This window comes from Halomicrobium sp. HArcht3-1 (genome assembly GCF_058933345.1).
On record NZ_JBZYDM010000012.1, the window covers coordinates 1 to 86,019 of the forward strand.

Annotated in this window: 80 protein-coding genes and 1 tRNA gene; 46 read left to right on the forward strand and 35 right to left on the reverse strand. The window is 60.8% G+C overall.

What is annotated here, in order from left to right; genetic code table 11:
• Nucleotides 1–191: transposase (locus AC5FRW_RS16905; protein ID WP_493569642.1), on the forward strand; the 191-nt coding region annotated here is incomplete at its 5' end.
• 110 nt (nucleotides 192–301) lie between these two features.
• Here the strand turns inward: AC5FRW_RS16905 and AC5FRW_RS16910 are convergent.
• Nucleotides 302–1,186 (reverse strand): DUF6997 domain-containing protein, encoded by an 885-nt coding sequence (locus tag AC5FRW_RS16910; protein ID WP_493569643.1) that lies wholly within the window; start codon nucleotides 1,184–1,186, stop codon nucleotides 302–304.
• 100 nt (nucleotides 1,187–1,286) lie between these two features.
• Complete coding sequence (locus AC5FRW_RS16915; RefSeq protein ID WP_493569644.1) at nucleotides 1,287–1,541, reverse strand: hypothetical protein; 255 nt, start codon at nucleotides 1,539–1,541, stop codon at nucleotides 1,287–1,289.
• A gap of 363 nt (nucleotides 1,542–1,904) precedes the next feature.
• Between AC5FRW_RS16915 and AC5FRW_RS16920 the strand changes: the two genes are divergently transcribed.
• Nucleotides 1,905–2,174 (forward strand): AbrB/MazE/SpoVT family DNA-binding domain-containing protein, encoded by a 270-nt coding sequence (locus AC5FRW_RS16920; protein ID WP_493569645.1) that lies wholly within the window; start codon nucleotides 1,905–1,907, stop codon nucleotides 2,172–2,174.
• Complete coding sequence (locus tag AC5FRW_RS16925) at nucleotides 2,174–2,602, forward strand: type II toxin-antitoxin system VapC family toxin (protein WP_493569646.1); 429 nt, start codon at nucleotides 2,174–2,176, stop codon at nucleotides 2,600–2,602. Before AC5FRW_RS16920 ends, AC5FRW_RS16925 begins: the two co-directional genes overlap by 1 nt.
• Before the next feature lie 470 nt (nucleotides 2,603–3,072).
• On the opposite strand, the gene AC5FRW_RS16930 is transcribed toward AC5FRW_RS16925, so the two are convergent.
• Entirely contained in the window at nucleotides 3,073–3,234 is a 162-nt protein-coding gene (locus tag AC5FRW_RS16930; protein WP_493569647.1) for an AbrB/MazE/SpoVT family DNA-binding domain-containing protein, read from the reverse strand.
• 188 nt (nucleotides 3,235–3,422) lie between these two features.
• Between AC5FRW_RS16930 and AC5FRW_RS16935 the strand changes: the two genes are divergently transcribed.
• From AC5FRW_RS16935 to AC5FRW_RS17025, 19 genes are all read left to right on the forward strand, one after another.
• Nucleotides 3,423–3,602 (forward strand): hypothetical protein, encoded by a 180-nt coding sequence (locus tag AC5FRW_RS16935; RefSeq protein WP_493569648.1) that lies wholly within the window; start codon nucleotides 3,423–3,425, stop codon nucleotides 3,600–3,602.
• Entirely contained in the window at nucleotides 3,599–4,162 is a 564-nt protein-coding gene (locus AC5FRW_RS16940) for a hypothetical protein (protein WP_493569649.1), read from the forward strand. The genes AC5FRW_RS16935 and AC5FRW_RS16940 overlap by 4 nt, the downstream gene beginning before the upstream one ends.
• On the forward strand, nucleotides 4,159–4,710 hold the full coding sequence (locus AC5FRW_RS16945) for a hypothetical protein (protein ID WP_493569650.1): 552 nt from the start codon (nucleotides 4,159–4,161) through the stop codon (nucleotides 4,708–4,710). Before AC5FRW_RS16940 ends, AC5FRW_RS16945 begins: the two co-directional genes overlap by 4 nt.
• Nucleotides 4,711–4,716: 6 nt before the next feature.
• Nucleotides 4,717–5,214: a hypothetical protein gene (locus AC5FRW_RS16950; protein WP_493569651.1), complete on the forward strand. Its 498-nt coding sequence runs from the start codon at nucleotides 4,717–4,719 to the stop codon at nucleotides 5,212–5,214.
• A gap of 42 nt (nucleotides 5,215–5,256) precedes the next feature.
• Nucleotides 5,257–5,763 carry a hypothetical protein gene (locus AC5FRW_RS16955; protein ID WP_493569652.1) on the forward strand — a complete coding sequence of 169 codons (507 nt, stop codon included), beginning with the start codon at nucleotides 5,257–5,259 and terminating at the stop codon, nucleotides 5,761–5,763.
• Nucleotides 5,763–6,290 (forward strand): hypothetical protein, encoded by a 528-nt coding sequence (locus AC5FRW_RS16960; protein ID WP_493569653.1) that lies wholly within the window; start codon nucleotides 5,763–5,765, stop codon nucleotides 6,288–6,290. The genes AC5FRW_RS16955 and AC5FRW_RS16960 overlap by 1 nt, the downstream gene beginning before the upstream one ends.
• Nucleotides 6,290–6,568: a hypothetical protein gene (locus AC5FRW_RS16965; protein ID WP_493569654.1), complete on the forward strand. Its 279-nt coding sequence runs from the start codon at nucleotides 6,290–6,292 to the stop codon at nucleotides 6,566–6,568. The genes AC5FRW_RS16960 and AC5FRW_RS16965 overlap by 1 nt, the downstream gene beginning before the upstream one ends.
• A gap of 75 nt (nucleotides 6,569–6,643) precedes the next feature.
• Nucleotides 6,644–7,027 carry a hypothetical protein gene (locus AC5FRW_RS16970; RefSeq protein WP_493569655.1) on the forward strand — a complete coding sequence of 128 codons (384 nt, stop codon included), beginning with the start codon at nucleotides 6,644–6,646 and terminating at the stop codon, nucleotides 7,025–7,027.
• Nucleotides 7,017–7,151 carry a hypothetical protein gene (locus tag AC5FRW_RS16975; RefSeq protein WP_493569656.1) on the forward strand — a complete coding sequence of 45 codons (135 nt, stop codon included), beginning with the start codon at nucleotides 7,017–7,019 and terminating at the stop codon, nucleotides 7,149–7,151. The genes AC5FRW_RS16970 and AC5FRW_RS16975 overlap by 11 nt, the downstream gene beginning before the upstream one ends.
• Before the next feature lie 5 nt (nucleotides 7,152–7,156).
• The gene (locus tag AC5FRW_RS16980) at nucleotides 7,157–8,998 is read left to right on the forward strand and encodes a hypothetical protein (RefSeq protein WP_493569657.1); all 1,842 of its coding nucleotides are present in this window, start codon (nucleotides 7,157–7,159) and stop codon (nucleotides 8,996–8,998) included.
• On the forward strand, nucleotides 8,991–9,803 hold the full coding sequence (locus AC5FRW_RS16985) for a hypothetical protein (RefSeq protein WP_493569658.1): 813 nt from the start codon (nucleotides 8,991–8,993) through the stop codon (nucleotides 9,801–9,803). The genes AC5FRW_RS16980 and AC5FRW_RS16985 overlap by 8 nt, the downstream gene beginning before the upstream one ends.
• Complete coding sequence (locus AC5FRW_RS16990) at nucleotides 9,800–10,153, forward strand: hypothetical protein (RefSeq protein ID WP_493569659.1); 354 nt, start codon at nucleotides 9,800–9,802, stop codon at nucleotides 10,151–10,153. Before AC5FRW_RS16985 ends, AC5FRW_RS16990 begins: the two co-directional genes overlap by 4 nt.
• On the forward strand, nucleotides 10,140–12,098 hold the full coding sequence (locus AC5FRW_RS16995; RefSeq protein WP_493569660.1) for an ATP-binding protein: 1,959 nt from the start codon (nucleotides 10,140–10,142) through the stop codon (nucleotides 12,096–12,098). The genes AC5FRW_RS16990 and AC5FRW_RS16995 overlap by 14 nt, the downstream gene beginning before the upstream one ends.
• A gap of 3 nt (nucleotides 12,099–12,101) precedes the next feature.
• Nucleotides 12,102–13,649, forward strand: a complete 1,548-nt coding sequence (locus tag AC5FRW_RS17000; protein WP_493569661.1) for a hypothetical protein — start codon at nucleotides 12,102–12,104, stop codon at nucleotides 13,647–13,649.
• The gene (locus tag AC5FRW_RS17005; RefSeq protein ID WP_493569662.1) at nucleotides 13,642–13,854 is read left to right on the forward strand and encodes a hypothetical protein; all 213 of its coding nucleotides are present in this window, start codon (nucleotides 13,642–13,644) and stop codon (nucleotides 13,852–13,854) included. The genes AC5FRW_RS17000 and AC5FRW_RS17005 overlap by 8 nt, the downstream gene beginning before the upstream one ends.
• Complete coding sequence (locus tag AC5FRW_RS17010) at nucleotides 13,851–19,097, forward strand: hypothetical protein (RefSeq protein WP_493569663.1); 5,247 nt, start codon at nucleotides 13,851–13,853, stop codon at nucleotides 19,095–19,097. Before AC5FRW_RS17005 ends, AC5FRW_RS17010 begins: the two co-directional genes overlap by 4 nt.
• On the forward strand, nucleotides 19,097–19,408 hold the full coding sequence (locus AC5FRW_RS17015) for a hypothetical protein (protein WP_493569664.1): 312 nt from the start codon (nucleotides 19,097–19,099) through the stop codon (nucleotides 19,406–19,408). Before AC5FRW_RS17010 ends, AC5FRW_RS17015 begins: the two co-directional genes overlap by 1 nt.
• Complete coding sequence (locus AC5FRW_RS17020) at nucleotides 19,405–19,734, forward strand: hypothetical protein (RefSeq protein WP_493569665.1); 330 nt, start codon at nucleotides 19,405–19,407, stop codon at nucleotides 19,732–19,734. The genes AC5FRW_RS17015 and AC5FRW_RS17020 overlap by 4 nt, the downstream gene beginning before the upstream one ends.
• Nucleotides 19,735–20,236: 502 nt before the next feature.
• Nucleotides 20,237–24,634: a hypothetical protein gene (locus AC5FRW_RS17025; protein ID WP_493569666.1), complete on the forward strand. Its 4,398-nt coding sequence runs from the start codon at nucleotides 20,237–20,239 to the stop codon at nucleotides 24,632–24,634.
• Nucleotides 24,635–24,719: 85 nt separating this feature from the next.
• On the opposite strand, the gene AC5FRW_RS17030 is transcribed toward AC5FRW_RS17025, so the two are convergent.
• Both AC5FRW_RS17030 and AC5FRW_RS17035 read right to left on the reverse strand, forming a co-directional pair.
• On the reverse strand, nucleotides 24,720–26,438 hold the full coding sequence (locus tag AC5FRW_RS17030) for a transposase (protein ID WP_493569667.1): 1,719 nt from the start codon (nucleotides 26,436–26,438) through the stop codon (nucleotides 24,720–24,722).
• A gap of 101 nt (nucleotides 26,439–26,539) precedes the next feature.
• A complete protein-coding gene (locus AC5FRW_RS17035; RefSeq protein WP_129786818.1) occupies nucleotides 26,540–26,761 on the reverse strand; it encodes a hypothetical protein in 222 nt (73 codons plus the stop codon).
• Nucleotides 26,762–26,940: 179 nt separating this feature from the next.
• On the opposite strand from AC5FRW_RS17035, the gene AC5FRW_RS17040 reads away from it, so the two are divergent.
• The 7 genes from AC5FRW_RS17040 to AC5FRW_RS17070 all read left to right on the forward strand — a co-directional run bounded on the left by AC5FRW_RS17040 (nucleotide 26,941) and on the right by AC5FRW_RS17070 (nucleotide 30,527).
• Complete coding sequence (locus tag AC5FRW_RS17040; RefSeq protein ID WP_207212772.1) at nucleotides 26,941–27,153, forward strand: hypothetical protein; 213 nt, start codon at nucleotides 26,941–26,943, stop codon at nucleotides 27,151–27,153.
• A complete protein-coding gene (locus AC5FRW_RS17045; protein WP_129786816.1) occupies nucleotides 27,153–27,521 on the forward strand; it encodes a hypothetical protein in 369 nt (122 codons plus the stop codon). Before AC5FRW_RS17040 ends, AC5FRW_RS17045 begins: the two co-directional genes overlap by 1 nt.
• Entirely contained in the window at nucleotides 27,514–27,645 is a 132-nt protein-coding gene (locus AC5FRW_RS17050; protein WP_277985844.1) for a hypothetical protein, read from the forward strand. Before AC5FRW_RS17045 ends, AC5FRW_RS17050 begins: the two co-directional genes overlap by 8 nt.
• A gap of 13 nt (nucleotides 27,646–27,658) precedes the next feature.
• Nucleotides 27,659–28,522 (forward strand): hypothetical protein, encoded by an 864-nt coding sequence (locus tag AC5FRW_RS17055; protein WP_129786814.1) that lies wholly within the window; start codon nucleotides 27,659–27,661, stop codon nucleotides 28,520–28,522.
• Nucleotides 28,519–29,259, forward strand: a complete 741-nt coding sequence (locus tag AC5FRW_RS17060) for a DUF8168 family protein (protein ID WP_129786812.1) — start codon at nucleotides 28,519–28,521, stop codon at nucleotides 29,257–29,259. Before AC5FRW_RS17055 ends, AC5FRW_RS17060 begins: the two co-directional genes overlap by 4 nt.
• Entirely contained in the window at nucleotides 29,256–30,188 is a 933-nt protein-coding gene (locus tag AC5FRW_RS17065; protein ID WP_129786810.1) for a hypothetical protein, read from the forward strand. Before AC5FRW_RS17060 ends, AC5FRW_RS17065 begins: the two co-directional genes overlap by 4 nt.
• A gap of 144 nt (nucleotides 30,189–30,332) precedes the next feature.
• Nucleotides 30,333–30,527 (forward strand): hypothetical protein, encoded by a 195-nt coding sequence (locus tag AC5FRW_RS17070; RefSeq protein WP_493569668.1) that lies wholly within the window; start codon nucleotides 30,333–30,335, stop codon nucleotides 30,525–30,527.
• A gap of 499 nt (nucleotides 30,528–31,026) precedes the next feature.
• Here AC5FRW_RS17070 and AC5FRW_RS17075 read toward each other — a convergent pair whose 3' ends face one another.
• From AC5FRW_RS17075 to AC5FRW_RS17110, 8 genes are all read right to left on the reverse strand, one after another.
• Nucleotides 31,027–32,928, reverse strand: a complete 1,902-nt coding sequence (locus AC5FRW_RS17075; RefSeq protein ID WP_493569669.1) for a DUF7845 domain-containing protein — start codon at nucleotides 32,926–32,928, stop codon at nucleotides 31,027–31,029.
• A complete protein-coding gene (locus AC5FRW_RS17080; RefSeq protein WP_493569670.1) occupies nucleotides 32,925–33,200 on the reverse strand; it encodes a hypothetical protein in 276 nt (91 codons plus the stop codon). The genes AC5FRW_RS17075 and AC5FRW_RS17080 overlap by 4 nt, the downstream gene beginning before the upstream one ends.
• Complete coding sequence (locus AC5FRW_RS17085; protein WP_493569671.1) at nucleotides 33,197–33,706, reverse strand: hypothetical protein; 510 nt, start codon at nucleotides 33,704–33,706, stop codon at nucleotides 33,197–33,199. The genes AC5FRW_RS17080 and AC5FRW_RS17085 overlap by 4 nt, the downstream gene beginning before the upstream one ends.
• 2 nt (nucleotides 33,707–33,708) lie before the next feature.
• The gene (locus tag AC5FRW_RS17090) at nucleotides 33,709–34,215 is read right to left on the reverse strand and encodes a PD-(D/E)XK family putative nuclease (protein ID WP_493569672.1); all 507 of its coding nucleotides are present in this window, start codon (nucleotides 34,213–34,215) and stop codon (nucleotides 33,709–33,711) included.
• Nucleotides 34,212–34,358 carry a hypothetical protein gene (locus AC5FRW_RS17095; protein ID WP_493569673.1) on the reverse strand — a complete coding sequence of 49 codons (147 nt, stop codon included), beginning with the start codon at nucleotides 34,356–34,358 and terminating at the stop codon, nucleotides 34,212–34,214. The genes AC5FRW_RS17090 and AC5FRW_RS17095 overlap by 4 nt, the downstream gene beginning before the upstream one ends.
• 43 nt (nucleotides 34,359–34,401) lie before the next feature.
• The gene (locus AC5FRW_RS17100) at nucleotides 34,402–34,587 is read right to left on the reverse strand and encodes a hypothetical protein (protein WP_493569674.1); all 186 of its coding nucleotides are present in this window, start codon (nucleotides 34,585–34,587) and stop codon (nucleotides 34,402–34,404) included.
• A gap of 472 nt (nucleotides 34,588–35,059) precedes the next feature.
• Nucleotides 35,060–35,374, reverse strand: a complete 315-nt coding sequence (locus tag AC5FRW_RS17105; protein ID WP_493569675.1) for a hypothetical protein — start codon at nucleotides 35,372–35,374, stop codon at nucleotides 35,060–35,062.
• 171 nt (nucleotides 35,375–35,545) lie between these two features.
• A tRNA-Pro gene (locus AC5FRW_RS17110) sits at nucleotides 35,546–35,618 on the reverse strand.
• Nucleotides 35,619–35,764: 146 nt separating this feature from the next.
• Here AC5FRW_RS17110 and AC5FRW_RS17115 point away from each other — a divergent pair.
• From AC5FRW_RS17115 to AC5FRW_RS17125, 3 genes are read left to right on the forward strand one after another with little or no spacing between them, the layout of a single operon-like run.
• Complete coding sequence (locus tag AC5FRW_RS17115) at nucleotides 35,765–36,934, forward strand: NAD-dependent epimerase/dehydratase family protein (RefSeq protein WP_493569676.1); 1,170 nt, start codon at nucleotides 35,765–35,767, stop codon at nucleotides 36,932–36,934.
• A gap of 2 nt (nucleotides 36,935–36,936) precedes the next feature.
• Nucleotides 36,937–37,866, forward strand: coding sequence for an NAD-dependent epimerase/dehydratase family protein (locus AC5FRW_RS17120; protein ID WP_493569677.1), 930 nt, complete (start codon nucleotides 36,937–36,939; stop codon nucleotides 37,864–37,866).
• Nucleotides 37,859–38,845 carry an NAD-dependent epimerase/dehydratase family protein gene (locus tag AC5FRW_RS17125; protein WP_493569678.1) on the forward strand — a complete coding sequence of 329 codons (987 nt, stop codon included), beginning with the start codon at nucleotides 37,859–37,861 and terminating at the stop codon, nucleotides 38,843–38,845. Before AC5FRW_RS17120 ends, AC5FRW_RS17125 begins: the two co-directional genes overlap by 8 nt.
• Before the next feature lie 262 nt (nucleotides 38,846–39,107).
• On the opposite strand, the gene AC5FRW_RS17130 is transcribed toward AC5FRW_RS17125, so the two are convergent.
• The 3 genes from AC5FRW_RS17130 to AC5FRW_RS17140 all read right to left on the reverse strand — a co-directional run bounded on the left by AC5FRW_RS17130 (nucleotide 39,108) and on the right by AC5FRW_RS17140 (nucleotide 43,387).
• Entirely contained in the window at nucleotides 39,108–40,322 is a 1,215-nt protein-coding gene (locus AC5FRW_RS17130) for a hypothetical protein (RefSeq protein ID WP_493569679.1), read from the reverse strand.
• A gap of 2 nt (nucleotides 40,323–40,324) precedes the next feature.
• Nucleotides 40,325–42,220, reverse strand: a complete 1,896-nt coding sequence (gene asnB, locus AC5FRW_RS17135) for an asparagine synthase (glutamine-hydrolyzing) (protein ID WP_493569680.1) — start codon at nucleotides 42,218–42,220, stop codon at nucleotides 40,325–40,327.
• 75 nt (nucleotides 42,221–42,295) lie between these two features.
• The gene (locus AC5FRW_RS17140; RefSeq protein WP_493569681.1) at nucleotides 42,296–43,387 is read right to left on the reverse strand and encodes a glycosyltransferase; all 1,092 of its coding nucleotides are present in this window, start codon (nucleotides 43,385–43,387) and stop codon (nucleotides 42,296–42,298) included.
• A 61-nt stretch (nucleotides 43,388–43,448) separates the two neighbouring features.
• On the opposite strand from AC5FRW_RS17140, the gene AC5FRW_RS17145 reads away from it, so the two are divergent.
• Nucleotides 43,449–45,077, forward strand: coding sequence for an alkaline phosphatase family protein (locus AC5FRW_RS17145; protein ID WP_493569682.1), 1,629 nt, complete (start codon nucleotides 43,449–43,451; stop codon nucleotides 45,075–45,077).
• Here AC5FRW_RS17145 and AC5FRW_RS17150 read toward each other — a convergent pair.
• Entirely contained in the window at nucleotides 45,068–46,039 is a 972-nt protein-coding gene (locus AC5FRW_RS17150) for a GDP-mannose 4,6-dehydratase (protein ID WP_493569683.1), read from the reverse strand. The genes AC5FRW_RS17145 and AC5FRW_RS17150 overlap by 10 nt on opposite strands.
• Nucleotides 46,040–46,120: 81 nt before the next feature.
• On the opposite strand from AC5FRW_RS17150, the gene AC5FRW_RS17155 reads away from it, so the two are divergent.
• The 4 genes from AC5FRW_RS17155 to AC5FRW_RS17170 are packed head-to-tail and all read left to right on the forward strand — an operon-like array spanning nucleotide 46,121 to nucleotide 50,118.
• Nucleotides 46,121–47,122: an NAD-dependent epimerase/dehydratase family protein gene (locus tag AC5FRW_RS17155; RefSeq protein WP_493569684.1), complete on the forward strand. Its 1,002-nt coding sequence runs from the start codon at nucleotides 46,121–46,123 to the stop codon at nucleotides 47,120–47,122.
• A 21-nt stretch (nucleotides 47,123–47,143) separates the two neighbouring features.
• Nucleotides 47,144–48,265, forward strand: a complete 1,122-nt coding sequence (locus AC5FRW_RS17160) for a DegT/DnrJ/EryC1/StrS family aminotransferase (protein ID WP_493569685.1) — start codon at nucleotides 47,144–47,146, stop codon at nucleotides 48,263–48,265.
• A 39-nt stretch (nucleotides 48,266–48,304) separates the two neighbouring features.
• A complete protein-coding gene (locus AC5FRW_RS17165; RefSeq protein ID WP_493569686.1) occupies nucleotides 48,305–49,279 on the forward strand; it encodes an alkaline phosphatase family protein in 975 nt (324 codons plus the stop codon).
• Between the two features lie 47 nt (nucleotides 49,280–49,326).
• A complete protein-coding gene (locus AC5FRW_RS17170; RefSeq protein ID WP_493569687.1) occupies nucleotides 49,327–50,118 on the forward strand; it encodes a zinc-ribbon domain-containing protein in 792 nt (263 codons plus the stop codon).
• Here AC5FRW_RS17170 and AC5FRW_RS17175 read toward each other — a convergent pair.
• Nucleotides 50,091–51,335 (reverse strand): glycosyltransferase family 4 protein, encoded by a 1,245-nt coding sequence (locus tag AC5FRW_RS17175; protein ID WP_493569688.1) that lies wholly within the window; start codon nucleotides 51,333–51,335, stop codon nucleotides 50,091–50,093. The genes AC5FRW_RS17170 and AC5FRW_RS17175 overlap by 28 nt on opposite strands.
• 65 nt (nucleotides 51,336–51,400) lie before the next feature.
• Here AC5FRW_RS17175 and AC5FRW_RS17180 point away from each other — a divergent pair, with 65 nt between their 5' ends.
• A complete protein-coding gene (locus AC5FRW_RS17180; protein WP_493569689.1) occupies nucleotides 51,401–52,522 on the forward strand; it encodes a glycosyltransferase family 4 protein in 1,122 nt (373 codons plus the stop codon).
• On the opposite strand, the gene AC5FRW_RS17185 is transcribed toward AC5FRW_RS17180, so the two are convergent.
• Nucleotides 52,519–53,622: a glycosyltransferase gene (locus AC5FRW_RS17185; RefSeq protein ID WP_493569690.1), complete on the reverse strand. Its 1,104-nt coding sequence runs from the start codon at nucleotides 53,620–53,622 to the stop codon at nucleotides 52,519–52,521. The two genes, AC5FRW_RS17180 and AC5FRW_RS17185, sit on opposite strands and share 4 nt — an antisense overlap.
• 40 nt (nucleotides 53,623–53,662) lie before the next feature.
• A complete protein-coding gene (locus tag AC5FRW_RS17190; protein WP_493569691.1) occupies nucleotides 53,663–54,724 on the reverse strand; it encodes a glucosamine inositolphosphorylceramide transferase family protein in 1,062 nt (353 codons plus the stop codon).
• Between the two features lie 87 nt (nucleotides 54,725–54,811).
• Here AC5FRW_RS17190 and AC5FRW_RS17195 point away from each other — a divergent pair, with 87 nt between their 5' ends.
• Both AC5FRW_RS17195 and AC5FRW_RS17200 read left to right on the forward strand, forming a co-directional pair.
• Nucleotides 54,812–56,515 (forward strand): asparagine synthase-related protein, encoded by a 1,704-nt coding sequence (locus AC5FRW_RS17195; protein ID WP_493569692.1) that lies wholly within the window; start codon nucleotides 54,812–54,814, stop codon nucleotides 56,513–56,515.
• Nucleotides 56,512–57,753 carry a glycosyltransferase family 4 protein gene (locus AC5FRW_RS17200; protein WP_493569693.1) on the forward strand — a complete coding sequence of 414 codons (1,242 nt, stop codon included), beginning with the start codon at nucleotides 56,512–56,514 and terminating at the stop codon, nucleotides 57,751–57,753. The genes AC5FRW_RS17195 and AC5FRW_RS17200 overlap by 4 nt, the downstream gene beginning before the upstream one ends.
• 27 nt (nucleotides 57,754–57,780) lie before the next feature.
• Here the strand turns inward: AC5FRW_RS17200 and AC5FRW_RS17205 are convergent, their stop codons facing one another.
• From AC5FRW_RS17205 to AC5FRW_RS17240, 8 genes are all read right to left on the reverse strand, one after another.
• Nucleotides 57,781–58,581, reverse strand: a complete 801-nt coding sequence (locus AC5FRW_RS17205; RefSeq protein ID WP_493569694.1) for an FkbM family methyltransferase — start codon at nucleotides 58,579–58,581, stop codon at nucleotides 57,781–57,783.
• 48 nt (nucleotides 58,582–58,629) lie between these two features.
• Nucleotides 58,630–60,222 carry a hypothetical protein gene (locus AC5FRW_RS17210; protein ID WP_493569695.1) on the reverse strand — a complete coding sequence of 531 codons (1,593 nt, stop codon included), beginning with the start codon at nucleotides 60,220–60,222 and terminating at the stop codon, nucleotides 58,630–58,632.
• Nucleotides 60,223–60,300: 78 nt separating this feature from the next.
• Nucleotides 60,301–61,773, reverse strand: a complete 1,473-nt coding sequence (locus AC5FRW_RS17215; protein ID WP_493569696.1) for a sulfatase family protein — start codon at nucleotides 61,771–61,773, stop codon at nucleotides 60,301–60,303.
• A 52-nt stretch (nucleotides 61,774–61,825) separates the two neighbouring features.
• On the reverse strand, nucleotides 61,826–63,619 hold the full coding sequence (locus tag AC5FRW_RS17220) for an ABC transporter ATP-binding protein (protein ID WP_493569697.1): 1,794 nt from the start codon (nucleotides 63,617–63,619) through the stop codon (nucleotides 61,826–61,828).
• Between the two features lie 121 nt (nucleotides 63,620–63,740).
• Nucleotides 63,741–64,517: an SDR family oxidoreductase gene (locus AC5FRW_RS17225; RefSeq protein ID WP_493569698.1), complete on the reverse strand. Its 777-nt coding sequence runs from the start codon at nucleotides 64,515–64,517 to the stop codon at nucleotides 63,741–63,743.
• Nucleotides 64,510–65,244, reverse strand: coding sequence for an acylneuraminate cytidylyltransferase family protein (locus AC5FRW_RS17230; protein ID WP_493569699.1), 735 nt, complete (start codon nucleotides 65,242–65,244; stop codon nucleotides 64,510–64,512). Before AC5FRW_RS17230 ends, AC5FRW_RS17225 begins: the two co-directional genes overlap by 8 nt.
• Nucleotides 65,237–66,193, reverse strand: coding sequence for a Gfo/Idh/MocA family protein (locus AC5FRW_RS17235; RefSeq protein ID WP_493569700.1), 957 nt, complete (start codon nucleotides 66,191–66,193; stop codon nucleotides 65,237–65,239). The genes AC5FRW_RS17230 and AC5FRW_RS17235 overlap by 8 nt, the downstream gene beginning before the upstream one ends.
• A gap of 52 nt (nucleotides 66,194–66,245) precedes the next feature.
• Nucleotides 66,246–68,135 (reverse strand): N-acetylneuraminate synthase family protein, encoded by a 1,890-nt coding sequence (locus AC5FRW_RS17240; protein WP_493569701.1) that lies wholly within the window; start codon nucleotides 68,133–68,135, stop codon nucleotides 66,246–66,248.
• A 120-nt stretch (nucleotides 68,136–68,255) separates the two neighbouring features.
• Here AC5FRW_RS17240 and AC5FRW_RS17245 point away from each other — a divergent pair, with 120 nt between their 5' ends.
• A complete protein-coding gene (locus AC5FRW_RS17245) occupies nucleotides 68,256–69,614 on the forward strand; it encodes a sulfatase (RefSeq protein WP_493569702.1) in 1,359 nt (452 codons plus the stop codon).
• 18 nt (nucleotides 69,615–69,632) lie between these two features.
• Nucleotides 69,633–70,469: a class I SAM-dependent methyltransferase gene (locus AC5FRW_RS17250; protein WP_493569703.1), complete on the forward strand. Its 837-nt coding sequence runs from the start codon at nucleotides 69,633–69,635 to the stop codon at nucleotides 70,467–70,469.
• Between the two features lie 5 nt (nucleotides 70,470–70,474).
• Here the strand turns inward: AC5FRW_RS17250 and AC5FRW_RS17255 are convergent, their stop codons facing one another.
• Together AC5FRW_RS17255 and aglM are read right to left on the reverse strand one after the other, a co-directional pair.
• Nucleotides 70,475–71,596: a glycosyltransferase family 4 protein gene (locus AC5FRW_RS17255; protein WP_493569704.1), complete on the reverse strand. Its 1,122-nt coding sequence runs from the start codon at nucleotides 71,594–71,596 to the stop codon at nucleotides 70,475–70,477.
• A 296-nt stretch (nucleotides 71,597–71,892) separates the two neighbouring features.
• The gene (aglM, locus tag AC5FRW_RS17260; RefSeq protein ID WP_493569705.1) at nucleotides 71,893–73,197 is read right to left on the reverse strand and encodes a UDP-glucose 6-dehydrogenase AglM; all 1,305 of its coding nucleotides are present in this window, start codon (nucleotides 73,195–73,197) and stop codon (nucleotides 71,893–71,895) included.
• A 133-nt stretch (nucleotides 73,198–73,330) separates the two neighbouring features.
• Here aglM and aglF point away from each other — a divergent pair, with 133 nt between their 5' ends.
• Both aglF and AC5FRW_RS17270 read left to right on the forward strand, forming a co-directional pair.
• Nucleotides 73,331–74,092: a UTP--glucose-1-phosphate uridylyltransferase AglF gene (gene aglF / locus AC5FRW_RS17265; RefSeq protein WP_493569706.1), complete on the forward strand. Its 762-nt coding sequence runs from the start codon at nucleotides 73,331–73,333 to the stop codon at nucleotides 74,090–74,092.
• A gap of 723 nt (nucleotides 74,093–74,815) precedes the next feature.
• Nucleotides 74,816–75,652, forward strand: coding sequence for an RNA ligase family protein (locus AC5FRW_RS17270; protein WP_493569707.1), 837 nt, complete (start codon nucleotides 74,816–74,818; stop codon nucleotides 75,650–75,652).
• Between the two features lie 88 nt (nucleotides 75,653–75,740).
• Here the strand turns inward: AC5FRW_RS17270 and AC5FRW_RS17275 are convergent, their stop codons facing one another.
• Complete coding sequence (locus AC5FRW_RS17275; protein WP_493569708.1) at nucleotides 75,741–76,283, reverse strand: hypothetical protein; 543 nt, start codon at nucleotides 76,281–76,283, stop codon at nucleotides 75,741–75,743.
• Nucleotides 76,284–76,812: 529 nt separating this feature from the next.
• On the opposite strand from AC5FRW_RS17275, the gene AC5FRW_RS17280 reads away from it, so the two are divergent.
• Complete coding sequence (locus AC5FRW_RS17280; RefSeq protein ID WP_493569714.1) at nucleotides 76,813–78,177, forward strand: PD-(D/E)XK nuclease family protein; 1,365 nt, start codon at nucleotides 76,813–76,815, stop codon at nucleotides 78,175–78,177.
• A gap of 164 nt (nucleotides 78,178–78,341) precedes the next feature.
• Here AC5FRW_RS17280 and AC5FRW_RS17285 read toward each other — a convergent pair whose 3' ends face one another.
• The 3 genes from AC5FRW_RS17285 to AC5FRW_RS17295 form a co-directional block, all read right to left on the reverse strand.
• Nucleotides 78,342–79,265: a hypothetical protein gene (locus AC5FRW_RS17285; protein WP_493569709.1), complete on the reverse strand. Its 924-nt coding sequence runs from the start codon at nucleotides 79,263–79,265 to the stop codon at nucleotides 78,342–78,344.
• Complete coding sequence (locus AC5FRW_RS17290) at nucleotides 79,193–81,943, reverse strand: type IV secretory system conjugative DNA transfer family protein (protein ID WP_493569710.1); 2,751 nt, start codon at nucleotides 81,941–81,943, stop codon at nucleotides 79,193–79,195. The genes AC5FRW_RS17285 and AC5FRW_RS17290 overlap by 73 nt, the downstream gene beginning before the upstream one ends.
• A 446-nt stretch (nucleotides 81,944–82,389) precedes the next feature.
• Nucleotides 82,390–83,760, reverse strand: coding sequence for an ATP-binding protein (locus AC5FRW_RS17295; RefSeq protein ID WP_493569711.1), 1,371 nt, complete (start codon nucleotides 83,758–83,760; stop codon nucleotides 82,390–82,392).
• 946 nt (nucleotides 83,761–84,706) lie between these two features.
• Here AC5FRW_RS17295 and AC5FRW_RS17300 point away from each other — a divergent pair.
• Nucleotides 84,707–85,270, forward strand: coding sequence for an OsmC family protein (locus AC5FRW_RS17300; RefSeq protein ID WP_493569712.1), 564 nt, complete (start codon nucleotides 84,707–84,709; stop codon nucleotides 85,268–85,270).
• Nucleotides 85,271–85,499: 229 nt separating this feature from the next.
• Here AC5FRW_RS17300 and AC5FRW_RS17305 read toward each other — a convergent pair whose 3' ends face one another.
• Complete coding sequence (locus AC5FRW_RS17305; RefSeq protein WP_493569713.1) at nucleotides 85,500–85,823, reverse strand: tRNA-binding protein; 324 nt, start codon at nucleotides 85,821–85,823, stop codon at nucleotides 85,500–85,502.
• Nucleotides 85,824–86,019 lie beyond the last annotated feature (196 nt).

Genomic DNA, 86,019 nt, shown 5'->3' on the forward strand with positions numbered 1-86,019 from the left:
ACTACGATTACGCCCACAACGCACGGTTGGACAGCGATCTCTACGGGCAACGCTGGATGGCCGAGAGTGCTTTCTCGGCCATCAAGCGCCGATTCGGGTCCGCTGTCAGGCCGAGCGCTTGGTACCGCGAATTCAGAGAGCTTGTGCTCACCGTCGCCGTCTACAACCTCGAACAAGCTATCAAGGAGTGATCGCTACGCCGTCTGTGGATTCAACAAGGCACACAAATCGTAACAGAATCCGTGATTTTCACTCGGCACACGGGGTGATCGAGCCGTTGGGAACTGTTTACGACAGAGCACTACTCGATCGTAAGCAGATAACCACTCGTCGAACGAACCTCGATCGAGCTGAGACAGGGATTCTCTCGTTCAACCGTTGGCGGTGTACACTCGTAGATGTCGTATTCAAGACCAGTATCTGTCGTGTCTGCACGAAGATAGACAGGAATGACCTCGTCGACTGACTCGGAGACCTGTCCCTCGACACTCAACACGGGATAACCGAGCTTGTGCTTGGCAAGTGACTGTGACGAACCAGTCTTTGCTTCGATAACGAGCAGCACACGCTTACCATCACGGCGGGTCATCACGAGCGCATCAATCTCGACCTGGCCGTTGTTGTGATGGAGTGTGGTCGGCTGTGCAGGATGTGGCTCGAAATAGAAGTCGAATGTCGAGGCGATCGTCGTCGGTGCTGCGCCGATCTGGGAGACGTCGAGATCGAGAGCTCGACTGAGTAACCCGGTGGAGAGCGCGAAGTTGACGAGCGAGGTTTCCGAGAACGTCGGCAGTAGCCGATAGGCAGAGAGGATATCCTGCGCTTCACGCCCGAGCAGATCCACGTCCGCTCCATCGGGCGAGAAGTCGAGTTCGCTGCGATCGGTGGACGAGAAGTCAGCTTCGGTGATGAAGAAGTCGTCCAATCGGTCTGCGACACGAACGAGGGCAAATTGCGTTGCTCGACTGTCCGGTGCACGCCCGAGTCGGAGCACCATCGTATCGTGCTGATCCAGGTCGTCCGCTAACTGATTGCGAGTGTCGATCGAGATTTCAGCAGCGGTCCGATAATCCTTCGGGCTTTCATCGATGTCTCGCAAGTACTCTCGAAACGACTGAGGTCCGAAAACCCCGGCCTGGTCGTCTGCAATAGTTTGTAACGCCGTCTGCCAATGACTCTCGACCACTGTGTGATGGCATAGAAAGAACGGGATAAATAGTTTGATGGCAATCTTCGAGATCGATATGAACACTATGGAAATCTAGATTCCGGGGGTTGTGGAGCAATTATTTACACGAGGTATGCGATCCGACCGACCACTCTCGCTCGTACTCGATAGCCAGCTCGTCGGTGGTGAGGATATCAGCAATCTCGGCTGGTGTCAGACTTCCTTCTTCGATCGCACGCTGCATCAACTCTGTATAGGTCCCGGTAGGATGGGCGGGGTTCTCCCCCGCACATCGACAGTAGTGGGCAACAGCCCGATCGATGGCCTTGCTCTTGGTGTTCTCCCCGGTTGCTTCGAGGAGAGCTTCGAGCATCCGTTCTCTGTGATCAGTCATTCGGAGCCGCATGGAATTGCACACGTCCCCCGGAAAGCTAGTTTTTTCGGCTCACTGGAACCCACATATCGACCCAAAATCGCCACCTCCGTTCAACTGACAGACATTAAACGCCACCAGTGCCGAGGTGACGAGGTCATCTTGCACACGGGGAGTTCTGCTGACGTGTGCAAAACGAGGATTCGACTGAGATCGAGCTGCGACCGCCGGGAGCCGTATCTGAACGCGCCAAGCGAAGAAGTCATCGACGATGCGTTTGCCGATGTTGGCCTGTGAGACAAATCAGCCTGTCCAATCACATGTGGCGCAACATGTATTGTGAACAAGACTGTAGTCACAAACATGGCTACCAACGATGCTCCCGAAGAGACCAAGGTCAGCGACCGGGGCATGGTGACGATCCCTGCTTCGCTCCGTCGGCGCCTCGACATCGAGCCGGGCGATAAGCTCCGTTGGGATACCGACGATGAGGGAAATCTCTCTGTCGAGGTCGTCAAGCAACGCTACGGTGCGTTTGACGACTTCGAGCCAGTCTCGATGGGCGGTGGCGGCTCAGAAACACACGATGTCTCCGGTCACGACGACGATCCTGCATTTTCGGAGAACAACTGATGGCGGTTGCGCTCGTCGACACGGGCGTTCTCATCGGGATGGCAGATGTCGATGATCAGCACCACACCGCTGCGATGGAGATCGTCCGTGGGATGGATCACGGTGACCTTCCAACAGGACGGGTGACGAACTACATCGTCCTCGAAACACTCAACTGGATTCACAATCGGAAGCGTCAGCAAACGGCTGTCGAGACGTACGAGCGGCTGAATCGGTCTGCGGGGTTCGAGATCCACCATTCAGCGCAGAAGGATTTCAACCGAGCGATCGACCTCTTCCAGACCTATGACGGACTCTCCTGTGGCGACGCGACGATCGTCGCGTACATGCAACGAGAAGGAATCGAGTATCTCTATTCGTTCGATGATGACTTCGACGCAGTCGAAGGAGTTAGGAGATTAGAAACTCCTGAGAGTCCGTTTCGCTGACCACAGTAGAACGGCTCTGCGAACACAGATCTTCGGACAAGCACCTCGTCAGCGGTCTCGGTTCTACAATGAGGTAGATCGATAGTACCGTACTGACCTGCTGACTCGAATTCTATCCGAGCTTGAAGATATCGGCGTCATTGGTTTTGAGGGCGGCGACTCGGGGAAGCCAAAGAAGCCGACGCTGGCGTACGATGGCATCGAGATCGATATTCCGTTCACTGGATCGGACGACAACGCCAGTGCAGCAGCGCCTTGACTCGATGGGTCGCGCCGAAGGTCCTAAATTCCAGTAGCACAGTCCAGCAGACGGAAGGGACCGCCCCACAACGTCTCTTTCGTGGCCCGATCGGGTTTCATGCTCGCGGTGTGTCACATCCCACAGTGACGACCGTCGGGCAGGACCGACGAGGCGGTGGCTGTGTGATGCGTCTACCCTCCTGATAGGTTTTCGGGAGAAGCGATGAGGATCAGTCGAGACGCGCAGTCAGTGTCCCATCGTCGAGGTCGTGTTCGATCAGTACTTCGTCGCCCTGCTCGATGTCGAACGCGTCGGCGAGACCCTTCGGAATGCTGATCCCGACGCTCCCGCCGAGATCAGTCACCGTCCGCGAGCATGGTTTCCGTTCCATAGACGATTGATCCTGTGACGTGGTGAACAAAAAGTATTGTCACCGCAAATAGCTGCTTAATAGCTATTAGATGAAAGATTAGTGGACATTAGACAGCTATCGCATAGCTATCTTTTCTGGTACTTTACACTTGGCCATAGACAGCGGGGACATCCGCGGCCTGCCGCCGCGGAGGTGTACCCCGACCCATGCAACACGACGACTCCGGCGGCGACGAACCACCGGACGGCGCGGGTAACGCCGCGCTTCGATATTGGCGTATCGACTGGAGCAACATCGACGAGCGACGGCGCGCGCGATCTCGGCAAGAGGCCGGCGGTGCGAGCCGCGATCTCGCCGGCGAGATGCTGGCCGGAGGCGGCGCGTGACTCGTCTCTCCGTCGACGGCGTCCGTCTATCAGATCTGTCGATCCTGGGCTGGAGTGCCCTGTTGTCGGCGGCCTGCCTGACGCTCCTGACAGTCCAGCTTGGGATGGAGCACGTGGTGACAGGCGACCGGCCGGCGTTCGTCGTGACCGCCGTCGGTGCCGCCGGCTTGGCGCTGTTCGCGTACAACGAAGCCGCTCCCGAGCATGAAGCGGCTTGCGAGCACTGTGGAGCGACGGCCCGAACACAGGCCAACCGCGACGGTGTCGACGAAGTCGTCGAAGTTCACTCGTCTGGATCACCGCGCCGGGCGACGGTCGGGCCGTTCTCGATGGTCGTCCAGACCAACAGTGAAACGCGATTCTACTGCAGTGGCGAGTGTGCTGACGCTGATCGAGAGCGGCGCAGACAGATCGAGCGGCCCGACGGTCGCGAGTTGCTGGCGACGCGCGACACGTCGGTCAGTCGACCGGCGACGGGCATCACAGCGACCGACGGCGGGCACGCACAGACTGACGACCAGGGCACACCCCAGCCCGCAAGCGGGGATTCTGACCAATGATCGGACTCAAATCCAACGACTCGAACAGTCGACCGAACAACTTCGCGGTACTGCTGGCGGCGATCGTCGGGATCAGCCTGCTGGCAGTCGGCGGGGCCGTCGCGGCCGGCGACCAGCTGGCGGACAAGACGGTCTCGATCGACAACTCGACCGAGGAAGTGTACCTCGAAGTGACGAACACGAGTAGCCAGAGCCTCAACTACACCGTCTACGGGGTCTCTGACGGCATCACCACCGAGGTCAACGCGGGCCAGATCTCGGCAGCGGCGAACGACACGACACAGCAGACGTTTGCGGCCGATACGACGCAGTACGACTCCTATCGATTCGTCGTCACCGAGGACGCATCCGACACCGACAACGAGACCGCTGCGTCGATCGATGTCGGTCAGATCGTCAGCCAGTCGGCCGACGGTGGCGGTGTGATCTTCGCCGGCAGTGGTGGCGGGCTTCTCACACCGCTGAACATCTTCATCGCCGTGCTGGCCGTCGCCGCGGCGTTCCTGCTGGGACTGTTCGACCCGGTGAAAGCGAAGCTTTCGGGGTGACCTTCGATGGCTTCATCGGATGACTCGTCGGCTACGCTCAGCCTGGGAGAAGGTGGCGGCAAAGAAACTCTCGTTGGTATCACGAACTTCCTGCAGGCGGGCGGAAGCGCCGGAAGAGTCCTGAGTGCGTCGTTCATCGGGTTGGTCGTCTCGCCGTTCGTGGCCTTCGCGGATGTCGTCGACGCGATCGGGACGTTCTTTTCGAAACCCTTCGAGTCCGCTGGCACGGCTGTCGGTTCGCTGTTGTCGGGGATGTTCCAAGCGCCCGGCGACCTCCTGACAGCGGGTGCGGACATCACCGAGACATCGCTTCGGGATGCCATCGGTGGTAGTCTCGCCGGCACGCTCGCGTTCCCGATCACGATCGGGATCGTGATGCTGGCGTTGTATATGATCGTTCTGTACCTCCGAGAGGACGAGACGGGTGACACGCTTCCGGGCCTGCCGGTCGACATCCCGACGGACATCTTCGGCGTCGAGGAGGAAGATACGATCGACGAATGACCGTCGTACAGCCCCTTCAGCGGACGGTCGAGGTGAGACTCGATGAGTGACGACGAGGGGCTGACGGGGTTCCTGAACGCCCAGACAGAGGACGGCGAGGCCCAGACGTTCACGGTCAAAGGGACGACCTACACGCTGGTCCAGACGGCGAATCCGGTCAACTGGACCCGTGTCGGCGCAGCGATTTTCCTCTCGGGTGTCGCCACGGTCTCGGTCGCCCTGCAGAACATGGCGACGACGTGGGGCAACGCTGTCGCCGATATCGTCTCCGGCACGACCTCGTGGATCGGGAGCGTCGAGTTCGTGCCGTATATCGTCACCAACACCGACGACCCGACCGACCTACCCGGCGAGTGGACCGGCTCGGGTGTGATCGGTGAGCTGTTCGTCCCGCTGTTGCAGTGGTTTCGAAAAGACCTGTGGACCAGCAGCGTCGACCAGTTCGGCGTCTTCGGCTATCTGGTCGCTGTCGCGTTCGTGTTGCTGGTGGTCTACGTCGTCGTGCGCGGGCTGCAGATGGCTGGTCAACGGCTGGCAGGTGGTTCGTGATGACCAACGACGACACGTCGGGTCGCCTGATCGGACCGGGTTGGTTCGGCGGCTCTGGTGACGGTGAGTCCTCCGATTCGGAAATACTCCCGTTCGACGATAGCACGATTAGCGTGCTGCAGACGTTCGGATCGTCGCCGGTGGGATTCATTTTCGGGGTCATTCTGACGCCGTTGCTCAACGGTGTCGAGACCGGTGTCCTCCGGTCGCTGGACCTCGTGAATCTCGTCTTTTATGGCGACTCTCGGGCGACGACGGACGGGCTGGTCGGCATCGCTGACATCCCGGCAGTGTCGGCCAACGTCCTTATTAGCGCCGGCGACACCATCGGTGAGCCGATCCTGACGATGGCTGTCAGGCCGCTCGTGGATGGTCTGCTGGGCTTCGCCGACTGGGCGGGGCCGCTGGGGCTGCTGGGCGCGGCGATTGCCTTCGTGGTGCTCGTGAACGTGTTCTCGGAATCGATCCGGCTGCTGATCGAGATCGTCGTCGACGCGATTCCCGGCGGAGGTGCCTTCTTGAACTGATGATCGAGCAACTGAAACAGCCAGTCAACGGAGCGGCGGCGACGGCGGCGGCAGTGCTCGGGGCGCTCAATCTCGACGCACTGTTCGTGATCGCCACGTGGGGCTGGACGAACCTCGGACAGGTGTTCTACATGGCGACGCTGTTCGTGAGTTCGTCGTCTGTCCTGCCAGTCACCCAGCAGACCGCTGCGAAGGTGGTCGCGGTGCTGGCGCTGTTGCTCCTGTTGAAGCTGGGACTGAAAGCGCGCGAACAGATCGACGACAAAACCGACGGTTAGACTCATGATTCGACGATTCAACACTGAACGGACGTATCGACAGCAAACGACGGCAGTCGCAGGGGGGTCTTCGCGATGACTGGAACGGTCGAGATCTCGACGCTGTTCGGTTGGGGCTTCCTCGCTGCTATCGGCTATATCCTGGGCGAGTACACGAGCGTATTCGCCCGACTGTTCTACGGCGCTCGGGTGGCCGGCGGCGGCGCGAAGTGGTTCAAAGGCCGACCGGCCCGGCAGGCGACGCTCGGACTGGGCGGGTTCTTTGGCGGGATCTACGCCGGGGGCTTCGTCTGGGCCGCTGCCGCGTCGGCGATCGGCGCGGGCACGTTCGCCGGTGGCGGGGCTATCCTCGGACTCGCACCCAAGGAGATCATCGTGGTGTTCCTGTCGGCGCTGGTCGTCGGACTCGCGCTGTACACCGGCGCAGCGGCAGAGGAGGCGGTCGACGATGCAGATTAACATCTCCGGCGGCGGCGCGGTGCTGCTGACCGCGCTCGGTGTGCTGGCGCTTGCGCTGGTGTTCGCGCCGGACGCGACAACGGAGTACGTCAACGGCATCGCGTCGGCGCTGTCGGGGGTCTGATCGCCGTGGTCGGACACCCACGCAACGGAGGTGATCGCGTCGCGACCGTCGCGGTAAGCGTCGTCGTCCTGGGTCTGCTGGTGTCGTCACTGGTCGGATTGGCGACGCCCGCATCGGCGACCGCGACGAGCGCCAGCCAGGAACACGACGAGCGCACTCTCCCGCTGGCGCAGTCGAGCAACGAGACGGGATCGAGTTCGTCAACGGCGTCGAACTGGACCGCGCCGGGACCGTTCTCGATCGAGTGGCTGCGGACTGGCGGGGATCAGATTGCAGCCGGCGGGTCACAGGGGCCACCGTCCTCGACGAGGATGATCGGCACCGGCGGACTGGTGCTCAAGAAGCTGCCGGTGAATCCGATCCAGACGAGCTACACGACGATCGAGCACAACGAACGCATCGAGACGGACTATCTGCTGGCGTACACGTCGGCGTTCGCCGACGCAGTCGGCGAGTACGAGATGGTCGTCGTGTACTACCAGCCCAAGACAGCGCGGGTCAACGGGACGCAGGTGGCCTATGCAGCCAATCAGTCGGTCCAGCGAATGAGTTTCACCGTCGAGAGCGGCTATTCGGCGTCGCAGTTGAAGCTGCAGTCACATTACGACGAGACGTGGCACGCGACGGCGTGGCTGGAAAAGGACGGTCAGCGCGTCGACGGGGCGAAGTGGCGCTTCAAGCACCAGACGAACCCACTCACCGCGAGTCCGGCGTACCCGACGAACTCGAAGGGTGACCTCTGGCGGTGGGGCGCGCTGAATCTGATCTTCCCGGCGATCGCTGGCATTCTCTTTTCGGGGATGTCGGCAAAGCACGTCCTCTCGCGGACGATCGTCGGTTCGCTCAAGGGCATCGGCTACTGGGCGGTCGTCGTGGCGGTCGTGATCGGCGTCGCGGCCGTGCTTGCCACGTGGCAGACCTCGAAGGTGCTCGCGAACGCGCCGGTCGCGGTCGGACTGTTGATGGGGCTGCTGGCGCTGCCGGTGATGCTCTCGATTCGGGACTCGGATCTGTCGAGGGCCGGATTCTTCCGCCGGTCGCTCCGGCACGATGCGATCAGCCCGAGCGGTAACGAGACCGTCGGGACCCGCCGCGTCGCAAACAAGATCAAGAAGGTCTACCGACACGGCGAGGACCTGTACGCGCCAGTGGCCGGCCTTCGGCCGATGCTGGCGCGCTACTGGGCCGACCCGGCGAGTATCCCGACCGAGGACTGGCAGAGCTACGACACCGGCGAGGGTGATCTCGACCAGTTGTTCGAGGTCGACCCCGAAGCCGACGAGGTGCTGGTCCACCGACCGGCGCGGCTTGCGTTCAGTCCCGATCTGACCGTCGATGTCGACGAGGACGATCTCGCCGATCCGCCGGAACAGGAGGGCATTGGAGCACTCCCCGGAGCGATCAGCGCGACGCTGTCGAACTTCGCGAAGCGACGAAACTGGCGGTTCATCGGGATTGCGGTGGTCGGTGGGGCACTCGCCTACGTGGCGACGATGGCGGTCATCGATGCCCATCTCATCGCGCTCGCGATGGCGACGCTGCCGGCGATCGTCGAGGGCTACGAAGCCCGCGACGGCGAGCTACGTGTCGAGTGGGGACCATCGCACTGGAACGACGTGCAGGCTCAGGTCCAGACCGAGCGCGAAGAGTACGAGGAACGCCGGACGTTCGATCAGGTCCTGCAGGCGGTCACTGATCTCGAATGGGGCGAACACGAGAAGGGTCAGCAGGTCGTCGAGCGGGTCCGCTCGGAGATCGCGAAGTCTCTCGACGAGGAACACGGCGGGAATCAGTCGACGACGGTCTCGACGGACTCGACGCCACAGTCGGGGGTCGGCGATGACTAACGTCGTCATGGGTGCGGTCGCCGACGACGGCCATCACGCGCTCAAGTGGCTGGCGGGAGACGAGACCGGGACCGATCAGTCGTTCGCTGCCGGCCTGGACTCGCTCCGTGCCCAACAGCGCCATCTCCAGCAGAGCCTTCTGGACGGGTTCGAGAGGCGTCAGGAGGTGCTTGAGTGGTGCCATGCTGTCGATGTCGTGTCGGCCGGCGAGACGCCCGAGACGTGGCACAGCGATCTCATTCGCGACCGCTGGCGGATGGCCTGTCTTATGGCAGATCCGAAGCGTCGAGAAGAGATCTGCGAGCACGCCCCCGAACCCGAGTCGACGATCCAGTCGGTCCGCCGGAAACTCATTCGGATGACGTTGCTCCCCGCGTTCCAGCGGGCGCTTGAGACGCTTCGAGAACGTGTCTCGGAGTTTACCGACACGGACGGTGTCCGGGGCGCGACACGGATCAGACACGTCGCAGGCCGGCCACGGTTGCACCAGCGCGCTGTCGAACAGCATCGGCTGCTCCGGGAGACCCTTCGCGATCCACCGCGCGTCGAGGCTGAGGTGATGATCTGGGCGGAAGACATCATCCACGCGACCGAGGGGCACCTGACAAACGCGTTCGTCGAGACCGTCCTCGACCGTCACGGCGAGTGGTGGCACAGCCTGACGACTGGGCCGTCGGTCCGGTTGGAGTGGCTGCTGGCCGACGAAGTGTTTCCGGCGATGAACGCGAACCTGTCGGAACTGGCGACCAACGGGAACGAACTCGCCAGCACGGTCAGCGACGGCCGGGAGGTCCCGAACGGATGACGGACCTCGATGTTGAGACGGTGCGCGCAGCGCGGGCCAGAGAGCAAGACCAGACCTCGCTCGTCGAGCTTGGCGATCCGACCGTGTTCGACCGGCTCGACGACGCGATCGAGGACGACGAGGTCGACGGCGACAAGGCGGTGCGACTGGCGACCGAACTGGCCGACCATCGTGCGGGCAAGCTGCTGAAACTCGCATCGCTCAACGCGGCGGGGATGACGGTCAACTGGGACGGCGTCACCGACGACGAACGCGCTCTCGTCGAGGATCTGGTCGCCCGGATCGAGACGTGGCGCGAGACGATCGTCCCCGACTACCCGAACGCGGGGGGTGACGATGGCGACGAGTAACGCCGATGTCGCCGGCCGCTTCGCCCGCTATCTCCGGTGGGAGGTGGCCGATGATCTCGCGCTCCTGGCCCAGCAGTATCCCGACACCACCGAGTTGGTGCTTGACTGGACGGATCTCGCACGCTGGGACCCGGATCTGGCCGAAGATATCCTCGACGCGCCCGAGACGATGCGCGATTACATCGAGGAAGCGGTTCGAACGGTTCCCTTGCCCGTCGACATGAGTCTCGGGCAGACGACGGTCCGGTTCGAGAACCTGCCCGATTCGCATACGACGGCAGCGGGCGAGTTCTCGCCCAGTGATCGACGCGGGCAACTGCTGGCGTTCGAGGGCCAGGTCGCGAAGCGAACGCAGGTCAAGCCCCGACTGGTCGAGGCGGCGTTCGAGTGTCAGCGCTGTGGCACCCTCACGCGGATTTCGATGCGGCCGGGGAGCTACCGGGAACCGCACCAGTGCCAGGGCTGTGAAAAGCAGGGACCGTTTCGGATCAACCCGGACCAGAGCGTCTATCAGGACTATCAGAAGCTCCTGCTTGAGAACCCGACCAGCGCGGCCACGGGCGGCGATACGGCGGACATCGTCGTCCACCTGAACGAATCGCTGGCCGGACATGGTGCCATCGAGAACTGCCAAGAGGTCGTCATCGCCGGGCAACTGCAGTTCCGCGGCGACGGTGCGATTCCCAGCCCCGAAGTCGTCGCCAGCAGCATCGAATCGGCGGGCTACTCCTACCAGAACGCCGATTTCACGGCCGATCAGCGAGCGCTGTTCGAGCGGCTTCGCGAACGGCCCGAGTCGTTCGACATCGACGCCCGCGATCCGTCGCCGGCTGACGTGTTGATCGCGGCGGCAGCGCCGAAGTTCGTCGCCGGCTCGCACCCACGCGACCGACAGGTCGTCCGGGGCCTTGTGCTGCAGTTGGTCTCCGGGTCGACGTTCGAGGCCCGCGACGGCTCGCACTATCGTGGCGATATCCACGTCCTCTTGCCGGGCGATCCGGGGACGGGCAAGTCGGTGCTCGCGAAGTGGGCGGCGGCCGTCGCGCCCCGGTCGGCGATGGCGTCGGGCGAGCGTGCGAGCGGGCCGGGGCTGACCGCTGCCGCGGTGAAAGACGACTTCTCGGACGGCGGGTTTTCGATCGAGCCGGGTGTCCTGGTCCGTGCGCACGAAGGGCTGGCCGTCGTCGACGAACTCGACAAGGCCGGCGAGGACGCCATCGAGAAAATGCACTCGGCGCTGGCGGATCAGATCCTTCCGCTATCGCTGGCCGGTCAATCGATGACGCTGCCGGCTGAATGTGGCCTTCTCGGGGTGGCGAACCCGGACGGCGGCCACTTCAGCGGCGGGGAGTCGCTCGTCGACGCGCTCTCGCTGGAGAGTCCGCTACTCTCCCGGTTCGATCTCGTCATGCAGATGCGGTCGAAGCAGGACCGCGAGCACGTCCGAAAGTTGGCCGAATCGATGCTACGGACGTGGTCGGCATCGCTGAAAGACGCGACCGACCAGTCCCTCGACGAGGACGAAGCCGACACGATCGATCCGGTGCTGACGATGGATCAGTACCGGGCGGTCATCACGCGCGCCCGGCAGTTGCACCCGACGCCGGCCAGCGACGCCGTCATTGAGGAACTGGCCGACTGGTTCGAAGAGCAAAAGATGGCGCTGCCGGAGCGCTATCGCGACGCACTGGCCGATGCTGACGGACACTATCGCGGTCCACCCGTGCCGGTGACGGCGCGAAAGCTCGGTGCTGCCCGCCGGCTGGCACAGGCCAGTGCTCGGGCGAACCTCCGAGACGAGATCACGCTCGACGACGTGGCCGTCGCGAAAGAGATGGTGAGCCGGACGCTCGCCGATCTCGACATCCCGATCGTCGACAATGCGGGGCTTGGCGGCGGCGACGTTGCACACCGTGAGACGACCGAACTCACAGGACTATCCTAATATATGTCATACAAAGAGAGACCCAACGGAGACGGGTTCACGATCGAAACGCGACAGGGACAGCCGATCGTCGCCGGGATGGATGCCCCGGGGACGTACCCAGACGACGCCGAAGAGATCCGGCGGCGGTTCGACATCCCGGCGTTCGACGCCGAAGCGTTCGAACCCCGAGATGGGGCGGCGCTGTCGGGCGTCTACCCGGACATGCTGATCCACGTCGAGGACGGCTCGGACGGGCCGTCGACGGTCACCAGCCCGGGCGCGAGCCTGACACTCGTCGAGGCTCCGAAGGGGTCGGGCAAATCGACGGCGGCCGATCAGTTTGCCACGTACCAGATGGAACACAACGACGAGCGGATCGTCCGTAACGGTCGGCAAAATACCTCAGAATGGCGTCGGATGCGCGACTGGACGACGCTCTGGCTGCCCGAAGGCGTCGAGGTCGACGGTCGCTGGATGGAAGCCACCGACCGCGACGACCCGACGCCCGAGGATCTGGTGCGGGCCGTGCGCTACTACGAGGACGTGTTCGACCTCGTCGAGCGGCTGCAGCGCCATCCGAAAGGGACGTACAACGTCGTGTATCCCGATCCGCTGTTTCGCGGGTGCCACGAAGCAGTCTCGCAAGCGGACACGACGGTCCAGCAGCCCGAATTCACTCCGAAAACTGACGAGAACCCGACGCCGGCCTCACACTGGTGGTTCGGGTTCATCGCTGCTCGCACGTTCGAGGGCGTGCGCGTCGACGCCGACGGCGACCGCAACTGGATGACGGCCTATATCGACGAGTTCGGGATGCTGGCCCCCGAGAGCGCCAGCGGCGGCGAGAGCGGACACTACACGTACGAACTCGTCCAGATCATGTCCGATATCGCCAAAGAGGGCCGCAAGGCCGGGCTGTCGATCGTCGGCTTCGCTCACCACGAGGACGACGTCCATCACCACTGGCTGAAGGAGTTCGATTACTGGATCGAACTGTCGAATCAGGAGCGTGGGAACCGAACGGGGAAGAGCGAAGCGCCGAAGCCGTTCCGCGACCTCGAACAGGATCAGGACCTGCTGTCATCGCGACCGCGCGGGTACGGTCTGTGCTACAACGAGAGTCGGTTCTCCGAGTTCAAGTTCTCCGATCTGGGCTATCCGCACGGCACGCCGGAGTTCCAGCTTCGGCTCGGTATCCCGTCGTCGATCTCGGTCCAGAGCGGCGAGACTGGGATGCGCGTCGACGAGCTGGCGATCGCGACCAACAGCGACGGGCAGCCGTCGTTCGTCGAGGAATACCGGGCAGCGGGCGGCGCGGTACACGAGCTTCGCGTGCTCGCGCCCGGGTGCGGTGTGGTCGACCTGACTGGCGACGAACCAACGATCGTCGAGGCGCTGTCCAGTCCCTACGACGAAGGATCGTTCCCAGCACAGCCGATCCGACGGACCGAATCAGCGTTCGAACTCGTGTTCGATCTCGACGACGGCGACCGCCTCGTCGCGGCTCGAATCCCACGGTCGACCGCCGCAACTGCCAGCCGACAGCAAGGAGTCGAAGCCGATGACTGACTGTGCGACCGTCGACCCCGCCCCAAAGCCTTCTCGACGCCGTGGCGTCGCCGCGCCGGCGATCGCCGGCGGCGGCCGGTCCGGGCGGCGCTGGCGGCGTGAGATCGATCTCACTCAGAATCCTGACCGCCGGTACACGCGCGTCTCTGGAACAGGAACGGAAGGGGGGACCCCCCTGACGACCGATCGAGGTGATTTCAGATGAACATCGACGACATCCCACTGACCCGCGAACAGTTGACGATCGTCGGCATGGCGGTGGCGCTGGTCACCGTCGCAGCGTCGGCCCCGGTACTACTGGCCCCATCGCCAAGCCCGACGACCGAGTCCGCAACTAACGGCACTGTCTACACCGAGAACGCGCCCGAGACAGACCAGACCGACGACACCGGCGACGACGGACCGATTCAGGACATGAGCAACGAAGGGCGACAGCCCGAGACGGACCTCTCGAAAGTCCCCGACTCACACGTCCGGTCGAACGGGACGGCCCCGCCAGTGTCCGCGTCGACGGGCGCGCAGACGCTCCGGGTGTCGACGATGTCTATCGATGGGAAGCCGGCGCTGAATCTCACCGACAGCCGCCAGCACGACGGGCGCTGGGTGTCGGTGACGACGGCGTGGCTCAAATCGGAGTACGGCACCATCCCCGAGGTCGTCGGTGTGCGCCACGAGAGCGGTGGGACCTACACCGAGTCTGTCCACGTCCGCGAGGACAAAGCGGTGTTCTGGGTGCGCGGGTTCTCGACGAACGTCGTCACGTTCGGCGGCGTGCTGGAGATCGTCGGCGCACCGGCGTCGAGTGGGACCACACACCTGTACGAAGTCGGTGACCTCGACGACGCGTCGGACCCGACGATCGACCTGACCGGGCAGGTCAACAGCGAACGCGACACGAAACAGGTGCTCGGTGTCTCGAACGGCGAGACGATCCCGCTATCGGTCGCTGCGGACCATCTGCAGCCACAGAACCCGGAGGTGACCTTTACCGGTGTCGAACAGCAGTCGACCGACAACGGCCTGTTCTCGACGGTTCTGTCCGATGGCGGATCGACAGACTACTCGATCGACGGGAACGCCGACGCGACCGACGTGTCGGTGACGTTCACCGGCTACGAGACGACGACAAACCAGACGCTTTCAGCGTCGAACCGTGCCGACGGGGAGACGTTCGACTTCTCTGTCGGCGGCACGCGCGACGCGAACGCGACGAGCGTGACGTTCACTGGTGAGACGACTTCGTCGGGCGATTCGGCGTCGGCGTCGAATCTCGGGAACGGCGAGACGTTCGGCTACTCGGTCGGTGGGAACCGGGACGCGACCGACGTGACCGTCCGGTTCGAAGGCAACGAAGCGACGACTTCGGAGTCAGCATCGGGCACTGGCTCGGGATCTGTCCCGGTCGGTGGCAACCTCGACCCGACCGGCGAGACCGTGTCCGTGACCGGGCAGGAGTCGACGACCTCGGGATCTGGCTCGGGCACTGGATCGGGTTCGGTGTCGGTCGGTGGCAACCTCGATCCGTCCGAGGAATCGGTCTCTGTGACCGGGCGCGAAACCACGTCGTCGGGATCGGCGTCGGCGTCGAATCGTGCGAACGGCCAGACGTTCGGCTACGATGTCGGCGGGAACCGGGACGCGACCGGTGTCTCCGTGACGTTCAACGGGGATTCGACATCGTCGTCTCAGTCGGACTCGGCGACCGGTGTCGGCCCGGATAGCTCGCAGTCAATCAATGTCGGGGGCAATCTGGACCCGACGAGTGAGATGCTCACGGTAGATCCTGCTGTCCCAGGTCCGTATCATCAAGAGCGACTCGACCGAGACGCGGCTCTGCAAGGGGATGGTTACAAGACTGTGACTCGGATTGGGTCACGTTTCACAGATAGCGATCGTATGAACGCGCAGGTCAAAATCAACCCAGAGACATCGGGAGTCTTGACATCGGTCAATCCGAACATCACATCGCTCAGTGACGATATCAACCGCGGGACGCGAGTCGACATCTATCTCGCTGTTGACGACGGCGACACGGCGATCACAGAGGGGACCAGAATCAAAAATGATTGGGAACCAGATTGGACCACCGGCGAAAAGACAATTGATGTCGAACACACCTCTGTCGAAGCAGGCAAAACCTATGTGTTAAGCTTTCACGTCGATCAGACATGCGGTTGCACGACCAGCATCAGCGGCGATAATTCCTACCACACAATCGGGCTTGAAACGTTCCAAAACGCGTTTGACGAGCCAAACCGCCGAGAGACACAAATCGGCTATGACGTAACACCCCAGGCGACGATATCTGTGTCAGACGGAGCCGGTGAATCAGTCAATCTCGGGACGCTCACGGACGGCGAATCGACTTCTGTCGGGATCAACCTTACCACGTCGTCGTCTAAACTCGACTGGTCGTCGAGTGGGGCGGCGACCTCCCTAGACTGGTCGCTTGACTACGCCGAACGGTGGGCGACGGTTGACCCATCGATTGACGTGGATGGCGACGGCATCACAGATGCCTCGTACAACGGTGTGCTCTGGAATGGCGAAACAGTCACCAAATCGGTAAGCGATCTCTCGCCGGGGAGCCACACGGCAACTGTCACGACCGGCTACCAGACCGACGTAACGATCGACTGGACGGAACACACGGCTACCGAAGACCCGTCGATCGACGTGGACGGTGACGGGACGCCGGAGGCGTCGTGGTCCGGCGTCTACGCACCGGGACAGACGACCTCGACGAAGTCCGTCGACGGATTCACGACTGGCAGCAACAGCGTCAGCACGTCGACAGCGGCCGGCCCGCAACCCGATTGGTCGTTCGACTGGACCGAGCGGACGGGCACCGAAGATCCGGGAATCGACGTGGATGGCGATGGCACGGCTGAAGCCTCTTGGAGCGGTGTCTACGCGAGCGGTCAGACGACAGCAACGAAGTCCGTCGATGGACTCACGACCGGCAGCAACAGCGTGGTTACGTCTACGGGCCGCGGCCCGCACCCCGAGTGGTCGATCGACTGGACCGAACGGACCGGCACCGAGGACCCGTCGATCGACACCGATGGCGACGGTGACACCGACGTGGCGTACTCCGGTGTCCTCGCCAGCGGGGAGATGTATTCCGCGTCGCTCTCGAATCTCGCGCCGGAGTCCCACACTGCGATGGTGTCGACGGCTGCCTCGCAGGTCGACGTGACGGTCGACTGGACCCAGCGCCGGGCGACAGAGAATCCCGGCGTCGATATCAACGGCGACGGGGCGATCGACGTCAGTTACTCGGGGAGGCTTCTCGATGGCGAATCTGTCACGAAGCAACTCCCGACCATCGCGACCGGGTCGCACACGGCGACCGTCTCGACGACGGCCTACCGGACTGACGTGACGGTCAACTGGACCGAGCGCACGACCACGAAAGACCCGGCTGTCGATCTGGACGGTGACGGTCAGTCCGACGCCAGTTACAGCGGCGTCCTGCCGCCGGGCGACACCGCCACGAAGTCGGTCGGAAACCTCTCGTCGGGATCGCACACGGCGACGGTCTCGACGATCCACAAGGTCGGCGTCGACGCCGGCTCGACGGTTCGCACGGTCACCGAGGACCCGACGCTGGACATCGACGCCGACGGCCAGCCCGATGCCGAATACCTCGGGAAACTCAGCGACGGCGAGTCCCAGACGGTCCAGATCTCCGACTTTGACGGGAACGTGACGGGTGCAACTGTCAGCACCGACAACGGCGTCGTCGACGTGCGCATCGGCTACACCGAGCGTGTGATCTCGGACCGGCCGGGTGTGATCGTCAATAACCACACGGTCAGGCTGAACCGCACGCTGAGTCAGGACGATACGGCCACGCTGACGGCTAATGCGTCGTGGCTCCGGTCCGGCCAGAACAGCGTCACCGTACTGGCCGGCGACAGTGACCTGTCGACCGACGCCCCCGAGCCGACGGTCGCCATCACCTACCGCCACGAACTGACCACGCGGCGAACAGTGCTGTTCGAGAACGAAGCCTTCAGCGAACGGTACAACATCAGTCGCACGTACCTCTCAAGCCGCGAGAGCGCGACGCTGACGATCCCCCACGCCGAGAACATCATCTCGTACCGGGCGCTCGAAGCACGGATCAACGAGTCTGGCGGCTGGACGACGATCCCACAGTCGGCGCTGACGATCGACGGCACCAGCGCCGTGATCGACGTGGCGTCGTTGACCGGTGGGACGGTCCCGGCCGATACGACGGTCGAGATCCGCTCGACCGGGTCGAAAATCGACGTGCACAACGGGTCGGTGACGGTCGTCGAGGCGACGCCGGTCGGGTTCGATCTGGACTCTCGGGTCCGTCTCGACACGTGGTCCGATGACTCGTATATCAGCGTCGCGAACACGAGTCAGGGCCATCTGTTGCACTACGGCGCAAACGAGAGTTACAGCGCTGAATCGGACTATGCAGCACTGTCGACGGGTCACGGCCAGCGGGTTCACTTCCCGGAAGCGGTCAGCGGGAGCGAGGTCGGTCTCAAGACCGTCCCGCTGGCGCTGTCGCCGGAGAACGGGACGATCCGGGCATCGGTGCCCGAAAGCCAGACCAACGCCACCGCACCGGTGTTCTACGTCTCCAGCGGGGAACGCGTCGGCGATGCGTTCACCGTCGAATACACTGGCGCGAGCGAGGGCGAGTGGTACGGCGTCTACGAGGTCGACACGACCCGCCGGTTCGACCGAGCACAGGGGCGACAGACGATGTCGGTCCCGACCGACAGCATCGACTCGCTGATTCGGGTCCGCACCGCGCCAGCGCCGTCCGCGAACCCCGAAGGTGCCAGCACCGTGTTCGAAGCAGCCTCACAGGGCAATCTGGTCCCGCTGGCGATCCTGTTCGGTGCAATCGCCGGACTGGTCATCGTCGGCCGGCGACCCGAGCGGTCTCGCAATGCCGTCGAGTCGACGGCGGCCAGTGTCGGCTCGCTCGTCGAGGCGATCCCACGCGGTGAACTGGTGTCCGGTCTCGTCGAGACGGTCATCGCGACGGTCGGCGAGTGGATCGTCACGGTCGGCGAGAACGAATTCCTGACCGGCGCGATCGGGCTGGCAACGGTGGCGGCGGCGATCCAGTCGGGCCTGCTACAGATCGGCCCGGAAGCCGGCGCGATCGGGACGGTCGGCGCGATCGCAGTCGGGTCGCTGCTGGTGCTGACCCGCACTGGCGAGTTCACGACCGCCCGCTGGCTCGGGATCGTCATCGTCTCCGGCGTGGTCTCGCTGCAGGCGCTCGGAGAGGGCGACCTCCTGACGACGCTCATCGAGTCCGACGCGTTCGTGCTGGTGCTGATTCTGGTCGGCTACGTCGCCATCCAGTTAGTGCGCGAGTACCGAGCGAACAATTCGCCCGATGACGACCAGCCAGAGATCAACATCATTGCCGGTCGAGGGGGCGACGACTGATGCCGTTCGAGTGGTTCAGTGTCCTCTCGGGCCAGTTCGGGCAGACGGCGGCGCTGGTCGTCGCGGTCCTCTATGGTGGCTACAAGTTCCGTCGGATCAAGTCGATCCTCGGTGGTGCCGTCGCCGCGGTCGGGACAGTCGCGACATTCGGTGCGCTCGTCGTGGGGGCGATCGTGCTCGGAACGGCGACGGGCTGGGTGTCGATCGATCTCGGGCAGGCGATGCGTGATCTGTCGGCGGCCGGCGGGGCGGCTTGGGACGTTATCGGCCGACAGTTGTTCGAGTGGCTGGCTCAGGAGGTGATGGAGTGACTCTCACGGGCGTCGACGATCACCGTCGACGGTACCTCAACCTGACCGACGCCCAGCGGATCGTCCTCTTGGAGGTCGCGAAGTACGAGGCCGGCCCGATGCCCCCCTTTGGAGGGGCTTTACTGGACGCGGTCCGCGAGTGGACCGATCTGTCGGAGGGGAAATTCTGGGACTACGGAGTTGGTCCCCTCGTCGAGGCTGGTCTCGTTGAGAAGCACAAAGACGGCCACGCGAGACGCTACTCGCTCACTGACGACGGTCGCACAGTCCTCGCTGCCGGCCGGGACCATCTGGACGACGTGCTCGGGGATCTAGACGACGCATGAGTTTTGTCATGACTATCATCCAAGACAGTGTCGGGTTGCTGGCAAATGATCCACGGAACGCTATAGTTGCGGTGCTGTGCACCAGTATCATCGCCAGCAAGAGATCACGAGCACGTCTGGTTCAGATCTTTCTGTGGGTGCGCAATCTCGATGCGCACAATGTCATTGCGTTTGGCGCATTGATCGCTCTGGTCGGGCTTCTGGCGGGCTGGTTTAGCCCCCGCGTCCTTCGATCGGGTGGTCTGCCAATAACAGTTGTTGTGAATACGATTTCTTTATTCACGGGAAGTTGTGAGACCACTCTCCCAAATTTCATGGTATGAGATTCCCAAATTATAGTTCTCGAAATATCCCTCAATTTTGATAGATCTGGGAGGAATAACTATCTGGGGGGACAGGTGAAGTCGGTATTAGAGACACTGGCTTTTATGACCATATGAACTAAGAGTATAGTCAATAACAGGAATTCAAGATGGTCGGAAGCTCAAAAGGATTGGCGGGTTTGGAGCGCGGCTATCTCTATCAAGATATTGTTGGAGGAATGTGTCTCCTCTCTGTATTATTTGATGAAGCAGAAGCAGTCGAAGTCGAGAGTCCAAGCCCCATAGATCGAAATGATAAGTTCGATGACGTGGTATTACACAGAAATGATGAGACGATTTGTTTTCAAGTCAAGAATGGGCCTGATTATACCTTTTCCGGGACAGATTTAGATGATAGCAGTTCTGGCCGTCTTAATCTTGAAGAATTAGTTGAGTGCGCTAAAAGTAAAAATGAGATCAATGAGGGATCTCGATTCATTGTGTTCACATCCTATAATCCTCCTCGCCAATCGGATATACAGTTAGCCGATACGTCAAGCGATTTGGAATTGTTTGGGGGATTAGAGTTTGAAACTAAAAAATTAGATGGGGACTTGGGATCGGCAGATGATGATATTGATATTGAATTCATTTTTGATGCACCAGGAATCGACGAAATACACCGAAGTGACCCGTTCCACGGTTTAGAGCAAACTGAGATATTCTTACAAATATTAGAAAACGTTTCTCCAATCCACGCGACAAAAGAGAATCCTCGCGTAAATACTCCATCAGATCTGATTTTGAGAGCTATAACGTTGAGTACAAGAGCAAGAGAAGATCCGGGACACAGGCTAACACGAAAGTCAATCTCAGAAGAGATCAATATTGCTCCGTCTCTCAGAAGGTATCCTCAATCGTTATCCGTTGACGAAGGTTGCATCCTACCGTTTTGGTTTCAACAATTAGAAGAGTCTTTAGTCGATATTGATGGCCGGACGGCCATTCAGGGAGTCGCAGGCAGCGGGAAATCGACTGGACTGGAATTACTACATAACTCGATTGATGGGTTAGAGAGCACTGAGATAGTCAGATACAATCTTTACGATCCTGATGATAAGCCATCACAGGCTGAAGACCGAATTGATCCAAGTTGGTTCCGAGACCAATTAGTTGGGGAGTTTCACCGGAAGCTCCCCGAGGTATTCAGCGAAAATAACGCGCCTATTTGGACGGGAATAGACGATCTTCAATCGCACTTAGACAAGGTAGCGGAATGGTGTTCTGCTACCGATCATAACGTGGTGATTATTATAGATGGGATCGACCATGCCCTACCAGAACCTGCTGGTAGCAACACCGAATCTGACATAGAAGGTACGGTCATAGAAGAGGTCGGACAACTGGAATTTCCGGAGCCACTTATCCCAATTTTTGTTGGGAGACCACTATCGGATGAGGTGTATTCCGTTCTGAGGATAGATCAAACCCGGACAATTTCCACGTGGGGAGGTGAAGAAATTGAAAGATACTACGGTCAAAATGGAATTTCGGTCGATGAGTCTCTAATATCTTCTGTCGAAGATGTTTCTGGAGGCCTCCCTGTGATACTGTCTCATCTTCTCAGTGAAGCTGAAATTTCCGAGGGGGATCTAGATGAAGGACTTCGGAATGCTATCGAAGAAGCACCAAATGTAAGCGGTGATTTAGAAGAATACTATGAGGAGATATGGTCTCCAATAAATCCTCATCTGCGCGATGTCCTCTCATTACAAGCGGCGAGGTCAACTGCGATACATGCTGACGTCGTTGTTGATGTTCTTAGCCTACCTTGGATGAAGAGTAAAAGCAAACTAGATGAAAATGTGCTTTCACACACCCTTGAGGAAGCCAAAAAAGACCATTATCGGATCTTCCACGAGAGTTTTAGAGAATTTATTTTAGAGAAATTGGATTCGGGTCAAGAAGAAGAAATTCACAAATCCCTATACGACTACTACTTAGATGAGCAAATAGAATCCGCATCTAATACGGACGCATTGCGATTCCATGCCGAACGGGGTCCTGGGCTTGAAGCACTCCGTGAGTTAGCAACCGTTGAGCATGTATCTCATTGGTGGCGGGAGGGTGTTCACATCAATAAAATAACCTCAAGTTTGAATTTGGCGCTTGAGGGCGCACAGAGCGTGATCGACTATGAGACTGCCCTTGATTGTACAATCCTTGGGGCAACAACTCACGGCATGCTGGATATTTATGTTGACAATCGGTTAGAATACTATCGAGCAATTGGCGATAAGAGGAGAGCGTTCAAGTTCACTAATCAGTTGAGAGATGAGGCCCCCGGCACTGAGGCTTCGCTGGAAGCAATGCAAGAAATTACTAAAGAGTGGCCTGAGGAGCTGGACAAATCTTGGCTTCAAGATTGGTATGAGAACTGGGAAGCGGCTGATAAGCCGCGTGACTGGAATCCTGAAGCATATTTCGAAGTAGCTGTGAAAAACCTAGACCCTGACCAGTTCTGGGAACACGCACGAGTGTTTGTTACCGAAAAAAGTAATGAACACTTCACGTACCAGATTTTTCGGGCAATAAGCTACAATACCGATGTATTAAAAGATAGACCGGACCCCCCTGGATGGTTATTTGATGATCTTCCAAAAACACTCGAGGCTTGTGAATTGATTTGGCATCGGATTCCAGAAGAATGGCAAACAGAACTTGTGGATCATGTACCGTCCATTGAGGGGTTATCATGTTCTGCTTTACGTACACTCCTGCTGTGTGGATACGATGAAGAGGAAATCCTCGCTGAGATTCAAGACCGGGAATTTGCTAAACCAAAGGACCACCGTGAGGATTATCCACAGCACAGTGAGGCGTTCTATGTTGGTGCAGTGTTAGCTGATACTAACCATGAACCGGACGAAATCTTAGAGCTTGTCGAAGAAATGTCGAAGCAACGATCACGACTCCACCAATTTACAGCCATCGGTGGAGCAGCAGTCACTCGTTCCTCTTCAGAGGAAGAATCATTCTGGGTTAATCATGTGCTTGATGAAGTACGGCAAATATTGGAGAATGAGGAACTCAAACGTCCTGAAGACGGCCACTCGAATTATATGTTATACCGGTCAGTTTTGCAAGATTTGATTAAAGATTTCTCGAATGTATCACAATCGGGTTCTGAAGATAAAATAGATGGTGTTTTAGAAATCGCAGATGCAAATAATTATGAAAATCATCTCGTAGATACGCTTGCTAGGGGATTTCTGAATCATCATGACCACCTCCAATCAGCAGATGAATTACCTGCTATCTGGGAAGAACAATATCAAGATCTAATTCAGGCAGTACCCGATGAGCCAATTAGCCGTGAACTCCTTGATTTAGCTCATAGAGCGGCCCACCAAGATCAGAAACAACTTGCGGAAAAGTACTTCGATAAAGCTATTGAGAGGTCGTATCGGTATGGTTATCACAAAGATGCGTTCCTCTCTGATGTTTGGGATGGACTTGAGGAAGTTGTTGACGGAGATTGGAAAGCCCATCTTGGGAAAGCAATTCAATTGATTAACTGGGCCGACCTCCTACACACTATTACTGATGGCGATAGTATAAGTCACTTAGAGTTTAAGTTCTTATCAATATTACTTGAGAATGACGTGATTGAGTACGGGACTGTACCTCAAACCGTTCACAATCTCGGCACGTCTCGACGATTGAGAAAGTGGAGACTCAGAAATCCTGATGGAATTGACTATTCAGAGCTTCAAGAACTATTACATTTGTATGAGAAATGGCGACGATCTCGCTCTCACCCGTCAAAAAATACTGAATATTTGGGAAGAGCAGCGATAATCGCCGATCAGCATGGGTGGGGAGATCTAGTGAAACACGCATTGGAACTTATGCACTATGGAGAATATGTGGAAGAAGGTCTGTCAAAAGAACAAGCAGCAACGATAGAGTCACTTTCAGAGAAATATAGTACTGCGATTCCTGATAAAATTACAAAGCAAGACAATTCGGATGACCATTCAACAGATCCAGATCCAAAACCGGAACCAATCAGTCAGGATCTCCATCAACTTCTATTGGGTCACTCTTTTGAAGAGCCTGTCTCCGTAACTGAGTTTGAAGATTACAAAACAGATGAGCTGCTGGAAGCAAGACAATTTATAATCACACATCGTGATTACCGCCCTTCCGTAGCAGCACCCTTCGCAAAGTCGCTCACCCAACGTGGTGAACATGATTCAGCAGTATCATTGTTAAAAAAGACTATCGCCGATAGACGATTATTGATTTCTTGGTATGGACCAGGTAGATTCGAAGAATTAGCAGAGGTACTCATCGAATTAGAAGGAGATAGAGCTCTTGAGATTGTCTTCGACTCGTGGATGGAGAGTGATCTAGATTCACGAACAAACCAAGCAATATTGCCCCAATTAGTTTGGATTATCAAGAGAACACAAGGGGATGCGGCAGCAATTGAGTATATTAATTATACAATGGAACAGCTACGATTATTACTCAGTCCATATGATGATAGTATCCAACGCTGGGGAGCGTTACAAAATCAACTCGGATATTGAATCAGGAGTGGTGAATTAATTAACACTCTGAGAGTCTATCTCAGACGATTGGGTTGATATATACAACATTCAGACTGTCATTGGGTTATGATATACCTTGGAAAAACCGTATGGTCTCTGAGATCTCGGGTGGATCATCAAGGTCTAACGTCACCTCATCGTCCTCAAACGCGCGGGTGAATCTGTTCGCCTTTACGAAGTTCTCCGAACTCAAGTCATGATCCTGTTCCTTGGCACCCAGCACGTTCGCTACCGTCCACATATTGTACATCAGGACGGCGAACTTGAAGTAGAACATCCGGGTCGCTAGCCGGGGCGATCCCGACTGCGCCAGAAAGTCGTGCTTGAGCATCCGGTAACTCGTCTCGACACCCCACCGGTTGCGGAAGTCGGTGGCCAGCTCCAACAGGTCGACGTCGTCGTCATCAAGTGGGATATTCGTGTAGAAGATGATCCAGTTGTCGGTCGGATCATCGGGTTCACCCTGCCGAAGTCGGGACCGCTTCTGGGACTTCACAGTGAACAACCAGTGCTTCTCGTCGTCGATCCCACCGAGACCGTGGGGAACCGCTTCAGCCTCACTCTCCTTGGCAACTGCGAGCCGCTGGAGCCCCTCGATCTTCCGGCCCGTGTCCGGGGCCTGGATGATGAACTCCGTCCCGGTCGACTCGAGCGCACGCACCGAGTCAGTAGTGTAGAACCCACTGTCCAGGTAGGCCCGGTTGAACGACGTCACCTGCGCGGCGTACCGGAGCAGCCGGCGCACGAGCGTCCCCTTGTCGGTGTCTGCCCGCGTCGGGACGGCCCGCATCGTCATCGGCGTGTTCGTGCCGACGAGAGCGAGCGTGGTGAACTGCCACGAGTAGTAGAAGTTCCGCTGGGGCTTCGTCTTCTGGATGTCCCGGCTGGCGTCACCCTGTCCGTACCACCCCCAGTCCGTACTGTCGATGGCGACCTCGTTGGTGTCATCAAAGTACTCGTGCTCGAAGGCGATGTCGAACAGGGCACCGTTGGCCTGCCGGAACATTCGCGTGACGGTGGCCGGATCGAACTTCAGAAGCTGGTGCCGGACGTTACTCGGGTCGACCGAGTTGCCCTCGCCGACCCACGACTTCAGTTCCATGTTCTCGCACGCCTGGTTCATGTGGATGTCGTGGATTGCCGCGCTGACGAAGATTCGCAGGAGGAAGTCCCGCTTGAACTTGATGCTGTCGTCGCGGTCGAAACTGAGGTGTCGGAAGACCTCGGCCCGGATTTCACGGCTGAGCTTCTTGATGTACGGCGGTTTCCGTTCCTCAGTGTCCGGCGATGGCAGCTCGTCGAACTGGTCGGCGTACCGGGAATCCTCGATGGCGGCGAGGACCTGCGCGACGACGCGGTCGAAGTACCGCATCTGCCGTTCGGTCAGCCGGTCGCCGAGTCGGTTCAGCGTGGGCTGGCTCACCGTCTCCGTGACGTTCAGCCGGTCCCGGAACTCGGGGTCATCCAGGTTCTTCGCCACGTCCGTCTCCGCCTCATCGGTCAGTCGGAGGTAGAGGTACACGCGGAAGAACTCCAGAGCGTCGAGTTTGCGCGAGAGGTCGTCGTGTTCCTCGACACCGATGAAGAGATCCCGCAGCGGGAGGCGGCCAATTGCGCGGGCGAGATCGCCGTCGGCCCAGTGGATGGCGGCGTAGAGCGCCTGCGGGAGATTCACTCCCTCGTAGGGCGGGTCGTCGCCGGGGACCAGCGGGGCAGCGCCCCAGTCGCCTTCCTCGAGGTAGTACGACTCGGGGAACTGGCCTGCTTCGGAAACTCGGACCACGTCGTCGTTCTCGTCGAGGTCGCCGGGGAACCAGTCGGTATCGACGAACGCACCGCGGGCGAAGTGGTAGAGTTCCGTTTGGTTCTCGTCGGATTCGTCGCTCATTCGTCGCAGACAGCCTCTCGGAGTTCGCGATACAGTTCTGGGTGGTGTTCTTCCAAAATTTCAGCGTCTTGTTCGAGTTCTTCTATACGACTCCGCACGCGATGAATCGCTTGATACCGCTTCTCGTCGGTAGCCTCAGCTGCTCCGGTTATTCGCTCACGGTCTGTTGTCGTCATAATGGCGCGGTATTTTCCCACGCTAAGCAGTTCGGAACTCATCCACTTCTACATTAGCATCATAGCTACTTAACTTTGCTATAATGCTAATGGTTTGCTTTGATGCTAACTACTAAGTGATAGGAGACATATATCTCTGATAGGAAGCGCGGGACACCGGTCAGAAGTTGGCCGGGGCGTGTTAGAGCACGCCCGACCGTGCTTCGCCAACCAGACGAAGCATGCCAATAAAGACATCCGCCGGACTTCAGGATTCCGGCACGGCAGACGAATCGGACACTGAGAACTTCGAAGCCGACCGCGAACTCTCGGAGCTAATCGACCAACACGAGAACACCGACTGGACCGCAGTACCGGGCATCAGCGCCGCTGAGGCCGGCGCGTGGACCGCCCGCCTGATCGAGGCACGGGAAACCATGCAGGAGGATCTGTAATGCAGCGCCGTCAGTTCCTCGCCGCTGCGGCCGCTCTCGCCGCACTCCCGCAAACGGCCAGTGCCGACTCAACCGCGTCGGGGGAGATCGTCGAAGACCGGAGCGTCACCGACGACGGGACGTACTCGGTCACGGACTGCGGTTCCGTTCCCGGCGGCCTCAATAACGTCCACGTCACGGCGGACATGAACGACGGCCCGATTGAGGTCGAAGGCGTCCACGAAGAGGGCGGCTGGAGCGGCGTCGGGCTCCGGTGGACGTCCGGCCCCATCGAGGTCGGCACCAGCCTCGATCCCGACGACGCCCGCGACCTCGCCGCTCGGCTGGTGGTCGCCGCCGATGCAGCGGAGGGGAAGTTCGATGACTGATGACACCCGCGTGACGGCTCGCATCGTCCGCACGGAGGATGGCGAGACGTTCCACGAGTACGAAGTCGGCGGCGTTTCGTACCCCTCGGCAGAGGCTCTCGAAGCGGCGCTCGAAGCACGCTAATCCCCACGAAACCATGATTGAAGACATCGACCGCGACGTGTTCGTACGGATTCAGACCGACCTGCTGGTGGTCGGAGACAGCATCATGACCGACCGGCATCACGCCTCAAACGGCAACTACGAGGACGACGACCCGCAGAACCAGATCGGCGGCATCATCCCCGCGTTCCCCCTCTCCGGGTGGCTTCGCCACGGGATGGAAGAGACCGTACAGGAGTACGGCGGGACGGCCTGCCATCCCGGCGAGGCCAACGCGAACTTCATGAAAGACGGCGTCTACGACCGCGATCTCGACGCCGGCTACCACGAGAAAGGCGCGTGTACCGACGACCCGAAGAAGGACGACGGGTGCGTAGTCTTCGACCTCTTTGGCGGCTTCGGTGGCGTTCCCGGCAAGGTGATGCGTCGCCCGATCAAGTTCAACCCCGTTCGCTCCAGCGTGGACTACACGCGCGGACAGGCCGAAGGCCACTACCGGCGGCTGAATCGGAACGTCGTCTCTCGGAACCGTGAGGACAACCGCGAACCACTGCGGAACGCAGAGATCGACGCCGTCGCCAACCTCGATGGCTGCTGGCACCTCTCCTTCCGGGAGATGAAGCCGGAGTTCATCGGGCTGCTTACCGAGGGCATCGACTTCCTCGATGCCCACAAGACCGACTTCATGCACCAGCTGGGCGGTGCCCGCAACTTCGGTGCGGGGATTGTGGACTGCGAGCTCATCAACCCGCTCTACGAGGAGCGCGAACTGAAGCGCGTCTTCGACCGCGGAAAAGGCAACACGAACGCGATGGACGAGAAGGACGACCAGTGGGCCGAAGAGTGCCGCCCGGCGTTCGTCGGCGCGCTCGAGGAGCGCATCGAGGAGGGACCATGAGCGACGACGCGATGGTCGCCGCGTACCGCCACGACGCCCACAAGATGAACGGCCAGCCCCACGACTACGCCCCGGAGACGTTCGCGGGCGTTTCCGTGAACCAGACGGTCTCCCACGGCGCGGACGGCGATGCGTCGGCGCTCAGCCGGCCCAGCGGCCAGCCTGAGCAGACCGTCGAGAACCACGAGACGCTCTACCGGCTATCGCTCATCGAGGGCGAGAGTCGGTACGACCCGCAGGAGTTCACGCGCAACGGCGTCGAGAGCGCCGTGAGAGAACTCCTGACCGAAGACGACCCAGAGACGATGCATCGGGCGTGGCTGGACAGCAACGTCGTCTCGGCGTTCACGGAGAGCGTCTACTACCCCTACACCTCGCTGAAGTACCACACGCTCCTCGTGGCGGCGCTGCTGGACAACTACCGCGACGGCCACGAGTTCGCCGACCTCCGGCTGGTCGTCGACGACGCCGACGAGATCGTCCCTCACCGGACGGTCTACGCGGGCGAGGAGTTTGCCCTGCGGATCGACGTCGACGATCGAGGGCAGCCGTCGGCCCGCCTCGGGAGTCGCCCGTGGCGGTCGTGGGCGTCGGCGTGGAACCGCCTGGAGGCACACCCGCTGGATGCCGATCACGACAAGTACGACATGGTGCTGGACGCGAACCTTCGCCGGATCGGTGCGTGGTCTACCGCCCTCCAGTACATCGGGGACTTCCGGGAGGTGTTCGACCAGTGACGCGCATCCAGCAGGTTCACTGGGAGCTGGAGATGGACTACATCGGCCACCCGTACTACGTCTCGGGGAACGCCATCCTGCACGCACTCGGCCAGCACGTCCCGCACGACGTCCACCAGCACCTCCACGCCAGCCACGGGGTGTTCGTCCCCGGCCAGTTCGGGACGTTCCCCGAAGAGCACTCCCAGAGCGGCATCCGACCGTACCTCGGGAGCGGGCTCCCGGACGTCGAGAGCTACGATGACCTGTTCCTGATGCGGAACCCGGACCATCGCTGGCTTCTCGATAGCCGTCCGCGAGACGCGCTGAACACCCACGACATCCGCCCGCAGAGCGGTCATCCGGCGCTGTCCCACGAGACGATCATGGGGAAGCCGGAGGACGCTCGCAAGCAGCAGCAGACGACGAAGTGGTACATCAACGCCTACCTGCACGCCGATGACCCCGATGCGCTCCCGCTGGGCGAGGACGTGCTTGACGGCCTCCAGTTCGGGGGCAAACGGAACTACGGCTACGGCATCACGCGGCTGAAGGACACGCAGGTTGTCGACCTCGACGACCTGGACTACTCCCGGCTCGAGGACGGCGAGGCCTTCCTCGTGGAGGTGACGACGCCGTTCGTGCTGGAGTCGGAGTACCCCAAGGCCGCCGACCAGGACGTCCCGTGGTGGTGGAAGGAGGACCGCCGCGATCTCCGTGAGCGAGAGGAGAAGATCCTCGAGCAACGGGAGGTCTACAAGCTCCAGACCGTCGACCACGGGCAAGTCGTGAAGTACGGGGGCGACCGGCCCATCGAGACCGCGAAGAGCGGTATCCTCCGGGTTGGCAGTCACTCGAAGTACGGCTTCGGAGAGCTTCGAGTGAAGCCCGTCGAACCCCGGTCAGACCAGTGTAAGAACTCAGAGAAGAACGGCGAAACAACGGAGTGAGAAATCCGAACGATGACAGGCGAATCGGCGACTAAACATCACGCGGTTCCGTGAATAAAGAAATCGTATTCACAACAACTGATAATCGGAATCGTTCTGGGTCTCGCGACCGGGATAGCAGCAGACCGTAACGATCGATCGTTCATGGAAGAGTTCGCCGCACTCAGCGGATTAAAGCAGGTGATCGTCATGTCTGTCCCGGCTGGGATCACTGTCTTAGCGATCCGCGAACTTGATCTGATTACGGTCATACCGGTAGCTTACGCCTACACTGGTGTCGCTGGAGGAATTATACTCAGCAAGGCAGACAGAGTCGTTATCAATCAGCAGTCGGATTGACCGTCACCTGAATAGAGACGGAACAACTCTTCACGGTCGTCAACATCTGCAAAAAGAATCCAGGGGGCTGTAAAGAGGATTCCGAGTAACAGCGCTTTCAACGCAGCTATTTGAACCGCGTCCATGGTTGATAATAGTATTCAAGATATTTAGTAGCTTTCGACACTCCGCTGCTGATACTGGCGGATCGTGTTGCGAAACAGCAGGATGGGCAGCACGGGTGAAGCGAAGGTAGATCGGTTGCGCGAGAATCCATCCTGAGAACGTCGTTTCGAGTGTTTCATGTGGAACGTGCGGGGCGGTAGCGGTGTTTTTTCGCTGATGTGCCCTTATGCACACACTAAGGGGGACTTGCCCACCTGCCGGGAACGACCGGCGACGAACGCTGGCGCTGGTCGATCAGACCGCCGACATGAACAGGACAGAACCGGGCCGGTGCGCGGACCCACTTATAAAGGAACGGAACGGTCGACAGCGTTGCCACTCACCTGTCGGCGGATCAGCCGATGTCTTCGAGCGGCGCACCCCAGAACGCGATCTTGTTCCCGCGGACCACTGCGGCGTCGCCTTCGATGACGCCCTTCTCGGAGTGGGTGAACGTCACCACTGCGTCGATGAACTGATCGGCGATCTTCGGACCGGTCTCCCGGGCGGCGACGTAGCCCGATCGAAGGGCCTGCTGGATCTCGTAGCGGCTGTAAGTTCCAGCGTTCAGTGTAATCTCCAGACCATCGCGATCGCCGGAGACGGACGCACCGTATCGGCGTGCCCACTGAGCGAATGCTGAGTCTGATGCCAGGAGTTCGTCACCGTCACGGACGGCCTCGATGCCGTCCTCGACCCACTCAGCAGCGTCAGCAAGCATCCCGAACAGGTCCTCGAACTTCTCTCGCATGAACTCGTCAGCGAAGTCGATCACGCCGTTGGCGGTTTGAAGCACGTCGTCAAAGGTGTCCACAGCTCGATAGACCGTTGAGGAGGATCTATCGGTCTCCTCCGCGATTCGCTCATAGTGCATCGGGCCACCGTCGGCCAGCGCCCGGACGACTGAGCGCTCGCCGGCAGACGCGTCGTCTGCAGCGAAGTGGTGCAGCGCCAGCCCCTCCTCGACCTCGCGCAGCTCGTGGAGCGGGTCCGGGTAGACGTTGATATCGCGATCAGTCTCCTGTACATCCCAGTAGGCATCACTGACGTAGACGTTGGCATCGGCGATGGTCGGTAGCCCGGCCCAATCCAGCATCGTGACGAGATACTCGTCGAGTTCCTGGTGAAGATCATCTGCGTCGAATTCATCGTCGGCATCCCACGGAATCGAATACTCTTCGCTGTACTCGGTAGAGAACTGGACCTCGATCTTCGGGTCCGTCGTCGGATCGCCCGGCCGGCGATGCTTCGTCGGATTCTTTCGACGGTAGCTTTTCAGTAGCTTCCCGACCTGCTGATCGGGCAGGAGCTTGCCGAGACCGGTTGGATTCATCGCAACGGCGTGGCGATGTCCGAACACCTCCTCGTTGTCCCACTTGTACTCGCCGGAGCCACCGCGCTGGCTGGCGAAGGTGGCAAGGCGCTCCAACAGGCCGGTCCGGGCGACGACCTGCTGTTCGACGAGATCACGGACGGCACGGACGTAGAGGGCATAGTTATAGACGCGAGACCACTCGTGCAGGTGTTCGCGAGCGAAGTAGTAGGGCTGGATGCCCATCGCATCGATAAGACCCTTCACGACATCGATGAGCTGGTCACGAGGCACGTTCGCGCTGTCGACCTGGACGCGAACCCCTTCGGGAAGATCATCGGGCATACTCTGAATCGAATCGCCACTCTCGACGTGGGTCGCGTTCGGTAGCGACGGCCGGATCTGAACGTTGACACGCTTGCGGCCGACGGCGTCGGTCGCGACGACACCGACGTTGTACTCGTAGTAGGCCTCGCCGCTGTCGCCGTCTCGGGTGGCAATCTTTCCCTGCCAGTATTTCACCTTCTCCTCGTCGTGATTCAGACGCCATTCCGCACCGGCAGCCTCGAACGTCCCGATATCGTCGCCCTGTGAGACCATCGCCCCGTTCTCTTCCTCGTACGTGTCCTGCAGACAGCGATCGAACTCGGAGACGAACGCGAAGTACGGACTCATCCCGTGGTCGCGATCGGCGAACAGGAGGTGTGCCCCGATCTCGTGAATTCCCGGATCGATCGTCGACCCACACTCGATATCAGCCCGACGCGCGGCCTCCCAACGAGCACGTTCGGCACACTCGTGAGTCGACTCGCCACCAGCACCTTCGTAGGCCTCCTGACACCAGCGACACGCTGCATTGTCGACTTTGGCGGACTCTACCGAGACCGAGAATCGCTGGACGGTCTCGTAGCCGCCGGTCAATATGGCGTCGTCCGAGTCCGTCACGTCCCGTCACCCCCACGAACAGCGGCCAGCGCTCCACGGAGTCGAGGCTTCGCGCCGTCGGCGGCATCGATGACGGTGACGATCGAAGCGTTCCGGCGGACCAGCACGGTCTCGCTGGCGGCGTGATACCGGACTTCGTCGCCGTCGAGACCGTGCGGAACAGTGATCACCACTCCCTCGGACCAGGCGATTTGAGGACCGGCGGCCGACGAGTGATCGGCACGCTCTGCCCACCGGTCGTGCGCGTGATCGGTCACGTGGATGGGCGTCACGAGTCGTCACCTCCGTCGGTCGCGACGGCGCTCGTCTCGCCGCTCTCGGCGGCGCTGTCCGATTCGTCGAACAGATGCGGGTATCGCCCCCGAAGCGATCCGAACGCGCGATCTGACTGGAACGTGGCCCGATCCTCGGGATCGTCCACGTCCTCGCGGTCGGGGAACGTCGTCTCGACCGGTGGAAGGTCCCGCGGCCCGTCACGCTCGTCGACGCGCTCGTCGCGATCGCCGTGCAGTTCCAGCCACTCCTCACGCTGGTCGAGCCACTGGAGGATCTTCGCTCGTGGCTCTCGACCGTGTTCGCTGGCGATGATCTTCTCGGCTGCCTTCCAGGCCCAGACCCGTTCGAGCCGGTCGATGCCTTTGATGATCGAGCGAACGACCTGCCGTCGTTGCTTGTGGTTCAGCAGGTCCCAGTCGAGCCATCGGGCAGCCTCGTCTGCGAGGTCGTCGTCGAATCGCCGGCGCTGCCGCTGGGAACCGCCCTGATTCCGGGAGGGCATCCCTATCGCTCCTCCACCGTTGCAGCGCGTGGCTGCTCGATCTCTGCGGGATCGAAGAGACTGCCCCAGCTGATCTGGGCGTACTCCGATCGCGAACTCGCGGCGTCGATCCAGCTGTGAACCAGCGCGTCGACGGCCGTCGCCGGGATGATCTTGAGCGCGACCGCCGGCCGATCGACGGTGTCGCGACAGACCACGAAGAGGTACGCGCCGGCGCTGTCGAGCAGCGTCTCGTGCTGGCTCCGCCGGATCTTGAACCGCCCACGCCGGCCGTCGGCGTAGGTGCGGATCGTGCTCTTGATCTCGACGATCGAGCCGCGTTCGAGGAGACAAATCCCGACGAACGGGATCGTCTCCGACGGCGTGATCAGCGTCGTCGCGACGGCGTCGTAGTGCTCGGCGACTTCGTCGGGAACGAGCTGGAGGGCCGGGACGTGGTCAGTCGTGATCGTAATCTCGACACCGATCCCAGCGCGTTTGTTCGGCGCGAGCGAGGCGTCGAGGCTCATAGCCCCAGATCACTCCAGGAGTGGCCCGCGAGATGGGTCGCGTACTGCTCGAAGTCCTCGCCGCGTCGATCCCCACAGAGCGGGCAGACGATGATCGTGAGTTGTTCGCCCTGGCGCTTCTCGGCGGAGGTCTCGGCGATCACTGCGACCCCTCCCGGTCAGTAGCCGCGTCGACTGACCGATGATCTAAGTTTTGAACCGGAGATGAGCAACTCCAAGGAGAGCGTACAGTATTCCGAGCCCGGCGAACACAAGACCCTCGTCTAATATCCCCAGTACTGCCTGCAAGAGCCCGATTAAGATCATCGCAACCCCGATGAGTTGCATCTTTCTTACCTTCTTCATAGCATCTGTTTCGATCTCTATGAACATGATATGTACCGCCCGTGGACTGACCACCGTCGGCGACGACTGGCGTCACGTCGTAGCGATCCTGTAGGACCGCACGGTAGAACACGCGATCACTGTGATCGTCGACGGGATCGGCATCCTCTGGGTCGATCGCGAGGACGCTGGCGAAGTCACGCTCGGGAGTCGCTTTCCCGTCGTCGTCGAGGACGGCGTCCCAGTCGCGAACGTAGGCGCTGCAGCCGTCACAAGCGACATAGCAGACACGAACGGTCGGTTTGTCGCGATGCGGGCCGTCGACGATTTCGCCAGCGGTGTCGACACCCCACTGCAGCGAGACGCCGAGCTTGATCTGGACGGCGTAGTAGCGCTCCTGACCGTCGTCGGGAACCTCATGACGGGCATTGTCGGCCCATGTCGACGGGATACGGTGCGTCCGTTCAGGTTTGAACCGCCACTCTCGACCGACGGCAGTCGGCGAGTCGGCACGGGACATCTACGCGTCACCCCCTGCGACGCGGCGAGCGTCCTCGATCGTCGTCACGTCCTCCCGGCTGAGGATGTGCGTGACGCTACTGTACTCGGAACGCTCTGTCGTCTCGATGTTCTCTGTCGCGCCGCCCTGCTCGACAGAGCGGTGCAGCGTTTTCGACCACCGGCCGAACAGCAGATGCGTGACGTGGTCGGGGATCTCACCATCGGGGAAGCACAGCCCGCACAGGTCGAAGGTGCGTCGACGAGACGAGTCGACCCCGCAGCGCCGCCAGTGGCCTGACTTGTAGCAGGCCGACTCCTTCTTCGGCGGTGTCATGGGCGACACACCCCCTCGTCCAGCGCGGGGCATCGCTGGTTTGGTTCGTGAATGAAACCACCACAAAAGTTACAAATGAGCCGATTTTCGTGGTCGGGGCGGCTCATTGTGACCACCTCCCAGACCGGCCGCTAAGTGTCGGAGAACCCTGGAAAAAGGGTATATAGGTAGTGGGCCGGCGCGAATTCGAATCGCGGTTACGGCCACCCGAAGGCCGAAGGATACCAAGCTACCCCACCGGCCCGTGACGTAGCATCCCTAAAGTGGGAGAGGGCCGATTTAATGGTTGCGAATCGGGAGAGGGGTGGCTGTTCTCGCTCCTGTCGACTCAGCGGCCGGACTGAACACAAAATATTTACCGCAGTCGGGTTACTCACTATCTGAGTAACTATGACGATCTTCATCACTGGCGGCGATGGCTACCTCGGATGGCCGACCGCGCTCCGCATCGCGAACAGGACCGACGACCGTGTTATTCTCGTCGACAATTTCGGCCGACGTGAGTGGGTCGAGGAGGTCGGCGCGACGAGCGCAACGCCGGTCGCGAGCATCGACGAGCGGCTCGAAGCGGCCCGCGAGGTCCACGGCCTGACGAACCTCTCTTTCGTCGAGGGTGACCTCGTCGAGAAGTCCTTCGTCGACGAACTGCTCTCGGTGCACGAACCCGAGGTCGTCGTCCACACCGCCGCGCAGCCCTCGGCGCCCTACTCCCAGATCAACGGCGAACGGGCCAACTACACCCAGCACAACAACCTCCAGGCGACCCGGAACCTCCTGTGGGGTCTCGAAGCACACGACCTGACCGACACCCACTTCATCGAGACGACGACGACGGGCGTCTACGGTGCGCCGGAGTTCCCGATCCCCGAGGGTGGGGCGACGATGGAGAACGACGGCGAGCGCGACGACGTGCCGTTCCCGGCGATGGCTGGGAGCTGGTACCATCTCACAAAGAGCCACGACGCGGCCAACATGCGACTGGCCCACAAGCAGTTCGACATCCCGATCTCCGACGTTCGGACCGCGATCGTCTACGGCACCGAGACGGCCGAAACGCGCGACGACGACCGCCTCAAGACGCGGTTCGACTTCGATTACTACTTCGGGACCGTCGGTCACCGCTTCGCTGCCCAGGCCGTCGCCGGCTACCCGGTCACGGTCTACGGCAAAGGCGAGCAGCGCAAGCCGTTCATCAGCCTCGAAGATTCCGTCGAGGGCCTGGCACAGCTAGCCCTCGCCGATCCCGACGACCGACCGGACGATCTTACGGTCTACAATCAGGTGACCCGGGCCATCAGCATCGTCGAGATCGCAGAGACCATCGCCGAGGTCGGCAGCGAGTTCGATCTGGACGTTGCCGTCGAGCACTTCGAGAACCCGCGCGACGAGGACGAGACCCACAAGATGGAGATCGAGAACGACAACTACGACGACCTGATCGGCGGGCAAGACCAGACCTTCGAGGCGGGCGTGCGTGACATCTTCGAGACGCTGACCCGCTACGACGAGACGATCGTCGCCCACGAGGATCGATTCCTGCCGGGCGTACTGGAGGAGTGACGATGGACGTGCTGGTCACGGGTGCGTGTGGGTACATCGGGAGCGCACTGCTCCCGCTGTTGGGCGACGACGACCGCGTCGACCGTCTCGTCGTCCTCGACAATCTCACCGACGGTTCGCCACGCGCGCTCATGGGCTCGCTCGACGACGGACTCGACTTCCGACGGGGCGACGTGCGAGAGTACGGCGACGTCGAGAGCGCGATGCGCGACGTCGACCGCGTCGTCCACCTCGCTGCGATCACCGGTGCCGCCAGCACGCACGACCGGCGCGATGAGACGTTCGCCGTCAACTACGATGGGACCGAGAACGTCCTCACCGCGGCGGGCAAACTCGGCGTCGAACACGTCGTCTTCGCCTCCTCGTGTAACGTCTACGGACGGGCGACCAGCACCGACATCGACGAGACCGTCGACCCGGACCCGATCAACCCCTACGCCGAGTCGAAATTGGACTCGGAGACGCTGCTCGCGGAGTACTGCGACGAGTTCGACATGTCCGGCACGGCCCTGCGGATGGCGACGAACTTCGGCGACTCGCCCGGCGTACGCTTCAATCTCGTCGTCAACTACTTCGTGTTCCGCGCACTGACCGGGCGACCGCTGACCGTGTACGGCGATGGCTCGAACTGGCGGCCCTTCATCCACGTCGAGGACGCCGCGCGAGCCTACGCCGACGCCGTACTCCGTCCCGACGACTGGTCCGATCTGGTGTACAACGTCGGCACCAACGAACAGAACTACCAGATCGCGGACATCGCCGACATCGTCGCCGACGAAGTCGCGCCAGTCGACGTCACGTACCTCGAAGACGAACATCCCGGCCCGTCGTATCACGTCAACTTCGACCGCCTCGCGTCGACGGGCTTCGAAACACAGTGGACGCTCCGCGAGGGCGTCCGTGATCTTGCAGACCGATTCAAACATGACTGAAGCAATCGACACGCCCCACGTCGCCGTCACCGGTGCCGCGGGCTACATCGGCAGCCGCGTCGTTCACGACCTCCCGGAAGCACATCCCGACTGGGAGATCACCGCACTCGACAACTTCTATCTCGGCGACGTTCGTGCGGTTGGGGATGTCACGGTCGAACACGTCGATATCCGAAACCGGGATCGGCTGGAGGCGGCGCTGTCGGGGGCCGACGTGGTGTTGCATCTCGCTGCGATCTCCGGTGTCGACGACTGCGAGCAACAGCCGGATCTCGCCTACGAGGTCAACGTCGAAGGGACGAACAACGTCGCGTGGTTCTGCCGCAAGACCGGCGCGGCGCTCGCCTTCCCCTTCTCGATGGCCGTCATCGGCGATCCCCAGGAGTTCCCGATCACTGTCGATCATCCACGCGACCCACTGAACTGGTACGGCCGGACGAAACTGCTGAGCGAACGCGCGATCGAGGACTTCGCCGACGGCGCGTTCCCGGCACACCAGTTCATGATCTCGAATCTGTACGGGGAACACGAGATCGGCGGCGAGACGGTGTCGAAAGGGACCGTGATCAACTTCTTCGTGAACAAAGCGCTGGCCGGCGAGACGCTGACGGTGTACGAGCCGGGGACGCAATCGCGGAACTTCGTTCACGTCAAAGACGTGGCACAGGCGTACGTGAAGAGTGCCGAGCGGTTGCTCGAGCAGTTGCGCGACGGGGAGACCGGTGTGGAAAAATACGAGATTGCCAGCGATGAAGATCCGAGCGTGCAGAACGTCGCCGAGATGGTCCGCGATGTGACGATCGAGACCGGTGGATGGACGGTTGACGTGGAAATCGTCGACAACCCACGTGGTGACGACGAGACGCTGGTCGAGTCGTTCGCCGTGGATACGAGCACGGCCGCAGAGACGCTGGGATGGTCCACTCGGCGCGATGTCGTGTCCGCTGTCCGCGAGCGATTCGCCGAAGCGGTCGAGTGACGAGTTCGACACCAACCTTTAGAAGCGGCGATCGCTTTTTGAAGTACTACGTAGAGCAATAACGATGTCAGACCGCGATTCTCGATCGATGGCAACAGCATTTCTGCAAGCGATACGCGCCTCGCGGAGCTACGCGATCGGCACTACAGCACGGGAATGGGTCACAGAGAGCACCGTCGCAGCCTTCGTCTCAGACAGTAGGGGGCTACAGATCATCCTCCTATCGATCGTCGTGTTCAGCGCTGTTCGGATCGCGACGAGTTCACTCCACATCGGGGTGCGGTTTGCCAGTTTCGTCGCCCTGTTTGCGGTCGTTTCGAGACTCGTGTGGCCACTTGCCGATCCGACTGAGTGACTCCCACCATTTGTCGAGGACGGGTGCAGCGAAGACGACGAGCAGCAGTGTGAACGGAATGCGGTGGCGGATCGTCGTCCCGTAGTTCGAGTCGATCAATCCGTAGCCAAGCACCCCGCCCGCATAGAAGATCACTAGTGCCGTGGCGGTCGCACGGTCTATCGGGCGCGCCCGAAGCGATTGGTACGCTGCGACAGTAAGGACGACGAGAATCGGTAGCGAGCACAGCGCCAGTAGGTCAAAACCGGTGCGCACGTGAAATGGGAACGGCGCGTACTGGAAGTACACTGCACGCCCCGGGGCGGAAGCGAGCACGTCGAACCACGAGTCGTACGTGGCCCCGGGAAGGTACACCGCGCCGCCGACCTGACGAGCGAGCATCCGCCGTTCCAGCGCTTCGATCGTGTTCCGGGCCCGGAACACGAGGACGCCGACGAACCCGACTCCGCCGGCCAGGAGTGAGATCGAACCGAGCGGTACCTGTCGACGTGACACCCAGTCCAGCGTACGGACACCGAGACCGGCGACGGCGGCGAGCAGACAGAGCAAGAACAGCTCGGTTCGGAGCCAGCCAGTCAGTCCCAGCAGCGGGACCGCGAGGACGAACGGTCGCAGATCCGCTCGCTCGATGCCGTCGACGAGTAGCGCCAGTGTCGAGATTGCCAACAGTACCGCCAGGGCGTCCCGCATCGGGACAGTGAGGAACAGGAATGGGAGCGGCAAGAACAGGCTCGTCACGACGACGCCGGCGTCTCGCTTCAATTCGGGGTACACTCGCTGAGCAAGTGCTGCCAGCGGGATCGCAGTCACCACCGCAAGCAAGCCGTTGACCAGCGCGACGTTCGTCTTGTCGACGCCAAACATCGCGTAGACGACTGCCTGGAACGCACCGAACGAGACGACCGTCGCGGGGTCGGCTGGCGTCCCGCCCGCGAGATAGGTCAGAGCGGTCTTGTGGAACCAATCGGCGTCCCACCCGTAGGGAAGCCGCGGCAGGACGATCGTTGCGACGAAGACGTGCCCGGCCAGCGCGACGCCGCCTGCACGAGTGAAAACCGGATCGTCGTACCGACGAACGACGAACGCGAACACCGTGACGACGACGAAGGCTGTGGCGAGCATAGTCAGTAGCTGTCAGAGACGACACCGCTGTTACGAAGTCTGTCGTACCACGTCGCGAACACGTAGACGCTCCAGAGGAACTTCCCGTGTTCCCCGCCGTGGCAGTGGTCGTCGTACACGTCGAGTACTGCGCTCGTATCGAGGAACGCCGCGGGGACGGTACGGACGAGGTCGCGGAACTCGTCTGCGAGATCCGCAACGAGCCAGCGGCCGATCGGCATGTCGAACCCCTGCTTCTCGCGCTGGCGGATCTCCGGCGGCAGTACATCGCTGAATGCTCGCTTGAGCACACGCTTTCGTTCTCTCCCGGTCAGCTTGTATCGCCGTGGCAGACCGAACGCATCCTCGAACACCTTCGTATCGAGGAACGGGACCCGCACTTCGAGGCTGTGGAACATACTCGCCCGGTCGACTTTGTGGAGTATCTGGCTGGGAAGCCCGTACCGCGTATCGACTGCCTGCATACGTGTCAGTGGGTCTCGGCGGTCCTCTGGGAGCCACGCTGTCGCGTCGCTGTGTGCCGCCGTCAGGTCTTCTCGGCCGGCCGCGACTGCATCGACAGTCACTGCGCCGGCCGCCCTGTCATCCGGGAGACGGACCCACTCGAAGTGACGGTCGGGAACAGTTTCGATTCCGCCACGGGTAAACACCTGTAGTTGTCGAACGAACTCGCCGGACGACGACGCTCGCGATGCTGGCAAGCGCGCCACTGACGGCTCGATAAGACGTTCTCGAACTGCATGGGGCACTGCTCGGTAGTACTTCGAGAGGTACTCTCCACGGTATTTGTCGTAGCCGGCGAACAGTTCGTCGGCACCATCGCCCGACAGCGCCACCGTGACGGCGTCGCTGGTCTCGCGAGCGACGACCGAGGTCGGGATCAGCGACGGGTCGGCGAAGGGTTCGCCGAGACGAGACAGTACGTTCGGGACCGTCTCGCGGAGATCGTCCGGCGTTACCGTGTACACCGTGTGGTCGGTCCCGTGGTAATCGGCGACCGCTTCAGCGGCCCAGCATTCGTCGAACATCGCGTCCTCGAAGCCGACGGTGAAGGTCTCGACGGGTTCGTCGAGCAGCGACGCCATCACGCCGACGACGATACTTGAATCGAGCCCGCCGCTCAGGAACGCCCCCAGCGGCACGTCGCTCACCAGCCGTCGCTCGACGGCGTCCTCGACACGCGCTCGGAGTGTGTCGGCCGCTACGTCGAGATCCGGCGCTGTCGCAGATACGTCCGGCTGGTAGTATCGGGTGCGGGTGGTTTCCGCGGCCGTGATCGACACTCGTTCGCCCGGTCGGACCTTCCAGGCGTTTCGGAAGGCTGTCCGCGGGGCTGGCACGAACCCATTGGCGAAGTACGACGCAATCGCTCGCTCGTCGAGGCCGCCGTGGTCGTAGCCCGCCGAAAGCAGTGTCGAGAGCTCCGAGGCGAACGCGACTTCCGCGTCGGTTTCGAGGACGACGAGCGGCTTGATCCCCATTGGATCTCGTGCCAGCAGCAGTCGCTCGCGGTCAGCGTCCCAGAGGGCGAACGCGAACATGCCGTCGATCGATCCGACCAATTCCGGGCCGTCCTCCTCGTAGAGATGGACCAGCACTTCGGTGTCGCTCTCGGTGGTGAACTCGTGGCCTCGACGCCGCAACCGGTCACGCAGTTCGCGGTAGTTGTAAATCTCGCCGTTAAAGATCACGACGATGGAGCCGTCTTCGTTCGTTATCGGCTGGGCACCGCCCTCTGGATCGATGATCGATAGCCGTCTGTGTGCAAGGCCGACCGGCCCGTCCAAGTAGGTACTCGCGTCGTCCGGGCCGCGGTGGGAGTGACAGTCGTTCATCGCCGCCAACGCCTCGGGATTGGGTGCCCGGTCACGTGCGAAGAGGCCGGCTATCCCACACATCGCGTCACCGAGGCCTCGACGGAGTATCGGTTTGCCGCACAGTCGGTGGCAGTACACCCAGCATCTGTTCCGTAGTTACTTGGGCTGTCGATTAAGCGTGTCGCCGAGTAGCTCACGATAGAGCGCCAGATACTCTCGTGCGGTCACCGCCACATCGAAGTGCTCCTCCGCGTGGGCGACGGCCGCCGCTCCGAGGGTGTCTGCGGTGTCACCGTCTACGATCCAACACATCGCGTCTGCCAGGGCACGTTCGTCGCCCGGCGGGACGACCGGGGAGTCCACGACGACGCCCTCGACACCGGCGATGTCGGTCACGATGGGTGCCACTCCTGCCGCCATCGCTTCGAGGAGGGTCACGGGCAGTCCCTCCTGGATCGACGAGAGGACGAAGATGTCGGCCCATGCGTAGTACGCTTCGACCGACGCTACGTGGCCTGTCAGTGTGACGTGGTCGGCGAGCCCACGCTGGGCGACGAGCGATTCGAGCTGGTCGAACAGCGGGCCGTCGCCGACGAGACAGAGGTGGCTGTCTGGATACGTCTCGACGACACGGCTCATCGCAGCGATCAGCACGTCATGTGCCTTCGGCGGAACACAGCGCCCAACCGAGAGGAATCTGGGGCCGTCCGTCGCCGGCCCTACGTCGTCAGAATCGTGGTGATTGACGGCCTCTCGGAACGCAGTCACGTCGATCCCGTTGTAGATCGTCCGCCAGTCTGGCTCGTCGGTCGCCCCAAAGGCGTCCCTGACACCGGGCGAGACGGCGACCGTCACGTCGTCGAGCGGCCGCGTCACTCGCTCCAGCCCGCCGGTCACCCGTCGGTAGGTCTCGGGCACAGAATGTTGCGTGCTGAGGACGGCGTCGACGCCGACGACACGACCGACGACCCGCCCCAGTGTCTGTGCGTAGGGGAGGTGTGCGTGCAGCAGGTCCACATCGTCAAGCACCGCTGCCAGTCGGAACGGGAGCCGCGGATCGAGCTTCGAGGAATCGAGGCCCACGACGGTCGCACCGGCTGCCCGAAGGCGATCAGCCAGGGCGTCCTCGGGTTCGACGTGGCAGACGGTCATGTCGATGTCCGCTCCGCTCATCCCTTCGACGAGTCGGGCGACCTGCATCTCTGCGCCTGCTCGCGTCAGCGAATTGATGAGGAGACAGACGTGCATCTGCCACCTCTCCGTCGGCGTGGACAAAGAGTATTTCCCGACGTTCGTCCAACACTGTCCAATGAGCGACAGTGGCCGCGTCGCAGTCGTCGGCTTCGACGCGCTCGATTTCCGCTACCTCGATGCGTTCGCCGATCGGCTGCCCAATTTCCGTGCTGTTCGGGACCGCGGGGTCGAGGCACCGCTCGCGTCAACGTTTCCGCCGTGGACCGGCAGCGCCTGGCCGTCGCTATACACCGGGTGCCCGCCGGACGACCACGGCGTCTTCGATTTCTTCAGCCATCAGGACTGCTATCCAGACGCGGCACCGCTGGTCGCCCGGGACGACGTCCGGGCTCCCGCTCTCTGGAACTACTGTACGGAACTCGGTGACCGATCAGTCGTGGTGAACGTCCCGATCACTCACCCTGCCGAGACACTCGATGGCGTCCTCGTGCCGGGGTACCTCGCTCCGGAGTCGGCCGATGGCTACCCAGCGGGCGTGCGATCGGAGCTCGACGACGCACTCGGTCGCGAGTACCGAATCTACGCCGACCGCGAACTCGACGTGGGCGAGCAGCGAACGCTGGAAAGTTACGTCGACCTCGTCGAGATGCGTCGCGACGCCGCGGCGTACTTGCTGGCAGAGCGGGAGTGGGACTTCGCGTTCGTCCAGGTACAAAAGACAGACACGGTGGTCCACGACTTCGACGATGATGAGGCGTTCCGTCGGGTCTACGAGGCGGCCGACGAGGTACTGGGTGCTGTTCGAGCGCAGTTGACGCCCGAGGACACGCTGTTGGTCTGTTCTGATCACGGCATCGGCCCGACCGACGGCTACACGATCTACGTCAACGAGCTTCTGAGCGAGGCGGGGCTGCTCTCGACTACCAGCGGCAACACTGTCCCGGCACTGGGCGACCGGAAAGCGGACCTCGTCGCTCCCGACGATTCGAGTGGCGTGACTGCGTCGCTCCCCCACCGGACAGTCACTCGTCTTGCCAGTGTCGGCGAACGTGTCGGACTGACGCCGTCTCGCGTCCACGGGGCAGCCGCGACGCTCGGCCTCGGCGAGACACTGGCGTCGTTGCTCCCCGAGGCGACGAAAGCAGCGATGAGTGATGGGGTCGACTGGGCACAGTCACAGGCGTACTGCCGGAGTGCGCCAGAGCTCGGGGTTCGATTGAACGTTCGGGGCCGGGAGCCTGCGGGCGTCGTCGACCCAGACGATTACGAGCGCGTTCGTGACCACGTGATCGAAGTCCTCAACGGTGCCAGCACGCCGGATGGCGAACCGGCCTTCGAAGCAATCGAACCACGCGAAGCGTACTACGGTGGGCCGTACACGGAACTGGCCTGCGACGTGTTGGTCGTCCCTTCGGACATGAACAACACGCTGTCGACACGCCTGTACGGCGACACCTACGCTGCGGTAGATCACCACGACCACAAGACCACCGGCGTGTTCTTGGCGACGGGAGCTCAGATTTCGGAGACAGTGGCGGATCTCTCGGTGCTCGACGTGGCACCGATCGTGATGCACACACTGGGCCACGCCGTCCCCCAGCGAATGGCTGGGACAGTGCCATCACAACTGGTCGACGGGCCGGTCGAACGCACCGACTACGGGACAGTGCCGTACGCGGCTGGCGACGGCGCGGCTGCCGGTACGGCCGTGACGGAACGACTCGAAGATCTCGGTTATCGTTGATCTTGGACCCGGTCTGGATCAGCGCCGACGTGGTCAGCGAGCGAGCGGGCAGTGCGGGCGAGGCCGTCATCGAGCGTGACCGTCGGCTCCCAGTCGAGAGAGCGGCGCGCTTTCGTGAGGTCCGGACAGCGTCGCTTCGGGTCGTCTTCCGGTAACGACTCGTAGACCACCTCGGCGTCCGTCTCGACGACCCGTCTGATCCGGGTCGCCAGTTCGTTGATCGTCACTTCGTTGTCCTTACCGACGTTGACCACGTCTCCCTTCAGGCTCTCGGCGTCCATCACGCTGCGCAGTCCGGCGACGGTGTCCGTGACGTAACAGAAGCTTCGCGTCTGCGTCCCATCGCCGTAGATCGTGATGTCCTCGTCACGCAGCACCTGCGAGAGGAACGTCGGGACGACACGCCCGTCCGACGGACGCATCCGCGGCCCGTAGGTGTTGAAGATCCGCGCCGTCCGAACGTCGAGATCGTACTTTTTGAGGTACGCGACCGTCAGCGTCTCACCGAACCGTTTCGACTCGTCGTAACAGCCCCGCGGCCCCCTGATGTTGACGTTGCCGGTGTACGTTTCGGGCTGCGGGGTGACCTCTGGGTCGCCGTACACCTCACTGGTGCTCGCGTACAGCATCCGGGCGTCACACTCGCGGGCGTGATCGAGGAGGTAGCGCGTCCCTTCGGTGTTTGTCAGTGCGATCTGGACGGGAAACTCGGTGAAGTCGTCGGGCGACGCACGCGACGCCAGGTGGTAGATGCGGTCTACTTCGGGCAGTTCCGGGTTCGTCCGGATGTCTGCCACGACGACGCTGAAGCGCTCCTCACCGCGGAGATGCTCGACGTTCGACTCCCGGCCGCTCCCGAAGTTGTCGACACAGACGACTTCCTTCCCGGCGTCGAGCAACGCGTCACAGAGGTGGCTCCCGAGGAAGCCACCACCGCCTGCGACGATTGCCGATTCAGTCATGCGCTCTCTCCACTCGCCGATCTCGGTAGGAACGGATTACTCGGCATAATGGCTAAGTACATATACTTGTTAGTGACCACAATGGCTCTGAAGTACTTGATTACTGGTGGTGAAGGTTTTATAGGCTATCATCTCTCTCGAAAACTCGCCGATGCTGGGAACGCCGTTCTGACCTACGACGCACAGAACCACTATCTACCCTCGGCAGAGACGTACTGGCACACCTACTCACAGTATCGATCGGATGAACTGGACGAACTCGACGGCGTCGAGCGGGTCCGCGGTGACGTGACGAATCGAGGCCGATTGCGAGAGACGATCGAGTCGTTCGATCCGGACGTAATCGTTCACCTGGCCGCTCTGCCGCTGGCGACGGTCGCCGACGACGACCCAGAGATCGCCCAGCGTGACATCTTCGATACGATATACACGCTGTTAGACACTGTCAGAGCGGCAACGGTCGAACTCGATCGACTCGTCTACATCTCTTCGAGTATGGTCTACGGACACTTCGAAAAAGACGACGACGGCGAAGTCATCCCCGCCAGTGAGGAGTCACGATGTGAACCGACGAACGTCTACGGGAGCCTAAAACTTGCGGGAGAACAGGTCGTCAAGGCCTTCGAAGAACAGTTCGACATCTCTTATACTACGATCCGTCCATCGGCCGTCTACGGACCGACCGACTGCAACAGGCGAGTGAGCGAAATCTTCGTCACGGAAGCACTGAAAGGCAATCGACTCCGACTTGACAACGGCGGCACGCAGGAACTCGATTTCACGTACGTCGGAGATCTCGTCGACGGTATCGCGCTGGCCGCGACCGCCGACGTGGCCGTAAACGAAACGTACAACCTAACACGTGGCGAGGGACGGACGATCCGAGAACTGGCGAGTGTGATCAAGCAGTACGTTCCCGGCGTCGAAACCTATGAGTACGATAATCCCACCGGGCGGCCTCGACGCGGGCAACTCGACATCTCGAAGGCCAGGGAACAGCTGGGCTACGAACCGACGTACTCGCTCGAACGGGGAATGAAAACCTACGTCGAGTTCGTCCGATCACAGGGAGTGGGTGAGTGAGATGCAGGGTGGGTGGAGACGATGACCGATCGCGACGACCTCTGGCTGTTCAAATCGCACATCGACGGTGACGATATCGACGCCGTCACCGAGGTGCTCGAACGAGGGACGTGGGTGGCGAAAGGCGACGAGATCGACGCGTTCGAACGACACATCGCCGATCGAACCGGTACCGAGTACGCGACTGCACTGAACTCGGGGACCTCTGCGCTGTACGCAGTCTTCGAGTGTCTCGGCGTCCGTGGGCGGGAGGTGATCGTCCCCTCCTTTACTTTCCCGGCAACGGCCAACGCCGTCGTCGCTGCAGGTGGCGATCCGGTGTTCGCCGACATCGAACCGGATTCGCTGGGGCTCGATCCAGACGACGTGGCCCGAAAGATCACCGACCGGACCGCTGCGATCGTCCCGATCCACTTCGCCGGCGATGTCTGTGCGGAGATCGACGCGCTCAGTGCACTCGCCGACGACCACGACATCGCGCTGATCGAGGATGCGGCCCACTCACTTGGTGCGACTCTCGACGGTCGGCCGGTCGGTTCCTTCGGTGATGCGGCGACGTTCAGCTTCGCATTCAACAAACTGTTAACGACCGGTGAAGGCGGCATGGTCGTGACGGATTCTTCGGAGCTGAAGGCTGACCTCGATCTGTTCCGTTCACAAGGCAAATCGAGCGACGGAGCGTTCGTCACGTGGGGTCACAACCTGATGCCGTCGTCGTTTACTGCGGCGCTCGGCTGTTCACAGGCGGAGAAACTCGATTGGATGATCGAGCGTCGCCGGGAGATGGCTGCCTATCTCAACGACCAGCTGGCCGGCGTCGACCGGGTCCAGTGTCCGGTGTTTCCACCCGAGCGCGACAGCGTGTATCAACTCTACAACGTCCGGCTCGACGACCCTGAGACACGGGACGGTCTCGCGGATTTCCTCGCAGACCGCGGGATTCCGACACGTGTGACCTACGACCCGGTCCATCTCACTCCCTACTACACCGAGGAGTGGGGTTGGCAACCGGGTGACTTCCCGGTGACCGAGCGAGTCTCGGATCGCATCCTCACGCTCCCGTTTCACCTGGACCTCGACGAGTCGAACCTGGACCGAATCTCGACTGCCATCCGCGAATACTTCGGTTACGACAGGCCATGAGCGCCGACGCCTACACCAGTAGTCGAGGATGACATAGAGATGTTCGAACCGTACACACCAAGAAATTTTGTCAGGGCGCTGAGTAATCCGGCGCTGGTCAAGCGCCACTGTAGGCATCGGTTGTACGATCTCAACAACTGGTACTTCCTCAGGCGACACGGGACCGGCATCGATTACATGGCAGAGGACTGGGACACGCTGCTCGTCCTCGATGCCTGTCGATACGACGCGTTCCTCGATCGCAACTGGCTCGATGGGCACACCGAGTCCCGGATCGCACCCTCGTCAACGAGTCCGCAGTTCATCGACGCGACCTTTAGCGGTGGTCCCTATCACGATACGGTGTACGTCTCTGCCAATCCGTTCGTCGAACGGATCGAGGAAGGGTTACTTCACGCCAGACATCACCTCGTCGACGAGTGGGACGAGGAACTGAAGACTGTGCCACCGGAGGCCGTCGCCGATGCGGCCAGACGCGCCCACGAGCGCTATCCGAACAAGCGTCTGGTCGTCCACTTCATGCAACCGCACAAACCGTATCTCGGGCCGATGGGCGACCGGTTTCGAGACCTCGATATCGTCTCGAACGTCGGCTTCGAACCCTCGATCACCGACGGGACTGACGACAGCGACGGCGATGGAAATCTCTGGGACGCCGCACGGCGACCCGATTCGCCGGTATCACGAGACGACATCCGGCAGGCGTACGACGAGTCGTTGGACATCGTGCTCGAACACGTCGAAGCACTCCTTCCAGATCTCGACGGTAAGACCGTCGTCTCGGCGGACCACGGCGAGTTACTCGGCGACCGGGTAACGCCGCTGACGAAACGCGAGTACAGTCACTTCAACTGGATCTACTGCACCGAACTCCGGAAGGTGCCGTGGTTCGTCGTCGAGGGCGATGGACGGCGTGAGATCGTCAGCGACCCTCCGGTCGGCGAGACTGACGTGGCCGACGACGTGGTCAACGACCGACTGGCAGCACTGGGGTACAGAGAGCGAATCGAATAACGAGCAGCACGTTTTTTGTACGGGGTGGTGGTGGATCAACCAGTAGCATGGAGTCTTCCCAGATCACCTGCGCGAACTGCGGTGCCACCATCGAGGCCGAATGGGAGTTCTGTCCCGAGTGTGGAATCGAGGCGAAGGCGGCGGCGACGTTCTCGTATCCGATCGACGACAAGGAGAGTGACTGGTACGACGACTACTCGGCGAACTTCACGGACCCGTGGATCACGAAGTGGCTCTCGGTCTGGTACCGGGCACGCGAACCGATCCGGCGATCCGATGTCGAGTCCGTCGTCGAGTTCGGCCCCGGTCGCGGGATCACCGGCGCGCTGATCGAACACTTCGAACTCGACTACACGAGCGTCGATGTCGACGCAGTCCACTACCGCCCGGACGTACAGGCGAACATTCTGGCGTACGATCCGGATCGAACCTTCGATATGGTGTGTGGGTTCCAGATGCTCCAGCACGTCCCGCTCGACGAACTCGCCCCTCGGCTGGAGCGGTTCGCCGAGCTCGCCGAGCGGTACGTGTACGTTTCTGTCCCGTACAGCGGCCGCTGGATCGGCGGCCTGACGAACGCGAACGCGCCCGGGATGCACTTCAACAGACCGTTCTGCCGGACGTGGACACGGATCGATCGACCCGATCGGGATGTCGAAGCGCTCAAAGAGCGACCGGATTCACACTCGCCACACTACTGGGAGGTCGGCGACGAGGGACTCGACAGGGCCGACTTTCGCGACCGGCTCCGAGACGCCGGCCTCTCGGTCCGTGAGGAGTTTCACAATCCGGTCCACCCGTATCACCTCTTTTATCTCGCGACAGTCCCCGATCGGTAGTCCGCGACGAGTTCGGTGTACAGCGACTCGTACTGGTCCGTGATCCGGTCCCACGTATAGGCGTTCTCGACTGTCTCGACGCCGTTCTCGACCAGACGCTGGCGGAGTGCCGGCGAATCACGGACCCGAGTCATCTGGGTCGCGAGGCTCCCCGGGTCGCCGCGCGCGGCCTGCAACGCGTCGTGATCGTGTTCGGTGACGTTCCTGCTACCGGCGGCATCGGTCGTGATCAGCGGCGTCTCTGCCGCCATCGCCTCGATGTTGACGAACCCGAACGTCTCCATGAGCGAGGGGAACACCGTCGCGTCGGTCGCCTTGTAGAGTCTGATCACGTCGGCGGGTGGGAGACGGTAGACGGCACCGTCCGCCGTCGGTTCGACTTCGCCGGGGAAGTACACGCGGTCGGCGATCCCGAGCTCGCGCGCCTGTTGGGCCAGCGGGTCGGTGTCCTGGCCGACGAAGACGACACAGCACTCCTCGTCGCGCTCGTCGAGCAGGGCGGTGGCTTCGACGAGCGTCGGGAACCCCTTCTTCGGGTGGTTCCGACCGACCGTGAGGAACGCGAACGTGTCCTGTGGGATCCCGAAACGGTCCCGGACCGACGCTTCGTCGGCCTTCACCCCTCGGAACCGTTCGATATCGACCGCACAGCCGATCACCTCGACGGTCGACTCGTCCATGCCGGCGGCGACGCAGTCCGGGACGACCGACTCGGTCAGCGCGATCATCCGGTCGCACTTGGTCGCGTACTCCCTGATGAACCGATCGTATGCCGGGTCGAGACGGACGCCGTAGTCGATCGCTTCGAACGTCTGGATGTCCTCGCCGCCGGTGCGGACGACGACCGGGACATCGTGTTTCTCGCCGAAGTTCGCGAGCAACGCGCCGGTCGGGTACGCCCCGAACGTCTGCCAGAGATCGATGTCGTACAGCTTCGTGACGGCTCGAAAGTACGCGTTTTGTGCGGCCAGAAAGCCGGGCCACTCGTGGATCGCACTGTACTGTTTCGGAGGAAGTGGCCGGATCGGGTAGGGAAACTTCTCACGGTCCGAGCGGAGGCGGCGCCAGTGGTCGAACGAGGGGAACACGAGAACGCGATGCCCACGTTTGCGGAGCTGGACGGCGAGGTTGTGGAGCGTGATCTGCGTGCCGCCGATGTCGGGAAAGAAAGACGAGGTGGCGATTGCGATAGTCAGCGACTCGTCTGTGGGACTCATCCGGATAGCTTGTACCGATTGTAACAGCGTCGTCAGGTATATCTCTCACGGTTCGCTACATCGCGGTGAGCACTGACCAGATGACCGTCCCACGCGTCTGCTTCGTCGCACTGCCACTGTACGGCTATGTCAGGCCGGATCAGGCGGAGACGCCGGGCGGTGCGGAACGGCAGCTACACCTTCTCACGCGGCGACTCTCTGACGATTTCGACGTCCACGCCGTCGTCGGCGACTATGGCCAGCCACTCCGCGAGTCGATCGACGGTGTCGATTACCACCGGGCATACACACCTGACCCAGACGCCGGAGTTGCCGACCAACCTAAACGATTTGTCGCTCTCGCTCGGGCGATGATGCGAGCCGATTCCGACGTGTACGTTTACCGCGGCCATCCGCGGAAGGCCGCCGTCGTCGCGACCGTCGCGAGGCTGCTGGGCCGTGACTGGGTGTACAATGTGGCTAACGATACGAACGTCACCGAGCAGCGGGATGGATTGGGTGCGCCACGCAGGTGGCTGTTCGATCGCGGTATCGAGCGTGCTAGTGCCGTGATCGCCCAAACGCCCAAGCAGCGGTCACTGGTGGCCGAGCAGTACGGCGTCTCGGTGACGGTCGTCCCCAACGGCTATCCTCCGGTCCCAGAGACGGAACGGCTGGACTACGACGAACGAACGTTCGTACTCTGGGTCGGACGGACCGACGCCGATCAGAAGCGGCCGCACATCTATCTCGACCTGGCCGAGCGTCTTCCCGACCACGAGTTCGTCATGCTGGCGCTCGAAGGCGAGGACCCGGACTACCACGACCGCATCACTGACCGTGCAGCGAGTCTCGACAACGTTCGTTTCCCCGGTGCGGTTCACCCTGACGCAGTCCACGACTACTACAAGAGGGCAATGCTGCTCGTCAACACCTCTGCCTACGAGGGCTTTCCGAATACGTTCCTCGAAGCGGGACGGTACGGGACGCCGGTCGTCAGCCTCGACATCGATCCCGGCCGGTTCTACGAGGAGACCGATGGGTTCGCGTCTGGATCGTTCGCGACATTGGTCTCACTCGTCGACCGCTACGCGACCGACGCCCCGGTCCGTCGAGACGCCGGCCGGCGTGCGCTCGCGACGTTCGACGAGCGGTACAGGATCGACGCCGTCACCGACCAGTACGCCACCGTCCTCAGGTCGGTCTAACTGGTCATCCGGCCGGTCACCATCTCGACGAACCTGTCGACGAAGCTTCTGCGTGCCGATTCCCCGACGAGATACCGGCGGTAGCGTTCCTGTGCGGTGCGGGCGATCGCACGTCGTCGTTCGTTGTCAGCGAGTGTCGCTTCGATGGTTTCGGCCAGTTCCGTGAGGTCCCAGTCGACGGCGACCATCGTCTCGCCGGCCTCGTACACCGGCGGCCAGGTCTCGACGTGGTCCATCCGTGGTTTGACGAGTGTCGCACCTGCGAGGAACCCCTCGAAATCCCGATAGCACGGTTCCCCCCAGCCAAACGGCGAGACGACGAGACGAGCGTCTCGAAGCTCCTGCCAGTAGGCTCGCCGTCCGACGAACTCGGTGTCTGCATACTCGTCTACGATCTCGGCTGCACGCTTGCGCTGGAACGTGACCGTCGCACGGTCGTACTCCGTCGCAAATCGACCCGACACGTCGGTCGACCGCTCGGCGTCGGGTGCGGTCCAGTGACCCGACCGGCAAAAGTACCGCTCCCAGGGGAGCCGTGAAACCGCCTCCGGCGGGAGGACCTTCGAGAGCCGATACGTCACCGGCATCCACGGCGAGTAGTCGACGAGACCGAAATTCCACGAGACCCGCAGTTTCGACAGTGCGTTCTCGTCGATGGGGTCCATCCTGGACTCGTCGTCGTCGGTAATGCCGTACGTCTCGTGGTAGTAGTCGGTAAAGAGCCGGTGTCCGTACAGCGGCCGAGTGTACTCACTGCGGTCGGCCAGGAGTTGGCTCTTGTAGTAGCCGTCGACGAATGGTAGGACGGCTGTTTGTAGGTGGCCAGTGCTGTCGGAGTTGTCGACCCATAGTAGCCGCTGTACATCGTCGTCGAATCGCGAAAGCGCGTCAGGAACTATCTGTTTGCCGTCCCACGCGTCGAGGTAGTATTTGCTGTCGACGATGAGCACGTCAGTCGGTGTCGCCGCTACGTCGTCGTCACAGAGCCTGAGATCGAACCCCCGTCGCTCGATGTCCGAGCGATAGCGCAGTATCGGAAACAGGAACGCTCGGCCGTTCAACGTCGTGATTCCGTCCGTCAGGACGGTCACCTCCGTCATCGCTGCGAGCTACAGTTGGCACCCAGTTAACTCATTGGGCTCACGTGCCAACACAAATCCCGATGCTCCAGTGGCGACCGGTGACCGCTTGCCAGCCGAATCCGACGTTGCCGTCGACCGCACACCGCCACCGGCCGTCGACGTGGTGGGCATCGAGGTGGTGCATACAGCCACTGTTCCAGCCCAGTCCTCCCGCCGGTTCGAGAACGGGTGACCACTCTGTCTCCGCGTCTCGATAGCGACGTTCGGACACCGTCGCTCGGTAGGCTCGTAGCTGTTGTCCGTATCGTTCAGTCGAGTCCTGCAAGAACAGATAGACAGTCTCGCGCTCGTCGTCGACGATGGGACGCCCACCCGGTCGATAGGCCGCTCGGTCGCTCACGATTGGGTTCTTCGGATGGGGATGCCACGTCCCGCCCACAAGCCGATCCGCGTAGTAACATCTCATCGCCTCGTCAGTCTCGTCGGCGACGAACAGCCACCATCGGCTGTCGTGTCTGAAGACGACAGGATCGTGGGCCGCGTACGCCGGTGTGAGCAGGTCCGCGACGGGCTTCCACTCTGTCGGGAACGCCGTCGCTCGATAGAGCGTGACACGGCTCCCTCCCGGCGGGTCCTGATCTGGCAGCATGTAGTACGACCCTTCGCACTCGAAGATGTAGGGGAAGGCAAGGTGAAAACCCATGTCGAGGACAACTCGGTCGTAGGCCCACTGTCGACCGTCGGTGCTCGTCGCGTGACCGATCACTGCCGGTGGATCGCGATCGCTGTTTGCGACCTCGAAAAAAAGGTGCCACTCGTTGTCGACCCGAATGATGAACGGGTCGGCGACGAATTCTACCGCGCCGTAATCGGTCACGTCGTGGGCCGTCAACACGGGGTTCTCTGCGGCCGGATCGGGAACGACGGCCGTCGGGATCCCCTCCGGCGCTGTCTCGGCTTCGGGACCGCCACCACTGCGGTCGGTACCAACACGACGAGTCCGCTCGGTGAGGTGAGCCAACTTCGCGGGGAGCCCGCGATGAAGTACTTCGCCGGCCGTCCAGGCGAGTCGGTCAACGTAGGGCAACGACCGTAGGAACGGGCGGATTTTCCGAGCCACAGTCGTCACTCGCACCACCGCCATATGTCGTTTTCTCTCGATATGACGGACGAATTTAAATACCTCCCTCTCCCTACCACCGGTACGATGGGTGAGATCCCGGGTGGCTACTGGCGACTCCTTTCGCACGATCCCGGCCCACGCCGTGTCGATGCCGACGGAACGACGGCGTACGTGTTCGGCACACCGATCGTGACCGAGGGCACGCTCTCGGCGCTCCTGTCGGCGTCTCCTCCACAGATCGCCACCAGCCTCGATGGGGAGTTTCTCCTCGTACTCGACCGCGGCAGCGAGGTGGTCGTCGTCACTGACCGCTACGGGTCGATCCCATGTTTTTATGCGGTACTGGACGACGAGGTGGTGCTCGCTCGTGACTACGTGTTGCTGTGGGATGCCCTCCGAACGCGGGGCGAACTCGTCGTCGACACCACCGCGTTCTACGAGTTCTTCCGCTTGCAACGGCTGATTGGCGACCGGACCTTCGAGGAGCGAAGCGTCGCTGTCCCACCGGCGAGCGCTCTCCGATTCTCGTCCGACTGCTCCACGCCGGAACGTCGGCGGTACTGGCATCCCGATCCCCAGAAACGCGACCTGTCGCCGAGAGAGTGGGGCCATCGGCTCGCCACACGACTTCGGACTGCAATCGACCGCCGGACTCGTCCCGGTGGGGACTACGCCCTCCTCTTGAGTGGCGGGCTCGATTCCCGAGCGCTGCTTGGGGCGTTTCCCGACGACCGAACGCCGACCTGCGTGACGGTCGCCCACGAACGGAACAACGAGGTCGAGGTAGCTACACAGCTTGCCGCCGCCGCCGACGCGGAGCACGTCTTCGTCGAGCGCGACGCCGACTTCTACGAGTCGAACCTTGCGCGCGCCGTCCGCGTCGGCGGCGGAATGTACGCCTTCGACCACGCCCACTTCTTCGGACTCGCAGACCGCCTCGACTACGACGGTGTATTTCACGGCCACGGACTCGACTACCTCTTTCAGGGGATGTACCTGCCGACGTGGCGGCCGTCGGTCGCTGGCCATCCAACCTACGTCGAGCGGCTCCCAGACCCACCGGACGACGTACCTACGTCGTATCTCGCCGACGTAAGCTACCAGTTGACCGACGACACGCCTGCTGAGGTGGTGCATCCCGACCGACGACAGACACTCGACGACCGCGTCGAGTCGTCGCTCCGCCGTGTGCTCGCCGATGCACCGAGCGGGATCGACGGCTTCGATGCCTGGGACTACCTGCACGTGAGCCACCAGTTCCGCCATTACACGCATCTCAACGTCCTCTCGATGACGGGATTCCACCAGCGGACGGCTGCCTTCGATCGGGGCCTGATCGAACTGTTCTGGTCGATGCCAGCAGCGGCTCGTGTCAGTGGACGAGCGTTCAAGCGGGCGATCGAACGGCTCTCGCCGGCGCTGTTCGACGTTCGGAACGCGAACACGAACCTCCCGCTGGATCACTCCGGCATTCGCCAGACTGCGAGAGCCTCCTGGCACGCACTTACTCGACGCGTGCCGGGGCTGCCACAGACGCACTCCTATCCCGGTCCGGACGACGGTTCGTGGCCCAGCCGTGACGCGCTCGTTCGCGAGCGGGCGGGGCTGCGCTCGCGTGCGCTAACACTCGGTGATTCGGCCAGGCTCGATCGACTCGGCGTGTTCGACACCGACGCCGTCGCGAAGACCGTCACGGCCCATCTCGCCGGTGACATCGACGCCGGTGCCGGGATCGTAACGCTGCTGACGATCGACGAGTTCCTGCGACAGGGAGGGCTTCCCGAATGAACGTCCTCGTCGTCTCCAGCAAGTATCCACCCGAGTACGCCGGCTCTGGCTACCGCGCGCACAACACCTACCGTCGTCTCGCCGAAAGGTACGACCTGGATTTCGAGGTCGTGTGTAACGCCGTCGAGTCTGGACAGAGCGGGCGGTACGAGCAGGACGGCGTCCCGGTTCAGCGAATCGTCTCGAGGTTGCAACACCTCGCCAGACGCGACTATCCGCTCGATCTACTGAACAGAGGCACACGCGCACTCCAGTGGTACGCCGAGGCTGCACGTACCTGGCGGGTGCTCAACCGTCGCGAGTTCGACGTGGTTCACACGTTCGGGCACTCGGCGTCGACCGCGACGGCACAGCTGTGGTGTCGGTCGAACGACGTGGGGCTGGTGACCGAAATGGTCAATTTCGGTGAGGAACCCGACCAGTACCTCCCGCTGTTCGGGCGCGTACTCGACCTCGACCTGTCGAGACAGACCGTCGTCGTCGCCATCTCGGCACACCTCGGCCGGCGTTGTGCCCGCCGCGGACTGACCGAGAATGTCTGGGTCCGGCCCAACCCGGTCGAAGAAGCCCGATTTAATCCAGACGTGTTCGCTGCCGACCAGTCGCCGGCCGCCCTGACGATGTTCGACGCCGACGACACGATTCTCCTCTACGTCGCGTACTTCAAACCGCGCAAGCACCATCGATTTCTCGTCGACGCCGTCGCCGAACTCCCCGACGAGTACAAACTCGTCCTCGCCGGGCCGGTCGACGACGATGGAGCGAACGCCGATCGGGACCGTAGATTGGTCGAGTCCGTCCGCGACCGGATCGAGGAACGCGGTGTCGGCGATCGAGTCGATCTACAGGTCGGCTTCGTGAACATGGCCGAGTACCTCTCTATAGCCGACGTGTTCTGTTTCCCGGCGACCGGTGAAGCGATGGGAACGCCGCTGTTGGAGAGCATCTGCTCGGGCGTGCCAGTGGTCGCGACTGCCGGTGAGCCGAGTTTCCAGGAGTGGATCGAAGATGAGAAAAACGGTGCTCTCGCATCGCACGATGCACGACAGTGGGCTGACGCCGTCGAACGTGTTGCCAGTATCGACGACGAACAGCGTACGGAGATGGCGACGACGCTGCTCGACACCGTCTCCAACCGAGTCATCGACGAGCAGTACTATCGACTACTCGAAGCGGTGTCTGAGTGCAGTCCTGGGGAGACGATCAGTGTTGCAAACGTCCTCGGGGTGTCGGATTGACCGTCTCACACCCGTCGAGATAGTCGCTCACCGAGCCCGGACGACGAACTGCTTCGCGTTCGCTTCACGTTCCATCGTCTCGACGATGTTCTCCCAGTCGCTCACACTCGCCCAGTCGCCAGTCGAGTCGCGGTGATCGACGATGTCGAGCTCGTAGCCGAACGAGGTGAGCAACTCGAACACGTCGTCGGGTGTCGAGTCGAAGACGGGCAGTCCGCGATCGCCCGGGATCTCATAGGGGTGGATCTCTACGAACAGCAGCGGGTGTCTCTCGTCGAGTGTCGCTCGCATCCCTCGAAGCGCATCGTACTCCGCGCCCTCGATATCCATCTTGACGACGTCCGGTGGCGCGTGTCTCTCGACGTAGCTGTCGATGTCGAGAGTTCCTGCCTCGCCGTCACCGACAAACGCCTGCTGGAGTGACGCCCCGGTGTCGGCGACGTTGTGATCGAGCACCGAAAAGCGGTTGGCGTCTGCCTCGAACGCGTGGACCGGCCCGCGAACGCCCGCCTGCATCGCGAGCAGGACGTAGTACCCGAACAGCGCGCCGATGTCGTAGAACACGGTCTCGGAGTCGAACGCGTCGTACAGCGCGGCGCTCAACCGAGGCTCGTACTCGCTCGTCTCTTCGACCGCGAAGCCGTGCCACGAGGGGACGCGGAGTTCGATCTCGCCGGCCGGTGACGCGCGATACGTCGGTGTGAGTCCCGTCTGCCAGCGCACGTAGTCGTGGACGTCTTCGAAGACCGTGCCACGGAGACGGTGTGTAACCGTCGTCGGGATGGCAGCGACGAGCGACGAGCGCACTGTATCGAGCAACCGACTCATAGGGGCCATTTCTGCCCGGGCGGCAAAGGTGTTACGCGGATCGGAGCGTCAGCCGTAGCGAAGGTAGCGGTCCACGTAGCTCCTGTCCGTGTGTTCAGACGCGGTTTCGATGGCCGACCACAGCGCGTCCCAGTCCACGGTCGGTCGGTTTCGCTCGTCGAAGCGCCCGTCGACCATCGCACACCGGGTCGCCAGTTCGTCCATCCGACTGGCATCGAGGTCGACGTAGCCAAAGTCGATAGCCACGACGGGGCTGGCCGTCGTGAGTGCTGTCGTGAACGTCGTCGAAAGTGGGAAATCGAAGAGGAAGAGGTCTGCTTCGTCCAGTAATGCTTCGAACGGTTCGTTCCGTATCTCGACGCCCAGTTGCTCGTGAAACGCCGCTGGTGGTGCCCGGTTGCTTCCGGGATGGGGTGTGAGTTGCACGTCGTAGCCCCACGCGTCCAGCGCACCGAGGAGGCGGGCCTGCCAGTCGATGGCGACTGGTTCCGGGAACAGCGGGAAGAGAAACCCGTTGTCGCCGGGATACTGCGTCGGCACGTAGAGGATCGTCGAGACATCGTCCGTGGTTTGCCGGCGGTGGCCAGTCTCCGCCACCGAGCCGACTAGCCCAGTTTCGTGACCCGACAGCGTCTCGAAGTCGGGCAGCGACCGGCCGGCCAGGTGTGGCCCGGCACGATCCTGATAGACTGCACGCATACCGTCGGTGAACGTGACGTATCGGTCGGCGATCGTGAAGTCGAGTAATGCCTTCGAGTACGTCTGGAGGTGGCCGACACCGGCCCCGTGGTCGTGGGCCGTCACCGTCCCACCGCGCTCGTGGACCACGTCGCGCAACGTCCGTGCCCAGACCGTTCCCGCACCGATCCAGAGGTGAGCGGGGACGAGACTGCTCGTCCGGATCCGTTCTTTGTGTCGTGCGATCATCCCGAGGCTCTGCCGGAGGACGTGCTCGAAGTGGGCACGAAGGTGTGTCGGCAGCACCTCGTCGCCTGCTGCGAAGGCCCGTTCGATCGCATGGACCGTCTCGGAGACGACCGTCTCGTCGACTGTCTCGGTCGCGGACGCGGGATCGATCGGATCGAACCACGCGTCGAGGGGAACGTACGTCACGGTCTCGTCGGCCGCTCTCGCCGCCCGCTGGATCGTACTGGTCGTCTGGATCGCGACCGCGTCGTACCGGTTCGTTCCGAGTCGACACGCCGCCAGTCCCGTCCCGTTGAGCCGTGGTGCCCACTTCAGGTTTCGGGCGACCTGTGGGACCCAGCCTTTGCTGGAGTGCTTGCCCCGACCCAGGCGTTCGAGGAGCGGTACCGCATCGGGTGCCTCACCGTGAGCGACGGGGCCGACGATGGTTGAGTCCGCCGGCAGTAACGGTTCGCAGTCTCCGGCAGTGCGCCGTGCGATCGCGTGTGCCCGATACACTGCGAGGACGTGCATCGCGACGTTGGGGTAGACCACGAACAGGTTCCGCCGCGTCGCTGCCGTCTCGTCCGGTGGGGCCAGTTCGTGCAACTGGTCGAGGAGTGCGTCACGGACGGCCAGCGACTCCGCGTGTGCGACCGGCCACGAGCGGTCGGTCCCCAGTCTCTGATCGATCGCCTTCCCATCGAGGGTCCCACCGCCGACTGTGTTGGTCACTATGAGCCGCCTGTCTCTGGCCTTTCGCGCCGATGGTATTGAGGTTGTTGCCGGCACGGCGGCGTTGGCCACAGGAGATCACAGATACCCCAGATATTCGAGGTTGTCGACGAGGTCGTCGTCGAGCGAATCCAGCGGTTCACCCTCCATCTCGGGGAACGTTCGGGTAAGCGTCTCGTCGAGGAGCGCGCGCAGTTCCACCATCGTCTCGTCGGACACGTCATCAGCGAGTGTCTCATCGGGCCGATCGTACACCTCTTCGGTGCCGTCGTAGTACCGCAGATAGGTGTACTCCGCGGTCTTGACGCATTTGATGCCGTTAACGTATCGCCGGAACAGGTCCTCGGGGAGTCGTTCCCGGTAGGGTTCTGCGACGTACTTCTCGGTCGGCCGGCCGCCGGTCTCGGCGAACACCGCAGTTCGTGCCGGTGCATCGAACAGTGACTGACCGCTGAGCGTCGGCGGCGCGTCGACATCACAGATTGAACATAGCGTCGGGAACAGGTCGATGAGCGAAGCCAGATCAGTTCGACTCTCGTCAGGAATTCCCGGCCCGGCCATCACGAGCGGGACGTTGAGTACTTCATCGAAGTAGAACAGGCTAGTGTGTTCCCACAGGCCGTGCTCGCCGAGATACTCGCCGTGGTCTGCGGTGACGACGACGATCGTATCGTTCAGTCGCCCGTCCGCAGAGAGACCGTCGAGGAACCGACTCAGTTCTGCATCGAGGAACTCTAGCGAGGCGCCATACCATGCCCTGAGGATCTCCATCTCCCGTTCCGTGAGCCACTCGTCATCGGCCATGAACTTCGCCATCCCGTGCCCGTGTTGCATCTCTCTGATTCGCTCCATCCGGACGGCCGGATCATCGAACCGTTCCTCGCGGTCCAGCAGTCGTCCGAGGAACTCCCAGCGTGGGCGCTGTAGCTCCGGGGTCCCAGCCGTCTTGTACGGCCGTGGCGGGTCGTAGGGTCGGTGGACCGTCGTAATGTTGGCCATCGTGAAGAACGGCTCCGACAAGCGTCCGTCCATGTAATCGCGTAACACGTCGAACTTGAACCGTGCCTGATCGCCCGGCCCGCGCGTCATCGCCCGCCAGAGGTACCGGACCATCGATTTCCGGATCGTCGGTCGATCGATCGCTTCGCGGACGTATCGGAGTGGCTCCGACGCCCCAGGCACGTCCCGGTAGGATTCGAAGTAGTCGTCGAACCCCCGATGATACCCGAACTGCGAATCCATCTTGCCGGGACCCGCGATCCCGAACGTATCGTACCCCGCCTGACTGAACAACTCGGCGATGTGTGGCTCGTTCTCGGGAATCTCGACCGCGGGGGTCGCGACGCCAGTCTCGGAGGGATACCGGCCAGTGAACAACGCACCGTGTGAGACGGCCGTGTTGTCGGCTACCGAGAACGCGTTCTCGAATAGCGTGCCCCGCTCGGCCAGCGAATCGATCGCTGGGGTCTCAGCTGCGCCACCGTAGGCCGACACGGCGTCGGCTCGCAGTGAGTCGAAGATGAGGAGAACGACGTTCGGTCGCGCGCTCATTGCGAGTGTTTCGGTGAGACCCGGTATGAAGATTACGCCGTCCCTCACTCAGTCAGGAATCTTCGATGACCTGTTGGTTGTACAGTGATGCGTAGCGGCCGCCACTGGTCCGAAGCTCCTCGTGTGTGCCAACTTCGACGACGCGACCGCGGTCCATCGTGACGATTCGGTCTGCACCTTCGATCGTGGATAGTCTATGGGCGACCACGACCAGCATCGTGTCGTTGATCGTCTCGATACCGCGATACACCGCCGCTTCAAGTTCCGCGTCGAGGTGACTCGTCCCCTCGTCTAAGACGATCACGTCACTGTCTTTCAACAGCGCTCGTGCGATGGCGACACGCTGGCGCTGTCCCCCAGAGAGCCTGACACCGTCGTCGCCCAGTTCCGTGTCGAGTCCTTCAGGCAGGTCACAGAGAAACTCCGTCACCTGTGCGATCTCGCAGGCGCGCCGCACCTCGTCTGTCGATGCCGTTCGATTCCCTACTGTCAGATTGTATCGCAACGTCTCGTTGAACACGAACGGCTGTTGCCTGACGACGGCGATCTGATCGCGCCACGCCCGCACGTCGAGGTCGTCGATCGGCGTCCCGTCGGCGCGGATCTCTCCGGAATCTGGTTCGTACAGACGTGCCAGGAGGGAGATGATCGTCGATTTGCCCGCGCCGGAAGAGCCGACGAACGCGACGAACTGGTCGCGAGTGATCCGTAGCGAGACGTCGTCGAGGACAGTCGTCTCACCGTAGGCGAAGGTTACGTCGTCGAACACGACTTCGCTGATCGGTCCGTCGAGCGTCTCGTCGCCAGCTGTCGCCTCCGCGTTCATGCTCAACTCGTCGACGAACGCTCGGGTTCGAACGAGATGCGGGAGATTGGTCTCGATCTGGTAGACGAGGTTGTTGAGCGTACTGACTCGCGGTGCCAGCCGGTACATCGCGAAGAGAAACACGCCGATCCCAGCCAGCGAGAGGTCAGTGAATTGGAGTGCAGCGTAGATGAGGATGAACACCACCAGCGACGAGACCAATTGATAGAAGTTGTTGATCGCGGCCTCGTTGCGGACCGCGCGGACGGTTGCTGTCACCGACCGCGAGATGGCGTCGTCGACGTCGGCCGACATCTCGGGTTCGAGGCCGAACAGCTTCACGTCACGGATCCCTTGCATCCCCGATTGGACGGCCGCCTGGAGTTGTTCGTTCGCCTCTGCGACGCGACTTCCGACGCTGTAGCCTGATTCGACGACCGTCCGGAAGCCGTAGGTAAAGCCACCGAGGACGATCATCGTGCCGACTGCAAGCATCGGTGCCATGTAGAGTGCAATCGCGAGGTAGATCAGACTGATCAGTCCTTCACGAAGCGTCCGGGCGAGTACCTTGATCAGTTTGCCTGCGTTTCGTGACTGGGTGACGATCGCGTTGAGAATCTTGTCAGACCCCTTCTCGTCGAAGTACGCGACGCGCGCTTCGAGAGCACGATCGAACGATTCTGTCTGGAGATGCTGGACGTACTGGGCCTGTAGTATCGACTTCAGCCACGCAACCGCGAAGCTCGCGACGTAGCGGACCACGATTACGACCGCGACGCCAGCGATGATCGTCTCTAGGGTAAAATCGACGCCGAGAAACTCGTAGACCTGCAAGAAGGCGTCGACGATCCCCTGTTCACTCGATGGCGTCCCGCCAGATCTAGCTTGCCTGATGATCGGGATGATGAAGCTGAGTCCGATCCCTTCGAGTACCGCGGCCAGCAGGCTCATGCTGACGATCCCAGCCGTCAATGCAGGCCGAAACAGCGCGAGTTCGACCATCGAACGGAGCTTCCGTCTCCGAGAGAGATCCTTGCTCATCGACGCTCACCGCAGCCACGTTTCCGACATTCGTTTCGGTACTGTTTCAGCCGGCGATATAAGTACTGTTCCTTACCAGTGACTGATGCTGTGCGTACTCGCGGTCGATTGTAACTGCCGTTCAGCAGATCGTCCAGCCACCATCGACCGAGAGGGTATGTCCGGTGACGTAGCGGGCCGCGTCCGAGGCGAGGAATACGACTGCACCGGCGATATCGTCGGGTTCAGCCATCCGACCCAGCGGCGTGTTTCGTTCGTAGTTCTCGACAAACGTCTCGGGATGCCAGTCTTCTTCGACGCCACCCGGGCTGACGGCGTTGACTCTGATCCCCTCACGACCGAGGTACGAGGCCAGATATCGGGTCAGATTCAGGATCCCCGCCTTGATCGTCGCATAACCAGGTGGGCTCACCATATCGGTGCCCTCGTAGATGCTGAAATTCGGTGCTTGCACGCCGTAAGTCGAGCCGAAGTTGATAATTGAACCGCCCGAGTCGTTGGCACGGATCGCCTCGGTTGCGTACTTACTGACGATGAAGTAGCTATTGAGATGAACATCGACGTGTTTACGCCAGTCCTCGACCGAGACGTCTTCGATCGCTTCTCCGTAGTTCTCGTGTTTCGGCCAGGCGCAGTTGACCACTGTGTCGAGACCGCCGTATTCCTCTATCACGCCGTCGAATAGCGTCTCGACATCGTCGGGATCAGTCACGTCCGTCTCGACGAACTCGATATCGTCGTCCGTATCGGCTACCGCACGACCCGCCTCGACCGCCACGTCTGCGACGACTACCGACGCGCCTTGCTCGGCCAGTCGTTGTGAGACAGCCGGCCCGATCAGGCCTGCTCCGCCGACGACTACGACGGTGTGGTCGCTGAGGTCGAAGAGGCTACTCATCGTCTTCCTCAAGCGTATGGTCTTCGAGGTAGTCCATCATGAACTCGACCCAGAGCAAATCGATCTCGCGATCGATGTCGACCGACAGTTCGTCCGGCATCACGTGGACAGTTGTGTGTTCGCCGTGGATGCGATCGGTCGAGAGGAGCCAGTTTCGGTCGTAGGCATAGACACAGGCGTTCATCGAGTACACCGTCGGCGCGTCTTGTCGCCGGACGACCTTCTCTTCGGGCCGTTTCGAAAGGTCAACGTAGCCGTCCTCATCCGGTTCGACCTGATTGAAGTACGGGTTTTTGTCTGCTTCTGAGACGGTGTAGACGTGCTTCGTTCGGTCGGCGTTGAGCAGCTTTTGATAGGTCGCTTCGATGTCTTCGACGCGCCGGAGTGGTGCCGTTGGGTCGAGATCGACGACTACGTCGTAGGTCGTCTCTTCCTGTGCTTCCATGGTCTCGACGGCGTGTTTGATCGCCGGGAGTTTCTCGGCGTATTCGTCGGCCAGCGCTGCCGGCCGCTCGAACGGGGCCTGTGCCCCGTGCTCGCGTGCGACGGCAGCGATCTCGTCGCTGTCGGTCGAGACGACTACGTCGGTGGCTTTCCCCCAGTCGAGGGCGTCCTCGATGGTGTAGGCAAGTAGCGGCTTGCCGTGTACCTCGCGGATGTTCTTTCCGGGAAGCCCGGTCGAGCCGCCGCGAGCGCAGATCGTGACGAGTATCTCCGTCTCAGTCATCAACGGTTCTACTCTGTAGAGCAGTCGCTAATACCTCTTTTGCTTCGTGAACATCGTTAGCACATGGTTCTCTCGTCTCGACGTGCTCCATGAAGTGATCGAGTTGTGCCCGGAAGGCATCGTCGCGTTCGTACTCGAAGGTCCGTGTCTCCTCACCGTCTTGGGTCTCGATCCGAACCGCTCCGTTGGCGATGTCACCGTGGACGACGCCCCGTTCACAGATCACTTCCAGCGTCCGTCTGGTGGTCGGCCGGCAGTAGTCGACGTGGATGTTGCCGATCGTCTCGTCGTCGGTCCGGACGACGACTTCCGCCAGATCTTCGGCCGACACGTCGAGTCTGCTGATCTGCCCGACTTCAGAGCGAACGGACGTAAACGGGCCGAACAGCCACCGTGCATAATCGAACTCGTGGATCAGTTCCAGGACGACTCCGCCACCGAGATCGCGGTGGGCGCTGTAGGACTCGCGATAGTCCTGCTCGGGTCGCCAGTCCGGCAGATAGGAGCCATAGTAGGCCCTGAACGAGTACACGTCGCCGAATGTATCACTCGCGAGTACCGATCGAACCTCCTGCAACACGTCGTTGAACCGTAACTGACAGCCGACGTGGGTTACCAGGTCGTGCTCGTCGACGACACGACACAGCTCCGTCAGTCCGTCGTCGATCCTGTCCGAGAGTGGTTTCTCGACGAATAGATCACACCCGTGTCGTGCGCAGGCCAGTGCCGTCTCGACGTGAAGCCCGGTTGGGTTCGTGATGAACGCGATATCCGGATCTGTCGCCAGTGCAGCGTCCAGACTTTCGTAGGTGGTGACTGGTTCCGGGAGGTCGTAGTCGTGGCCGTCGCCAGTCCGATAGGCGACGAACTCGAACGCCTCGTCGCGTTCGCCCAGCAGTCGAAGGTGTCGCGTCCCGATCGAACCGAGTCCTGTAAAGAGAACCCGCATACTCGCGTCACTGTCGGGACGGGATTAACCGTACCGGTCCGGCCCTCGCGCGCTACTCAAAGATCGGCTTGAGCGCTTCGGCAGCCTGTTTGAATCCCTCGCCTTTGCGCTCGTGGCCGCGCCAGATCTCCGTGATGATCGGGCCGTCGAAGTCGCCAAACACGTCTCCGACCACCTCGAGTTCGAGGTCGCCCTCGCCGATCTGGAGTCCCTCGCCGTCGACACCGGCCGCGTCCGCGACGTGGAGATACTCCGTGTACGGTGCGAGCGTCTCGGCGTGCTCGCGAAAGTCGGTATCGCTGTAGGTACACCAGAGCTTTGCGTGAGAGGTGTCGTAACAGATCCGCTGGCCGGTGCGCTCGCAGTACGCAGCGATCTCGTCGGCCCGCATGAAGTTGTTGTGATACTGCTGGCCGCCGTAGATCCACGGCAGCGGCGGCATATTCTCCAGTAACAACTGGACACCGTCGTCGTCCAGTTCGTTCATGCTTCGTTCGAGCGCCGCGTTCATTTCGGGAACGGCGTCGAGTGTCATGTGGTCCCGTGTGACTCCACCCGGATGGATGATGATCTTTGGCCGCTCGTCGTGGGTGAAGTGGGGTGCGATCGTCTCCCGGGTCAGATCGATCACTCGCTGCATGATCTCGACGCCTTCCCGCCGTCGGTCGTCGTTCCGCGCGCTGAGATCGACCAGCGAGTGACCCTTCTGTTCCGGCGCGTGGATGCCAAGTCGCTTCTGGAACTGTCGGCCCGAGAGAACGGATTCCATATCTGTGTCCAGATCTGCCCCGTTGACCCGGAACTCGTAGACATCGGGATCGCCCCAGTCGTGATCGCCGATATCGGAGAACCGAACGACGACGCCCCAGTTGTCGAGTGTGGTGTCGTACTCCGGCAAGATCGAGTCGTCCACGTCCTCCCACTGCAGGATGGTGTCGCGTTCGAGGTCCCGTTCGGCGGTCTTCCCGACCACGTCGTAGAGATGCTGTGGATTGATCCCCTTTGCCGGGCTCTTGGCCGTCAGGTCTTCCCGAGTCAGTTCGTGGCCGGCAGCGATGTCTCGCGCGGCGACGAGACTCTTCCCGAGTGCGACTCGATTGTTGTACTCGCCCCGGGTCATGTACCGTTGTGGCGTTCCCATGCTTTCTTCGATGTGGCGGATATCGCGGACCAGCTTTCGCAGCCCCGTCGGTTCGAGGCTCGCTGCGTGGTCGGGACCGTCCATCGTCCGGTCGAGCGTGAAGTGGCGCTCGACGACACTACAACCGAGGACACTCGTCGCCTCAGAGACCGCGATGCCACGCTCGTGGCCCGAATACCCCACTGGCACGTCGTATCGCTCTCGCAAGGTGTCGATGTAGCTCAGATTCAGGTTATGGAACGGTGCAGGGTACGTGCTCCGGCAGTGTAACAGCCCGAAATCGACGCCGTGAGATTCGAGGAACTCGACCGTCCGGTCGATCTCTTTTTCCTCTGCCATCCCGGTCGACAGCAGGAGGGGCTTGCCCGTGTTGATCAGTCGTTCGAGGAGGACGAAGTTGGTCAGGTCCGGCGAGCCGACTTTGTACAGCGGGACCGTCATCGTTTCGAGAAAGTCGACGCTGTCAGTGTCCCACGGAGAACAGAGGAAATCGATCCCCTGGTCTTTACAGTAGTCGCTAAGTTCCCGGAACTCGCCGTCGGTCAGCGTGACCTCCTTCAGATTCGAGAGCGTGTACTCGACACCCAGTTCGGCGACCGATGGATCGTCGAGCACGTCTTCAACGTACGTTTCAGCCAACTCTCGCTTCTGGAATTTGATGGCGTCTGCGCCGGAATCGACGGCGATCTCGACCATCTCTTTTGCCGTCTGGAGGCTCCCATTGTGATTGATGCCGGCTTCCGCGATGATGTAGGTGGGGCAATCCTTGCCGATCGTCCGCTCGCCCACAGCCAGATCCATGTCGAAAAGACAGATGCAACTCGCGCTTATATGTTTGCCCTCGATCCGCGAACATCCCTCGACGATGGCTCGTCTGGCCCACCGTAAACATCATGAGTGTGCCCGCTTCACGGGTAGACGATGGCCACGCGTCCGAACGTTCTCTGTCTCTCTATCGATAGCGTCCGTGCCGATGCGATGCCGTTGCACGGTCCCGAGAGCGGACTGACGCCAGCACTGAGTAAATTCGCCGAGGATGGGACCGTCTATACACAGGCGATCAGTCCGTCGATCTGGACGCTCCCGGTCCACACGTCGGTGTTCACCGGACTGTATCCAATGGAGCACCGCCTGCTGGAGAGCGGTGTGTTACTCGGTGACCACCCGACGTTCGCGGAATTACTACGTGAGGAGGGGTACGCGACGCAGGCGTTCTACACTGCTGGCTGGTTCGATCAGGGGGACATCCTCCGGGGCTTCGAGTCGCGCAACGTCCGGGACGAACGCGAGGCGACCAGTCGGCTCGACAAAGAACGCATCAAGGACGTGCTGGGGACGATCTCACCGACACTGCGTGACATCGTCCGCGCGGTGTACAACCACGGAAACGTCGTCTACCGTGGCAATCAGAACGACACTACGACGATCGACCGCGCCGCTGACTGGCACGACACTGTCGAAGAGCCGTTCTGCTCGTTCGTCCACTTGACCGACGTTCACTGGCCCTACCGGACAGCGTTGTCGACGATCCGGCAGTTCAGCGACGCCGGTCACCTCTCGTTGCTGTGGAACCGGATCTACTGGCAGCGCAAGCTGTACAACGAGCGCGACGCGATCTGGGCTGGTGATCTCTCACCACCGGCTGACCAACTCGAACTTATGCGCGAACTGTATCGAGCCTGCGTCTACGCTGCCGACCAGCTCGTCGGCCAATTACTCGATCGACTCGACGCGGCCGGGAAACTGGAGAACACCATCGTCGTCGTCTTCGGCGACCACGGTGACCTCTTCGGCGAGGACGATATCCTCGGCCACCAGTACTCGCTGGCCGACCCACTGATACGCGTTCCGCTGCTCGTCCGCGATCCGACCGATCACCTCGACACCGGCGTTCGGGATGGACCCGTCCAACTCAACGACATCTACCCGACGATCCTCGATATTTGTGATGTCGACTATCCGGAGACCAACAGCATCAGTCTTCTCGCCGAGGAACCACGTGAGAATGCCTTCGTTCATTACAAGTCCAGGGAACGGGCCGACCGGTACAGCCGCGACCAGTACCCACCCGACGAACAGTTCTGTGTTTGGCGCGCCCCCGACGAGAAACTCGTCTGGTATCCCGAGAACGACGAGCGAGCCGGCCCTGCCGGTGACGACGACGAGCTAATGGCGCTCCTGCAGGCGCACTTCGACAGTCTCGAGAAGGTCCCCTCGAAAGGCGAGAGTGAAATAGAAGCGTCCGTGCGTCGAAACCTCCAGCGGATGGGCTACCTCTGAGTGGCTGACTGATCTACGATGTCTCGTCTCTCACAGCTACTCCGCTTTGCCAATCCGTCCGATCTCCGCCGAGCGCTGGCCGACCCCCGGAAAGCAGTCCGGACAGTTCGCGCTATCGCATTCGAACCCGAACCGACGGCACCCGATCCCAGCGCTGATCGTCGCCGTGAGGCACTGAAGAAACTGTTCGACGCAGAACCGGACTCCATCGACGAACTGCTCTGTGAGTTCGAGGACACCGAGACCGCTACACAGATACAGGCGGCCCGCGACACGTTCGCCGACAGACCGTACAGCACCGGCGGCTGGGCGTTCAACGGGCGGACACTCTACGCCCTCGTCAGACTGCTTCGAGCGTCGTCGATCCTCGAAATCGGCGTTGCCAACGGCTTCTCGACGGCCTACCTCTATTCCGGGCTGGCAGCCATCGACGACCCGGCCCGCGTCACGGCCATCGATAGGCCGTTGTTCGAACGTGACGTGCGCGAGCGTCGGGGCAAGCGCGGTCTTGACACTGGTGCATTGATTCCCGACGAGAAGGAAGTGGCGTGGGTCGTCCCCGACGAGTTGCGTCAACGCTTCTGTCTCGACCTCCATATCGGCGACGTGACTCATCGCCTCGGACCAGTCGTCGACGCTTGTGGCCCGTTCGATCTGATCGTCTACCACGCCAGCATGGATCCGGCTGAGATGGAGGCTGCGCTCTCAGAGTCGATCGAAGCGCTAGCGCCGGGGGGTGTCCTCGTCGCAGGCTACGCTCATCGGAACAAGGCGTTCCAGCGAGTCGTCGCCGGCCGCGAGGGGATGGATGCGACAGTCCACACGACAGATCTGTATCGTTCCCCGGTCGCATGACGCCCTCAGTCGCGTCTACAGAGTCGTTCGAGGTGCTCTGTCGTCTGCTCGACTGTCGTCGCCCATGTGTACCGTTCGTCGACGAGGTTGCGACCCGCTCGACCCAGCGACTGGCGCGTCGTGTCGTTCGCCAGTAGTTCGCTGACCGCCTGTGCGAGCGCGTCACAGTCACCGACTGGGACCGACCTCCCGGCCCTGTCGGTGATCTCCCCGAGTTGGTCGAGGTCACTCGTGACGACCGGCGTGCCAGTCGCCAGAGACTCCAGTACGGTTCGTGGGAGACCCTCTGCCTCGCTTGGTAACACCAGCAGATCCGCACCACGGTACAGTGCTGGCATCTCGTCGTAGGGGACCCGGCCCAGTAGTGTCACGGCGTCGTCGAGGTCGCGAGCTTCGATCGTAGCGCGCACCTGTGGCTCCAGTGGGCCGTCACCTGCGATAGTCAAATGAGCGTCGGGGTGTGCTTCGACGACACGCTCCATTGCGGCGACCGCGTCAAGTGGTCGTTTCCCATCGACCAGTCGCCCGACGAACAGGACGTTCTGTCGCGCTGGGTCGAGACATGTGCTTCGATCACCGTCTGGTGAGAATCGACTCGTGTCGATACCGTTCTTGACGACCCCGACCGCTGTCGACACACCAAGATCGCGTAACCGACGCTCGTCCGTCGACGTGTAACAGAACACCAGATCCGCGGCATCGAACGTCCACCGACCAATCGTTCGCAGGTACCACTCGAACACTCGTTTGGGTGCTGACTGTGAGTAGAGTCCGTGGTTCGTGATCGCCAGCGGTGACCCTCCGAACTGTCGCGCCAGCGCTGCCACATTCGTCGAAAAGTACAGATGAGAGTGCGCATGGACCACGTCGAACTCGCCCAGCGCACGGAGTCGTCGAGTGACACCGATCGAGATCGTGTTCCCGAGGATATCGAGCGTCGGCTGACACCTGACGATGGTATACCCTTGGTACGCCTCTCTCCGGGGCCTGTCGCCACGCTCGTCGACGGTCACCACAGTCACGTCGTGGCCGTGAGCAGCCTGGTCTCGACTCATCGCGTGGACGTGGTACGCGCCTCCGCCAGTCACGTCCGGATACGTCTTCTGTGCGACCCGGAGGATACGCATTCAGTCGGGTATCTCTTTCGGGGACGACAAAAACGTCGTCGGTTGTCGCGGTCCGCGACGGTCGGCACAAGCCGTCGTTTCTCTTGTGACAGCCTGCCCTAACGATTACCCCAGAGACACCCTGACAGCCAGTATAGGCCGCTTAGTCGTCGATCTATCACAGGTCCCGGACAGTGCCATTGCGACCGAGGCCGACGCCAACGCTGCCGAGACAGTCCAGCAGGTCGGGCGACTCGGCTTGAACGATTCTAGATCGCCAAACATCACGTGCGGGGCCACACGCTACCCGCTCGTCTCTACCAGGTAAGTCCCTCGTAGACGATCCCGTCCCGTCGGTCGATCGCCCGCCGACCGTCTATCACGACAGGTGTCGCCATCGCGTCGAACGCCTCGTCGAGCCCGGTGATCTCCGGCCAGTCGGTCACGACGAGTGCGGCAGTCGCACCATCGAGCGCCTCGGCCGCACTCGATGCATAGCTGATCTCGGGGAACCGTTCGCGCATGTTGTCTGTCGCGACTGGGTCGTACGCGACGACATCGGCGTCTCGTTCCTGTAGCCCTTCGATGACGGGGATCGCCCGCGAGTTTCGGATATCGTCGGTGCCGGGCTTGAACGCGAGACCGAGGACGGCGACGGGTTCGTCCGCAACGTCGACGTGGGAATCCATCAGCGAGAGCAGGCGACCGGGCTGGCGGTCGTTGACTTCGGTCGCGCCGTCGAGCATCAACGGCTCGTAGCCCTGTGCCCGTGCCGCGGCTCTGATCGCAGCCGTGTCTTTCGGGAAGCAACTGCCGCCCCACCCAAGCCCACTCCGGAGGAACTGTTCGCTGATTCGGTCGTCCAGTCCGATGGCGTCGGCGACTTCGTAGGCGTCGATCCCGTGCTCTTTACAGATGTTCCCGATGTCGTTGATCAGCGAGACCTTGGCGGCGAGAAAGCCGTTGTTGGCGTACTTGATCATCTCTGCCGTGCGCGTGTCCGTCTCGACGACTGGCACGTCGGTCGCGGAGACGAGGGGATCGAAGACCGTGTGCATATCCGCCAGTGCGCGGTCGTCGTCTGCACCGAGGACGACCTTGTCTGGGTCCAGAAAGTCGTGAACGGCAGTCCCTTCCCGGAGGAACTCGGGATTCATGCCGACGCCGAAGCCCTCGCCTGCTGTCTTCCCACTCTTCTCTTCTATAATCGGCGTGATTGTCTCTTCGGTGGTCCCGGGGACGACGGTGCTCTTGACGACGACCGTGTGCCAGTCGTCCGTCTCCCGGAGTGTCTCGCCGAGCTGGGCCGCGCCGGTTTCCATGATTGAGAGGTCGATACTGCCGTCGTCGTTCTGTGGGGTCGGGAGACAGAGGAACGTCGCCTCAGTATCGTGGAGAGCATCGTATTCAGTCGTCGCCTGTAGTCGTCCCGTCCCGTTCTCTCCGGCGTGTTTCTCGACGAGTTCGGGCAGTCTATCTTCGTGGATGGGTGCGGTCCCGCTGTTGATTGTCTCGACGATATCCTCGTCGATGTCGATGTTGACGACCTCGTGACCCAGATCCGCGAAACACGCTGCGATAGTCGTGCCGACGTAGCCGCTCCCGATGACAGAGAGACGCATCTTGACAGGTGATTCGACGGTGTCAGATATGAATGGATCGATCACCGAAACGATTCGCGTTTTTCCGTTGCTCCCGATCGAACGACTGCCCGCTTCGACAAGAGTTTTATCAGACCCACAATGACACAGTGCTATGAAAGCTGTCGTCCTCGCGGCCGGCGAGGGAACACGACTCCGTCCCCTGACTGAAGACAAGCCCAAAGGCATGGTCGAGGTCGCCGGCAAACCGATTCTGACGCACTGTTTCGAACAGCTGATCGACCTCGGCGCTGACGAACTGCTCGTCGTCGTCGGGTACAAGAAGCAAGTGATCATCAATCACTTCGAAGACGAGTTCGACGGTGTTCCGATCACCTATGCCCACCAGCGCGAGCAGAAGGGGCTCGCCCACGCACTGTTGACTGTCGAGGAGCACATCGACGACGACTTCATGTTGATGCTGGGCGACAACATCTTCGAGGCGAATCTTCAGGATGTGGTGAACCGTCAGCATGAAGAACGCGCCGACGCCGCCTTCCTCGTCGAGGAAGTGCCGTGGGAAGAAGCGAGTCGCTACGGCGTTTGTGATACGAACAAGTACGGTGAAATTGTCGAGGTCGTCGAGAAGCCCGAGGACCCGCCGTCGAATCTGGTGATGACCGGCTTCTACACGTTCACGCCGGCGATATTTCATGCGTGTCACCTCGTCCAGCCCTCGAATCGTGACGAATATGAGATCAGTGATGCGGTGGACCTACTGTTGCACTCTGGACGGACGATCGATGCGATCCGGATGGACGGCTGGCGCAACGACATCGGATACCCTGAGGACCGCGACGAGGCCGAGAAGCGCCTCCAGGGAGAAGTCGACCCCGAACTGGCTGCTGACGCACTCAGTGCTGCCGAGGGCGAATAAGGGACTTTAGTTTTCGAACCGGTCGTCGGCCGAGGCTTCCCCTCACGGATCTGTATATTGCTGACTGTACCGACAAGAAATGCCTCTAGTCGACTGGCGAAGACACCTTTCCTATGAGATCGACTGGGCGGTCTTCGTTTATAAGTGCGACAGTCAAACCGGGCCAAACCCAACCTTGGAGATTCTGGCCGGTAGTAAGAGAAAGAAGCATCACATTCGTTCCTAGAAACCCGGTTTTGCGAGGCATCGCTGCGCGTGGCGCAGTCGGACGCTCTGAGATGGTCGAATTCGGGCATCTAAGCGGGTGGTCGTTTCGAGCAGATTCATACGTCTCACATCCCAGACTACTTCCAGGGTTAGGCAAAACCACCAGACGTGACTAAACTTGGACGCCCTTTTCGACACCCATTATCAGAACCTTGTCTGTTATCGCCGTCCCTCGACGAACCGAAATCGGGCTTTCGTAGACGCCAGCGCCCCCCTCGTCTACGATCACCGATGATCAACGCTTTGCACGAAGCCCCCGGTTCACCCCTTCCTAGTCGCCATTGTCCTCACAACACAGCACCACTTCCGGGGCGATTTTCCAAGGTTGGGAATTACTGCTGTCACCGCGTAGTTTCGGATGTACCCAGGGGTCAAAGAGGGGTGTGACAGGCTTTTGCTCGGTCACCCTAGAGTCATTGCCTGGCCACCCAACGCCACCGACAGGTCCCACCGCCGATGAAACAATTCCCGTCGATCCCGCGCAGCGAAGCTGCACCAGATGACCTCCTTCGAGAGGGGCACCTCTGGCTCCTCGAAAAAGTCGACGGAGCGAATTTCCGATTCCAACTACAGTCCTCTGGCCTCCTTCGCTTCGGCGATCGAAGCCGCGTCTACGACGATCCCGACGACATACCAGACCCGCACCAACACGCTGTCCGTCACGTCCAGACCAATCTTGACCGAGAGGCACTCAGACACGCCGTCGACGATGTCGAAACGATTACTTTCTTCGGCGAGGCGATGCACCACCACACCATCGAGTACGACTGGGAGCGAACACCCTCGTTTCTGGGCTTCGACGTGTGGTCTGACGAGACTGGGAGATTCCTCCCACCCGATCGAGTCGAACAGATATTCGACCGACTCGGCTTTCAGATGGTTCCAGTCATCGAGCGTGAATGGCCGGCGAAATACTTCGATCCGACTTCGTACGAGATTCCCAATTCACAGTTCTATAATGGACCAGCAGAGGGAGTCATCATCACGAACAAGCGCGGCCAGCGCGCGAAACTCCTTCATCCAGAGTTTCAGGAAGTCGACGATACCGTCCCGGTCGAGGCCGACGCAGACGAACTAGCAAAGCGGTATGCGACGAAGCGTCGCTTCGAGAAACTCGCAGCGAAACTCGACGATCGCGACCAGCCAGTTACGTTCGAGCGACTGTACGACCGCGTCCTCGAAGACATCGTTCGCGAAGAACACAAGCGACTCTTTCACGGGAGCGACCCAATCGATATGAGCGCATTTCGCTCCGAAGTGGCTGGTCTGACACGGGCCTATCTGGACGAGTAGTGTTCGTCCCTCACGAGACGAATGCTTCAACAGTCTGCTCAAAGATTCTCATCAGTTCTGGAACGGCTGGAGTGTCTGCGAATATCCGCTACTGAGTCTGTGTTGATGCAAGGACTCGTGTCAGATAGGCCTGCCTCCAGAGGAGCCAGCCGCCGAAACTGACCGCGAACAAGCCGAGAAGAGTGAGTCCGACGGCGCTCCAGTTTGTCGTTTCGAGAGCGCAAGCCAGCGTTTCACGCGCACACGACCCGAACAACTCCTGTGTGAATGCTCCGATGTACACCAGTCCCAGTCCACTGATGAGAAAGCCGATGCCGATCAGCTTCTTCCGTGTGACTTCCCGAGCAGTAGGCGGGTTGGCGAGTATCGCTTCTCGCACGTCTGTTCGCGGTCCGGCCAGTTGTGAGAAAACGGCTGCTCCGAGCAAAAAGAGAGCCGCGGGTGCGAGAAGGAATCCGATGGACATCATCCCGATCAGTGACAGTCCCGTCAACAGGAGTGCGCCTACCCAGACGAGGGGTGTCCGATTCGTCCACGCGCCAATCCCACCGACAATGGCGAAGATGACGCTGAGGGAAATTATCACGGCAAAGAATACGTCTGCAAGTGGATTTGGAAGCAGGAGCAACACAACGGCGATGCTGGCAGCAAGGACGGCAAGTACGCTCAGGAGACGACTGGCGGTCTCACTTGTGACGGAGTATGATGTTGGACTCTTGATTTTATCGTGTCTCCGTACTGTTGTCGGTCAGATGGATGGTCTGTCTACTGAACCAGATGGAGGGCATGGTCGACACTACCGCGAGAGGTGTTGTAACGCTACCTCCTGTCTTTCTCGACACCCCCTGTCACCGTGACTCTGCACTTCCAGATCGAGGACTAATTGAAGGCCCTAATAGAGTCATTTCTCTCAGGAACACAGAGCGGGTGTCAGTGATTAGATAATAGATCAAACAACGAGAAAATTTATTACTAGGTGGTGTGGCCCATCTACTGGACCCGACCGAGCACCGCTGACACACGCTCTCGTTCCCCCCACCCTCTTCCGGGTCCCCGTTTTCGAAGCATGATACCAGAGATCGCACGTCTTCGGAGCGCTATCTGAGAGAACTGTGCGCACGTGGCAGTAGTTTGATTGGCTGAGAGTCAGAGGTATGACCATGGTACAGGACGACCTCGCTGCTCGGTTTCAGACACTCCATCGACAACTGAACCGACTCCCAGAGACGAAAGAACCACCACCGACGACCCTCCAGCTTCTTGGCCGAAGCCGAAAAGAGGGCGATTGGCAGCGCTACCTCGCCTATTTCCTCTCCCCGGATGCACCTCATGGTATTGAGCACGCTATCGTTGAGAGATTCCTCGCGGGACTGACCGAGCGTGACGACATCGACTTCGAGTTCTCACGATTCGACCTGGACGAGATTCAGGTCGCGACGGAAGTCCCGGTCCCGGACGGTAGACTCGACCTCATCATCTGGTCTGGTGAGGAATGGTTCATCTTCTGTGAACTGAAGGTCGATTCGGCAGAAGGCGATGGCCAGACACGGAAGTATTCGGACGTGGACTCGTTCGGCGGTATCGATATCGATCCAACAGATGTTCCGGAGCAACGCCGACACTATCTCTATATTACGCCCGACGGAACAGAACCAGAATCGGACGAATTCACCCCGATCGAATGGTCGTGGATCGCCACGCAGTTGCGAACCGTCCGGGCATCAGACTATGGCAGCTATCCCGCGCGGACCACAGAACAGTTAGACGACTTTATCGATACAATCGAGACCGAACTCACCATGACTGACTACGAGCAAAACGAGAGCGCAAAGGCGGGACTGTACGTCGACCATTACGACGATATCGCGACAGTACAGCAGGCATTTGAGAACGAGTGGACCGACCTCATCGACACCTGGGGACGACAGCTTGCAGCCGTCATCGATGGCGCCGAAGTCGTTGAGACAGCCCACGAGCTTCCCCCAGTTCCGGAGGATGACGTGTTGCTTTCCCTGCCCGACGGCGATGACAGACAGCGCTACTGGCTATGCCGACAGGGGAACGGCGACTGGGCGTGGTTCTTCCCGACCGACTGGTGGACCGATTTGGGTACCAACGAGCCGATCTATCGGAACGAGAGCCCGAATGCACGCGTCGGATTCTTGCATCGCCCAACTACTGATCGGGACACGGTGCTCGGTGACCACGAAGTGACGTTCTATCTCCGGAATGCCCCGTCGGGGAACGATGCGTTCTATCCACGATTTGCAGAACGATTCAATTCGAACGATGCGGTCCGGAGTGCTCTCCCCGAAAACGCTGAGCGGCCCGGACGGAAATCTAACGTTCTCGAGGCGACCTACGAAATCGATCTCAACGCAGCCGATAGCCTCTTTGAGGGGTATATTGCTGCGCTCGCAACGGCTGTCAACGAGCACATCGTCTCGAATACTGCTCTGGTCGACGAGATCGATGAGATATATATGGAGACGTTGGAAGCGGTCCTCGACATTCGCGCTGCGTAGTCTTTGTTAGCTGAATCCCTCCAGATACGGTCACAACGGCCCGTCTCGGTACGTATACTGGAAACGCGCTCTGTACTCAGCACAGTCCTCTCAAACCTCTTGACTGAAGGGTTCACCAGAGCCTTCCAATCTGGCTCCCATCTCCCGCAGACGCCTCTTCTAAACTACGCTGCGTCGTCCACGAGATCCCGCATTTGCTCGACCGTATAGAACCCCGTACAGCCCGGTTCGTCGATCTTGAATTGACTCACTGGCGTGCTCTCTGCATACGTCTTCTCGACTCTTGGCTCCCCTTCCAGTGGATCATTGAGTGCCCCGAGAATCTCGTGGCCCTCCGAGTGAGATATCGTGACCCAGAGCGCTTCGTCAGGGTCACAGGCGGCCATCTTATCGAAGTCCTCTGGGGCAGCCCGACGGAGGTCGTGATTGATGCGTTCGGCCTCGATGGTCACCCGGACCGACCCATCGTCGTCAAGTCCGACCACGTCGATGCGACTTCGATTGTACTCATTTACGTCTTCTTGCAGCTCGTCGGAATCCGTGCCCATAGCACTTGCAGCCGAGACAGCAGTGTCATTCCCGTCCATCTCGTAGTAGGGAACAACTGTGACCACTGGCGAGTCCTCATCTTCGACGTAGTATTTGACCAGATACAGTCTGGCGACCTCGACGGCGAGGACGTGCTGGCTCGTTTCTTCTAAGTCACCTACACCGTGGCCATAATCCACGCCCTTGCGATACTGCTCGCCGATCTCTGAGCGACCCGCCGGGGTCACTGAGTAAAGACGCTGCGGTCGCTCCGTATCATGTGTCAGGAGTCCGTCGTCGACGAGGTCTTCGATGGCCTCACTCTCGACATCGACGTACTCCTGAAGCCGGATCATCGAATCGTGGAGCAGATCGTACTCCAGGGAGTCATAGCGAAGTTGCTGGGCATTGTACACTGCCTGGAGGAACATCAACTGACCGTCCGAATACTCCGAGACCTTTCGCTCCTCGTTCGAGAGTTTGAGGTTCAACTCACACACCGGAATGTCGTCGCTGGCCGTCTCTTCGAGTGACCCACAGCACTCGATTGCCCGGCGCATCCCCTCGATATCGGGATCATACTGGCTGTTGCACTTCCTGCAGCGAAGCCCGTGGATCGACTGCACGTACCCAACACTCGGGGCATCCGATTCGTATGTGGGAGGGCACTGTCGACGCGTTCCATCCCGACATCGTCGTCCTCCTCGTCTTCGGTCTCAGCAGGCGATGGTTCGACCAACTCCAGCCCGTACTTCGTTTTCGTGCGCTCGATGAGATCGTCGTACTCCGCACTGAACGCAGCCAGTTGCGGCTCATCGGTGATGGTTGGGGCTGGTTCGAGCGACTGGAGCAAGAATGGTCGCGGTTCGGTCCAGCCAAATTCTGCGGGCAGGGAGACGAACCACTCACCCCGCGAGAGCAATCGAAGACGATTCCCAACCTCGCGTTTCGGCATGGCTTCGGTCGCCAGGCGCTTCGTGAGATCGTCATCGATGGCGACGTTCCCGGTCACGACCGTCGAGACGTTGTTCAGGACCTCCTTGTAGGCGCGTTCGCTTTGATCGCGCAACTGGGCAGGGAACTGCATCGACAGCGTCATCGAACAGCCAAAGCCACGTGACTCGGCTAGGAGGTCGGACATGAGATCCGTCACTGCAAGCGAGGCAGCCTCTTCGATGTAGACGTTCACAAGGGGGAGATCGGGCTCCTCGTTGAGGCTGTGTAATTCGCCATTCTTCTTGGCTCGGCGCTTCAGCGCCGACCAGAGGTTCGACAGCATCACCAGGGCAAGCGCTCGCTGGGCACTCGATCGAAGGCCACCCGTATCGAGGATGATCACCACGTCCTCATCGAGGAACTGCTCGAAATCGAAGTACGGGTCATCGTGATCGGTATCGCCCTCATCGGCGTGGTTGCTGAACCCGTTACCATCAATCTGCTCTGGGACGTGATTGAACACCCGCGCAAGGCGGGGATTGATCGGGATTTTCTCGATCCGGTTTGCGACCCCCTGCATGATCTCATCGAAGGTTCTCGGACGATTGGCAACGACACCAGCAAGCATCCGTTCGAGATCGCTATCAGAGACGGGTGGGGCACTCTGGCGGTCGTGCATCCGCTGGACTGCCGTGTGCAGGTCGCGATGACCAAAGGCGTCCGACCCACTCACGGGATCGAACAACGCTTTCGCGAGATAGCGAATGATATCGGGTGAGCGGACGGCCTGTGAGAACTGCTCTGGACCCATGACCTGTGCGAGGATCTCGATATAGTGATCGACCCGATCCTGGACAGCGGACGTTCGTGAGAGTCCCGCTTCGAGATCGGGTCGGATATCGAAAAACGAGAGCGCGGGCAGGAGGTCGGTACAGTCGAAATACAGGACGTTCTCGATGGTCCCGAACGCCTCGTAGTGGGCTTTGAGATAGTCGAGAGGGAAGCCATCGCCTTTCGGCGCAAAGACGATGTCGGCCCCGTCTGTGGCCGCGTGATTGGGCAGAATTGCATTGGTCGATCCGGTTGTCTTGCCTGCGCCAGTCCGGCCGAACCAGACTAAATGGAGTGTCTGTAGGTTAGGTGGGAGCGAGATCGGGGTCGGGTCGACCACATTGTTTTCGGTGAGTGGGTAGCCAAGCGTCATGCCCTCTGTCTGGTAGTTCCTGAGTGTCGACGTTGGTGGACGCGCAATTGCCGTGCGTTCCTCGGGGGTGACTTCGAGTGCTCGCGTTGCGCTCGTGGGGAGTGCAGCCCCATCAACGAGGCAAAACGAGGCGAGTTCGCTCAGATCGGCGAGGATCGCCTTCGTGGTGTTGCTCGTGAGTGGGAGTTTCGAGGAGAGTGATGGGTACGGTGAGTAGGTGGTACGTTCGACGGCGTCGTTGGCGAGACGCTCTGGGTCGTCTGTGACCGTTCCTGTGATCTCGTAGAAGGGACCACTCACCGGAGCGAAGACACTGGTGAGTTCCTGTGCAAGTGCGTTGGGGTCCTCGCCGTGGTCGCTTACACAGATCGCTCTGGCGGTGATCGAAACGCAGTGGCGCGGGTCTCTGGTGTCGAGTGCGTCGTATCGTTCTTGGTCGATATTGCGGTGTTTATCATCATCGTCAGGACTCCCGACGAGAACGGTGAGGAGTTGCTCGCCGATCGTATCATGAGCTGTTTCGAGGGCGAGACGACGATCGTTTCGTGTGTCACTCCAGTCGGGTTGGGCCTCAATGAGCGCCTGGTACGCAATTGTGGCGTCTGTCTGGGCCATCGTCGTGACGAGCGTCCCAAGGGGAATACGTGGAGTGTCCTCACTCTGGAACTCGTCGAATTTGGTGAGCCCGAGTTGCCAGTCGTTCTGGCGTGTGGGTGTTGCTCGGTACTCGACGGCGGCGAGTTCTCGTGTGGTGGCTGTCTCAGGATCGTCTGTCGAGTGGGCAATACTCTGCAGTGGCTCACACTGTTTCCGTGTCAGATCGTAGCTTTCGGGAAAGAGTGTGCGTGCGATCGTTCGGAGTGATTCGAAGTGTTCTGTGGGCGTGATCCCGAGATAGCATTCGACGGTATCGTGGTGGCTACAGAGAAGCACCTCCAGTGTCGCGTCGGTACTCGCAAGCGTTCGATGGAGTCGGCGAAATTGGGTTTCGAGCTGGGCGGGATCGAGTCCGTCCGGTCCGATCTGGACGGCGAGGTATGGCTTTGTGTTTGTCGGTGAAACGGGGAGTGAATCGGAGTCTTGTGGTGTCTCTGACATTTCGATGTAGGTGAGTGGTGGTGAGTCTCGATGGGTGGTGTATAAGCTTCTCCATCGCTTCGCCGTGTGGTGGTTTTTCGGCCTATGAGTAGTACGTGAATGGTGTGTTTGGTATCGGAAAGAGAGGGCTAGCGGTGGTGTGAACAGAGTGGCTGAAATCCTCCAAGGTTGGCGGTAGCAGCGTTCTGACTAAGGTTGGAAAATAGGGTTGGGTGATTATGTGGGCAATCGTAGAGGATGAGTGGTTCTGGCATTTGTCAGGAAAGCCCCCGATCGGTTGTAGGTCCGGGACTCGCCGCGCGCCTCGCTCACTGGCGTTCGCTTCGGTGCTTTCGTCGTCCGGGACCCACCGAGCGACCGGCCCCTTTCGATCCCACCCGGGTGATTTGTTTCGGTGGTTGTCGTTTCTCTGTCCAGTAGTCGAAGAAATGGGTGAGGACTCTCTGTCAAAAGAGTTCCAGCAGATCTGATGGCTCAAACAACGAGAGGTCGTCACGGTCGTCTGCAACGGCTCGGAGTTCCTCGGTGAATCCCTGTTTCGAGAACAGTGCGTATTCGACGGTGCGCTCACGTCCGCGCCAGCGAACTTCTGGTTCGAGTGCTTCGAGGCCATCGAACAAACCTGTTCCAACTGCATCTGTCGTCCACTTGCACTCCCCAAGCAAGAGTGTCTCAGTCTGTTCGTTGACGCCAGCGATGTCGATCTCCATCTCGTCGTACCACCAGCGGCCGACTCGCGCACAGTCGATGGGGAACGACGGTGTCCGGACAGCCTGTCGGCAGACCTCCTCGAACGTCCAACTGACGTGAGTAGACAACGTCTCCACGATAGACCGACGAACAGGCTCTGTATGGCCCTGTTCGAGCGTCGATCGATTCGGCATGACGTATCGAAACCAGAATCGGAGATACTGATCGGTCAGTCGATACACACCGCGGCCATCAGGATCGGTAACCGGTGTTTCCCGTTCTACCAGGGCGAGTTCGCCCAGGTTCTTCAGGTATCGCGAGATGCTACTGGCGTCCCGTCCAATCTCGTTGGCAATTTCGGTGACGCGACTCGCACCACCCGCGATGGCTTCGAGGATCGCCATGTACGTCGCCGGCTCTCTGAGTTCCTGGCGGAGTAAGAACTCTGGTTCTTCGTAGAGGAACGCCCCCTTCGAGAGGATCTGGCGTTCGATGTTGGTCATCAGATCTGCGTCGCTGTCGAACTGCTCGAGATATGCTGGGATACCGCCGACGACACTGTAGTTTTCGACGAGCGTTTCGGCATCGGATGTCGGATAGAAGCCTGCTGCATCGCCAAGCGTCATCGGCTCAAGTTGCCATTGGCCGGTTTGTCGTCCATAGAGCGGACTGTCGTAACTCAACACGCCCTCTTCCATCATCGAGATCGAAGAGCCAAGCAAGACGAGCGAGATCTCCGTTCCAGAGAGCGTCTCGTCGACGATCGTCTGGAAGATGGATGGGATGCTTTCGTCCTCTTCGACGAGATACGAGAACTCGTCCAGCGCAACGACACATGGCCCGTCGACACGGTTCGTGAGATACTCGAAGACATCGTCGAAGCCATCGACGGCTGGTGTCACGTCGTCCAACTCTTCAGCACAGCGTTGTCCAAACGCTCGTGCGTTCGGTGTTGACCCACGCTGATCGCAGAGATAGTAGACTGAAGGGATTGTAAGTTCATCGAGGACGTACGTAACGAGCGTCGTTTTCCCGACTCTGCGCCGCCCATACAGAACCAGTACCTCTCGCTCGTCACTCCGGAGGCGTGTCGTGAGCCACTCCCGTTCCGCATCCCGATCAATCATTATGCACGAGATAATATGATCCTCTGCATAATAAGCCTATGTCTCAGCGCCAACCCACGGAGTGGGAACACTTCTGTTCGGTACTTTTCCCCCCACTCCTCCGGCTCTCGGAGGTTGCCGGGACGGCCGTCGTCTGACGAGAACGAATAGAATTGGGTGTCCATTCTCAGCAAACGACCTTCTGTTCAGATTGGCCTGAGAATCTTGCGCTCTCCGAATATGGTGTTTCTACTTTTCCAACCGCAGCTACTCACTCTCTGTACACCAGTCTCCAATGTTGGTAGATCCCATCGCCAATCTCGACGACGTCCTCGACGATGACGGAGATCGAACCCCCATCTTCGTAGTAGGAGAGGTCGCCCTTGATCGCGACTTGCATCCCGTCGTTGAGGTCGACGTTGACTGTGGAACGACGGAAACCAAAGAGTACGCCAGTGGATGGTCGGATCCTCGTGGACCAGATCGAAGTGGGTATGCCCGCTTGAGGAGACGCCACAATCCGAAACGTCGCTAATGAGGTAGTCGAAGTGGAGTTCGTCGGCAGCCTCGACGACTGTGGCGATGTCGTCGTTAAGCGTATCGACGAACGTGACTGCGTCAGTGTCCAGTCGCTCCCGGAGGGCTTCGAGGGAGTGTTCGCCTCCTAGTTCCGTCCCTATTCGCTCGCAGAGTGGGTGGACGAATACTAAAGGGCTCGTGTTCTCGTGGGTGGAGTACACCACAGGATGAATCAGCGTTCACCCGTGCATGCGTTACAGCTTGCTCATGTTACTGGACGTGTTGCAACGGACCCACACCACTGTGTCCGCAGTTTTTCCGCGCATGCGCCTCCCTCACTCGTATCGATAGAGGGGTTGTATCTCTCGCGAGAAGGTATACCAAGTAGCACAACATGGCAATATGTCTTAATGGCTGTTCACGTCCTCTCTGCTTATGGCGATTCGAAATGGCAACTACCGAAGAGCAGATAGTCAACGGTGTTGATGTCTCGGGACTTGAGGACGCTGTCGAAGCGATTAGTGACGACCACAGTGTTGGGAATTTCACGTTCCGGGCCGAAACAGCGTGGGAGAACGCACTCAAGTCGGTGACGACGATCGACGAATTCGATCAAGCCGGCGAGACAATCCACACTCGGGAATTCACGCTGGAGGGCGATGAACCCGAGCAGATCCTCGGAGAGCGGACCGGGCCGAACGCTGTCGAACTTCTGCTTGGGGCGCTTGGATCGTGCTTGAGCGTGGGCTATGCAGCAAATGCCGTTCACATGGGGATTGAGCTTGAAGAACTCCGATTCGAGATGGAAGGTGACGTCGACCTTAGAGGGTTCCTCGGGATCTCCGAGAACGTCCGTCCCGGCTATGAATCGATCACTTGCACGGCCTACGTGAAGGCCGATGCAACTGAACAGGAACTCACGAAACTCCGCGAACGTGTCGAGTCGACCTCACCACTGGTCGATTCGATCAAGAACGAAGTTCCGCTCGAAACCCGCATGGTCGCCGAATGACGCCATTCTGGCGGCGACGGCATTCTTTCTGTTCGAATCGAGATTGAGGAGAGAGATCCTCCATCCGCATTACCATCTCTGAAAGTGATTGTGGATGTATACGAAGACCGTCCTGTACATTCGTCTTGAGCTGTCTCCGTCACGCCCTCTGCAATCTCTCGTTACACGCTGAAGGGCTGTCAAAAATTTGGATGACGCACTGACTGGATCGAGAATGCTCTTACACTGATTAGTAGAGTGTACCTCCGTTAGGAACGTTCTTTTCGGGGGTGACAAGGACGGGATTGCCATCCTCACCGGGCACACCGACTGTCAGTGCTTCGGACTTGAAGCCCGCAATGCGGACCGATCCGAGGTTCGTTGCACAGAGGACCTGCCTCCCAACGAGGTCATCAGGAGCGTGGTGATAGCCCAGTTGGGCTGCTGATTGGAAGGAGTCTTCGTCCGATTCCAGCCAGAGCTTGACCATCTCTGGTTTCTCTGCTTCGGGGAACGGTTCTGCCTTCTTAACTTCGGCAACGCGGATCTCGACATCGAAGGGATTCTCGCTCATGCAGAGGACAATGTCTGTGATCTGCATAACTTGAGGAGGTGGTTGTATCTCTAGAATTAGGGATTGGTGTGCCTTGTTGAATCCACAGATGGCGTAGCGATCACTCCTTGATGGCTTGTTCGAGGTTGTAAACGGCGACGGTGAGCACAAGTTCTCTGAATTCGCGGTACCAAGCGCTCGGCCCGACAGCGGATCC

Bases quoted from the DNA above. Each gene is read 5' to 3' on its own strand.
- AC5FRW_RS17085 (WP_493569671.1), bottom strand. From the start codon at position 33,706: ATGCCCTCCCGGAATCAGGGCGGTTCCCAGCGGCAGCGCCGGCGATTC.
- AC5FRW_RS16970 (WP_493569655.1), top strand. From the start codon at position 6,644: ATGACTGGAACGGTCGAGATCTCGACGCTGTTCGGTTGGGGCTTCCTC.
- AC5FRW_RS17150 (WP_493569683.1), bottom strand. From the start codon at position 46,039: ATGACTGAATCGGCAATCGTCGCAGGCGGTGGTGGCTTCCTCGGGAGC.
- AC5FRW_RS17160 (WP_493569685.1), top strand. From the start codon at position 47,144: ATGACCGATCGCGACGACCTCTGGCTGTTCAAATCGCACATCGACGGT.
- AC5FRW_RS17040 (WP_207212772.1), top strand. From the start codon at position 26,941: ATGCCAATAAAGACATCCGCCGGACTTCAGGATTCCGGCACGGCAGAC.
- AC5FRW_RS17060 (WP_129786812.1), top strand. From the start codon at position 28,519: ATGAGCGACGACGCGATGGTCGCCGCGTACCGCCACGACGCCCACAAG.
- AC5FRW_RS17145 (WP_493569682.1), top strand. From the start codon at position 43,449: ATGAGCGACAGTGGCCGCGTCGCAGTCGTCGGCTTCGACGCGCTCGAT.
- AC5FRW_RS17290 (WP_493569710.1), bottom strand. From the start codon at position 81,943: ATGTCAGAGACACCACAAGACTCCGATTCACTCCCCGTTTCACCGACA.
- AC5FRW_RS17245 (WP_493569702.1), top strand. From the start codon at position 68,256: ATGGCCACGCGTCCGAACGTTCTCTGTCTCTCTATCGATAGCGTCCGT.
- AC5FRW_RS17235 (WP_493569700.1), bottom strand. From the start codon at position 66,193: ATGCGGGTTCTCTTTACAGGACTCGGTTCGATCGGGACGCGACACCTT.
- AC5FRW_RS16960 (WP_493569653.1), top strand. From the start codon at position 5,763: ATGACCAACGACGACACGTCGGGTCGCCTGATCGGACCGGGTTGGTTC.
- AC5FRW_RS17155 (WP_493569684.1), top strand. From the start codon at position 46,121: ATGGCTCTGAAGTACTTGATTACTGGTGGTGAAGGTTTTATAGGCTAT.
- AC5FRW_RS17125 (WP_493569678.1), top strand. From the start codon at position 37,859: ATGACTGAAGCAATCGACACGCCCCACGTCGCCGTCACCGGTGCCGCG.
- AC5FRW_RS17000 (WP_493569661.1), top strand. From the start codon at position 12,102: ATGTCATACAAAGAGAGACCCAACGGAGACGGGTTCACGATCGAAACG.
- AC5FRW_RS17170 (WP_493569687.1), top strand. From the start codon at position 49,327: ATGGAGTCTTCCCAGATCACCTGCGCGAACTGCGGTGCCACCATCGAG.
- AC5FRW_RS17045 (WP_129786816.1), top strand. From the start codon at position 27,153: ATGCAGCGCCGTCAGTTCCTCGCCGCTGCGGCCGCTCTCGCCGCACTC.
- AC5FRW_RS16920 (WP_493569645.1), top strand. From the start codon at position 1,905: ATGGCTACCAACGATGCTCCCGAAGAGACCAAGGTCAGCGACCGGGGC.
- AC5FRW_RS16950 (WP_493569651.1), top strand. From the start codon at position 4,717: ATGGCTTCATCGGATGACTCGTCGGCTACGCTCAGCCTGGGAGAAGGT.
- AC5FRW_RS17195 (WP_493569692.1), top strand. From the start codon at position 54,812: ATGGGTGAGATCCCGGGTGGCTACTGGCGACTCCTTTCGCACGATCCC.
- AC5FRW_RS16915 (WP_493569644.1), bottom strand. From the start codon at position 1,541: ATGCTCGAAGCTCTCCTCGAAGCAACCGGGGAGAACACCAAGAGCAAG.
- AC5FRW_RS16990 (WP_493569659.1), top strand. From the start codon at position 9,800: ATGACGGACCTCGATGTTGAGACGGTGCGCGCAGCGCGGGCCAGAGAG.
- AC5FRW_RS17220 (WP_493569697.1), bottom strand. From the start codon at position 63,619: ATGAGCAAGGATCTCTCTCGGAGACGGAAGCTCCGTTCGATGGTCGAA.
- asnB (WP_493569680.1), bottom strand. From the start codon at position 42,220: ATGTGTGGGATAGCCGGCCTCTTCGCACGTGACCGGGCACCCAATCCC.
- AC5FRW_RS17185 (WP_493569690.1), bottom strand. From the start codon at position 53,622: ATGACGGAGGTGACCGTCCTGACGGACGGAATCACGACGTTGAACGGC.
- AC5FRW_RS17215 (WP_493569696.1), bottom strand. From the start codon at position 61,773: ATGAGCGCGCGACCGAACGTCGTTCTCCTCATCTTCGACTCACTGCGA.
- AC5FRW_RS17070 (WP_493569668.1), top strand. From the start codon at position 30,333: ATGGAAGAGTTCGCCGCACTCAGCGGATTAAAGCAGGTGATCGTCATG.
- AC5FRW_RS17120 (WP_493569677.1), top strand. From the start codon at position 36,937: ATGGACGTGCTGGTCACGGGTGCGTGTGGGTACATCGGGAGCGCACTG.
- AC5FRW_RS16985 (WP_493569658.1), top strand. From the start codon at position 8,991: ATGACTAACGTCGTCATGGGTGCGGTCGCCGACGACGGCCATCACGCG.
- AC5FRW_RS17230 (WP_493569699.1), bottom strand. From the start codon at position 65,244: ATGACTGAGACGGAGATACTCGTCACGATCTGCGCTCGCGGCGGCTCG.
- AC5FRW_RS16930 (WP_493569647.1), bottom strand. From the start codon at position 3,234: ATGGAACGGAAACCATGCTCGCGGACGGTGACTGATCTCGGCGGGAGC.
- AC5FRW_RS17010 (WP_493569663.1), top strand. From the start codon at position 13,851: ATGAACATCGACGACATCCCACTGACCCGCGAACAGTTGACGATCGTC.
- AC5FRW_RS16945 (WP_493569650.1), top strand. From the start codon at position 4,159: ATGATCGGACTCAAATCCAACGACTCGAACAGTCGACCGAACAACTTC.
- AC5FRW_RS17300 (WP_493569712.1), top strand. From the start codon at position 84,707: ATGGCAACTACCGAAGAGCAGATAGTCAACGGTGTTGATGTCTCGGGA.
- AC5FRW_RS17115 (WP_493569676.1), top strand. From the start codon at position 35,765: ATGACGATCTTCATCACTGGCGGCGATGGCTACCTCGGATGGCCGACC.
- aglF (WP_493569706.1), top strand. From the start codon at position 73,331: ATGAAAGCTGTCGTCCTCGCGGCCGGCGAGGGAACACGACTCCGTCCC.
- AC5FRW_RS17050 (WP_277985844.1), top strand. From the start codon at position 27,514: ATGACTGATGACACCCGCGTGACGGCTCGCATCGTCCGCACGGAGGAT.
- AC5FRW_RS17005 (WP_493569662.1), top strand. From the start codon at position 13,642: ATGACTGACTGTGCGACCGTCGACCCCGCCCCAAAGCCTTCTCGACGC.
- AC5FRW_RS16965 (WP_493569654.1), top strand. From the start codon at position 6,290: ATGATCGAGCAACTGAAACAGCCAGTCAACGGAGCGGCGGCGACGGCG.
- AC5FRW_RS16935 (WP_493569648.1), top strand. From the start codon at position 3,423: ATGCAACACGACGACTCCGGCGGCGACGAACCACCGGACGGCGCGGGT.
- AC5FRW_RS17015 (WP_493569664.1), top strand. From the start codon at position 19,097: ATGCCGTTCGAGTGGTTCAGTGTCCTCTCGGGCCAGTTCGGGCAGACG.
- AC5FRW_RS17035 (WP_129786818.1), bottom strand. From the start codon at position 26,761: ATGAGTTCCGAACTGCTTAGCGTGGGAAAATACCGCGCCATTATGACG.
- AC5FRW_RS17140 (WP_493569681.1), bottom strand. From the start codon at position 43,387: ATGCACGTCTGTCTCCTCATCAATTCGCTGACGCGAGCAGGCGCAGAG.
- AC5FRW_RS17240 (WP_493569701.1), bottom strand. From the start codon at position 68,135: ATGGATCTGGCTGTGGGCGAGCGGACGATCGGCAAGGATTGCCCCACC.
- AC5FRW_RS17305 (WP_493569713.1), bottom strand. From the start codon at position 85,823: ATGAGCGAGAATCCCTTCGATGTCGAGATCCGCGTTGCCGAAGTTAAG.
- AC5FRW_RS17105 (WP_493569675.1), bottom strand. From the start codon at position 35,374: ATGACACCGCCGAAGAAGGAGTCGGCCTGCTACAAGTCAGGCCACTGG.
- AC5FRW_RS17130 (WP_493569679.1), bottom strand. From the start codon at position 40,322: ATGCTCGCCACAGCCTTCGTCGTCGTCACGGTGTTCGCGTTCGTCGTT.
- AC5FRW_RS16925 (WP_493569646.1), top strand. From the start codon at position 2,174: ATGGCGGTTGCGCTCGTCGACACGGGCGTTCTCATCGGGATGGCAGAT.
- AC5FRW_RS17295 (WP_493569711.1), bottom strand. From the start codon at position 83,760: ATGATTGATCGGGATGCGGAACGGGAGTGGCTCACGACACGCCTCCGG.
- AC5FRW_RS17280 (WP_493569714.1), top strand. From the start codon at position 76,813: ATGGTACAGGACGACCTCGCTGCTCGGTTTCAGACACTCCATCGACAA.
- AC5FRW_RS16995 (WP_493569660.1), top strand. From the start codon at position 10,140: ATGGCGACGAGTAACGCCGATGTCGCCGGCCGCTTCGCCCGCTATCTC.
- AC5FRW_RS16955 (WP_493569652.1), top strand. From the start codon at position 5,257: ATGAGTGACGACGAGGGGCTGACGGGGTTCCTGAACGCCCAGACAGAG.
- AC5FRW_RS17165 (WP_493569686.1), top strand. From the start codon at position 48,305: ATGTTCGAACCGTACACACCAAGAAATTTTGTCAGGGCGCTGAGTAAT.
- AC5FRW_RS17090 (WP_493569672.1), bottom strand. From the start codon at position 34,215: ATGAGCCTCGACGCCTCGCTCGCGCCGAACAAACGCGCTGGGATCGGT.
- AC5FRW_RS17255 (WP_493569704.1), bottom strand. From the start codon at position 71,596: ATGCGTATCCTCCGGGTCGCACAGAAGACGTATCCGGACGTGACTGGC.
- AC5FRW_RS17225 (WP_493569698.1), bottom strand. From the start codon at position 64,517: ATGAGTAGCCTCTTCGACCTCAGCGACCACACCGTCGTAGTCGTCGGC.
- AC5FRW_RS17205 (WP_493569694.1), bottom strand. From the start codon at position 58,581: ATGAGTCGGTTGCTCGATACAGTGCGCTCGTCGCTCGTCGCTGCCATC.
- AC5FRW_RS17285 (WP_493569709.1), bottom strand. From the start codon at position 79,265: ATGCGCCGGGCAATCGAGTGCTGTGGGTCACTCGAAGAGACGGCCAGC.
- AC5FRW_RS17200 (WP_493569693.1), top strand. From the start codon at position 56,512: ATGAACGTCCTCGTCGTCTCCAGCAAGTATCCACCCGAGTACGCCGGC.
- aglM (WP_493569705.1), bottom strand. From the start codon at position 73,197: ATGCGTCTCTCTGTCATCGGGAGCGGCTACGTCGGCACGACTATCGCA.
- AC5FRW_RS17175 (WP_493569688.1), bottom strand. From the start codon at position 51,335: ATGAGTCCCACAGACGAGTCGCTGACTATCGCAATCGCCACCTCGTCT.
- AC5FRW_RS17100 (WP_493569674.1), bottom strand. From the start codon at position 34,587: ATGTTCATAGAGATCGAAACAGATGCTATGAAGAAGGTAAGAAAGATG.
- AC5FRW_RS17250 (WP_493569703.1), top strand. From the start codon at position 69,633: ATGTCTCGTCTCTCACAGCTACTCCGCTTTGCCAATCCGTCCGATCTC.
- AC5FRW_RS17270 (WP_493569707.1), top strand. From the start codon at position 74,816: ATGAAACAATTCCCGTCGATCCCGCGCAGCGAAGCTGCACCAGATGAC.
- AC5FRW_RS17055 (WP_129786814.1), top strand. From the start codon at position 27,659: ATGATTGAAGACATCGACCGCGACGTGTTCGTACGGATTCAGACCGAC.
- AC5FRW_RS16975 (WP_493569656.1), top strand. From the start codon at position 7,017: ATGCAGATTAACATCTCCGGCGGCGGCGCGGTGCTGCTGACCGCGCTC.